The 81,326-nt window shown below is 67.2% G+C and carries 82 protein-coding genes and 1 tRNA gene; 32 read left to right on the top strand and 51 right to left on the bottom strand.

Going from position 1 to position 81,326, the window contains the following annotated elements; genetic code table 11:
• Positions 1–159: 159 nt before the first annotated feature.
• The 9 genes from lipB to ppa all read right to left on the bottom strand — a co-directional run bounded on the left by lipB (position 160) and on the right by ppa (position 9,015).
• On the bottom strand, positions 160–882 hold the full coding sequence (gene lipB / locus G372_RS0107370) for a lipoyl(octanoyl) transferase LipB (RefSeq protein ID WP_019624694.1): 723 nt from the start codon (positions 880–882) through the stop codon (positions 160–162).
• Positions 879–1,148, bottom strand: a complete 270-nt coding sequence (locus tag G372_RS0107365) for a YbeD family protein (RefSeq protein WP_018863564.1) — start codon at positions 1,146–1,148, stop codon at positions 879–881. Before G372_RS0107365 ends, lipB begins: the two co-directional genes overlap by 4 nt.
• The gene (locus G372_RS0107360; protein WP_019624695.1) at positions 1,145–2,029 is read right to left on the bottom strand and encodes a D-amino acid aminotransferase; all 885 of its coding nucleotides are present in this window, start codon (positions 2,027–2,029) and stop codon (positions 1,145–1,147) included. Before G372_RS0107360 ends, G372_RS0107365 begins: the two co-directional genes overlap by 4 nt.
• A gap of 12 nt (positions 2,030–2,041) precedes the next feature.
• Positions 2,042–3,289, bottom strand: a complete 1,248-nt coding sequence (locus tag G372_RS0107355; protein ID WP_019624696.1) for a serine hydrolase — start codon at positions 3,287–3,289, stop codon at positions 2,042–2,044.
• Positions 3,290–3,395: 106 nt separating this feature from the next.
• Positions 3,396–4,400 (bottom strand): septal ring lytic transglycosylase RlpA family protein, encoded by a 1,005-nt coding sequence (locus G372_RS0107350; RefSeq protein ID WP_026340438.1) that lies wholly within the window; start codon positions 4,398–4,400, stop codon positions 3,396–3,398.
• Entirely contained in the window at positions 4,357–5,382 is a 1,026-nt protein-coding gene (gene mltB, locus G372_RS0107345) for a lytic murein transglycosylase B (protein ID WP_018863560.1), read from the bottom strand. Before mltB ends, G372_RS0107350 begins: the two co-directional genes overlap by 44 nt.
• On the bottom strand, positions 5,379–6,497 hold the full coding sequence (rodA, locus tag G372_RS0107340) for a rod shape-determining protein RodA (protein WP_018863559.1): 1,119 nt from the start codon (positions 6,495–6,497) through the stop codon (positions 5,379–5,381). Before rodA ends, mltB begins: the two co-directional genes overlap by 4 nt.
• Positions 6,494–8,374 (bottom strand): penicillin-binding protein 2, encoded by a 1,881-nt coding sequence (gene mrdA / locus G372_RS0107335; protein ID WP_018863558.1) that lies wholly within the window; start codon positions 8,372–8,374, stop codon positions 6,494–6,496. Before mrdA ends, rodA begins: the two co-directional genes overlap by 4 nt.
• Positions 8,375–8,478: 104 nt before the next feature.
• On the bottom strand, positions 8,479–9,015 hold the full coding sequence (gene ppa, locus G372_RS0107330; RefSeq protein WP_018863557.1) for an inorganic diphosphatase: 537 nt from the start codon (positions 9,013–9,015) through the stop codon (positions 8,479–8,481).
• Between the two features lie 240 nt (positions 9,016–9,255).
• On the opposite strand from ppa, the gene G372_RS0107325 reads away from it, so the two are divergent.
• The 8 genes from G372_RS0107325 to G372_RS0107290 are packed head-to-tail and all read left to right on the top strand — an operon-like array spanning position 9,256 to position 17,715.
• A complete protein-coding gene (locus G372_RS0107325) occupies positions 9,256–9,903 on the top strand; it encodes an adenylate kinase (protein WP_018863556.1) in 648 nt (215 codons plus the stop codon).
• A 37-nt stretch (positions 9,904–9,940) separates the two neighbouring features.
• Positions 9,941–12,196 carry an LPS-assembly protein LptD gene (locus G372_RS0107320; RefSeq protein ID WP_019624698.1) on the top strand — a complete coding sequence of 752 codons (2,256 nt, stop codon included), beginning with the start codon at positions 9,941–9,943 and terminating at the stop codon, positions 12,194–12,196.
• Positions 12,180–13,607: a peptidylprolyl isomerase gene (locus tag G372_RS0107315; protein ID WP_019624699.1), complete on the top strand. Its 1,428-nt coding sequence runs from the start codon at positions 12,180–12,182 to the stop codon at positions 13,605–13,607. Before G372_RS0107320 ends, G372_RS0107315 begins: the two co-directional genes overlap by 17 nt.
• On the top strand, positions 13,573–14,637 hold the full coding sequence (gene pdxA / locus G372_RS0107310; protein WP_019624700.1) for a 4-hydroxythreonine-4-phosphate dehydrogenase PdxA: 1,065 nt from the start codon (positions 13,573–13,575) through the stop codon (positions 14,635–14,637). Before G372_RS0107315 ends, pdxA begins: the two co-directional genes overlap by 35 nt.
• A gap of 8 nt (positions 14,638–14,645) precedes the next feature.
• A complete protein-coding gene (gene rsmA / locus G372_RS0107305) occupies positions 14,646–15,437 on the top strand; it encodes a 16S rRNA (adenine(1518)-N(6)/adenine(1519)-N(6))-dimethyltransferase RsmA (RefSeq protein ID WP_026340439.1) in 792 nt (263 codons plus the stop codon).
• Between the two features lie 40 nt (positions 15,438–15,477).
• On the top strand, positions 15,478–16,455 hold the full coding sequence (locus G372_RS0107300) for a glucokinase (protein ID WP_019624702.1): 978 nt from the start codon (positions 15,478–15,480) through the stop codon (positions 16,453–16,455).
• A 35-nt stretch (positions 16,456–16,490) separates the two neighbouring features.
• Positions 16,491–16,883 carry a Co2+/Mg2+ efflux protein ApaG gene (apaG, locus tag G372_RS0107295; RefSeq protein ID WP_018863550.1) on the top strand — a complete coding sequence of 131 codons (393 nt, stop codon included), beginning with the start codon at positions 16,491–16,493 and terminating at the stop codon, positions 16,881–16,883.
• Between the two features lie 4 nt (positions 16,884–16,887).
• Positions 16,888–17,715 (top strand): symmetrical bis(5'-nucleosyl)-tetraphosphatase, encoded by an 828-nt coding sequence (locus G372_RS0107290; protein ID WP_018863549.1) that lies wholly within the window; start codon positions 16,888–16,890, stop codon positions 17,713–17,715.
• A gap of 4 nt (positions 17,716–17,719) precedes the next feature.
• On the opposite strand, the gene pmbA is transcribed toward G372_RS0107290, so the two are convergent.
• From pmbA to G372_RS0107240, 10 genes are all read right to left on the bottom strand, one after another.
• Positions 17,720–19,093, bottom strand: coding sequence for a metalloprotease PmbA (gene pmbA / locus G372_RS0107285; protein ID WP_018863548.1), 1,374 nt, complete (start codon positions 19,091–19,093; stop codon positions 17,720–17,722).
• Positions 19,094–19,179: 86 nt separating this feature from the next.
• A complete protein-coding gene (locus tag G372_RS0107280) occupies positions 19,180–19,443 on the bottom strand; it encodes a hypothetical protein (RefSeq protein ID WP_018861981.1) in 264 nt (87 codons plus the stop codon).
• A 46-nt stretch (positions 19,444–19,489) separates the two neighbouring features.
• On the bottom strand, positions 19,490–20,932 hold the full coding sequence (gene tldD / locus G372_RS0107275; protein WP_018863547.1) for a metalloprotease TldD: 1,443 nt from the start codon (positions 20,930–20,932) through the stop codon (positions 19,490–19,492).
• Positions 20,933–21,040: 108 nt separating this feature from the next.
• A complete protein-coding gene (locus G372_RS0107270; protein ID WP_026340440.1) occupies positions 21,041–21,871 on the bottom strand; it encodes a carbon-nitrogen hydrolase family protein in 831 nt (276 codons plus the stop codon).
• A gap of 13 nt (positions 21,872–21,884) precedes the next feature.
• On the bottom strand, positions 21,885–25,787 hold the full coding sequence (locus tag G372_RS0107265; protein ID WP_019624704.1) for a YhdP family protein: 3,903 nt from the start codon (positions 25,785–25,787) through the stop codon (positions 21,885–21,887).
• 137 nt (positions 25,788–25,924) lie between these two features.
• Positions 25,925–27,436, bottom strand: a complete 1,512-nt coding sequence (rng, locus tag G372_RS0107260) for a ribonuclease G (RefSeq protein WP_019624705.1) — start codon at positions 27,434–27,436, stop codon at positions 25,925–25,927.
• A gap of 81 nt (positions 27,437–27,517) precedes the next feature.
• Positions 27,518–28,636, bottom strand: a complete 1,119-nt coding sequence (locus tag G372_RS0107255) for an AI-2E family transporter (protein WP_018863543.1) — start codon at positions 28,634–28,636, stop codon at positions 27,518–27,520.
• The gene (locus G372_RS0107250) at positions 28,633–29,109 is read right to left on the bottom strand and encodes a hypothetical protein (RefSeq protein ID WP_026340441.1); all 477 of its coding nucleotides are present in this window, start codon (positions 29,107–29,109) and stop codon (positions 28,633–28,635) included. The genes G372_RS0107255 and G372_RS0107250 overlap by 4 nt, the downstream gene beginning before the upstream one ends.
• A gap of 14 nt (positions 29,110–29,123) precedes the next feature.
• Positions 29,124–29,867, bottom strand: coding sequence for a type 1 glutamine amidotransferase (locus G372_RS0107245; protein WP_018863541.1), 744 nt, complete (start codon positions 29,865–29,867; stop codon positions 29,124–29,126).
• Entirely contained in the window at positions 29,864–30,823 is a 960-nt protein-coding gene (locus G372_RS0107240) for a LysR family transcriptional regulator (RefSeq protein ID WP_019624707.1), read from the bottom strand. The genes G372_RS0107245 and G372_RS0107240 overlap by 4 nt, the downstream gene beginning before the upstream one ends.
• A gap of 212 nt (positions 30,824–31,035) precedes the next feature.
• On the opposite strand from G372_RS0107240, the gene G372_RS0107235 reads away from it, so the two are divergent.
• The 3 genes from G372_RS0107235 to rpmG all read left to right on the top strand — a co-directional run bounded on the left by G372_RS0107235 (position 31,036) and on the right by rpmG (position 33,264).
• Complete coding sequence (locus G372_RS0107235; RefSeq protein ID WP_019624708.1) at positions 31,036–32,772, top strand: putative bifunctional diguanylate cyclase/phosphodiesterase; 1,737 nt, start codon at positions 31,036–31,038, stop codon at positions 32,770–32,772.
• Positions 32,773–32,846: 74 nt separating this feature from the next.
• Complete coding sequence (gene rpmB, locus G372_RS0107230; protein ID WP_012983361.1) at positions 32,847–33,083, top strand: 50S ribosomal protein L28; 237 nt, start codon at positions 32,847–32,849, stop codon at positions 33,081–33,083.
• 10 nt (positions 33,084–33,093) lie between these two features.
• On the top strand, positions 33,094–33,264 hold the full coding sequence (gene rpmG / locus G372_RS0107225) for a 50S ribosomal protein L33 (RefSeq protein WP_012983362.1): 171 nt from the start codon (positions 33,094–33,096) through the stop codon (positions 33,262–33,264).
• A 93-nt stretch (positions 33,265–33,357) separates the two neighbouring features.
• Here the strand turns inward: rpmG and G372_RS0107220 are convergent, their stop codons facing one another.
• The gene (locus G372_RS0107220; protein WP_019624709.1) at positions 33,358–33,597 is read right to left on the bottom strand and encodes a DUF6967 family protein; all 240 of its coding nucleotides are present in this window, start codon (positions 33,595–33,597) and stop codon (positions 33,358–33,360) included.
• A 74-nt stretch (positions 33,598–33,671) separates the two neighbouring features.
• On the opposite strand from G372_RS0107220, the gene G372_RS0107215 reads away from it, so the two are divergent.
• From G372_RS0107215 to mutM, 3 genes are read left to right on the top strand one after another with little or no spacing between them, the layout of a single operon-like run.
• Positions 33,672–34,889 (top strand): EAL and HDOD domain-containing protein, encoded by a 1,218-nt coding sequence (locus G372_RS0107215; protein WP_018863537.1) that lies wholly within the window; start codon positions 33,672–33,674, stop codon positions 34,887–34,889.
• A gap of 3 nt (positions 34,890–34,892) precedes the next feature.
• On the top strand, positions 34,893–35,837 hold the full coding sequence (locus tag G372_RS0107210; protein WP_026278905.1) for a chorismate transformation FkbO/Hyg5 family protein: 945 nt from the start codon (positions 34,893–34,895) through the stop codon (positions 35,835–35,837).
• Entirely contained in the window at positions 35,830–36,645 is an 816-nt protein-coding gene (gene mutM / locus G372_RS0107205) for a bifunctional DNA-formamidopyrimidine glycosylase/DNA-(apurinic or apyrimidinic site) lyase (RefSeq protein ID WP_018863535.1), read from the top strand. The genes G372_RS0107210 and mutM overlap by 8 nt, the downstream gene beginning before the upstream one ends.
• A 39-nt stretch (positions 36,646–36,684) precedes the next feature.
• Here mutM and spoT read toward each other — a convergent pair whose 3' ends face one another.
• From spoT to ispB, 5 genes are all read right to left on the bottom strand, one after another.
• Entirely contained in the window at positions 36,685–38,856 is a 2,172-nt protein-coding gene (gene spoT, locus G372_RS0107200; protein WP_018863534.1) for a bifunctional GTP diphosphokinase/guanosine-3',5'-bis pyrophosphate 3'-pyrophosphohydrolase, read from the bottom strand.
• Positions 38,857–38,869: 13 nt separating this feature from the next.
• Complete coding sequence (rpoZ, locus tag G372_RS0107195; RefSeq protein ID WP_018861996.1) at positions 38,870–39,145, bottom strand: DNA-directed RNA polymerase subunit omega; 276 nt, start codon at positions 39,143–39,145, stop codon at positions 38,870–38,872.
• 34 nt (positions 39,146–39,179) lie between these two features.
• A complete protein-coding gene (gene gmk, locus G372_RS0107190; protein WP_018863533.1) occupies positions 39,180–39,830 on the bottom strand; it encodes a guanylate kinase in 651 nt (216 codons plus the stop codon).
• Between the two features lie 86 nt (positions 39,831–39,916).
• Positions 39,917–39,993: transfer RNA gene (locus G372_RS0107185), tRNA-Pro, on the bottom strand.
• Between the two features lie 115 nt (positions 39,994–40,108).
• The gene (gene ispB / locus G372_RS0107180) at positions 40,109–41,077 is read right to left on the bottom strand and encodes an octaprenyl diphosphate synthase (RefSeq protein ID WP_018863532.1); all 969 of its coding nucleotides are present in this window, start codon (positions 41,075–41,077) and stop codon (positions 40,109–40,111) included.
• A 203-nt stretch (positions 41,078–41,280) separates the two neighbouring features.
• Between ispB and rplU the strand changes: the two genes are divergently transcribed.
• The 8 genes from rplU to G372_RS0107140 all read left to right on the top strand — a co-directional run bounded on the left by rplU (position 41,281) and on the right by G372_RS0107140 (position 47,275).
• On the top strand, positions 41,281–41,592 hold the full coding sequence (rplU, locus tag G372_RS0107175) for a 50S ribosomal protein L21 (RefSeq protein ID WP_012983371.1): 312 nt from the start codon (positions 41,281–41,283) through the stop codon (positions 41,590–41,592).
• Positions 41,593–41,625: 33 nt separating this feature from the next.
• A complete protein-coding gene (gene rpmA / locus G372_RS0107170; RefSeq protein ID WP_019624710.1) occupies positions 41,626–41,886 on the top strand; it encodes a 50S ribosomal protein L27 in 261 nt (86 codons plus the stop codon).
• A gap of 102 nt (positions 41,887–41,988) precedes the next feature.
• Positions 41,989–43,056: an Obg family GTPase CgtA gene (gene cgtA, locus G372_RS0107165; protein ID WP_019624711.1), complete on the top strand. Its 1,068-nt coding sequence runs from the start codon at positions 41,989–41,991 to the stop codon at positions 43,054–43,056.
• Positions 43,053–44,183, top strand: coding sequence for a glutamate 5-kinase (gene proB / locus G372_RS0107160; RefSeq protein ID WP_018175411.1), 1,131 nt, complete (start codon positions 43,053–43,055; stop codon positions 44,181–44,183). The genes cgtA and proB overlap by 4 nt, the downstream gene beginning before the upstream one ends.
• A gap of 85 nt (positions 44,184–44,268) precedes the next feature.
• Positions 44,269–44,658 carry a RidA family protein gene (locus G372_RS0107155; protein WP_018138636.1) on the top strand — a complete coding sequence of 130 codons (390 nt, stop codon included), beginning with the start codon at positions 44,269–44,271 and terminating at the stop codon, positions 44,656–44,658.
• Positions 44,612–46,741, top strand: coding sequence for an ATP-dependent DNA helicase RecG (recG, locus tag G372_RS0107150; RefSeq protein WP_081621289.1), 2,130 nt, complete (start codon positions 44,612–44,614; stop codon positions 46,739–46,741). Before G372_RS0107155 ends, recG begins: the two co-directional genes overlap by 47 nt.
• A 63-nt stretch (positions 46,742–46,804) precedes the next feature.
• Positions 46,805–47,062 (top strand): GlsB/YeaQ/YmgE family stress response membrane protein, encoded by a 258-nt coding sequence (locus tag G372_RS0107145; protein ID WP_012983377.1) that lies wholly within the window; start codon positions 46,805–46,807, stop codon positions 47,060–47,062.
• A gap of 24 nt (positions 47,063–47,086) precedes the next feature.
• The gene (locus G372_RS0107140; RefSeq protein ID WP_026278904.1) at positions 47,087–47,275 is read left to right on the top strand and encodes a DUF3185 family protein; all 189 of its coding nucleotides are present in this window, start codon (positions 47,087–47,089) and stop codon (positions 47,273–47,275) included.
• Positions 47,276–47,321: 46 nt separating this feature from the next.
• Here G372_RS0107140 and G372_RS0107135 read toward each other — a convergent pair whose 3' ends face one another.
• Positions 47,322–48,281 carry a matrixin family metalloprotease gene (locus G372_RS0107135; protein WP_026278903.1) on the bottom strand — a complete coding sequence of 320 codons (960 nt, stop codon included), beginning with the start codon at positions 48,279–48,281 and terminating at the stop codon, positions 47,322–47,324.
• Positions 48,282–48,400: 119 nt separating this feature from the next.
• Between G372_RS0107135 and G372_RS0107130 the strand changes: the two genes are divergently transcribed.
• Positions 48,401–48,841 (top strand): DUF3617 domain-containing protein, encoded by a 441-nt coding sequence (locus tag G372_RS0107130; RefSeq protein ID WP_019624713.1) that lies wholly within the window; start codon positions 48,401–48,403, stop codon positions 48,839–48,841.
• Positions 48,842–48,890: 49 nt separating this feature from the next.
• Here G372_RS0107130 and ruvA read toward each other — a convergent pair whose 3' ends face one another.
• The 6 genes from ruvA to G372_RS0107100 form a co-directional block, all read right to left on the bottom strand.
• Positions 48,891–49,496: a Holliday junction branch migration protein RuvA gene (gene ruvA / locus G372_RS0107125; RefSeq protein ID WP_018863523.1), complete on the bottom strand. Its 606-nt coding sequence runs from the start codon at positions 49,494–49,496 to the stop codon at positions 48,891–48,893.
• On the bottom strand, positions 49,493–50,008 hold the full coding sequence (ruvC, locus tag G372_RS0107120) for a crossover junction endodeoxyribonuclease RuvC (RefSeq protein WP_018863522.1): 516 nt from the start codon (positions 50,006–50,008) through the stop codon (positions 49,493–49,495). The genes ruvA and ruvC overlap by 4 nt, the downstream gene beginning before the upstream one ends.
• Before the next feature lie 19 nt (positions 50,009–50,027).
• Positions 50,028–50,765 (bottom strand): YebC/PmpR family DNA-binding transcriptional regulator, encoded by a 738-nt coding sequence (locus tag G372_RS0107115; protein WP_018863521.1) that lies wholly within the window; start codon positions 50,763–50,765, stop codon positions 50,028–50,030.
• A gap of 147 nt (positions 50,766–50,912) precedes the next feature.
• The gene (locus G372_RS0107110; protein ID WP_018863520.1) at positions 50,913–51,467 is read right to left on the bottom strand and encodes a DJ-1 family glyoxalase III; all 555 of its coding nucleotides are present in this window, start codon (positions 51,465–51,467) and stop codon (positions 50,913–50,915) included.
• 22 nt (positions 51,468–51,489) lie between these two features.
• Positions 51,490–52,779, bottom strand: a complete 1,290-nt coding sequence (locus tag G372_RS0107105; RefSeq protein ID WP_018863519.1) for a S41 family peptidase — start codon at positions 52,777–52,779, stop codon at positions 51,490–51,492.
• Positions 52,780–52,920: 141 nt separating this feature from the next.
• Complete coding sequence (locus G372_RS0107100; protein ID WP_038070665.1) at positions 52,921–54,120, bottom strand: murein hydrolase activator EnvC family protein; 1,200 nt, start codon at positions 54,118–54,120, stop codon at positions 52,921–52,923.
• A gap of 77 nt (positions 54,121–54,197) precedes the next feature.
• Here G372_RS0107100 and G372_RS0107095 point away from each other — a divergent pair, with 77 nt between their 5' ends.
• The 6 genes from G372_RS0107095 to G372_RS0107070 all read left to right on the top strand — a co-directional run bounded on the left by G372_RS0107095 (position 54,198) and on the right by G372_RS0107070 (position 57,553).
• Positions 54,198–54,533: an ArsR/SmtB family transcription factor gene (locus tag G372_RS0107095; RefSeq protein ID WP_018863517.1), complete on the top strand. Its 336-nt coding sequence runs from the start codon at positions 54,198–54,200 to the stop codon at positions 54,531–54,533.
• A 27-nt stretch (positions 54,534–54,560) separates the two neighbouring features.
• Positions 54,561–54,989, top strand: coding sequence for a rhodanese-like domain-containing protein (locus G372_RS0107090; protein WP_018863516.1), 429 nt, complete (start codon positions 54,561–54,563; stop codon positions 54,987–54,989).
• A complete protein-coding gene (locus G372_RS0107085) occupies positions 54,989–55,267 on the top strand; it encodes a glutaredoxin domain-containing protein (protein ID WP_019624715.1) in 279 nt (92 codons plus the stop codon). The genes G372_RS0107090 and G372_RS0107085 overlap by 1 nt, the downstream gene beginning before the upstream one ends.
• Before the next feature lie 72 nt (positions 55,268–55,339).
• Positions 55,340–55,876, top strand: a complete 537-nt coding sequence (gene secB / locus G372_RS0107080; protein ID WP_018863514.1) for a protein-export chaperone SecB — start codon at positions 55,340–55,342, stop codon at positions 55,874–55,876.
• Positions 55,877–55,892: 16 nt separating this feature from the next.
• Positions 55,893–56,891 carry an NAD(P)H-dependent glycerol-3-phosphate dehydrogenase gene (locus G372_RS0107075; RefSeq protein WP_018863513.1) on the top strand — a complete coding sequence of 333 codons (999 nt, stop codon included), beginning with the start codon at positions 55,893–55,895 and terminating at the stop codon, positions 56,889–56,891.
• A gap of 83 nt (positions 56,892–56,974) precedes the next feature.
• Positions 56,975–57,553 carry a TM2 domain-containing protein gene (locus G372_RS0107070; RefSeq protein ID WP_019624716.1) on the top strand — a complete coding sequence of 193 codons (579 nt, stop codon included), beginning with the start codon at positions 56,975–56,977 and terminating at the stop codon, positions 57,551–57,553.
• Positions 57,554–57,582: 29 nt separating this feature from the next.
• On the opposite strand, the gene G372_RS0107065 is transcribed toward G372_RS0107070, so the two are convergent.
• The 4 genes from G372_RS0107065 to G372_RS0107050 all read right to left on the bottom strand — a co-directional run bounded on the left by G372_RS0107065 (position 57,583) and on the right by G372_RS0107050 (position 62,231).
• Positions 57,583–57,873: a hypothetical protein gene (locus G372_RS0107065; protein WP_018863511.1), complete on the bottom strand. Its 291-nt coding sequence runs from the start codon at positions 57,871–57,873 to the stop codon at positions 57,583–57,585.
• Between the two features lie 114 nt (positions 57,874–57,987).
• Positions 57,988–59,664 carry a BCCT family transporter gene (locus tag G372_RS0107060; RefSeq protein ID WP_019624717.1) on the bottom strand — a complete coding sequence of 559 codons (1,677 nt, stop codon included), beginning with the start codon at positions 59,662–59,664 and terminating at the stop codon, positions 57,988–57,990.
• A 26-nt stretch (positions 59,665–59,690) separates the two neighbouring features.
• Positions 59,691–60,854 carry a zinc-binding metallopeptidase family protein gene (locus tag G372_RS0107055; RefSeq protein WP_019624718.1) on the bottom strand — a complete coding sequence of 388 codons (1,164 nt, stop codon included), beginning with the start codon at positions 60,852–60,854 and terminating at the stop codon, positions 59,691–59,693.
• Between the two features lie 99 nt (positions 60,855–60,953).
• Positions 60,954–62,231, bottom strand: a complete 1,278-nt coding sequence (locus G372_RS0107050) for an esterase/lipase family protein (protein ID WP_051080819.1) — start codon at positions 62,229–62,231, stop codon at positions 60,954–60,956.
• Positions 62,232–62,341: 110 nt separating this feature from the next.
• Between G372_RS0107050 and gdhA the strand changes: the two genes are divergently transcribed.
• Positions 62,342–63,691, top strand: a complete 1,350-nt coding sequence (gdhA, locus tag G372_RS0107045) for an NADP-specific glutamate dehydrogenase (RefSeq protein WP_018863507.1) — start codon at positions 62,342–62,344, stop codon at positions 63,689–63,691.
• Positions 63,692–63,797: 106 nt separating this feature from the next.
• Here the strand turns inward: gdhA and clpB are convergent, their stop codons facing one another.
• The 3 genes from clpB to rluD form a co-directional block, all read right to left on the bottom strand.
• Positions 63,798–66,380: an ATP-dependent chaperone ClpB gene (gene clpB, locus G372_RS0107040; RefSeq protein ID WP_018863506.1), complete on the bottom strand. Its 2,583-nt coding sequence runs from the start codon at positions 66,378–66,380 to the stop codon at positions 63,798–63,800.
• A 113-nt stretch (positions 66,381–66,493) separates the two neighbouring features.
• Positions 66,494–67,279, bottom strand: coding sequence for a peptidoglycan editing factor PgeF (pgeF, locus tag G372_RS0107035; RefSeq protein WP_019624720.1), 786 nt, complete (start codon positions 67,277–67,279; stop codon positions 66,494–66,496).
• Positions 67,269–68,228: a 23S rRNA pseudouridine(1911/1915/1917) synthase RluD gene (rluD, locus tag G372_RS0107030; RefSeq protein ID WP_019624721.1), complete on the bottom strand. Its 960-nt coding sequence runs from the start codon at positions 68,226–68,228 to the stop codon at positions 67,269–67,271. The genes pgeF and rluD overlap by 11 nt, the downstream gene beginning before the upstream one ends.
• Positions 68,229–68,326: 98 nt before the next feature.
• On the opposite strand from rluD, the gene G372_RS0107025 reads away from it, so the two are divergent.
• Entirely contained in the window at positions 68,327–69,166 is an 840-nt protein-coding gene (locus G372_RS0107025) for an outer membrane protein assembly factor BamD (RefSeq protein ID WP_019624722.1), read from the top strand.
• Positions 69,167–69,343: 177 nt separating this feature from the next.
• Here G372_RS0107025 and G372_RS0107020 read toward each other — a convergent pair whose 3' ends face one another.
• The 12 genes from G372_RS0107020 to G372_RS0106965 all read right to left on the bottom strand — a co-directional run bounded on the left by G372_RS0107020 (position 69,344) and on the right by G372_RS0106965 (position 79,792).
• A complete protein-coding gene (locus G372_RS0107020) occupies positions 69,344–69,682 on the bottom strand; it encodes a P-II family nitrogen regulator (protein ID WP_012983402.1) in 339 nt (112 codons plus the stop codon).
• Positions 69,683–70,126: 444 nt separating this feature from the next.
• Positions 70,127–71,821, bottom strand: coding sequence for an NAD+ synthase (locus tag G372_RS0107015; protein ID WP_018863502.1), 1,695 nt, complete (start codon positions 71,819–71,821; stop codon positions 70,127–70,129).
• Between the two features lie 9 nt (positions 71,822–71,830).
• Positions 71,831–72,706, bottom strand: a complete 876-nt coding sequence (gene sucD, locus G372_RS0107010) for a succinate--CoA ligase subunit alpha (RefSeq protein WP_018873353.1) — start codon at positions 72,704–72,706, stop codon at positions 71,831–71,833.
• Positions 72,703–73,863 carry an ADP-forming succinate--CoA ligase subunit beta gene (gene sucC, locus G372_RS0107005; RefSeq protein WP_018863500.1) on the bottom strand — a complete coding sequence of 387 codons (1,161 nt, stop codon included), beginning with the start codon at positions 73,861–73,863 and terminating at the stop codon, positions 72,703–72,705. Before sucC ends, sucD begins: the two co-directional genes overlap by 4 nt.
• 163 nt (positions 73,864–74,026) lie before the next feature.
• Entirely contained in the window at positions 74,027–74,407 is a 381-nt protein-coding gene (gene panD, locus G372_RS0107000) for an aspartate 1-decarboxylase (protein ID WP_019624723.1), read from the bottom strand.
• A 92-nt stretch (positions 74,408–74,499) separates the two neighbouring features.
• Positions 74,500–75,381, bottom strand: coding sequence for a pantoate--beta-alanine ligase (panC, locus tag G372_RS0106995; RefSeq protein WP_019624724.1), 882 nt, complete (start codon positions 75,379–75,381; stop codon positions 74,500–74,502).
• A 51-nt stretch (positions 75,382–75,432) separates the two neighbouring features.
• Complete coding sequence (gene panB, locus G372_RS0106990) at positions 75,433–76,227, bottom strand: 3-methyl-2-oxobutanoate hydroxymethyltransferase (RefSeq protein ID WP_018863497.1); 795 nt, start codon at positions 76,225–76,227, stop codon at positions 75,433–75,435.
• A 36-nt stretch (positions 76,228–76,263) separates the two neighbouring features.
• Complete coding sequence (locus G372_RS0106985; RefSeq protein WP_017925772.1) at positions 76,264–76,914, bottom strand: deoxynucleoside kinase; 651 nt, start codon at positions 76,912–76,914, stop codon at positions 76,264–76,266.
• The gene (folK, locus tag G372_RS0106980) at positions 76,911–77,441 is read right to left on the bottom strand and encodes a 2-amino-4-hydroxy-6-hydroxymethyldihydropteridine diphosphokinase (RefSeq protein WP_018863496.1); all 531 of its coding nucleotides are present in this window, start codon (positions 77,439–77,441) and stop codon (positions 76,911–76,913) included. The genes G372_RS0106985 and folK overlap by 4 nt, the downstream gene beginning before the upstream one ends.
• Entirely contained in the window at positions 77,438–78,823 is a 1,386-nt protein-coding gene (pcnB, locus tag G372_RS0106975; RefSeq protein WP_019624725.1) for a polynucleotide adenylyltransferase PcnB, read from the bottom strand. Before pcnB ends, folK begins: the two co-directional genes overlap by 4 nt.
• 76 nt (positions 78,824–78,899) lie before the next feature.
• Positions 78,900–79,346, bottom strand: coding sequence for an NUDIX domain-containing protein (locus G372_RS0106970; RefSeq protein WP_019624726.1), 447 nt, complete (start codon positions 79,344–79,346; stop codon positions 78,900–78,902).
• 20 nt (positions 79,347–79,366) lie between these two features.
• Positions 79,367–79,792, bottom strand: coding sequence for an RNA-binding S4 domain-containing protein (locus G372_RS0106965; RefSeq protein ID WP_019624727.1), 426 nt, complete (start codon positions 79,790–79,792; stop codon positions 79,367–79,369).
• A 109-nt stretch (positions 79,793–79,901) separates the two neighbouring features.
• On the opposite strand from G372_RS0106965, the gene G372_RS0106960 reads away from it, so the two are divergent.
• Positions 79,902–80,591: a glutathione S-transferase family protein gene (locus G372_RS0106960; RefSeq protein ID WP_019624728.1), complete on the top strand. Its 690-nt coding sequence runs from the start codon at positions 79,902–79,904 to the stop codon at positions 80,589–80,591.
• Positions 80,592–81,326: the final 735 nt, after the last annotated feature.

Here is an 81,326-nt window from a genome sequence, read left to right as displayed (position 1 = left end):
CCGCCGGCCCGAGGGCCCTGGAGCAAGGTCCCCGGGCGGAATCCGGGTGCCCTTCTTTGGGTACTTTCTTGGGCAAGCAAGAAAGTACCTCGGGGTGCGCTGCCGAAACAGCGCTTGGCAGGCGGCCGGCCGAAGGCACCGTAAACTCCAGAAGCCGAACTAGTCCCAGCCTGAGGGCGCGGGACAACGCCCCAGCGCCAGCACACGGACGAGCTCAGGCGGCAAAGAGGGCTCATGCCGGATGCTCGCGGCCTCGGCGGGAAACAGCTGCTCGACGAGATGGGCGAGCAGCTGCTCGCGGACGCGGGTGGCATCCACCGGGCCGAGCAGATGCTGCATGGAGGTCGCGGCGAGCCCGGGATAGCCACAGGGGTTCATGCGCTGAAACGGTGACAGATTGGGGGCGATGTTGAGCGCCAGCCCATGGATGCTGCGTCCGTGCCGGATGCGCAGGCCCAGCGCCGCAATCTTGGCCCCGCCGACATACACCCCCGGCGCCTTCTCCCGACGCTGCGCATGGATACCCGATTGCGCGAGCGTATCGATCACCGCCTGCTCCAGGCCCTCGACCAGGCGCCGGACCCCGATGCCCAGCCGCGGCAGGTCCACCAGCGTGTAGACGACCAGTTGCCCGGGGCCATGCCAGGTCACCTGCCCCCCGCGATCGATCGCCACCACCGGTGTCGCGCCGGAATCCAGCAGGTGCTCGGCGCGGCCGTTACGGCCCTGGGTAAAGACGGGGGGATGTTCGACGCACCAGAACGCGTCCGGACGGGCCGCATCGCGTTCCCGGGCCTGGAGCTGCATCGCCTGCCAGACGGGGATATAGGGCTGCGTACCCAGCAGGCGGACCACGGGCCCGGGGACGAGCGGGCCGGTCACAGGATCATGCGGACCCGGTCGCAACGCCCCAGGGCCCGGTAGAGGTCATCGAGCTGGGCCTGGCTGGTCGCGGTGAAGGTGATGGTGATGCCGACGAAGCGCCCGCCACTGGAGGCGCGCTGCTGGATCACGGCATCCTCCGGGTCCGGCACATGCTCGGCCACACAGGCCTCCACGGCCTCCAGGAGTTCCGGGTGCGAGTCCCCCATGACCTTGATCGGAAAACGACAGGGAAACTCGATCAGGCTCTCGCGTTCGTCTGTCATGCACACCCCTTGGCTTCCAGCCGGGACTGCGTTGCCCTGGATTTCTCTTCCTGATACGCGGCATGAACCGCCTCCCAGGCCGGACCGGGCACCCCGGCTCCGACGGGATGGCCATCGAGGCGGCAAACCGGCAGGAGCTCCTTGGTGGAACTGGTCAGCCAGATCTCGCCGGCCGCACGCAACTCGGACTCGGACAGGTCGCGCTCCACGACATCGAGACCGCACTGGGCCGCCAGGCGCAGCACAAGGGCCCTGGTGACCCCCGGCAGCAGCGATGACGCCAGCGGAGGTGTCACCAGCGTACCGTCGACCAGGGCGAACACATTGCTCGCCGCACCCTCCGTCACCTGACCGTCCAGCAGCAGGATGGCCTCGACCGCATCGTGTTCACGCGCCTCCTGACGCGCAAGCACGTTCGCTAGCAGCGTAGTAGCCTTGATGTCACAGCGGGACCAGCGCGTATCGGGCCGCGTCACCGCCGCAACCCCGGCCTGGTGGATCGTGTCCGGCAGTGGCGCGATCGGACTGGCCATCGCAAAGACCGTGGGCACGCCGCCGGCAGGAAACGCGTGGTCGCGCGGGGCAACGCCTCGCGTGACTTGCAGATACAGGCCAAGATCGACGGGCCCGTCCCCCTCGTTGCGCCGGACGAGCTCCTCGAGCATGGCCCGCCACTGGTCGAACGACAGGGGCGATTCGAGGCGGATGGCGTCCAGCGAGCGCTGCAGCCGCTGCAGGTGTTCCTCCAGCAGAAACAGCTCGCCGGCATAACTGGGGATCACCTCGTAGACCGAATCCCCGAACAGGAACCCGCGATCCAGCGGCGAGATCCGCACGGATTCGAGCGGCATGAACTCGCCATTGAAGTACGCAACGCCCACACGCGCCTCGGTTCAGAACGGCCAGACCGAGCGCAGCGACAGGGCGGCGCCATCCCACAGGCGACGCACCAGCCCCCCCTCCTCGATCTCTTCGAGGGCCACAACTGGCTGTTGCCCGATGACCTCGCCATTCAGACGGGCCTGCACCTCGCCCACCGCGGCCCCCGCGGCCAGCGGAGCCTCCAGCGGCTGGTTCAGCTCCATCGAGGCCTCCAGCCCATCGCCACGACCCGGCGGCACGATCACCCAGAAGTCCTCGGCCACCCCGACCGACACCTCGCTGTCCGTTCCGCGATAGACACGCGGGCTGCCAAGTGGCGTGCCCGCCTCGAACAGCCGCTGCGGCTCGGTGAAGCGCATGCCCCAGCTCACCAGGGCCTGCGATTCGTTGGCGCGGCGGGTCCCGCCCTCCTGATGATTGGAGGCCTCGATTCCCAGGACCACGGCAACCAGACGGCGGTCGTTGCGCTCCGCCGACGAGACCAGGTTGTAGCCAGCCGCGGAGGTCCACCCCGTCTTCAGGCCGTCGAATCCGGCATCCCGCCACAGCAGCATGTTGCGGTTGCTCTGCGAGATGTCGTTGTATTCGAACGAGCGCTCGCTGTAGTAGCCGTACAGGTCGGGGAATTCGCGAATCAGCGCCCGCGCCAGCAATGCCATGTCCTGGGCAGAGGTGGACTGCGGCTCGTCGGACGGCAGCCCGTGCGAATTGGTGAAATACGAGTTCATCATCCCGAGTTCACGCGCCTGGCTGTTCATCATGTCGACAAACGCGCCCTCGGAACCGGCCACGGCCTCGGCCAATGCAGTGGAGGCATCATTTCCGGACTGGACGATCATCCCGCGCAGCAGGTCCTCGACCTTCACCTCGTCGCCGACCTCGATGAACATGCGCGACGCGCCCCGCATGCCCGTGCGCCAGGCCCGCTCGCTGATCGTCACCGTGTCCTCGAGCCCCAGCCGCCCGTCACGGATCTCGCCAAACACGACATAGGCCGTCATCAGCTTGGTCAGGCTCGCCGGTTCGCGGTCAACATCCGCCTCGCGCGAGGCCAGCATCAGTCCGGAGTCGAAGTCCATCAGCGCGTAGCTCTTGGCGGTCACATCCGACGGCGGGCTGGGCACCCCGCTCGGCATGGCCCCGCCACTACCCGGAACCGGCAGTGGCTCGTCCGCCATGACCGGCATGGCGGCAATGCACGCGGCCAGCGACAGGGTCATCAGGGCGCGGCGGGCGAAAGAACGAAGCGGCGGGGTCATGGCGGTTCAAGGCCTCCTGTAGAGATGGCTAACGATAGCAGACGGGGCCCGCGCAGATGAACGCAAACGGGCCCCACCTATATAAATTCAGCGATGCGCGGTGTCGTCAGTCGTCGACAATGCGGTAGTCGACATGGGCGGCCTCCTGCAGGCGTTCGGTGGCCTCCTGCAGAGCGACCTCCTCCAGCGGGCCGATGCGGACGCGGTGCAGATCCGACTGCGCGTCGCGTTCCAGCGTCGAGATCTCGACCGACTCGAACCCGAGGGCCTGGAGATCCCGCTGGATCTCCTCCGCCGCCCGGCGTTCGGCAAACGCACCGACCTGCACCCATCGACCGTTGTTCTCGGACGTCTCGGCGGCATTCGACTCGGCAGAAGTCGGGGTGTCATCGGACGATGTCGCGGCCACGCGGGTGTTGGCGCCCTCACCGGCCTCGGCCAGTTCGATCGGTTCCGGCTCCGGCGCGCGTGAGTCGGCCACGCGCGGCGTGTCCACGTCGTCCGGCCCCACCGCACGGATGCGCACCGGGGCCACACCGGCGTCGGTCATGTCCAGTCGGTGAGCAGCCGCGTAGGAAAGATCGATAATGCGGTCGTCCACGAAGGGACCGCGATCGTTGACCCGCACGATCACGCGGCGGTCGTTCTCCAGGTTCACGACCTCGACATAGGTCGGCAGCGGCAACGTCTTGTGGGCCGCCGTCATTGCATACATGTCGTAGGGCTCGCCACTGGACGTGCGCCGCCCGTGGAACTTGGTCCCGTACCAGGAGGCCAGGCCCTCTTCCTCGAATCCGGTGCTGGTGCGCAGGGTGCGGTAACGCTGCCCGAAGACCTCGTACTCGGGCGGGTTCCCGTAGCGACTCGGCGGCTCGTCCTTCGGCACCGCGTCCGGGATCAGCGCCAGGTCCTGCGGGATGTCATCGGGGTCCGGGTAGGCGTCATAGGCCGCATCTCCCAGCGGACGGTCCGGGTCGGCCTCGCGGTCGGGAGTAGACGAGCACCCCGCCAGCACCAGCGCGAGCAGGGCGGCCAGCGCGAAGAACGCCGCGCCAGCCCGGCACCGTTTACTCGGCAAAGGCCTCGGCCAGCTGGTGGACAGCCATCGCATACAGCGGGCTCCGGTTGTAGCGAGTAATCACATAGAAATTGGGATACCCGAGATAGTACTCGTAGCCGTCCTCGCCCTCGAGGCGGATGAACGAGTATTTCCCGTCCTCGGCCACGGACTCGTCGGGATAGATGCCGTGCTCGGCGAGTTCGTCGAGATCGAAGCGCGCCTGGAAATTGCGGCTGATCAGTTCCTCGTGGGCATCGCCCTCGACCCGGGCACGCGCGACCACGGGCTCGCCGGTCTGCCAGCCATGCTCGCGGAAATAGTTGGCGACACTGCCAATCGCATCCGGCCAGGAATTGAGCAGATCACGCCGACCATCGCCGTCGAAGTCCACTGCGTAGTGGCGATAGCTCGACGAGATGAACTGTCCGCGCCCCATGGCACCGGCGTAGGAACCCCGTGTCTCGCGGACATCCAGGTCCTCCTCCTGCACCAGGGTCAGGAACTCGCCCAGTTCTTTGCGGAAGAAGTCCGCCCGCGGCGGATAATCGAAGCCCAGCGTGACCAGGGCATCGAACACGCGGAAGCCCCCGGTATTGCGCCCGTAGTTGGTCTCCACGCCGATAATCGCGGTGATCATTTCCTGTTCGACGCCAAAGGCCTCCTCGGCGCGGGCGAGGGACTCGGCCTGCTCCTCCATGAAGCGTTCACCGCGCTCGACGCGCAGGTCGTTCACGAAGATCGGGCGATAGTCCTTCCACGGACGTGCCTCGGCGGGCGCCGCGATCAGGTCAAGGATGCGCTGCTGGGGATCGGCCTCGGCGAACATGCCCTCCAGCTCGTCGCGATCCATGCCCGCCTCGACCTGTTCGTCGATAAAGGCCTGGACCTCCTCGCGCTCCAGGTACGGCGGGTCGCCGGCGCGAAACTCGGACCCCGAGACGCTCGACAGGGAACAGGCCCCCAGTGACAGGATCAGCCCGGCCTGCAGGAGGCCGGAACGAAGGGTGCCCAGGGGGCGGAGGTTCAGGGTCATCGATTCACCAGGCGCTGTTGCGACGCAATGCTCATGAGAATACCGAAGGCGACCATAAGCGTCACCAATGATGTGCCGCCATAGCTCACCAGCGGAAGCGGCACGCCCACCACGGGCAGAAGCCCCGTCACCATGGCGATATTCACCACCATGTAGACGGCAAAGGTGAGCGCCAGGCTCCCGCCCAGCAGGCGGGCGAAGCGATCCTGGGCCAGGGCGGAGATCCACAGCCCGCGCGCCACGATCGCAAAATACAGCAACAGCATAAGGGCGACACCGATAAAGCCGAATTCCTCGGCGTACACCGCAAAAATGAAATCCGTCGAGCGCTCGGGCAGGAAGTCGAGGTGCGACTGTGTGCCATTCAGCCAGCCCTTGCCGTACAGCCCACCAGAGCCGATCGCGATCTTGGACTGAATAATATGATAACCCGCCCCAAGAGGGTCGGACTCCGGATTGAACAGCGTCAGCACCCGCTGGCGCTGATAATCATGCATCTGCAGCCACAACGCCGGGATTGCGGCGGCCGCGGCCAGTCCAAGCCCGACAAACCAGCGCCAGCTCAAACCCGCCAGGAAGATCACCAGAAAGCCCGCGGCGCCCACCAGCATCGCAGTCCCCAGGTCCGGCTGGCGCATGATCAGGAACACGGGCACCAGAATCATCGGCACCGTAATTAGCAGATCGCGAAACCGCGGCCGGTCGTTCCGGGTCGACAGGTACCAGGCCACCATCATCGGCACGGCCAGCTTCATGATTTCCGAGGGCTGGAAGCGCATGAAGCCGAGATCCAGCCAGCGCCGCGCCCCCTTGCCGATCTCGCCGGCGACCATGACCGCCAGCAGCAGCGCGATCCCGGCCAGAAACAGCCACGGCGCCAGGGACCGCAGGGTGCGCACCGGGATCTGCGCGACCAGCACCATCGCGGCCACGCCCAGGCCGATGCGCATGGTCTGTCGCTCCAAGGCGATCATGCTCTCGCCGGAGGCACTGAACAGCACCGCCAGCCCCACCAGCAGCAGGACCCCAATTAATACCAGCAACACGCCATCCAGGCGGAGCCGTCCCAGCACCCACTGGCCCAGCGGCATTTCGCGCCCCGTTACACTGATCATTGGTCTTCTCCGACGTCGAGCGTCATCCCGGCGTCATCCTTCAGGAAGGCGTCCATCACCTCGCGGGCAATGGGGGCCGCCACGCGGCCGCCCGACCCCCCGTGCTCGACCAGCACGGCGACCGCGATCTGCGGATCATCCGCAGGCGCATAGCCGACGAACAAGGCGTGATCCCAGAGGTGCCGGGGCAGCTCGTCCTCGTCGTATTCTTCGTCCTGCGCCAGCCCGAAGACCTGCGAAGTGCCGGTCTTGCCTGCGATGCGATAGTCCGTCGGCGGGCGACTGCCAATCGAGCCCCAGGCGGTGCCGTGCCGCTCATGCACGGCCTCGATCAGCGACTCGTGAATCGTGTCCCAGTGCTCCGGGGCCGTTTGCACCGGTTCGCGGGGCTGCGGCAGCAACCGTTCGAACTCGCCATTGTCGTTGTCCATCGACTGCAACAGACGTGGCTGGATGCGCTGCCCACGCCCGGCCAGCGTCGCCGTGAAGTCCGCCATCTGCAGCGGCGTCGACAGCATGTAGCCCTGGCCAATCGCGGTGATCAGGGTCTCGCCGGGGAACCAGACCTGGTCGTGTGTCGCCCGCTTCCAGTCGCGGCTCGGGAGGATGCCCGCGCGCTCGCCCGTCGAATCAATACCGACGCGCTGCCCGATCCCGAACGCCCCCAGCATCGGCACCATCCGGTCAATACCCATCGTATGGGCAAGGTCGTAAAAATACACGTCGGAGGAAACCGCGATGGCGCGCGACATATCCACCCAGCCATGGCCTTCCCTGCGCCAGTCGCGATAGCGCCGCTCGTGGCCGGGGATCTGGAAATAGCCCCGGGCGAACATCTTGCGATCGGCGGTGGTGATCTCCTCGTCCAGCGCCGCCAGGCCCACCAGCGGCTTGATCGTGGAGCCCGGCGGGTACTGCCCGGTCAGGGCGCGGTTGAACAGCGGCCGCGAGGGGTCGGACTGCAGATCGGAGAAGTCGGCCTGGGAGATCCCGCGCACGAACATCTCGGGATCGAATCCCGGGGCACTGACCAGCGCCAGGACCTCGCCGTTATTGGGGTCCAGCGCGACGATGGCTCCCTCGCGACCGGCCAGGGATCGATACGCGGCACGCTGCAGGTCCGCGTCGATGGTGAGGGTGATGTCGGTACCCGCCTCCGGTGGCGTCACCGAAAGTTCGCGGATGACCCGCCCCTGGGCATTGACCTCCACCTGGCGGTAGCCCGGACGGCCGTGCAGCAGGTCCTCGTAGTAGCGCTCCACGCCGATCTTGCCGATATGCGAGCTGCCGGCATAGGCGCGCGGATCGACCCGCGCCAGGTCCTGCTCGTTGATCCGGCCGACATAACCAACCACATGGGAGAGCTTGTCGCCGAGCGGATAGAAGCGCATCGGGCGCGCCTCGATCTCCACCCCCGGCAACTCGTGCCGCGAGACCGCAATCCTGGCCACCGTGGTGTCGTCGAGCCCTGACTTGAGCAGGACTGGCTGGAAGGGGCGGCGCTGACGCACACCACGCCGGAAGCGTTCGATATCCGCCTCCGACAACTCGACAAAGTCGTGCAGTCGCTCCAGGAGTTCGTCCAGATTGCCGGCCTGCTCGACCGTGACCTCCAGCTGGTAGGAGGCGCGGTTGCCCGCCAGCAACTGGCCATTCCGGTCCCGGATCACGCCACGACTGGGCGCAATCGGCTCCACCCGCAGCCGGTTGTTCTCCGACAGCGTGGTGAAATGGGTATGCGCGCCGACCTGAAGCCCCGACAGGCGCCAGCCAATCAGGAGCAGGACGGCGGCGAGCAGCACCAGCGCCAGCAGAATACGGACAACAAACCGCTGCTGGTCCTGTTGTTCCTGCCCGTAGTCATCGCGCCCGGCCATCTCAGGGAACCGCCACACCGACAAACGCCGCGCACGCGGCGGCAGTCGACCCCGGAGAAGCGGGGGCGATCCGCGCCATGCGCTGTGGCCGGGCCGCTACCGGCTCAGATCTTGCTCTTCTGGTAACGCTTGTAGCTGGCAACAATCTCCGCCTTGGCCTCTTCGGCGCCCGTCCAGCCCTCGACCTTGACCCACTTGCCCTTCTCCAGCTCCTTGTAGCGCTCGAAGAAGTGCTTGATCGAATCCAGGAGTTCCTTCGGCACGTCGTCCGGGCTCTGGAACCGCGCGGACTGCGTGCACAGCTTGTCCACCGGCACCGCGAGGATCTTCGCGTCCACCCCGGCCTCGTCGGTCATCTTCAGCATACCAATCGGGCGCGAACGCACGACCGAGCCCGGCAGCAGTGGCACCGGGGTGATCACCAGCACGTCCACCGGGTCGTTGTCTTCCGACTCCGTGTTCGGGATGAATCCGTAGTTGCACGGATAGAACATCGCGACCGCCATAAAGCGATCGACCACCAGAGCCCCGCTGTCCTTGTCCATCTCGTACTTGACGGGCTGGCCCTGGGTGGGGATCTCGATCACCACATTGATGTCGTTGGGGAGATCCTTGCCGGCTTCGATCTGGTTGAGGTCCATGCTTGAGTATATTCCGATTGTTTTGAAGAGCGGGGGATTATACAGGGGAGTGCACCCGCAATGGCACCCGTCAGCGAAGCCCCCGGTTGCGACGGCTTGCCATCAGGCGGTATAAGACCGCGCTCGGGGAACGGTTTGCGCCTCATTGCCGCAATGCGTCGCCCGAAGGCCATTCACCGTGCCGCTCCGTACCCGGCTTGTGCTGCGGTTCGGCGACGCACCGGGCAGCAGGAGGCAGTCATGCGTATCGTCCTGATGGGGGCACCGGGTTCCGGCAAGGGCACCCAGGCCAAGAAGATCGTCTCGACCTTCGGCATCCCCCATGTCTCGACCGGCGACCTGCTGCGCGCCGCAATGGCCGCCCGGACCGAGCTGGGCCGCGAGGTCGAAAGCGCGATGAACGCGGGGCAGCTGGTACCCGACGACATCGCCTTGGGCCTGATCCGCGACCGGCTGCAGGAGCCGGATGCGCAGGAGGGATACATCCTCGACGGCTTCCCGCGCAACGTCGCCCAGGCCGAGGCCCTGGACACCATGCTCGAGGAGCTTGGCGCACCACTCGACCAGGTCATCCAGATCGATGTGCCGTTCGAGGAGCTGAAACAGCGCCTGACCGGCCGTGTCTCCTGCGGCGACTGCGGGGCCGTGTTCAACACCCATACCTTCCCCCCCAAACAGGAAGGCGTGTGCGATCTGTGCGGCGGCGAACTGATGCACCGCGCCGATGACACCGAGCAGACCGTCGTCAATCGCCTGAAGGTCTACGAGGAACAGACCCGGCCACTGATCGAATACTACGCCGGCCGCGAGCTGCTCAAGCATGTAAACGGCACCCGCGACATCGTGCTGATCTTCGACGAAATCCGCCAGCTTTTGGGAAAACACTGATCAGGAATGATCAGTGTTTTCCCAGAATAAATCCCGCATGACGCCTCCGCCTGCCGGCCACGCAAGCCCACTGAACCGCCGGGCCACGGCGTGGATCGCAATCGCCCTCGCGCTCGGCATTACCGCCACGACGGCGCAGGCCCAGCCCGAGCGGCTGGAGCGCCCGCCCGGCTGCGAGTTCGCCCCCGACATGGAGTGGCCGGAGCTGCGCGAACTCGCAGTCGAGATCACCGATATCGATGCCGACCATGTACGCCGCGAGGGCGAGCTCATCAGCGCCCGCGGCAATGTCCAGCTCTTCGAGCACGGTCGGCGCCTGGATACCGATTTCCTCGAATATGACCGCGCGACGGGCGTGGCCCGCACCGAGGGTGACACCCGGCTGTTCGACGGCGACCTGCTGCTGCATACCGACGGCGGCGAATACCGCCTGGACGAGGAGACCGGGGAGTTCCGGCGCATCGACTACCTGGTGCAATCCGTGCCGGCACGCGGCAGCGCCGGGGTGGGCATCCAGCTCGCGCCCCACCTGCACGAGTTCGAGGATGCCGAATACACCACCTGCCCGATCGACAACGACAGCTGGCGGCTGCGCACGCGCGACCTGGAACTGGACCGCGAACGCGGGATCGGCGTCGCCCGTCACGCCCGCGTCCATTTCAAGGGCGTACCCATCGCCTACACGCCGTACATCCACTTCCCGCTGGACGACCGCCGCCAGAGCGGCTTCCTGCTGCCCAGCGCCGGGGTCAGCTCACGCCACGGAGCCGATATCAGCACACCCTGGTACTGGAACATCGCGCCAAACTACGACGCGACTTTCACCCCGCGAGTCATGGCGGATCGTGGGGTGAAGCTCGGCACCGAGTTCCGCTACCTGCAACCCCGCCACGAGGGCGTGGCCGACATCCGCTACCTGCCGAGTGACAGCGAATTCGGCGACGACCGGCACTACGTGCAGTGGTTTCACCAGAGCCGCCTGACCTCGGACCTGCGCTTTCGCCTGGACGCCGCCGACGCCTCCGACAGCGAGTATTTCCGCGACTTCGGTGGCGCCGACCGCTACTCCGGCAGCACGCCCTATCTGCGCCGCCGTGCGGACCTGACCTACAACCAGCCGGCCTACCGCCTGCGCACCCGGATCGAGGACTACCAGATCGTCGATCCCGAGCTGCGCGCCCAGCGCGAGCCCTACCAGCGCCTGCCGCAGATCACCCTGGAGGCGGGCGAGTATCTGGGGCGCGGGCTGGCCTGGGACCTGGACACCGAGCTGGTGCGCTTCGAGCGCAGCGAGGGCGACTCGCTGGAGCCCCTGGGCACGCGCTTCGACCTCAACCCCACGGCCTCCTGGCGCTTCGATACCGGCGGCTTCTTCTTCGAGCCCAGTGCCGGCGTGCGCTATACCCATTACGAACTGGACCGCCGGGGCGAACCGGGGCCCGAGTCGATCAGCCGCACCGTGCCGCGGGCATCGATCGACACCGGGCTGGTCTTCGAGCGCCCGATCCAGGACGGGCGTCGCCTGCAGACGCTGGAGCCGAGGATCTTCTACGGCTATGTCCCGTTCGTCGACCAGACCGATATCCCGGTCTTCGACACCGGCGAGGCGGACTTCAGCTTCGACAACCTGTTCAGCCTCGACCGCTTCGTCGGCGCCGACCGGGTCGGCGATACCCACCAGCTGACCACCGCGCTGACCACGCGGGTCTTCGACGAGCAGACCGGCCAGGAGCGGATGAGCCTGTCCGCCGGCCAGATCCGCTACTTCGAGGACCGCGAAGTCCGCCGCGACCCGGACGGCGATCCACTGACCGAATCCCGCTCCGATCTCGCCCTGGAGGGCCGCGTGCGCATTGGCGACGCCTGGAGCGGTCGCGGCTCCATCCTGTACAACCAGGACGAAGAGGAGACCACCCTCACAGCGCTGTCGGTCAGCTACAGCCCGAGTGCGCGCGCCCGCATCAACGTGGGGTATCGTCAGCGCGAGGCGGGCAACCGCTCCATCGACCAGACCGATGTCTCCGTGCTGTGGCCGGTGACCCCGCGCATCGATGCGATCGGGCGCTGGAATTACAGCCTGCAGGAGGAGCGTGATCTCGAACTTCTGGCCGGCCTTCAGTATCGTAGTTGCTGCTATGGCATCCGAGTGGTCGCCCGCCGCGCCTACGACTTCGACGAGACCTACGACAACTCGATTTATTTCCAACTCACGCTGGACGGGCTCGGACGCTTCGATTCCGGCGTGGATTCGCTTTTGAGCGAGGGTATAGCCGGATATGACGCACTCCCCTGACCAACATCGCCGGGCCTTCTGGCTCCCGCTACTGGGCGCCGTGCTCATGGGCCTTGGGCTTTCCGCACAGGCCCAGGTCCCCGGCGGCGAACAACCCGAGGATGCCGTAGAGGCCCCGGTCACCCCCGGAGCCGCCTCCGAGGCCGGCGCCCCTGCCGCGCCCATCACGCCCCCGGAGGGCGATCAGTTCACCGACCGCATCCTGGTCGTGGTCGGCGACGACGTGGTGACCCAGCGCGAACTGGTCGAGCGCATGAACCTGGTCGCCCAGCAGATGATGGAACGCGGCACCCGCCCGCCGGATCGCGACACTCTTGCGCGACAGGTCATGGAACGGCTGATCGTCGAACGCGTTCAGCTGCAGGAGGCCGAGCGGGTCGGCATCAACATCGACGAAATGACCCTGAACCGGGCGATGGAGAACATCGCGCGCGAGAACCGCATGACCCTGCCGCAGCTGCGTCAGGCTCTGCTGCAGGACGGCGTCGACTTCAACGCCTTCCGCGAACAGATCCGCAACGAGCTGACCGTCAACCAGCTGCAGCGCCGCCAGGTCGACAACCAGATTCGTGTCAGCGATCAGGAGATCGCGGACCTGATCGCCTCGGAGAGTGGGGCGATCGACCGCGGCGTGCGCTATCGCATCGCACATATCCAGGTCTCCCTGCCGCCCGGCGCGGACTCCAGCCAGATCGCCACCGCCCGCGAGAAGGCCCGCGAACTGCGTCAGCGGGTACGCGAGGGCGAGGACTTCGCCAGCGTGGCGATCGCCGAATCCGACGCCCCGGATGCCCTGGAGGGCGGCGACCTCGGCTGGCGCACCGCCGGCGAAATCCCCTCCGTGTTTGCCCGCGAGGCCGTGCTGATGCGCACCGGCGAGATCACCGACGTGCTGCGCTCGCCGAACGGCTTCCACATCATGAAGCTCGTCGACCGCGAGGGCGGCGACCAGACCCGGGTACAACAGACGCAGGTGCGCCACATCCTGATCAGTCCGGACCAGGTCCGCACCGAAGAAGAGGCCCGCCGCCAGGCCGAGTCCCTGTACAACCGCATCCGCGAGGGCAGTGACTTCGAGGCCCTGGCCCGCGCAAACTCCGACGACCCCGGCTCCGCCGCCCAGGGCGGAAAGCTCGGCTGGATCAGTCCCGGCGAGCTGGTGCCGGAGTTCGAAGAGGCGATGAACGCCCTGCAGCCGGGCGAGATCAGCGAGCCAGTGGAGAGCCAGTTCGGCTGGCACATCATCGAGGTCCTCGACCACCGCGAGGTCGACACCTCGCGCGAGCAGATCCGGGCCCGCGCCCGCGAGATCCTGCAAAATCGCAAGCGCGAGGAAGAGATCGAACTGTGGATGCGTCGTCTGCGCGACGAGGCCTATGTCGAATACCGCGTTGACGGCTTCGGCTCCTGACGCCCGGACGCCGGGCGCCATCCCGCGTCTGGCGCTGACCGCTGGCGAACCGGCCGGGATCGGGCCGGATCTGCTGATTGCCCTGGCCCACGAGCCTGGCGGCGGCGCCCAGCGCATCGCCATCGGTGACCCGGATGTGCTGGAACAACGGGCACACCGACTGGGCCGGTCCATCCACCTGATCCCCTTCGACCCCGAACGCCCGCGCGCCGCCACACCGCGCGGCACGCTGGAGGTCATCGCGGTCCCGGCCGGCGGCCCCGTGCAAACGGGCACCCTCGACCCCCGGCACGCCGAGGGCGTGCTGGCAATGCTCGCCGCCGCCGCCGATGGCTGTCTCGATGGCACCTTCGACGCGATGGTCACCGGCCCGGTGCACAAGGGCGTGATCAACCGTGCCGGCATCTCCTTCAGTGGTCATACCGAGTGGCTGGCCGAGCGCGCCGGCGCGCCCATGCCCGTGATGATGCTGGCCACCGAATCCCTGCGAGTCGCACTGGTGACCACCCACCTTTCCCTGCGCGACGTCCCCGATGCGATCACGCCGGAACGCATCGAAGCGGTCACCCGCGTACTCCACCACGACCTCGCCGAGGACTTCGGGATCAAACACCCGCGCATCGGCGTGTGCGGGCTGAACCCGCACGCCGGCGAGGACGGCGTGCTGGGGCGCGAGGAGATCGAGGTCATCACCCCGACGCTCGACCGGCTGCGCGCCGAGGGCCTGGACCTGCGCGGGCCGCTGCCCGCGGATACCGCATTCACGCCGCGCGCCCTCGCCGACGTCGACGCGGTACTGGCGATGTATCACGACCAGGGGCTCCCGGTACTCAAGCACGCGGGATTCGGACATGCGGTCAATGTGACCCTCGGGCTGCCCTTCGTGCGCACCTCGGTCGATCACGGCACGGCCCTCGACCTGGCCGGCAGCGGCCGCGCGGAGGTCGGCAGCTTCCTCGCGGCCGAGAGCCTGGCCCGGGAACTGGCCCGCCATCGCCTGCAGGCACAGGCCGCGCACGCCCATGGGTGATGCCGCACATGGGTAGCGCGCTGCCGCCGATCCGCAAGCGGTTCGGCCAGAACTTCCTGCATGATCAGGCCATGCTCGCGCGCATCGTCGGCGCGATCGCCCCACGCCCCGACGACCCGGTGCTGGAGATCGGACCCGGCCGGGGGGCCCTGACCGGCGCCTTGCTGGAGCGCCTGAACCGCCTGGTCGCAGTGGAGATCGACCGTGACCTGGCGGCTGGCCTGCGCGCCGCCTTTGCCCCGGAGCGCCTGGAACTCCACGAAGGCGACGCCCTGAATCTGGACCTGGCAAGCCTTGGTCCGACACCGGAGGGTGGCTGGCGGATCGTGGGCAACCTCCCCTACAACATCTCGACCCCCCTGCTGTTCCATCTGCTCGAGCAGGTGGACGCCATCCGCGACATGCACTTCCTCCTGCAGCGCGAGGTGGTCGAGCGCATGACCGCCGCCCCCGGCAGCAAGACCTATGGTCGCCTGACAGTCATGCTCGCGGCGCGCGCCCGGGCCCAGTCGCTGTTCGGGGTCCCCCCCGGCGCCTTCCACCCGCCGCCCAAGGTCCACTCCGCGGTCGTGCGCATCACACCACTGGAGGCGCCGCTGGTGGACAGCGCGCTGTACCCGGTGTTCGCAAAGGTTGTGAACCAGGCCTTCTCCAACCGCCGCAAGACGCTGCGGCGGGGGCTCTCCGGGCTGGTGGATGCCGCCCTGATCGAGGCGGCACACCTGGACCCGGGCGCCCGCCCGGAGACCGTGGACGTCCACGGCTTCGCGGCCCTGGCGCGACTGGCCGCCGCGCACTGACCCATCACGCCAGCGGGCAGCGATCCGCTATCATCGCCCTATGGACTTCATCGTGGCCGACATCGGAGGTACCCGCACCCGGGTCGCACGTGCCCGCCACAGCGGCGCACACTGGTCGCTGCACGACATCCACCGCTACCCCAGCCGCGACTTTCCGGACCTGGGCCACATCCTCGAGGCCTGGCGCACCGAGGTCGATCCAGCCGAGCCGCTGGCGGCCGCCGGTCTGGCCCTGGCCGGCCCCGTGCAAGGCGGCCGGGCCCGCGCGACCAACCTCGACTGGCCCGAACTGGACGCGCGCGCACTCGAACAGACCCTGGGCATCCCGGTCGCACTGATCAACGATTTCGCCGCTGTCGGCGCCTGCCTGGATGCCCTTGAACCCGGGGACCGGATCACCCTGCAGAACGCGGCAGCCGATGCAGACGGCCTGCGCCTGGTGGTCGGGGCCGGAACAGGTCTCGGGACCTGCCTGGTCGGCCCGCCCCACCAGCCCGCCATCCATCCCGGCGAAGGGGGCCACGCACGCTTTTCCCCCGCCGACGCGGACGAGGCGGCACTCGCGGCGTTTGTCAGCGCCGAGGAAGGGCTTTGCACCCGCGAGCACCTGCTTAGCGGTCGCGGCATTGCGCGCATCGCACGCTTTGAACTGGCACGCCGGGACGATGCCACGCTGGCGCGGGCCCTGACGGCTGCCGACCCGGCCGCCGCGGTCAGTGACCTGGCCGATGGTGGCCACGCGGCGGCCCTCGCGGTCGTCCAGCGTTTCGTGAGGATCTATGCAGGACAACTGGCCGACATGGCCCTGACCGCCCTGCCCACCGGCGGGCTGTATCTGGCCGGCGGGATTGCCCCGCGCTGGGCCGATTACTTCCAGGAGGCAACGTTTCTGCAGGCCCTGCATAATCGCCCACCGATGACCCACTTGCTTGAGCGTCTGCCTGTGTCCCTTATCATGCACCCTGAACCCGGCCTGCTGGGCGCTGCCGTCAGCGCCTGGCGGCAGGGGAACCACTGACCAGCAGTGTTTCCCCCAAAAGGAGCCGTAAACAAATGAATTCGCCCCAAGCAACCGAAGAACATGCGATCGAGATCGAGGTCGCCACGGCCTACGTCGAGGAACAGTCGGAGCCCGATGACGACCGCTATGTGTTCGCCTACCACATCACGATCCGCAACTCCGGCGCGCTGACCGTGCAGCTGCTGAACCGTCACTGGATCATCCGCGACGGCCGCGACCAGACGCAGGAGGTACGTGGCGAGGGTGTGGTGGGGGAACAGCCACGCATCGAGCCCGGCGACAGCTTCGAATACACCAGCGGCACGGTGATCGAGACACCGGTCGGCACCATGGAGGGCAGCTACGGCATGCAGGACGAACGCGGCAACACCTTCGAGGCGCCGATCCCGCCCTTCACCCTCTCCGTACCCCGCACGCTTCACTAGGGGCATGGCCCTTTACGCCGTTGGCGATCTCCAGGGCTGCCTGGACCCGCTGGAACGCCTGCTGGAGCAGGTTCGCTTTGACCCCGCCACGGATCACCTGTGGCTGGTGGGCGACCTGGTCAATCGGGGACCGGACTCGCTTGGCTGCCTGCGCCGCGTCCGCACCCTGGGCGATGCCGCAACCGCCGTGCTGGGCAATCACGACCTGCACCTGCTCGCCGCCGCCGAGGGCGTGCGCAACCCCGGAAACAAGGACACCCTGCGCCCCGTACTCGACGCCCCGGACGCCGCCGAACTGCTGGAGTGGCTGGCACAGCGCCCCCTGCTGCACACGGATTCCGACGCTGGCTGGACCCTGGTGCATGCCGGCATCCCGCCCGACTGGGGTCTCGAAACCGCGCAGGCCGAGGCCCGACGGGTGGAGGCCGAACTGCGCGATCCCGCGCGACGCCATGCCCTGTTCGAGGTGATGTACGGCGACGAACCCGCCCACTGGGACCCGGATCTGACCGGGTATGACCGCCTGCGCTACACGATCAACGCCTTCACCCGCATGCGCTACCTGCTACCCGATGGCGGACTGGAATTCTCAGGCAATGGCCCACCGGAAGACGCCCCGACCACGCTGACACCGTGGTTTGCCTGGCCGGGCCGCTTGAGCGAAGGCTTTCCCCTGGTGTTCGGTCACTGGGCCGCGCTCGGCCATCGCCGAGGAGCCAACTGGCTGTCACTGGACAGCGGCTGCGTCTGGGGCAGGGCAATGACCCTCGCACGCCTCGACGAGACCCGCGACCCCGGCCAAGTCCCTACCTGGCAGGCGGCTTGCAGTTAGGGAGTCAGTCGCCGGCGACGGTCATCGATTCGACCAGGATCGAGCCGGTGTGGATGTTGCCCCGGCGGTCGACGTCGGTCCCCACCGCGACGATGCGCTGGTAGATGTCCTTCAGGTTGCCGGCGATGGTGATCTCTTCCACTGGGTACTGGATCTCGCCATTCTCCACCCAGAAGCCGGCGGCCCCGCGCGAGTAGTCGCCGGTTACCGTGTTTACGCCCTGGCCGATCAGTTCGGTCACCAGAAAGCCCGTGCCCATCTCGGCCAGCAGGGCGGCAAAGTCCCGCTCGCCCGGTTTGACGGTCACGTTGCGCGCCCCACCCGCGTTGCCGGTGCTCTCCAGCCCCAGGCGGCGGGCGGCGTAGCTGTCCAGGGTGTAGCTCTGCAGTACGCCATCGGCCACCAGGGGACGGTTGCGCGTGCGCACGCCCTCGCCGTCGAACGGGGCGCTGCCGAGCGCGCGCGGGGTCAGCGGGCGTTCCTCGATCTGCATCCAGTCGGGGAATACGGGCTCCCCGACCGCATTCAGCAGGAACGAGCTGTGGCGGTACTGTGCGGGACCGGAGATCGCACGGGTAAAACTGCCGATCAGCGTGCGCGCCATCTCCGGGGCAAACAGCACCGGGCAGCTGCGCGTGGACAGCTTGCGCCCGCCCAGGCGCCGCACGGTGCGCTCGGCGGCCATGCGCCCGATGGCCTCGCAGGCATCGAGATCCGCCGCGTGGCGGGCCACGGAGTAGGCGTAGTCGCGCTGCATGCCGGCGTCGTCGCGCGCCACCAGGGCGCAGGACATCGCGTGCCGCGTACTGCGATACCCGCCCATGAAGCCCTGGGAGTCGCCGAGAAAGGCAATCGCCCGGCGTGTGTTGACGCTCGCACCTTCGGAGTTCTCGATCCGTGAATCGGCGGCAAAGCCCGCGGCCTCGATCGCACGCGCAAGTTCGGTCGCCTGCTCGGCATCGCAGTCCCAGGGGTGGTCGAGGTCCAGGTCATCCCAATCCCCGGCCTTGAGCGCGGGATCGGGCATCCCGGCATGGGGGTCCGGCTCGGTGTAGCGCGCAATGCGGCAGGCCGCCTCGACCGTATCCAGCAGGGCCTGCTCGCTGAAATCGGTCGTCGAGGCGGCCCCCTTCGACTGGCCGAAATAGGCAATCAACGACAGGCTCTGGTCGCGTTCGTACTCCAGCGTCTCGATCTCGCCCTTGCGCACAGAGAGCTCCAGCCCGACGCTGTGGCTGACCACCGCCTGCGCATCCGAAGCCCCCTGCGCGCGGGCCGCGTCCAGCGTGCGCTGGACGCGGCCCTGCAGGGACTCGGCGGAATGGGACAGGGCCTGGATCTCGAGATCCGGTGCCATGCGTTCGGGGGATGTGCTCATACGGACGTCCGTTGGTATTCAGATAAACGTGGACGGCGGGCCGAGGTCATCCCCGGCCCACCGCGGTGGTTAAGGCCCGCAGGGCTTCAGGAGGGGCGGCCCGTGTGCTTGTGCACCGCGCCGACGTTGCCCCAGCGTTCCAGGTCTTCGACATGCACGCCGACCCAGTAGAGCTTGCCGACGCTGTCACGGGTCCAGCCGCCGACCAGTTCCTGGCCCGCACCCAGCTCGACGTGATCGGCGAAGTGCTCGGCCCGTTCGCGGTCGCGGAAGACATGCCACTGTACGATCTTGTCGTGGCCATGCCCCTCCGGCAGGGAATGTTCCTGATCCAGAAAATCCAGCTTCATCTAAGCCTCCTTGTCGCTGCTCGCTCGCGGGCACTCCGGGCCGGCGTCAGGCCGCCTGGGTGCCCCCCACGGTCATGCCGTCGATACGCAGGGTGGGCTGCCCCACTCCCACCGGCACGCCTTGTCCTTCCTTGCCACAGGTCCCCACACCGGGGTCCAGGCGCATGTCGTTGCCCACCATCGAGACGCGGGTCAGAACGTCCGGGCCGTTGCCGATCAGGGTCGCACCCTTGACCGGGTAGGTCACCTTGCCCTTCTCGACGCGATAGGCCTCCGAGGCGGAGAAGACAAACTTGCCGGAGGTGATATCCACCTGCCCGCCGCCGAAGTTGACCGCATACAGACCGTCCTCCACCGAGGCGAGGATCTCCTCCGGGTCGGCCTCGCCGCCCAGCATGTAGGTATTGGTCATGCGCGGCATCGGCAGGTGGGCGTAGGACTCGCGCCGGCCGTTGCCAGTCGACTGGACACCCGTCAACCGGGCGTTCATCTCGTCCTGCATGTAGCCACGCAGGATGCCGTCCTCGATCAGCACGGTCTGCTGCGTCGCGGTGCCCTCGTCGTCCACGTTCAGCGACCCGCGACGCCCTTCCAGGGTGCCGTCGTCGACGATGGTGATGCCCTTTGCGGCCACCCGCTCGCCGATACGTCCGGAGAAGGCCGAGGTCCCCTTGCGGTTGAAATCGCCCTCCAGGCCGTGGCCAATCGCCTCGTGCAGCAGCACACCGGGCCAGCCGGGACCCAGCACGACCTTCATCGTGCCGGCCGGCGCGTCGCGCGCCTCCAGGTTCACCAGGGCCTGGCGCACTGCCTCGCGGGCATAGCCGGCCGCGCGGTCGTTCTCGAGGAAATAGCGGTAACCGAAGCGGCCGCCGCCCCCGGAGGTACCGGACTCGCGACGATCGCCCTGCTGGGCGATCACCTGAACACTCAGGCGGACCAGCGGGCGCACATCGGTGGTCAGCTCACCACGGGCATTCAGCACCAGGACCACCTCGTGCACCCCGGACAGGGAACACATCACCTGGGTCACACGCGGATCGGCGGCGCGCGCCGCGGCGTCCACTTCCTTGAGCAGATCGATCTTGGACTGCTCGTCCAGCGAGTCCATCGGGTTCTCCGGGGCGTACAGCGCCGGACGCGAGGGCGCGCGGCTCGCCACCGCGATCCGCGCGCTCTGGCCCGCATCGGCGATGCTGCGCGCGGTCCGTGCCGCATCCAGCAGTGCCGGCATCGCGATGTCGTCGGAGTAGGCAAAGCCGGTCTGCTCGCCGCGCACCACGCGGATGCCCACGCCGCGCTCGATATTGAAGCTGGCCGACTTGACGATGCCATCCTCCAGCGACCAGCCCTCCTGGCAGGCAAACTGGAAGTAGCAGTCACCCCCGTCCACGCCGCGGCCGAAGGTCGTGCCGAGCAGGGTGGTCAGCTCGTGGTCACCGAGACCAGCCGGGTCGAGCAGGGTTTGTTGGGCAAGACGGTCGATCATGGAATCCTCGTGGTTCGGAAAGGCGTGGTATCCAGTATGGCGTTTGGGGCCCGTACCGGGCTTTCAAGCCCGCGCGCCGCGCGGTTATGCCTGACGCGGACGTTCGGATCAGACCGTCCCCGGGCAGGCCAGACGTCGATGTTCGATGGTCGGGAACACCATGCGGATGCGTTCGACCTGGGCATGATCCAGATCGGCCAGCAGCACACCCGGGTTGCGCTGCAGCTGATCCACCACCCGACCCCAGGGGTCCACCAGAGCACTGTGTCCATAGGTCTCGCGCCCGTTCACGTGAAATCCACCCTGGGCCGCCGAGAGCATGTAGTACTGGTTCTCGATCGCGCGTGCGCGCAGCAGGACATCCCAGTGGGCCTGGCCGGTCTGCGCGGTAAACGCCGCTGGCAGCGCGACCCAGTCGGCCCCCTGATCGAGCAGGGCCCGAAACAGCTCCGGGAAGCGCAGGTCATAGCAGATCGCGAGTCCCATGCGCCCGACCGGGGTATCGACGACGACCACCTGCTCGCCCCGCTCGAACACCTTCGACTCGGTATAGGCCTCGCTGCTGTCCGGCAGCTGCACATCGAACAGGTGGATCTTGTCGTAGCGCGCCACCTGCTGGCCCTGGTCATCGAACACCAGACAGGCGGAACGCACGCGCTCCCCGTCTCCGGTCTGCAGGGGCACAGTGCCACCGACAATCCACAGCCCCAGGCGACGTGCCTGCTCGGCGAGAAAGGCCTGCAGGGGTCCTGCCCCGTCGGCGACCTCGGCGATGCCCAGGATGTCCATCTCCTGCATCCCCATGAACGCGAAGTTCTCCGGCAGCACCGCCAGGCGGGCCCCCTTGTCCGCGGCCTCCTGAAGCAGGCGCTTCGCCTCCAGCAGGTTCGCCTGGGGTTGAGGCCCGGAGGCCATCTGTATTGCCGCTACCTGAGTCATCAAATGCATCCGTCTAGTCGTCGTTGTCGTCAGCAGGCTGCACCAGAGTCCGTACTTCCGGTTCGTCCCACGGACCGGTGACCCGGTACTCTACACGCGCGGCCTCTTCGATTTGATCTCCGATGCCCAGCACACGTTCCGCAAACAGCACCACCACCCCGGTCACAGGCCCGCCCACCAGGGCCCCGACGATCGGCAATGCCGCGCGGAGGCTCGGCACCACCACGATGTGGTGGTCATAGTCCCGCGCGATCAAACCGGTACGACCACTCAGGCGTACTCGCGCGGACGGCCCTCGCATTTCCAGATCGGGGACGTGCAGATTGCCATCCTGCAGCGTCGCCGTCGCCTGCAGGCGGTCAAAGGACAGCCCTTCCTCGAACACGTCGCGGAAATCAAGCCGCAGACGCCGGGGCAGCACATCCAGACTCACCAACCCGAGCAGGCGACCTGCCCCCGGCTCGACATCCGCCAGGCGGCCATCTTCCAGGTCCAGCTCAAGCGTACCGTCCAGCAATGCCAGACGCGGTGCATAAAGCGGGCCCGGCCAGGAAATCTCCATGCGCCCCTCGCCCGCAGCCCCCAGCAGGGCGCGCGAAAGGCGGATCGACTCCAGGGCCCCGCCCCAGTCGTCGCCCGACAGGTGAAGATCCAGACGCGTATCAGGACGCCCGTCGGCGAGGACATGCCAATGGCCATCGGCTCCCAACTGCAGATCGCCGTCCGGCCCGCGCGCCCGCAGACTGTCCACACGCAACCCCTGATCTACCGGCTCGAGTATTAGATTCACGTCGGCCAGACGGTACTCGCCGACCTGCAGCCGGTCGACGTTCAGGTCCAGTCCCGGCCATTCCCGCGGGTCGTCCAGGCCGCCTTCATCGACGGCGCGTATGGCGGCATCCGTATCGGGCTCACCGTCAATGTCCACGTCTTCCAGCACCAAGTGACGCAGACGGGCCTCCCAGCGATCACGCCCATCGGCCGCCGCACGCCATGTGGCACTACCCGCCAGCCAGGGTGACTGGGCCTCCAGGTCCCAGCCATCCTCGCGACGCTGTCCCTGCAGACGCGTACCCGGGATCTCCAGCTCGCCCCAGCGGATCCAGTCATGCACATCCAGCTCGAACCGCTGCAGACTCAGCCCGCCGTTGCCATCCGCGGCTTCCACATCGCCCAGGTCCACATCTCGCGCCCAGGGCGCCTCGGCCAAGGCCTCCAGCCAGGGCTGGACCTCCAGCTCCGGCAAACGTGCCCGCACCGACAGACCCTCGCTGGGGAGCGGCAGCAGCGTTGCGGCCGGGGTGCCAAGCTCCAAGGCCATGGCCTGGACCTCCATCCCCGTGGCGGCGGCCCGCGGCTCCACCCCGCGGGCCGCCGGATCGTCCGATGCCTCGGTCGGGCTCAGGCGCAAATGGGCCCGCAGGGTCTCGCCCAGCTGCACATGCCCGATCCCCGCCCCGCTGTGAGCGAACGGGAGACTGACCTCCAACGGCCGCTCCTCCTCGGGGCCCTTGCCAATCGGGCTGGGCCAGTCGATCCCGACCCCGACGAGGTCCGAGCTCAAATCGAGGCGAACACCATCGACTGCATCCCCCAATCGCAGGCTTGCATCCCAGGTCGCGTGTCCGTCCAGGTAGGGCTGCAGGGTGGGCACCTCCTCCAGCCAGGGCTCCAGCGGCTGCGGACCATAGGCCCGGATCGTGGCCTCTTCACCATTCAACGGCCAGTCGACGTCAAGGTTGATCCACTCGCCATGGACCCGCGCCTGCACATCGTCGGCCCATACACGGTCGTGGGTATCAAAATGCACGGCCCCCTCAACCGACTCGAAACCGGTGGGCCAGCCCGCGACCTCGGCCCGGTTGTGCAGCAGATCCAGGCGCCCCTGAACACGCACATCCTGCAAACGATCCTCGGCCAGCGGAAGGGTGATCCCCAGGGCGAGTCGTGTTGCACCCTCGATGCTTGCCGCATCGCGAAAATCCGCGGCCTCCTCGAGCAGTCCCGCCTGCCGCAGGAACAGCAACAAGTCCTGAGCGGTGCCATCGGCCGTCCCCTCGATCCCCAGGACCGGGTCCCCCATCATGTCGTCGATCCATACCTCGGTCCCGTGAACGGCCGTATCCAGGATGCGCCCGGACACATCGGTCGCGCGAAAGCTCGCGTTATGAAAGAACAGACGTCCCCGCAACTCCTCGGCCACGGGCCAGCCGGGCTCATACTCGAGTCGGCCTCCCTCGATATCTGCCCAGAGATCGAACACCCCCTCCTGATCCGCGAACGGGAAATCACGACCACGGCCGCGATAGACCATGCCGCCGCCACTGGAAACCCCGGTCTGGATGCTCTCGGCCAGCCACTGATAGGTATTCGCCGGCAGCAGGTGAACCGGCAGGTATCGCTGGGTGTAATCGCCGTCGGCGCGCAGGATGTCCAGCGCCAGATCGACGCGCGGACCCGATTCGTGGCCGTCGAACAACAGCCGCATTCGGCCCCGCGCCGCTGCGTGCTCGTTCGCCACATCGAGTCCTTCTCCGGCAATGTGCCAATCACCGGACTCAGTGCGCTCCGCGCGCAGCCTGCCCTTCGCCGTCTCGATCCACAGGGGATCATCGAAGAGCGTGGGCATTTCGAAGCGGACATTGCGGCTGTCGAGATCGAGCTCCATACCCCCTTCGCGCCAGGAGAATTCGCCATCGACCCCCTGCACACCGGGCCCGTGATCGCCCGCATGCCATTGCAGATCACGCAGATCCGCATGGCCATCGACCGGCTCCAGACGCTCCCCGTCGTGACGCGCGCGAATCCATGCATCGCCGAGGCGACCCCGCGGACGTACCTCCCGCAAATGATCGGACAGCTCGGGCGCACGCTGTTCCACCAGAAACAGCAAGGGTGCATACGGCTCTACTTCCAGGTCCCTGGCCGCAAGTTCCAGCTCCTCGACGACCAGGGCCTCGGGCTCGCCGGCCAGGGTGTAGCGCAACCGCAGATCGCCGGAGCCCGGGCGCGTAGCCGTCCAGTTCGATTCGTGGGCACCGTCGCGGATTCGCCAGTCGAAGCGATGGCCAAAGGCCCCGCCGGGCTGGTCCCCGGCCCCGTCCAGCCGGGTGTCATGCTCGCCCCGCAGTGCCACCACACTGCCATCCTCGAGTTCGCCCCACAGCCGCAGGGAGCTGGTGCCGGGCGGCGGCTCCCAGCCCAGCCGCACCAGCCAGGGAGACCACGCCACCAGTGCCACTGGCTCGGTATCGAGAAAGAAGCGGGCGTCGCGCATGGTCGCATCCGGCACCTCCACCCCGAGGATGAAGTCCCCGTCGGCCGCCCCCGCCATGGCTCCCTCCAGAAACAGTCGAAGCCGACTCTGGGCGTCCGACCGCACGGCCAGACGCCGTACGTCCAGGATCGACTCGAGGCCCGCCCCGCGGTCCTCCCAGGTGACGCTTACGTCGCTGGCCTCGAGATCCGGCCAGCGTTCCGCCGGGATCTCCAGCAAGGCACCATCCCCCAGCCCCACCTCGTAGCCGTGGACATGAATCGCGCCATCGGCCTCGCGGACCAGGTGAATGTCGGCCCCGGCCACTTCGACCTGCATCGACGGATAGCGGCTGCGGAGTGTAGCGCCGGCACTTAATGACAGGCGCAGGCGTTCGAGGTGTAGCGGCTCGTCGCCGGACAGGTCGACACTCACCCCCCGGGCGACCAGCGCCGGCGACCAGCCGGACCAGCCCAGCTCGATCTCCTCCGTCTGTATCGGGTAGCCCAGCTGCTCGGTTGCCGTGGTCTCCACCCAGTCACCCAGCCCGGCCCAGTGGGCCACCGTGAGGCGCAGGGCCAGCAGGGTGAGCGCGGCCAGCGCGATGAGCAGGAGGAGGACACCGGCCGCAATACGGACGGAGTGTGACAGGACTCTCATTTCTCCCCCGAACGGCCGCAAGACGGCCGGCCCGGTGTGCCGGGACCCCTGCAATGACTGGGTCCGCGCATCGCTGTCACGCCGTTCGTATCCTCCTCCGCTCTTGGATGGACAATCCTCTCCCCGCGCTTCCCTGACTAGACGAACACCACGTCGAACTGCTCCTGGCTGTACAGCGTCTCAACCTGAAATCGAATCGGGATGCCGACGAAGCTTTGCAGCTCCGCCAGGCTGGCCGATTCCTCGTCGAGCAGCAGATCAATCACGTTCTGCGAGGCGAGCACGCGCAGTTCGCGCGCGTCGTACTGACGTACCTCGCGCAGGATCTCGCGAAACAGCTCGTAGCAAACGGTCTCGGCCGACTTCAGATAGCCCCGCCCCGCACAGGTTGGACACGGCTCGCAGAGCTGGTGTTCCAGACTCTCGCGCGTGCGCTTGCGCGTCATCTCCACCAGCCCCAGTGGCGAGACATCGCAGATCTGCGTCTTGACGTGGTCGCGCTCGAGCGCCTTCTCCAGCGCACGGATCACCTGGCGCTTGTGCTCGTCGTCCTGCATGTCGATGAAATCGATGATGATGATCCCGCCGAGATTGCGCAGGCGCAGCTGGCGCCCGATCGCCTGGGCCGCCTCGAGGTTGGTCTTGAAGATCGTCTCCTCCAGCTTGCGATGCCCGACGAAGCCGCCGGTGTTGATGTCCACCGTGGTCATCGCCTCGGTCTGATCGAAGATCAGATATCCACCGGACTTCAGCTCCACCTTGCGCTCCAGCGCCCGCTGGATCTCCTCCTCGACGTTGAACAGATCGAAGATCGGGCGCTCGCCGGGGTAGTGCTCGATCCGGCCGACCAGTTCCGGCAGGTACTGTGCGACGAACTCGCACACCTTCTGGTAGGTCTCGCGCGAATCGATGCGGATGCGCTCGATCTCCACCCCGACCATGTCGCGCAGGATGCGCAGCACCAGCGGCAGGTCGGCATAGACCTCCTCTCCGGGGCCGGCCTCGGAGGCGGCGATCTGGATGCTGTCCCAGACCTTTTTCAGGAAGGCGGTGTCATTCTCCAGCGCCTCGTCGTCCACCAGCTCCGCCGCGGTGCGCACGATGAAGCCGTGCTGCGGGGCAATCTCGCTACGCAGCGCCTCCACCTTCTCGCGCAGGCGGCTGCGTGACCCCTCGTCCTCGATGCGGGTGGAAACACCGACATTGGTCTGGTTCGGCATCAGCACCAGGTGGCGCGACGGCACGGTGATATAGGTCGTCAGCCGGGCGCCCTTGGTGCCCAGCGGGTCCTTGATCACCTGCACCAGCACATCCTGGCCCTCGCGCAGCAGCTCGCGGATGGTCTCGGCGCGACCGGAACCATTACCGCCACCATTGCCATTGCCCGCGCCATTGGCGCCGTTGAGTTCCTCACGCTCCAGCGGGGCCACGTCCGATGCGTGCAGAAAGGCCGTGCGCTCCAGACCAATGTCCACGAAAGCGGCATCCATGCCCGGCAGCACGCGCACGACACGGCCCTTGTAGATATTGCCGACGATCCCGCGCCGGCGGGTTCGCTCCAGATGCAGTTCGGTCAGAACGCCATTCTCGACCAGGGCCACGCGGCTTTCCTGGGGGGTCACGTTCATCAGGATTTCGGTACCGGTCATGCTGGGTTTTTCTTCTTGTTGTTGTGAATGTACGGTCCGCGCCGGCCTCCCGCGCGGACACGGAACGCCGGCCCGGCGGGGCTACTTGGGTGCGGCTTCGGCGGGCTCGGCCGCCGCGGACGGTGGCTCGGTCTCGCCCCTTGCCTCGAGCTGGTCGGTACGCGGCCAGGACTTGATCACCGCGTGCACCAGGGTCGCCAGCGGGATCGCGAAGAACACGCCCCAAAGCCCCCAGATGCCACCGAATACGAACACCGCCGCGATGATCGCGACCGGGTGCAGATTGACCACCTCGGAGAACAGCAGCGGCACGAGTACATTGCCGTCCAGGAACTGGATGACCCCGTAGGCGATCAGCACCCAGGCGAATTCGGAGCTCAGCCCGAACTGGAAATAGGCCACGGCCGCTACCGGGATCGTCACAACGGCCGCCCCGATATACGGGATGATCACCGAGATGCCGACCATGAACGACAGCAGCACGGCGTATTCCAGCCCGAACCAGTTGAATGTCAGGAAGCTGACTGCCCAGACAATCAGGATCTCGATGAACTTGCCACGCACATAGCTGGCGATCTTCACGTTGACCTCGCGCCACACCTGGCTGGCCAGGTGCGAATCGCGCGGCATGAAGCTGCGTACCCAGTCGAGGATCAAGTCGCGATCCTTCAACATGAAGAACACCATCAGCGGCACCACGATCAGGTAGATCACGACATCCACCAGGTGGCGGGCACCAGCCAGCGAGAAGGAAACCACCCGCTGCCCCAGCATGGTGGCCTCGGCCTGGATGGCCCCCATCAGATCGCGCACCTGCTCGTCGGTGATCAGTTGCGGATAGCGCTCGGGCAGCTGCAGGAGCAGGGCCTGCCCCTCGCGGATCATGCCCGGCAGTTCGCGCACCAGTTGCGTCACCTGGGCCGACATCAGCGGCACGACACTGAACAACGCGGCCACCGTCAGCGCCAGGAAGACGAGCAGCACGATCGTGACCGCCAGCAGGCGTGGAACATGCAGGCGTATCAGCTTCTGGACCGCCCCCTCCAGCAGATAGGCAATAATCAGTGAAGCCAGAAGCGGGGCGAGAATGCGCCCGGCGAAGACAATGATCAGGAACCCCGCCAGCAGCAGGAAGGCCAGGATCACTACCTGGGGATCAGTGAAATGCCGTCGGTACCACTCGCGCAGGACGTCGATCATCGCGACTCGTCCCCGTCCGGCGCGTCACCCTTCGTCCGGGTGTCCACGTCCTGACGCGTCGGGTCCTCGGCCACCACCTTTTCGTAGTGGGACCGGAACACGACCTCCAGCTCGTCGATCACCTCCACCGCCGAACGCCCCTGCATCACGTGCTGGGCCATCAGGGCCGAGGTCTCGTTGAGAAGCTTGGAGCGGTCCAGCATGTGGTAGGTCGCCGACAGGCGCCGCATGGCCTTGACCACCGACTCCTGCTCCGGGCGCGGGATCGGCTCCGGCTCGGGCACGGGTTCCGGCGCCGGGGCCGGCGACTCCTGTTCGAGGAAGCGCGCGAACTTCAGCAGGCTGGCCTGATCCTCGGGCGACAGACGCGCCGCGATCTCGGCCAGCTCGCGCGCCGGGTCGTCCTTTTTCTTCTTGCCACGGGCCAGGGCGGAGGCGACATCGCCCCCGCCCAGCCCGCCGGGACTGCCCATCGGCGGAAGCATCGCTATTCGTTCTCGATCTTCAGGCTGAACACGGGCATCTTGCGCCGCTCCTGCATCAGGCCAAGTTCCTTGACCAGGGCGACGATCACGTCCTCGGTGACCTTTTGCATGTCACCCCATTCCATGCGCGCCTCGCCCAGCAGCTCGCCCATGTTCGGCGGCGGGTTGTGCTTGGCCTCCATGATGATGTCTTCGAGCATGCCCGGCTTCATTTCGGGCCGGAACAGCAGGCCATAGGTCAGCTTGTCCGGCCGGACCGCCAGCCAGTCACCATCGTCGTCCACCAGGACCGGCTCCAGCCCCTCCGGCAGATCCACGCGGCCGTTGACCAGCTGCAGCACGCGGCGCCCGTCCAGGGTCTCGGCCAGGTCGTCGCCCTCGCCGGCCGCGGTCTTGTGCGCGGTCACGAAACGGGCCCGGTACATCGGGTCCTCATGCGCGGTGCCGCCGGCCTGCTCGGCCACCAGCAGCCCGCCCATGCCCAACCCGACAACTGGGCGCTGCGAACGGCGGAAGATATCGATCAGGGCCAGCTCGTCGGGGACCTGCGGGTTTTCTTCATGATCGGCGGTCGGCCAGGCACCACCGAGCAACCACAGGCCGTCGAACTGGGCCGCCGACCCCGGGAGATCCTGGCCAACAAAGGGCCGGTAATAGGAAAAGCCGATATCGCGCTTCTCGAGCTGCGATTCGATCAGGCCGAGAAACTCGGAATAGCTGTGCTGCACTACGCAGTAATTCTTCATGTCGCGTCTTCTATTCGATTGGATTCTGTATTCGCGGGGTCATCCTCGGCCGCGCCGGGGCCCAGGCCCGTGCAGTAGCCGCGCAGGAACTGCATCAGCACCTCCAGCGTCGGCACGCGGAACTGCTGGCGCGCATGCACCAGCGAGATCGGGCGTTCCAGCGGCGGGTCCAGCGGGATCGCCACCAGTTCGCCCAGCGCCAGTTCCTTCGCGACCACGGCCTCGGACAGTACCGACACGCCCATACCCGCCGCCACGGCGCCCTTGATGGCTTCGGGGCTGCCGAGCTCCATACACCCGCGCAGGGTGTTGCGGTCGTAACCGGACCGCCCAAGGTACTCCATGATGACCTCGCGGGTCCCGGAACCCTCCTCGCGGCATATGAATGGCTGCTCGACGAATTCCGCGACCCGCACGCTCGTGCGCCCGGCCAGTTCGTGTTCCGGGGGCACGATCAGGCGCAGCTGATCCACCGTGCAGGGCTGGACCAGCAGGGTACGGTGGTTCACCGGCGCCTCGACAATACCCAGGTCGACACTGCCCTCCTCGACCATCGCGACGACATTCTCGGTATTCCCGACACGCAGGCGGATGCCGATGTCCGGGTGTGCCCGACGGAAGGCCCCGAGCAGCGCCGGCAGCATGTACCCGGCCACCGTCATGCTGGCGCCGATCACGATCGCTCCGCCGTCGGCGCCCTTCAGCTCGCGCAGTGCGGCCTCGAGCTCGCCATAGGTATCGAAGATGCGCTCGGCATAGCGCTGTACCAGGCGCCCGGCGTCGGTCAGGGTGACCCGGTTGTGGTTGCGGTCGAACAGCCGCGTCTCCAGCTGCTCCTCCAGCTGGCGCACCTGGAAGGTGACCGCCGGCTGGGTCATGTGCAGGACCTCGGCCGCCCGAGTGAAGGACAGCAAACGCGCCACCGTGAGAAAGACCTGCAAACGTCGATCGGCCATGCACCACTCCGCAACCCCGTACCCTTCGGCATGCTACCAAGCCGGTCCCAAGCGTGACAGCCAGGGAAACGCCGGACCCAGTCGTTCCCGTGGCACGCGGCGGCCCCGATGTCCACCCCCGCGAGTGCCGGTGATAAGAACAAGTCCGACTACTAGAATGCGTCTATAAAGAGGGAAGCACTACAAAACTCATGCCACAAGAAGGGATGCACATGGAGCGGCTATCGGAGTTCGACCAACCATGGCGCCCCGAGTCCTGGCTGGGAGTGACCGGCGCCTGGCGCCTGGCCGGGGTGGGGCTGATCCTGATTCTGATGGCCGGCGTCACGCTGCTGGTCTACGAAACCGGCGGAACCAGCACCGCCTATCTCAATTTCATCCTGATTCCGGTACTGCTGGCGGCCGCCTTGATGGGTCTTTGGGGTGGGCTGGCGTTCGGGCTGCTCGCCGGGTTGCTGCTGGGGCCATTCATGCCCATGAATGTGGACGAGGGGATCGCCCAGCCCACGCTCAACTGGGTGACCCGGGCGGGGATCTATCTGGTCCTCGGCGGGCTCAGCGGCTGGCTGTTCTCCCAACTGCGCCAGCACGCGGCCCGGCTGCTCGACCAGGCCTACCACAACGCCGTCACCGGTCTGCCCAATCGCGAGTCGCTGGAACAGCATATCCGTCAGCTGATGGCGCAAGCCAAGGGCACCGACGCTCCCGCGACCCGGGTATTCGTGATCAGCCTGCAAATGGATAACTACCCGGATACGATCAATGCCCTGGGCTTTGCCGCGGAACGGCCGTTGCTGATGGGGATTGCCGAGCGACTGCAGGCGGTCGCCGGCAGCCCGGACACGCTCGTCTACCACATCCACGACGACCACTTCGCCCTGCTGCTGCCTCACCGCAGCCGACAGGAGTGCCTGGCCACCACGCAGGAGGCCGTGGAAGAGTTGCAGGCCCCATTCGAGGTGCTTGGGCTGCCGGTCTACGTTGGGGCCCACGCTGGTGTGTCCTCGTTCCCGTTCCACGAGCAGGACGACCCGCAAAGCCTCTTGACGAAGGCCTGGATGGCAATGCACGAGGCCAGCCAATCAGGCCGTCGCTACCGCGCATACGACCGGCGTAGCAACGATGCCGGCCGCCAGACCGTGGAGCTGCTGGGCGAGCTGCAAAACGCCCTGAAACAGGACCAGTTTCACCTGTATTACCAGCCCAAGATCAACCTGCTACGCGGGGAACTGTGCGGCTTCGAGGCTCTCGTCCGCTGGGAGCACCCGCAACGGGGGCAGATACCGCCCGGTCAGTTCATTGCACAAACCGAGCGCACGGGGCTCATCCACCCCTTGACGCTCACGGTGCTGGACCTGGCCATCGCCGACCTCCTCACCCTGCGCGAGCACGGAATCATGGTCCCCGTCAGCATCAACGTCTCGGCGCGCAATTTCCTCGATCCCGGGTTCGCGCAAACCATCATTGAACGGGTGGAGGCCGCGGGCCTCCCGGCCTGCGCCCTGGAAATCGAGTTCACCGAGACGGCCCTGATGGCCGACCCCGACGAGGTCATAAAGGCGCTGCGCCGCCTGACCGAGCGGGGCCTGGCGCTCTCCATCGACGACTTCGGCACGGGATACTCTTCCCTGGAATACCTCAGACGCCTGCCGGTCACGACCCTCAAGGTCGACCAGACGTTCGTGTCCCACATGGCGACGCAGAGGGTGGACGAGCAGATCACCCGTGCGGCCGTGGGGCTCGCGCACGACCTTGGCCTGAAGGTGGTGGCCGAGGGCGTGGAAGACGGGCAGTCCCTCGCCATGCTGCGAGAACTGGGCTGCGATGCCGCCCAGGGCTTCGGGATCGCCCGCCCCATGCCCTTCGACGAGACACTGGCCTGGGCACGCCGGCAGACGATCGAGCCCTCGCTGCGGCGTGCGTGCGCCCTCGAACACGGGGATCCCTGATGATCTTGCGCACGGGCGCCGACTGGGCTAAGATCCGCCGTCTTTTGCTAGACCCAATTTCCGGAGTCCCCGAGATGGCCCGAGTATGTCAGGTGACCGGCAAGCGCCCGGCGACTGGTAACAACGTATCCCACGCCCACCGCAAGACGCGGCGGCGTTTCCTGCCCAATCTGCACACCCACCGCTTCTGGGTGGAGAGCGAGAACCGCTTCGTGCGGCTGCGCGTGAGCAGCAAGGGCATGCGGATCATCGACAAGCTGGGCATCGATGCGGTGCTCGCGGACTGCCGCGCACGCGGCGAAAAGGTGTAAGGAGCTACCCATGGCAGCGAAGAGCGCACGCGACAAGATCCGCCTGGTGTCCTCCGCCGGCACCGGCCATTTCTACACCACGTCCAAGAACAAGCGGAACATGCCCGAAAAGATGGAGATCAAGAAGTTCGATCCCGTCATCCGCAAGCACGTGATGTACAAGGAAGCCAAGATCAAGTGATCATCGCCCGCGCGTGATCGCCTGATTGCAGGTAAAAAAAGCCCGGCCATGCCGGGCTTTTTTGTGCCTTGCGGCTGCGAGAGCGCCTGTTGATCAGGGCCCCCGGGTCAACCCGGGGCGGGCCAAGCCACCCTCCGAATCCCGATCTTCCACGGCGGTCTCCGCCCAGCGCACCATCATGCGCCCCCACCGATGGGCGGTTGACGGGTCCAGCTCGATCTTGGTATAGCGACCACCATCGCGGATAATAACCCTCAGGAGAGGGACCCCCGAGTCGTGCAGTATCTGCCGCAGCTCCACGACCTCGCCAAACGGCGCATCAATCGACTCCATGATGTGTTCGCTCTCTCCCGGGCCGGCCGCGCGCAGACCGGGGCCGCCTCATCACTTACTGGCAAAACGCAAGCATGCACCCAATTTTTGTCGGCCGGCAACCCATCTTCGACGCGCACGAGCGTCTGGTCGGTTTCGAACTCCTGTTTCGTGCCGGCCACCGTGCCGAAGCGGCGGTCACCAACGGTGACGACGCAACCTCCGACCTGCTGCGAAGCGCATTCCTGGATATCGGCCTGCCCCACCTGGTCGGCCCGCACCTGGCCTTCGTCAACCTGACGCGGTCCTTTCTCGATCACGAAATCATCGCGCACCTTCCGCCCGATCAGGTCGTCCTGGAGATCCTCGAGGACATCGAAATCGACTCCGGGGTCGTCAGTGCGGTCCAGGAACTGAAGAAGCGCGGTTTCCGCATCGCGCTGGATGACTATCAATTCCAGGTCCACCACTCGCCTCTGGTGGCACTGGCGGATATCGTCAAGCTGGACGTGCTGGCCCTTTCCGCCAAGGCACTGGCGCGCGAGGTCGAGATGCTACGCACGTTCGGCGTGGATCTGCTGGCGGAAAAGGTCGAAACTGCCGAGTGCTACCGCCACTGCCAGCAACTGGGTTTTCGCTATTACCAAGGCTACCACCTGTCGCACCCGCACGTGATCGAGGGCCAGCGCCTGGAGAGCCTGGAAGTCGCCCTGCTGAAGCTGCTCAAGACGCTTCAGGAACCCGATCCGGCGCCGGCGGAGCTGGAGCACCGGATCGGCACCGAACCCGACCTGGCCGACCAGATCCTGCGCATCGCGAACAGCCCCGCGTACCGGGACGAACGGCCCACCGAAGAGCTGGCCGCGGCAATCGGTCATCTGGGGCAGGGTCGCGTCCGCCGCATCGGCATGCTGCTGGTACTGTACAACGCGGCCGGACCCTCGGCCGCGGTCGAGCAGGTCATGATCCGCGCGCGCATGGGGATGCTGCTCGCCCGGACACGCAACCTGCCCCCCGCGGAAGCCGAACGCTACTTCTCGCTGGGGATGCTCTCGGGACTGGACCGCGTGCTGGGGATTCCGCTGCGACGCATCCTGAACGAACTGCGCCTGGCGCCAGAGATGGAACAGGCGCTGATCGAACACAAGGGTCCGCTGGCCCCCTGGCTGGAGACCATCGAGGCGTTCGAGGGGCCCGCAAGCCCGCCCCCTGCCTCGGGAGAATCCCCGGTGGCACCACAGGTTGCCAGCCGGCTCTACCTGGAAGCGGTACGCTGGAGCGAGGACATACTCGATTCGCTGTCCAGGACCTGACTGATGGCACCCCACCTGCATAACCGGCTCGGCTCGCCCGTAGCGACGCCCCAGGATGGCCTTTACGTGCGGCTGGATGCACCTGCGGGTATTCATTCCATGGGCGGCCAGCTCCAGATCACTCCGGGTCTCGAACCGCTGCTCCCGGACCTCTATGTGGAGAGCTGGCGGGGACACGGTGCAGCACGCCCGGTGAACGCCGCCCCCCTGCATCTGCTGGAGTTCGACGACGTGCTGTTCGCCGCCTGGGAGGGCCCGGACCGCCCCCTGCGCGAACAGACCGAGCAGGCCTACCGGCAGTTACTGCAGGCCTGTCGCGAGCGCGGCTTCGAGCACCCAGCACGCATCTGGAACTACTTCTCCGATATCCACGGCGAAGAGCAGGGCCAGGAACGCTACCAGGCCTTCTGTGTCGGGCGCGCCGAGGGCCTGGAAGCGCTCGAGGTACCGTTGGGCAGCATGCCTGCGGCCACCGCGATCGGCACCCGGCAGCCGGGCCTGTTCATCTACCTGGTCGCTACCCGCACACCGGCCCGCGCGATCGAGAATCCGCGCCAGGTCAGCGCCTACCACTACCCGGAGCACTACAGCCCGAAGAGTCCGGCCTTCGCCCGCGCCACGCTGCTGCTGACCGCGACCGGTCCCATGCTGATGGTCTCCGGCACCGCCAGCATCGTCGGCCACGAAAGCCGCCACCTGGACGATGTGGTCGCCCAGGCACGCGAGACTCTGAACAACCTGCAGGCCCTGCACGACGCGGCAGGGCGCGAACTCCCCGGCCCGGCGTGGCTGCGCGTCTATCTGCGACGCCCCGAAGACCGCGCGGCGGTCGCCGGCGTGATTGCCGCGCACTACAAGGGCATGAAGCCGGGCCCCGTCATCCAGTGGGCGCGGGGCGACATCTGTCGCCGGGAACTCCTGCTCGAGATCGAGGGCGTGCATGCCTGAGCTCCCCGAGGTCGAGACCACCCGACGCGGCCTGTCGCCTCTTCTGGAAGGCCAGACCATCGAGCGGCTGGAAGTCCGCGATGGACGCCTGCGCTGGCCGGTGCCGGAGGCGCTGCCCGAACGTCTGGTCGGGGCCCGCATCGCGACGCTCGAACGGCGGGCCAAATACCTGCTGCTGACCACCGACCGTGGCGGGGTACTGCTGCACCTCGGCATGTCCGGTTCGCTGCGCCACTGCACCGCGACGACCCCGCTGCGCACGCACGACCACCTGATCCTGCACCTGACGAACGGCTCGCAGGTGCGCTTTCATGACCCGCGCCGCTTCGGGTGCTGCCTGCCACTCCCGGAGACCGGCGCGCCACACCCCCTGCTGGCCGCCCTGGGGCCTGAACCGCTGGACACCGCATTTGACGGCGACTACCTGTTCCAACGCAGCCGCCGGCGCCGGGGGCCGGTCAAGACCTTCATCATGGATCAGGATATCGTGGTCGGCGTGGGCAACATCTATGCGACCGAGGCGCTTTTCCTGGCTGGAATCCGCCCGGGGCGGGCCGCCGGGCGCGTGACCCGGGCGGAATACGAACGGCTGGCCGAATGCGTCCGCACCGTACTGGGCGCGGCGATCGAACAGGGCGGCACGACCCTGCGCGACTTCCTGCGCGAGGACGGGACACACGGGTATTTTCGCCAGTCACTTCGAGTCTACGGCCGCGCCGGGGAACCGTGCCTGCAGTGCGCCACACCGCTGCGCAACCGGCGCATCGGGCAGCGCGCCTCGGCGTATTGTCCGACCTGCCAGCGGTAGGGAGCCGCGGACGTACGGGTATCACCCGTGAAACACTGACTACCCGCGCTGACGCGCGATACGCAGCACATCCGGCAGGCGCCGCAGCCCACGCATGATCTGGGCCAGGTGCTGGCGATCGCTAACCGTCAGCAGGAAGGTCATCGCGGTGGAGTGCCCGTCCTGCTCGTTGAACGAGATGTGCTCGATATTCGAGCCGTGGTCGGCGATCACGGCCGCCATGTCGGCCAGCGCACCACGCCGGTTGGCGGTACGGGTACGCACGGCCGCGGTGAACTGCAGTTCCGGCTCGTGCGACCACTCCAGCGCGATCGTCTTGTCGGCACGATCACGGCTTTCGTGCAGCACATTGCGACAGCTCTCCCGGTGCACGACCAGCCCGCGGCCGGCACTCAGCTGGCCAATGATCGGATCCCCCGGGATCGGGTGGCAGCAGCGCGCGTAGTTCAGCACCAGCCCCTCGGTGCCCTTGACCGCCAGGGTGGTCTGCGTCGTGTTGTCGGCGTCCGCGCTCTCCTTCCCGACCATCTGGCGGGCGACCAGCGAGGCCATGCGATTGCCCAGGCCGATATCCACCAGCAGGCTGTCCAGGTCCTGCAACTGCATCGCGTCGAGCAGCTGATCCAGACGGGCCGGCGAGATCTGCTTAAGCGAGGTCTCGAGCGCACCCAGGGCCTTCTCCAGCAGGCGTTCGCCCAGGGCCCGGGCCTCGTCCGACTGCAACGACTTCAGGCAGTGCCGAATGCCGGAGCGGGCCTTGCCGGTGACGACGAAGGACAGCCAGGCGGGGTTGGGGCGCGCGCCGGGCGCGGTGACGATCTCCACCGTCTGCCCGCTTTGCAGGCGCACCGAGAGCGGCGCCAGCTGGCGATCGATCTTCACGGCCACGCAGCGGTTGCCCACATCGGAGTGCACCGCGTAGGCAAAGTCGATCGGGGTCGCGTCGCGTGGCAGCACCAGGATGTCGCCCTCGGGGGTGAAGGTGTATACCTCGTCCGGGAACAGGTCGACCTTCACGTTCTCCAGGAACTCGATGGAATTGCCGACGCTGTTCTGGATCTCCAGCACATCCTTCAGCCATTCGCGGGCGCGGCTCTGAGCGGTACGCGCGGACTCGCCCCCGGCCTTGTACTGCCAGTGCGCGGCGATCCCGCTCTCGGCCACGCGATCCATCTCGGTGGAGCGGATCTGCACCTCGATCGGGATGGCCTGCGGCCCGAACAGGATGGTGTGCAGCGACTGGTAGCCATTCGACTTGGGGATCGCGATGTAGTCCTTGAAGCGCCCCGGCACCGGCTTGTAGAGGTTGTGCACCACGCCCAGCGAGCGATAGCAGGTGTCGACATCATCGACGATGATGCGGATCGCGAAGACGTCGAACACCTCCTCGAACGAGTGGTGCTTGTCGCGCATCTTGCGATAGATGCTGTACAGGCTCTTTTCGCGCCCGGAGATGCGCCCGACAATCCCGGCCGCCTCCATGCGCGAGCAGATGGCCTGCTCGATGTTCTTCATCGGCTCGCGACGATTGCCCCCGGCCCGCTGCACGGCGCGCTCCAGGACCGCGGCACGCCAGGGGTGCTTGGCGGAAAAGCCGAGCTGCTCCAGCTCGCGGCGGATCGCGTTCATCCCCAGGCGCTGGGCGATCGGCGCGTAGATTTCGAGGGTTTCCTTGGCGATGCGGCGGCGCTTGTCCGGGCGCATCACGCCCAGGGTGCGCATGTTGTGCAGGCGGTCGGCCAGCTTGATCAGGATCACCCGGATATCGCGGGTGATCGCCAGCATCATCTTGCGGAAGTTCTCCGCCTGCGCCTCGGCCTTGGACTGGAACTGCAGGTGGGTAAGCTTGGAGACGCCGTCCACCAGCTCGGCCACCTCCTCACCGAATTCGGCGTGGATGCGGTCCTTGCTGGTGGCGGTGTCCTCCATCACGTCGTGGAGGATCGCGGCGCAGATGGCCTTGTGGTCCATCCGCATCTCGGCCATGGTCCGGGCCACGGCCAGGGGGTGGTAGATGTACGGCTCGCCGGTCTTGCGGGTCTGGCCTTCGTGGGCCTCCGCGCCCAGGAGATAGGCGCGATAGACCTCCTCGACTTCGTCCGACTCGAGATAGGCCTCGAGCTCGGAACACAGATCGCTGATCAGGAATCGGGTCGAGTCACCGGGTACCGGCGATGCGGCCCCGGGCGCGGCTGGCTGCCCAGCGGCCATGAATTATCGACCCCTAGCGTTCGTCGGCTTCCAGCTGTTCCAGATGGCGGATGGTGCTGAAGTCCAGCATCTGGTTCTGGGGCCGTTCATCGTGCTCGTCGAACACCTCGGTGCCGACCAGCCCGTCGGCGATCTCGCGCAGGGCGATGACCGTGGGCTTGTCGTTGTCCTCGGATACACGGGGCTCCTTGCCGTGTGCGATATGACGGGCCCGGCGGGCCGCCATCAGCACCAGTTCGAAGCGATTGTCCACTTTTTCGAGGCAGTCCTCGACGGTGACGCGTGCCATGGGTACTCCGGTTATGAGTCGTTAATACTGCATGTTACGCCGTGCCCGGCGTACTCGCCAACAGATTCCGTATCGTCGATGCGGAACGAATCTCCTGCTCGACCGTGCGCAGACGGTTGGAGCGGAAGATGCTGGCCAGATCACTGACCGCCCGCTCGAAATCCGAGTTGACGACTGTGTAGTCATATTCGCGGAAATGCGTGCAATCGGACTCCGCGTCGCGCAGGCGCCGCTGGATGACCTCTTCGCTGTCCTGCCCGCGACCGCGCAGGCGGCGTTCCAGTTCGTCGCGCGACGGCGGCAGGATGAAGATCGAGTGCGCATCCGGCACCGCCGCGCGTACCTGGCGCGCGCCCTGCCAGTCGATCTCCAGGATCACGTCCATGCCGGCGTCCAGGCGCTCTTCGACGCTGGCGCGCGCGGTGCCGTAGAAATTGTCGAACACCTTCGCGTGTTCCAGCAGCTGGCCGTCCTCGATCATGCCGAGGAATTCCTCCGCCGAGACAAAGTGATAGTGCTCGCCGTTCACCTCGCCGGCGCGCGGCTTGCGCGTGGTGTGCGAGACCGAGACCTCGACCTGCTCCACGCGCTCCAGCAAAGCGGCGACCAGGCTGGTCTTGCCCGCGCCCGATGGCGCCGAAACGATATAGAGGGTGCCGCGAACGGCCTGGGAAATGGCGGTCATGAACGCGTCCGCAGGAGCAGAACCAGGAATGGAATCATCGGCTGGTCGCCGGTCCCGAGAGATCCGACACACCAGGGAAATAGAGTTGGTCGGAGTGAAAGGATTCGAACCTTCGACCCCTGCCTCCCGAAGGCAGTGCTCTACCAAGCTGAGCTACACTCCGAACCGAGCCCGCTATTATGCCGAGCGACTCCGGGCGTGTCCATGCCCTAGGTGTGATCCGGGCAACGTCACGCACCTGTGCGGACGCGAATGTACCGATTACCGGCCGGACCCGCTCAGTGATCGCGACCCACCGCGAAGCGTGCGAGGTCAATCAGGGCCTGGCGGTGTGGCGACTCGGGGAGCACGGAAACGGCCGCAATCGCCGCCTCGGTCTCCGCGGCCGCGCGGTCGCGGGCGTAGTCCAGGGCACCGGTGGCGTGGACGATCTCGAGCACTGCATCCACCTGCTCGCGCCCGCCGTCCTCGATCGCCTGGCGCACCACGGTCTGCTGCTCCGGCGTACCGACCCGGATCGCCTGGATTAGCGGCAGGGTCGGCTTGCCCTCGGCCAGGTCGTCGCCCATGCGCTTGCCGGTCACCGCATCATCCGAGGAATAGTCGAGCACATCGTCGATCAGCTGGAAGGCCGTACCCAGATGCATGCCATACCGCGCGAGGGACTCTTCTTCGGCCCGCGTCCGCTCGCCGAGGACGGCGCCCAGCTGACAGGCGGCCTCGAACAGCTTGGCCGTCTTCGACTGGATCACGTTCATGTAGCGGGCTTCGTCGACATCGGCGTCGTGGCAGTTCATCAACTGCATCACCTCGCCCTCGGCGATCACGTTGGTCGCGTGGGCCAGGATCTCCATCACCCGCATCGAGCCGACCTCGACCATCATCTCGAACGCGCGCGAGTAGAGAAAATCGCCGACCAGGACCGCGGCCTCGTTACCAAAGATGTGGTTCGCGGTCTCGTTGCCCCGGCGCATCTCGGAGGCGTCGACCACGTCGTCGTGCAGCAGGGTCGCGGTGTGGATAAACTCCACCACTGCCGCCAGCACGACCGGCTCCTCACCCTCGACCGCGCAGGCGCGCGCCGACAGGGTCGCCAGCAAGGGCCGCAGGCGCTTGCCGCCCGAGTGGATAATGTAGTGGCCCAGCTGGTTGATCAGCACCACCGGCGAACTGAGCCGGTCACGGATGCACTGGTCGACCGCCTGCATGTCGTCTGCAGCCAGCTCTCGGATTGCGTTGATGGACATGCGGGTAGGCGCGCCGGTATGAGGAAGTTGGTAGGCGCTGGCATGCTAGGAAGGCCCCGGTGGGGTGTCAAGCGCGCGCCGCACCGGCGGCATTGACCCGAAGCCGACTCACTGCTAGCATTTCCGCCCTTTCGCGAGACCGGTCTCCAGTTCCAGACCTTAAGGGCCGGTCCACACAGGTATCGCAACGGAGTCCCAGGGAAATGTACGCGATCATCGCAACAGGTGGTAAACAGTACCGCGTCGCCGAAGGCGACGTGATCCGCATCGAGAAGCTTGAGGCCGAAGCCGGCTCCGAGGTCGAGTTCGACCAGGTGCTGATGGTTGGTTCGGGCGACGATGTCCGCGTCGGGGCCCCGCTGGTCGACGGCGGCAAGGTGACCGCCAAGGTCGAGGACCATGGCCGCGCCAAGAAGGTCCACATCATGAAATTCCGGCGCCGCAAGCATTCGCAAAAGCAGATGGGGCACCGCCAGCACTACACCACCGTGCGCATCACCGGCATTGCCGGCTGACGCGCGGGCGCACTTTTTCAGGAGAACGAATCCATGGCACATAAAAAGGCAGGCGGGAGTACCCGCAACGGGCGCGATTCCGAGAGCAAACTCCTGGGCGTAAAGCGCTTTGGCGGCCAGGTCGTGCGCGCCGGCAACATCCTCGTCCGTCAGCGCGGGACGCAGTATCATCCCGGCGAGAACGTGGGTTGTGGCAAGGACCACACGCTGTTCGCGAAGGTCGACGGCGAAGTCGTGTTCAAGGTCGGTGGCCCGAACAACCGGCGCTTCGTGAGCGTGCAGCCGCAGCAGTAAGCGGACACGCCACCGGTAGCGCCAAAAGCCCCGTTCCGCGGGGCTTTTTTATTGCGCGCCCCAGAAAGAACCCAACGAAAACGGGAACCAGGAAGAAGCGGCATGAAGTTCATCGACGAGGCAACCATTACCGTGAAGGCCGGCGACGGCGGGAACGGCTGCGTGAGCTTTCGCCGCGAGAAGTTCATCCCGTTCGGCGGGCCGGACGGCGGTGACGGGGGCGATGGCGGCTCCGTCTGGCTGGTTGGCGACGAGGGGCTCAACACCCTGGCCGACTTCCGTTACCAGCGCCGCTTCGACGCCCAGCGCGGCGAGAACGGCATGGGACGCCAGCGTACCGGTGCCTCCGGCGAGGATCTGGAGATCCCGGTCCCGGTCGGCACCCAGGTCCGTGACGCCGACACCGACGAGGTCCTCGGTGATATCACCCGCGACGGCGAGCGCCTGCTGGTCGCCCAGGGCGGCTTCCACGGGCTCGGCAACACCCGCTACAAGTCCTCCACCAACCAGGCCCCGCGCCAGAGCAAGCCCGGTACGCCGGGCGAGCTGCGAAAGCTGGCGCTGGAGCTGATGGTGCTGGCCGATGTGGGGCTCCTGGGCCTGCCGAATGCCGGCAAATCCACCCTGCTCGCCCGCGCCTCGGCCGCGCGCCCGAAGATCGCGGACTACCCGTTCACCACCCTGATCCCGCAACTGGGCGTGGTGCGCATCGGGCCGACCCAGAGCTTCGTGATGGCCGACATCCCCGGACTGATCGAGGGCGCGGCCGAGGGCGCCGGGCTGGGCACCCGCTTTCTCAAGCACCTGGCGCGCACCCGTTTGCTCCTGCACGTGGTCGACGTGGCCCCGCCCGACCCCGAGGCCGATCCGGTCGCAGACATGCAAACCGCGCTGGGCGAGCTCGAACGCCACAGCGACGAACTGGCCGGTCGTCCGCGCTGGATCGTGCTGAACAAGAAGGAACTGCTGGACGCCGAGGCCCTCGAGGACCTGATCGCGAGGGTGCGCGAGGTGGCGGGCGACGAGCGCCCGGTATTCACCATCTCCGCCGCCACCGGCGACGGGGTGGACGCGCTGATGCAGGCCGTCATGCGCCACATCGAAGCGGCCAACCAGGGGCCCGCTACGGCCCCCACGGCGACCGGCGAGGCCGGGGAGGATCGCGCGTGAACACCCGCGCCCTGCGCGAACTCCCGGCCATCCGCCGCGTGGTGGTCAAGATCGGCTCCGCGCTGATCACCGCCGATGGCGCGGGCCTGGATCGCCCGGCGCTGGAATCCTGGGCTCACCAGATCGCCGCGCTGCGGCGCAAGGGGCTGGAGGTCATCCTGGTCTCCAGTGGCGCCGTGGCCGAGGGCATGCGCCGGCTCGGGATGAACGAGCGCCCGCACCAGCTGCATCGCCTGCAGGCCGCCGCGGCCGTGGGGCAGATGGGTCTGGTGCAGGCCTACGAGCGGGAGTTCGCAAGCCACGACCTGCACGCGGCACAGGTCCTGCTGACGCATGACGACCTCGCCGATCGCTCGCGCTACCTGAATGCCCGTTCGACCATGCAGGCCCTGCTGGAGATGGGGACCATCCCCGTGGTGAACGAGAACGACACGGTCGCCTACGAGGAGATTCGGCTGGGGGACAACGACACCCTGGCGGCCCTGGTCGCCAACCTCGTGGTCGCAGACCTGCTGCTGATCCTGACCGACCAGGACGGCCTGTTCGACCGTGATCCGCGCCAGCACGCCGACGCAGAGCTGATCCACGAGGGCCGCGCCACGGATACCGAACTGCACCGCTTCGTGGCTGCCGATTTCGGGCGCCTGGGGCGCGGCGGCATGGCCACCAAGCTCAAGGCCGCGGAGCGCGCCGCGCGCTCCGGCACGCATACCGTGATCGCCTCCGGGCGCGAGGCCCAGGTGATCGGCCGCGTGCTGAAGAACGAGCGCCTGGGCACCTGGCTAAAGCCCGACCGCGAGCCGCTGGCCGCGCGCAAGCGCTGGCTGGCCGACCAGCTGCATTCGCGCGGCGAACTCCTGCTGGATGCCGGCGCAGCACGCGTACTGCGCGAGTCGGGCCGCAGCCTGCTGCCGGTGGGCGTGGTGGGCCTGCGCGGCGACTTTCGCCGCGGCGAGGTCGTGACCTGCGTCGACCCGGACGGCCGCCCGGTCGCGCGCGGGCTGACCAACTACGCCTCCAGCGAGGTGGAACGCATCCGCGGCCTGCGCGCGGACCATGTCGAGGCGGAGCTTGGCTACCTCCTGGAACCCGAGCTCATTCACCGCGACAATCTCGTTCTCTTGTAGATGCATTGCCCCGGCGATCCCACCGCTCGACGAATGCGGTAAGGTGCCCGCATCCCGAATCACCGACCCGAGCCAAGGAGCCCGCATGTCGCGCGAAATCATCCAGACCGAAAATGCCCCGGCCGCGATCGGCCCCTACTCCCAGGCCGTGCGTGCCGGCGACACCCTGTACCTGTCCGGCCAGATCCCGCTGGACCCGGCCACGATGGAGCTGGTCGACGGCGGCATCGAAGACCAGATCCGCCGCGTGTTCGACAACCTGAAGGCCGTGCTGGAGGCCGCCGGTGCGGATTTCTCCGACATCGCCAAGCTGAACATCTTCCTGATCGACCTGACCCACTTCCCGCTGGTCAACAAGATCATGAGCGAGGTCTTCGCCGAGCCGTACCCGGCCCGCGCCGCAATCGGCGTAGCCGCCCTGCCCAAGGGTGCGCAGGTGGAGATGGACGCCATCGCCTGGTGCCCGCGAGGCTGATCCGCGCGCGGCGACCGCGGTGGACCTTCAGGCACCGCTGACGGGGTTCAAGGGCGTCGGCCCCGCAGTGGCCGAGCGTCTGGCCCGCCTGGGCCTGGAACAGGCCCGCGACCTCCTCCTGCACCTGCCGCTGCGCTTCGAGGACCGTACCCGGCTGACCCCAATCCGCGCCCTGCGCCCGGGACTCCCCGCCCTGTTCGAGGGCCGGGTTACCCATGCCGAGGTCGTCCATCGCCGCCGACGCATGCTGGTGGTCACGCTGGAAGAGGACGGCGCGTCCATCCTGCTGCGATTCTTCCATTTCGGCAGTGGTCAGCAACGCCGCCTGAGCCCGGGCACGCGCATTCGCGCCTTTGGCGAGCCCCGCGGTATGCCCGGCGCAATGGAGTGCGTGCACCCGGAACTCCAGGTGGTGGGCACGAAACCGCCCGTGCTGGAGCCCCACCTCACTCCGATCTATCCCACCACCGAGGGCATCTCGCAGAAGCTCCTGCGCCAGCTGGTAACCGAGGTCCTGCCGACGACCGGGCAGCTGCCCGACCTGCTCCCGGAGCTGAACCAGCGCCAGCTGCCCGGGCTGCACACGGCCCTGCAGCAGCTGCACCACCCCCCGGCGCGGGCCGAGGCCCTTGACGCACTGGACACCGCCGAGCAGCGCGGGCCCGCACGCACGCGCCTGGCACTGGAGGAGTTGACCGCCCACCAGCTCGCCCGCATGGAACAAAGTCACACCGCGCAGGATACGCGCCGCGCGCCGGTCATCCGCCCCGAGGGCGCACTGTGGCGACAGCTGCGCGACCAGCTCCCGTTCGAGCCCACCGGTGCACAGGACCGCGTGATCCGCGAGGTGCGCGAGGACCTGGCCCGCCCGATCCCGATGAACCGGCTGGTGCAGGGCGACGTCGGCTCCGGCAAGACCCTGGTCGCGGTCGCGGCCGCCCTCGCAGCAGTGGAGGCCGGCCATCAGGTGGCATTCATGGCCCCCACCGAGCTGCTTGCCCGTCAGCACGGGCGCAACCTCGCCCAGTGGCTGGAACCGCTGGGTGTGTCGGTGGCGTGGCTGGGGGGACGCCAGGGCGCCAGCGAGCGGGGCCAGTTGCTTTCGGAACTGGCCAGTGGCCAGCGCCAGGTCGCGATCGGCACCCACGCCCTGTTCCAGGAGGAGGTCCGCTTCCACCGCCTGGGGCTGGCGATCATCGACGAGCAGCACCGCTTTGGCGTGCACCAGCGCATGGCCCTGCGCGACAAGGGCAACGGGCAGATGCCGCATCAGCTGATCATGACCGCGACACCGATCCCGCGCACCCTGGCCATGGCCCTGTACGCCGACCTGGACAGCTCGGTCATCGACGAACGCCCGCCGGGGCGCACACCCGTGCGCACTGCACTGATCAGCCACGAGCGCCGCGACGAGGTGATCGAGCGCATCCGTGCCGCCTGCGGCTCCGGCACCCAGGCCTACTGGGTCTGCCCGCTGGTGGAGGAATCCGAACAACTGGAGGCGGAGTCTGCCGAGGCGACCGCCGAGCGCCTGCGCGAGGCGCTGCCGGAGCTGAGCATCGGGCTGGCCCACGGGCGCATGAAGGGGCCCGAACGCGATACGGTGATGGAACGCTTTCGTGCCGGCGCGCTCGATCTGCTGGTCGCCACCACGGTGATCGAGGTCGGCGTGGATGTCCCCAATGCGAGCCTGATGATCATCGAGAATGCCGAACGCATGGGGCTGTCGCAGCTGCACCAGTTGCGTGGCCGTGTCGGGCGCGGCAACACCGCCTCCGCCTGCGTGCTGCTCTACCGCCCGCCGCTGGGCGAAACCGCCCGAGAACGCCTGGAGGCGATGCGCCGCACCGACGATGGCTTCGAGATCGCGGAGGTCGACCTGCGGCTGCGCGGCCCCGGGGAGCTGCTGGGCACGCGGCAGACGGGCGACCGCAGCTTCCGCGTGGCCGACTGGTCACGCGATCAGGACCTGCTGGAGGAGGCCACGGAACTGGCCCTTCGCGTGCGCGAGGACCCGCCGCGCGCCGCGGCCCTGATCGAGCGCTGGCTGGGCAGCGCCACGCGCTATGCCACCGTCGGCTGAATCACGGCCGCACGGAACGCCCGGCCCCATCATCCATCAGATAAGAGAGCAAAGGAGCACTCAATGCCCGTTGAATCACTGTTATTGCTGCTGCTGATCGGCGGCATTGCCGGCTGGCTCGCGGGCTTGCTGGTCCACGGCGCAGGCCAGGGCATCCTGTTGAACATCGTGATCGGGGTCATCGGGGCGGTGCTGGGCGGCTGGCTGTTTACCCAGCTGGGGGTGCCGACGGCCGGCCTGATCGGGACCCTGGTGGCGGCCACGGTTGGAGCCATCCTGCTGCTGGCGCTGCTGCGTCTGATCGCACCACGCAAGTGGTAAACGAACCGCATGGAGGGAGACGCGATGATCCAGATCCTCGGCATTGTCCTGCTGGTCGGCGGCCTGATCGCGGCCATCGTCGGCCTGCAGGACAGCTTTGGCATGCGCGAACGAGCCGCCCGGCTGTTCCTTGGTCGCTTCACCCAGCGCACACTCGCCCTGCTGATCGGGGGTGTCACTGCAGCTGTACTGGGGCTGTTCCTGCTCTTCTGAACACCCACCAGTCCGAGAACCGGAAACCGCAATCGCCCCCGTTTTTTCACGGGGTCACGAGCTCGACCCCACAAGACTCTGCGAGCGCAGCGCGATCTGCCGCAGTCAGGTCCTCGCGGGTCGCGTTCGCCGGCCCCAGCTCCGCATGCATGACCGCGGCGGGGTCATCGACATGTCCGATCCCCAGCGCATGCCCCAGCTCGTGCGCCAGCGTCAGGCGCAGCTCGTCAAAGTCGCTCGCCTTGTAAACCGTAATGCTGCGCCGATCCCCCTGCTGCTGATAAACCGCCATGTCGAAACCGGTGCCGGCGGCGGCCGCCCGGTTGAACTCATCGACCTGTTGATTGAAGGCCGCGATTTCGCGCTCCAGTTCACGACCGGCTGCGTTCAGATCTGCCCGGCGATCCTCCAGGCCGCGGCGGCGCTCCTCGAGTCGCTCGTGTTCCTCGCGCAGCTCCCGCGCCTGCTCTTCCAGACGCTCGCGGACCGCCGCGCTGCGCTCCCCGCGACCCGCGTTCCAGTCGGCGACCCGGCCTTCATGCGCGCGGCGGCGCTCGTCGAACCCGCGCACGCTGCGTTCGTACAGCTCGACGTCGGCATTCAGCGCCGAGCGATGGCGATCCAGGCGTTCCCGGGCGTCGTCGATGTCGTCTTGTGCTTGATCCAGCTGCGCGCGCGAGCGCTCCCGCGCCATGGCGCCGGCCTGACGTTCGTCGAACACGAGCCGCACGGCCATCCCTTCACCGTCGCGCGCGGTGAACAGCCGTTCTTCGGTATGGGTCTCCCACATCGCCACGGCGGCATCGAGTGCGCGGCGCACTTCGTCGGGCTCCAGTTCGAAACGCGGGTCGATCTCGCCCAGATGCATCTCCACCGGAATCGCACAGCCAGGCGCGGCCGGATGCCCCCCGCCCGCCAGGAAATCGCGCGGATCGCCGTCCAGCAGCACGGCCCCGCCCAGCACCACGGCACCCGCACCGCCCAGCATCCATAACGGTATGGCCATGCATCCCCTCCGAGATCCCCAACCGCAACATGCCAACGATCAGCGGCATTCGCCAATTTGCTCCCCTGCAGGCGCCGAGGCACCATGAACTACACACATTTCGCAGGGAGAGCCCCATCATGATGCCTCGTTCCAGCCTTTACGGCCTACTGGCCGCCATCCCGTTCGCCTTTCTGCCGCTGGCGGCCCAGGCCGAGACCCCGAACATCGAGCCGGGCGAGTGGGAATACACCAACACCACCACCATGGACGGCGCGCACCAGATGCCGGAACAGACCGAGACCTACACCGAGTGCGTGACCGAGGAAGATCTCGCGCGCGGCGAGGAGATGATCGAGGCGCCCGAAGGCTGCAACGTGGACAGCATGGACATGCGCGCGGACGGCGTGGACTACACGATGACCTGCACCGACCCCGACGGCACCAGCATGGACATGGAGGGCTCGATGCAGTTCATGGGGGACCGCGCCGAGGGCGAAATGCGCAGCGAGATCGACTCGCCGATGGGCCCCATGTCCGTGCGCATCACCGTTGAAGGCCAGCGCATCGGCGACTGCTAGGGGCCACCTCCCGGGAACCCCCCGGCCCGGGTGATCCCGGGGCGCGTACTCAGCGCTTCACGGTGGCACGCAGTGCCAGGCGCACGAGCGTCTCCACCGAATCGGCCTGGTCGCGCACGGCAGCGACCATCTTCTCCGCGCTGGCGCGTGGATAGCCCAGCGACTCGAGCGCGGCCAGTGCCTCGCCGTCCATCGCGGCGGCCGGGGCATCGGCCCCTGCGCCCGCAACACCCGGCGTGGCCGCGAACCCCATCTCGGCCAGTCGTTCGCCCAGCTCCAGCACCACCCGTTCGGCCGTGCGCTTGCCGATCCCCGGGACCTTGGCCAGTCCGGTCACGTCACCGCCGCTGATCAGGCCGGCCAGCTCGTCCCCCGCATAGGTCGAGAGCATCGCCAGCGCGAGCCTGGCCCCGATCCCGTTGACCCGGATCAGTCGCCGGAACAGATCGCGGTCGCGCTGGTGCATGAACCCGAACAGCTGGTGGGCATCCTCGCGCACCACGAGGTGCGTGGTCAGCACGACAGTGGCGCCCGGTTCCGGCAGGGCCGCCAGCGTGGAGAGCGGGACCTCGACCTCGTAACCCACTCCCCCTGCGTCGATGACCACGCCATTCACCTCGCGGCTGATCAGCGTCCCCTCCAGCCGGGCAATCATGGGCGCCCTCCGATCACGGCCGATGCGGCCCCCGCCAGGCGCGCCTCGTGCTGGGCGGTATGGGCGTGGCACAGTGCGACAGCCAGCGCATCGGCGGCGTCGCTGCTGGCCGGCTCGGTCAGGCGTAACAGTTGCTGCATCATGTGCTGGACCTGCTCCTTGTCCGCTCCGCCCACGCCGACCACGGCCATCTTGATCGCGCGCGGGGCATATTCGTGTACCGGGAGTCCGGCCTGGGTTGCCGCGCAGATGGCGGCCCCCCGGGCGTGCCCGAGCTTGATCGCCGACTGCGCATTGCGCGCGACAAAGACCGACTCGATCGCCAGCACGTCGGGCTTCAATTCGTCGATAACTTCGACCACGCCGGCAAAGATCTCGCCCAGGCGCTCGGGAAACCCCCTGGCCCTGGGACGGATCACGCCATGGCCGCGGGAACAGCCCTGACCCCTGGCGTACTCGATCACGGCAAAGCCGGTGATCCGCGAGCCGGGGTCGATACCGAGGATACGCATCTGCTTGTCCGGGGGCGCGTTACTGCCCCACGCCTTCCGGGAAATCGGCGTTGGTGTAGACGTTCTGCACGTCATCCAGGTCGTCCAGCATCTCCAGAAGCTTCAGCACGGTCTCGGCAGTCTCTTCATCCAGTGGCGACAGGGTCTCGGGGCGCCAGGTGACCTCCGAACTCTCCGGTTCCAGCCCGCGGTCCAGCAGTGCCTGGCGCACGTCCTGGTAGGTATCGGGCTCGGTAATGACCTCGATCGCGCCGTCGTCCTCGACCTGCACGTCCTCGGCCCCGCCCTCCAGCGCGGCCTCCATGACCGTCTCGTCATCCAGCCCCGGGGCAAAACGGATCACGCCCTTGTTCTGGAACAGATAGGCCACCGAACCATCGGTGCCCAGGTTTCCGCCCATCTTGGAGAAGGCGTGACGCACCTCGGCCACCGTCCGGTTGCGATTGTCGGTCATGCAATCAACCAGGATCGCCGCTCCGCCCGGGCCATAGCCCTCGTAGCGGATCTCCTCCATGGCATCGCCATCGGTCTCACCGGCGCCGCGTTTGGCCGCGCGCTCGATGGTATCCCGGGTCATGTTGGCGCCCAGCGCCTTGTCGATCGCCAGGCGCAGACGCGGGTTGGTCTCGGGGTCGGATCCGCCCTGCCGGGCGGCGACGGTGATCTCGCGGATCAGCTTGGTAAAGAGTTTGCCGCGCTTGGCGTCCTGGGCATTCTTGCGGTGCTGGATATTCGCCCACTTGCTGTGGCCTGCCATTCGGTCACGACTCCTTGCGTTGGGTTCGTTGGGGGCGGCCAGGCGGCCGCGAGACCCGCACAGTCTAATCGACTGGGGATGTTGGGTTCATGCCAAGACGCAAGGTGACGCTTGATGGAGGTAGTGCGGGGGCCGGACGGACCGGTTTCAGGGGCGCAGCAACGGTCCCTCGACGGCCTCGCGGGCCTCGCGCCCGGCCAGCTGCTCGATCAGGGTCAGGGCAAAGTCCATCGCCGCACCGGGCCCCCGGCCAGTAATGATGCGCTCGTCGACTTCCACAAGCCCCCCGGTCGAGGGGATGCCCGATTCGTCCAGTGCGCCGGTAAACGAGGTCACGCGGCGACCTTCAAGCACACCCGCCTGCGCCAGCGCCTTGGGCCCGGCGCAGATCGCCCCGAGCCAGCCGTCGCGCTCCGCCTGTGCCCGCAGCATGGCCTGCACACGCGGATCGTCGCGCAGGTGATCGGCCCCCGGCAGGCCACCGGGCAGCACGATCAGATCGAAGGCATCCTCCTGAACCGAATCCAGCGTCGTATCCGGCTGGATCACCGTACCGCGCGAACAGCGCACGGGGCCCGATTCGAGCCCCGCGACCGTGACCTCGAAGCGCGCGCGGCGCAGCAGGTCGATGATGGTGACGGCCTCCAGCTCCTCGGCCCCGGCCGCCAGCGGTACCAGTACGCGGGGATATTCCTGCGTCATGGCCACCTCCGTCCAGCGCCGATCAGCGCTGGTTGTAGATGTTCAGGCCCTTGAGCAGATTCAGGGCCTCGCTCAGACCGTAGTCACGCTCGGCCAGGCTCTCGCCGTTGTCATCATCCTCGTCTTCCGGCACATCCTCGCCCTGCAGCTCGCGCTGCATGCGGGCCTGGGACTCGCGCTCATCATCTCCTTCGGCACGTGTGACCGTGAGGTTTTCCAGCCGGATATCGGGCGCCACGCCCTCTTCCTCGATGTTGCGCCCGTCCGGCGTGAAGTAACGCGCCGTGGTCAGCTTGATACCGGTGTTCTCGGTAAGCGGCAGGATCGTCTGCACCGAGCCCTTGCCAAAGGTGTTCTGACCCATGACCACCGCACGCTTGTGGTCCTGCAGCGCACCAGCCACGATCTCCGAGGCCGAGGCCGAACCCCGGTTTACCAGCACCACCATCGGGGCACCGTCAAGCACGTCCCCCGGCGAGGCCTGGTAGCGGAACTGCGAGTCCTCCAGCCGGCCCTCCGTGTAGACGATCAGTCCATCCTCGAGGAAGGCATCGGACACGCCGACCGCGCCATTGAGGATGCCGCCCGGGTTGTTGCGCAGATCCAGCACCAGGCCGCGCAGGTCACCCTCTTCCTTCAACTCTTCGACTGCCCGCACCACATCGCGCGCGGTGCGCTGCTGGAAGTTGCTGATACGCAGATAGCCATAGCCGTCTTCCAGGATCTCCGAGCGCACACTCTGGACCTGAATGCGGTCGCGCGTCAGCGTGATCTCCTTCGGCTGATCCTCGCCCTCGCGCACGATGGTCAGGGTGATGTCGCTCCCCTTCTCGCCGCGCATCTTGGAGACGGCATCCGACAGTGACATGCCCTGCACGGATTCGCCGTCCAGGCGGATGATCAAGTCACCGGCCTCGATCCCCGCCTCGCTGGCCGGTGTGTCGTCGATCGGGGCGATGACTTTGACAAAGCCATCCTCCATACCGACCTCGATACCCAGGCCACCGAACTCGCCGGAGGTCCCGACCTGCATGTCCTCGAAGTCCTGCTCGTCGAGGTAGGCCGAGTGCGGATCCAGCCCGGAGAGCATCCCCTGGATGGCGTTGTCCAGCAGCTCCTTGTCGTCCACCTCGGTGACGTAATTGCGCTTGATGCGCATATACACCTCGGTGAACCGCTGCAGATCCTCTACCGGCAGGGCATTCTTGGCGCCATTTTCGCGATCGGCGTATACCGCCACCGATACGCTCAGCATGACGCCGACCACCAACCCCACCACCAGGGCGTACCCGGTGCGACAAGCCTTCTTCATTACTGATCCTCTAGAAACGGAGGTATTCATCGTCGCGATGGTAGCATCGCGAATCTGACCCCTGCCTGAACGCCCGACTCTGTCTGCTGTTTTCGCCGGACAAATCGTTCCAACCTTGTCACGATTTTTTCGTGACACCCGTCATTGTGATAGCCACCAGTCCTCAGGGTTCAACGGATCGCCATTTCGCCGAATCTCGAAATAGAGCCCCGGCGCGATCGCCTCGCGCCCGGCCCCGGCCAGGGCCATGCGCGCACCCCCCTCGACCTCCTCACCCTCGGCAACCAGAATTTCCTCCAGATTGCTGTACAGCGTCAGGTAGCCGTCTCCGTGGTCGAGGATGACCAGAAAACCGTAACCCTGCATCCAGTCGGCGTAGACCACTCGGCCAAAATGGACCGCGTGCACGGCCTCGCCGTTGTCGACCTCCAGCACCGTCCCGCGCCAGCGTGACTGCAGACGGCTTCCGCGCGGCTCGTTGAAGCGCCGGGCCACCGACCCTTCCGCGGGCTTGGGGAGCTCGCCCTGGAGTTCCTCGAAGGCCACATCGGAGCGCACAGGGGCCCGCTCGGGGGGAGGATCATCCCGCGCGGCGCGCTCCTCGCGCTCGGCCGCAGCGCGCTCCACCTCGCGAATCACCTCCTCCAGCGTTTCCGCGTTGCGCTCCAGCCGTGCCAGCTCCAGTGCCTCGTCCTCGATCGCGCGCTCCAGCTCCTCCATCGCCGTGCGCTGCCGTTCCTCCTCGCGTTCGAGATCGGCTACCACCTCGCGCAGCTCCGCTTCCTGCTCGGCCAGCACCGCCTGCTCGCGCTCCAGGTCATCGCGCGCGGCGCGCAGCACCTCGAGCTGTTCGCCCAGCGCGGCCAGCGCCTCGGCCCGCGCCTCGCGCAACCGCGCGGCGATCTCCGGGTGCAGCCGGCCCAGCTCGCCCTCGCCCCCGGTGCCCGGCACGCGCCCCGGATGCCGGTCGCGCTGCCACTGGTCGCGCAGCAGGCGCCCCGCCTGCACGCGCTCCTCGCGCAGCCGGTCCTCCTCCTGTTCGACTCGCGCTTCGTGATCGGCGATCACCTCGGCCTGCTGTTCGCGTTCGGCCTCCAGTTCGCGCAGTTCGCGCCGCGACTCGCCACTGCCCCGCGCCGCGCGCTCGAGCTCATCCTCCAGACGCTCAAGCGCGGCCTGGCGTTCCTCCTGGCTGCGCTCCAGGTCGCGGATCGCCTCCAGCGTCTCTTCCAGTTCGGCCTCCGGCTCGAGCGCCGACAGCCCTCCTGCCGAGGCGAAAAAAAATACTGCCAGAACAAGCGGTAAGGGGTATCGGGAAGTCAAGATTGCGCAAATTCGCATATCGGGGTACGTTTAGGTACTTATATTCTCACCCGGTTACGGGCCTGCTGTTTCGCAAAACAATAAAGAGGCATGCCGTGAGCAACGAAACGCTCGAAGACGAAAAGGTGGTCGAAGACGAACTGATGTCCCAGGACGAGGACATCGAGCGGGCCTCGCGCTCGCTCAAGGCCATGTCCCACCCCCTGCGGCTCAAGATCCTCTGCATTCTCGGCGATCGCGAGATCAGCGTACAGGAAATTGTCGATCAGGTCGGGACCTCGCAGAGCAACATTTCGCAGCATCTGGGCATCCTGCGCGATAAGGGCATTCTGGCCACCCGCAAGGATGCGAACCGCGTCTACTACCGGGTGGGGGACTCCCGCACACTGCGCCTGATCGGTATGATGCAGGACGTTTTCTGCAGCTCCTGACATCTCCCTGACCAACGCGGCCCCTGAATGCTCGAAAGACTCCCTGAATTCCTGTCCAATCACCCGATCCTGACCGGTGCCCTGCTCGCGGTCGTCGGGATGATCCTGTTCACCGAGTTCCGCCGCCTGACCCGCAAGTACCGCACCCTGTCTCCGAGCGAGGCCGTGCGCGTGATCAACCAGGACGACAGCCTGGTACTGGACGTGCGCGAGGACAACGAGATTGCCTCCGGGCGCATCAGTGGCGCCAAGCACATCCCGGTGGGTAGTCTGCAAAAGCGCATGGACGACATCGCCAAGTACAAGGACAAGCCGGTAGTGGTCTACTGCCGCAGCGGCAATCGCTCCGCGATGGCGGCCTCGCAACTAACCGCAGCGGGCTTCCAGGATGTCGTGAACCTCCAGGGCGGCATCCAGGCCTGGCAATCCGCGGGCATGCCGATCAAGAAGAAATAATGCGCTTCGAGGTCTATGGCACGGTCCGGTGCCCATTCTGCCTGCTGGCCCGCCGGCTGCTGATCCACCACGGCTACCCCTTCGACGACCACCCGGTCGACCGCGAACCCGGTGCGCGCGCGGAAATGGAACAGCGTGCCGGGCGCAGCTCGGTACCGCAGATCTTCCTCGGCGACACCCACATTGGCGGCTACGACGAGCTGCAGGCGCTGGACCGCTCCGGCGAACTGCAACACATGGCCGAAGCGGCCGGGATCGAGCCGGCCAGCGCGAGCTGAGCCCCATTCCGGCGCCGCATTGCTATACGATGCCCCGATACGAATCCACTCTCCACGACTCGGAACGACATCATGGCTGAAGACACTTCCAACACCAGCGGCAACGGCGCAGGTGCGCAGGGCAACACCCAGGACAACCCCGGCTTCTCCATCCAGAAGGTGTTCATCAAGGACATCTCGTTCGAATCGCCGGACGCCCCCGAGATCTTTCTGAACGAGTGGAAGGGCGAGACGAACATCCAGCTGAACACCAACGCCCGCCCGATTCGCGAAGAGGAAGGCGTGTTCGAGGTCGAGCTGAAACTGACCGTGACCACCGAGTCCAACGGCAAGACCGCCTACCTGGTCGAGATCAACCAGGCCGGCGTCTTCATCGTCCGCGGCTTCCCCCGCGACCAGCTCAACCAGCTGCTCGGCTCCTACTGCCCGAACCTGCTGTTCCCGTTCGCCCGCGAAACGGTCGCCGACCTGGTGCTCAAGGGCGGCTTCCCGCAGCTGCTGCTGCAGCCGGTCAACTTCGAGGCGCTGTACCAGCAACACCTGGAAGACCAGAAGAAGGCGTCCGGCGACTCGCAGGCGGCCTCGCCGGAGTCGACCTCCCAGGCCTGAGCCGGGACTCGTACCCGTGCGCATTGCACTCCTGGGTGGCGGCTCCTGGGGTACCGCGCTGGCGATCCACGCCGCGCGGCTGCACCAGGACGTCGCGCTCTGGGTCCGCAAGGACGAGGCCGCCGAGCGGCTGAATCGCGAACGCGAAAACGCCCGCTATCTGCCTGGCATCCCCTTCCCGGAGAATCTCTCCATCAGCGCCGACCAGGGCGTGATCGACCACGCGGAGCTGGTGCTGCTCGCCGTCCCGTCCGGGGCCTTTCGCGAGACGCTGCGCTGGATGCAGCCCCGCCTGCGCGAAGACCAGACGGTCGCCTGGGCCACCAAGGGACTGGAGACGTCCAGCGGGGCCTGGCTGCACGAGATCGCCGAGGAAGAACTGGGCTCCGGCTTCCCGCCCGCGCTGATCTCCGGACCCTCCTTCGCCGCAGAGGTGGCCCGCGGCCAGCCCACCGCACTGACGGCGGCCTCGCAGAGCGAACACAGCCTGGACCGCCTGGCCGGCGCACTGCATGGCGACGCTCTGCGCATCTATCGCAATCACGACGTGATCGGTGTGGAGATGGGGGGGGCCCTGAAGAACGTCCTCGCGGTCGCGACCGGGATCGCCGACGGCGCGGGCTACGGCGGCAATGCCCGCGCCGCGCTGATGACCCGCGGTCTGGCCGAAATGCAGCGCCTGGGCGAGGCGGTCGGGGCCCAGCCGGGCACGCTGACCGGGCTGTCCGGTCTCGGCGATCTGATCCTCACCTGCACCGACGACCAGTCGCGCAACCGTCGCCTGGGGCGCCTGCTGGGTCAGGGCTATGACCTGGAGACGGCCCGTGCCCGTATCGGCCAGTCGGTCGAGGGGGTGGAGACCGCGCGCCAGATCAGCACGCGCGCCGAGGCCCTGTCGGTGGACATGCCCATCTGCGCGGAGGTCCACGCCGTGCTCTACCAGGGGCGACCGGTACGCGAGGCCGCACGCCGCCTGCTGGAACGCGATCCGACCCACGAGAACCCGACCGGGTAACCCCGAGCCGAACCCGCGCAATCGCACCCGTTCGTGCGGTTCGTTACCGTGCACGGACGATTGTCCACAGCTGGGAGGCATCCATGCGCAAGGCGTGGAAGGAACTGGATCTCGAGGGCGGCGGCCTGCAGGCGATCAACGCGAAACTTGCGGCCGAGATGCGCGCGCGCCCGCCTGCCTACATCGCCTGGATCCTGTTTCCGCTAGGGCTGCACCGCTTCTACCTGCGCGAGCCGCTCGGGGGCACGGGATTCATCGGCCTCACCGCGGCCACACTGATCGTGGCCTGGCTGCTAACCGGCTGGTGGTGGCTGATCCCGGCGGGTGCCGCAGCCGCGTGGGCAGCGTTTGATCTGATCTGGATCGACCGCCGCGTGACGGACTACAACAAGGAACTGCGCAAGCAGGTGTTCCTGCGCAAGGGTCACAAACCGCCGCAGGACTATCGCGGCCGCTACACCAGCGACGAGGACGCCCAGCGCGAACTGGCCGAGTACCAGTCGATCAAGGAAAGCGAGCGCGCCGGACACCCGGGCACCGCCGGGGCCAGTGATCGCGATCGCGACACGGGCGGTAAGCGGCGCATGCCGAGCTTCAACGAACAGGAGGCGATGCTGCGCCAGATGCGCTCACACAGGAAGGACGAGACCGGGGATCACTAGGCCCCGGCCCTGGGGGAGCCCGACGGTTTTCAGCTGTCGCCCGGGCGCCAGACGCCACTGGCCTCCTGCTGCGGCGGCGGAGCCGCCTGCTTGCGGCTTTCCATATCCACAAATACCGATTCGGTGAACTGCGACAGCTGCTTGAGATATTCCTTGCGCTCGTTCACCGACTCCGGCATCTGCGCGACCAGAAAGCCGGTAATCGCACTCAGATACTGTACCGCCACGATGGGCTGCTGGGCCCTGGGATCGGTCTCGACCAGCACGTCCTGGATCTTCTGGATCAGGTCGCCGGACAGCTGCAGGGTATCGTCACTCATGGTGCTCCTTCGGTTATCGAACGTTGTTGCATAGGCTAGGGCAACGCCTGCGCAACAGAAAGTGAACGCAAAGCCGGCGGGACTTTCCGCCCGACCAAACGAGGCGTCAAACGCTCACCACGGCCGTGGCGGTGGCTCCCGGTCTTCTTGATCGTCGTCGTCCGGGCCGGATTCGGGGGCATCGTCGTCGGTATCGTAATGCTCGTGCATGCGATCCGGTGGCACCTGCCAGGGCTCGCTGGGCAGGATCGTCCGCTCGCCCGGCCGTGGTGCCCAGGGCTCCTGCTCCAGCCCTCGAACCAGCCCGACAATCATCATCAGGATCACCAGCGAAAACGGCAGGGCGGCGAGGATCACCGCGCTCTGCAGGACCTCCAGCCCGCCCGCCAGCAAAAGAACCGCGGTAATCAGCCCGATCAGCGCACCCCAGATGGTCAGATGTCGCTTGCGGTGCTCTGTCGAACCGTGGGCCAGAAGGGTGTTGATCACGACGATCCCGGCATTGGCCGAGGTCAGCAGGTAGGTCGCGATCAGGATCGTGATCAGCCCGCCCCCGACCTTGGCGGCCAGCCAGGGCTCCAGCGTGTCCATGGTCGCGAAGGTGGCCAAGGTCAGGTCCTCGGCGACGATGTCGGCAATGCCCACGCCCCGTTCGATCTCGGCATGCAGGGCCGTGCCACCCAGCATCGCCAGCCAGAAGAAGGTGATCACCGTAGGGACCAGCAGGACGCCCAGGACGAACTCGCGCAGCGTACGGCCGCGCGAGATGCGCGCGATGAACAGCCCCACGAACGGAGCCCAGGCCAGCCACCAGCCCCAGTAGAACACCGTCCAGTCGGAGTGCCAGGGGTCCGTCTGATGGGCGTGGGTGTACAGGGACAACCCCAGCAGGTTCTGCAGGTAGCTGCCGGAGGACTGCACGAACAGCGCCAACAGGTACTGGGTTGGCCCCCAGATCAGCAGCAGGCCTATCAAGGCCACGCTCAGCCACATGTTGGCCTGGGAGATCCGCTGCACACCGACCTGTACACCGGTAATGACGGACACGATGGCGATCGCCGTGAGCAGCGCCGCCAAAAACAGTTGGCCGTGCTCGCCACCGCCAATACCCAGCGTATGCACCAGACCGGTATCCAGTTGCTGGATACCCAGTCCCAGTGTCGTCGCAATCCCGAAAACCGTGGCCAGGATCGCCAGCAGATCGACGATGTCGCCAGGCCAGCCATGGCTGTATTTCCCGATAAGAGGATGCAGGGCGGAACGCAGCGCCAGCGGTTGCCCCTTGCGAAAGCCGAAATAGGCCAGGATCAGTGCCAGCAGGGCAAACACCGCCCAGGCATTCAGACCCCAGTGAAAATAGGTCAGCACCATGGACATGTCGGCGGCCTCGGCCGTCTCGCCATTGTCCAGCAGGAACGGATTGCCCCCGTAGTGGCTGAGCGGCTCGGCCACCGCCCAGAACAGCAGCCCCACGCCCATACCAGCGGCAAACAGCATCGCCAGCCATGACAGCGTGGTGAACTCCGGGACCTCGTCATCCCGACCGAGGCGCACATCCTTGTAGCGTCCGACGCCCAGCCAGATCACGATGGCCAGAAAGAAGGCCATCGCGACGACGTAGTACCACTCGAGAAACGGCGTCAGAAAGGCGCGGGCACCGGAGACGGCCTCCTCGAGCTGATCCGTGCGATAGATCGCGAACAGCGCAATCAGCACCACCAGCAGCAACGCGACCGGGGCCACGCGCGGGTTCAGTCCCTTGAAGGGTCCTCGGGTCGCGACGTTGTACATCCGCTCCTCCGTGAAGTGCTGGGCCGTCAGACGCGATGGGCCTGCAACAGTTCCCGCTCGCCGGCGGAACGGTTCCCCGTGCGGAAGTCCTGAATGACCCGGTGCACAAAACGCAGCTTCGCGATCGCCTCCGGGGTCAGTACAAATGGATAGACATGGGCGTGCCCCATGCTGCGATTCAGACTGTTCAGGGCCGCCGCCAGCGGCAGCCAGTGTGCCACCAGTGCGTCCGGATCATCGGTGGCATAGGCATCGAAATGCGACTGTCCGCCCTGCGGCCCCAGCCTCGCGGCCGCCCCCACACTGGGCGCGACATCCATGCCATAGGCAGCGGCCGTGTCCAGGGCATCCACGATATGCAGGTAGTGCGCCCAGGTCTCGGCCCAGTCCTCCCAGGGATGCGAACTGGCATAGGCCGAAACGAAATGGTCCTGCCAGTCGCTCGGCGGACCCTGGTCATAGTGCTGGCGCAGGGCCGCATCATAATCGGCGCGTTCGTCCCCAAAGCGCTCGCGGAAGGGCTCGTGCCAGCGCGTCTCCCGGATCAGCCGGTCCCAGTAATAGTGTGCCGACTCATGGCGAAAATGGCCGAGGATCGTGCGATAGGGCTCGGCCATCGCCTCGCGCATGCTTTCACGCACGGCGGGGTCGGCCTCCGCGATATTGAGCGTGATGACGCCATTCGCATGCCCGGTCACCACACCAGCACCCTCGTGAAAGTCCGGATTCGGGTCGGCGAGGAAATCGAACGCGAGACCGGCGGAGTCCGTCTGCTTGGAGACGACCGGAAGGCCCAGGCGCAGCAGGCTGTACACCAGGCGCCGCTTTTCCGTCTCCAGCCGTTCCCACAGGCGCGCATTGCCGGGCACGGTCAGATCCGGGATGGTCCGGTTCAGCCGGCAGGCACGGCAGTAGGCCTCCGGGTCGTCGTGGCGCACCATCCAGTTGCAGACCGCATCCACCGCATAGTGGCGGCACTGGCGATAGATCGGCCCGTCCGGATCCCCCGCGACCCGCCACAGCCCGCCCGGGATCGGCTGCCCCGAGGCATCCAGCGCATCCCCGGCCATCTCCAGCGCGGACAGCTCCAGGCGGTCGGGCAGGAAGCCCAGCCGGCGACCACAGCCATTGCAGTAGGTGTTGTCGAAGTAAATGACACTACCGCAGCCTTCACACTCGAACAGCTGCATTACGACCTCCCGGAAAGCACAGCCCCGCGATTCGCGGCACTTGAGTCAGCCTACGCCAAACCGCTGCATGCGTCGCGGCGCTTGGCGCCCACGCGACACTCAGGGGGCCGGCTCGAGCAGCATCTGCACCCGCTCCAGCGCCAGGGGATGCGCGAGAATCCCCGCATGGGTGGCGTCCACCCCGTAGACGCTGCTCGCCATCCCCTGTATCGGCGGATGCAGCATGGTCGACAGGGTGAGCACGCCGTCGGTCCCTGCGCGTCCCCCGCCATCCGGGCGACGGAAGCCAAACAGCAGGTGCAGTTCGGTCTCCCCCGACAGTTCCGATTCGAACAGTCGGCGCTGATACTCGCTGCCGGGTGCCATGTCGCGCCACACCGGTATCACCACCGGCGAGCGGTCCACCCCCGACTGCGCAGCGACATGCCCGCGCCAGGGTGTGGACAGCGCAATCATGCGCGGGATTCGGGCTGGTGTCGCCCGGCGCTCGCGCTCGTGCAGAAAGCCCTTTGCCACCAGCCCACCCATACTGTGCGCCACGACCGGCAGGGACTCCACGTCATAGCGCAACTCGAGCTCTTCCAGGGTCTGCGCCAGGTGCGCCGCGACCGTCTGCAGGGGGAGCCCGGACGGGTAGTAGTACAGCCAGGGCTGGTAGCGCTCGCGATCGAGGTGGTCGATGAGTTCGGCGAAGCCCCGCGGCGAGCCATTCATGCCATGCACGAACAGCACCGGGGTGCGGTCGGGGTCGTAGGGCTCCAGAAAGTAGATCCCGGCATAACCGGCCAGCATGAAGTCCAGCGGCCGCCACTGGCTCCCGCGCGCGACATCGTCGTCGAAGCGCGGGTCATCCAGCGAAATCACCTCCCCAAACACCGTTACACCGCCAACGCTGAAGGGGCTGCCATCCGGGCCGCGCTCGCGTACTGGGGGCAACTCGATCGCGTGTGCCGCAGCCACGTCACCCCCAATCCGTATGTCCATGTCGGTCAGACGGGTGCCCGCGGGACACTCCAGCACGCCCCCCTCGTTCGCCAGGTACACCGGAGCACCTTCCTCGTGCTGCCCATCGCGCTCGGGGTCAGCGAAAGCCAGCACCTGGTAGCGCCCCGGCGCCAAACCGAAGAACCAGTCCCCACCTCCGGCGCTCACGACATGGTCCACCGGTTCCGGCACCGCCCCCTCCTCCTCCGGCGCGCGGAACGCCACAACCACATAGGGCCCGGGCACCTCGTCATCCGCAATCACGGTACCGGTGATCGTGCAGGCCTGGCCCATCATCAGCAACTGGCCGCGGGCATCCCACAATGCGCAGCCCGTCAGCAACCACGCCCAGGCCACGCCCCCCAATGTGCACCACAAGCCTCTCGTCCACATCCTGACTCCCCAATACCTCCTGGCAGGCACCCCCGGGACTTGCAGTCGTCGCCTGTAGGGTATAAACACACGCCCCACCAACCTCACGCTAAACGCAAGGATAGTTCACCATGAACGGAAGTCTGGACGAAAAACTCGAACCGATTTATCAGGAAGTCCTGCACCGCAACCCCGGGGAAACCGAGTTTCATCAATCCGTCCACGGTGTGCTGGAGACACTCGGCCCTGTGCTCGTGAAATACCCGGAATTCGCCGAACTCAAGATCATCCAGCGTCTCTGCGAGCCGGAGCGGCAGATTATCTTCCGCGTGCCATGGCAGGACGACCGCGGGGAGCTGCATATCAACCGTGCCTTCCGCGTGCAGTTCAACAGCGCCCTGGGACCCTACAAGGGGGGCATCCGCTTTCACCCCTCGGTGTACCTGGGTATCGTGAAATTCCTCGGCTTCTCTCAGGTGTTCAAGAACGCTCTCACGGGCCTGCCCATCGGGGGCGGCAAGGGTGGCAGCGACTTCAATCCCAAGGGGCGTTCCGACGCGGAAATCATGCGCTTCTGCCAGAGTCTGATGACCGAGATGTACCGTCACCTGGGCGAGTACACCGACGTCCCTGCCGGTGACATCGGCGTTGGCCAGCGTGAAGTCGGCTACATGTTCGGACAGTACAAGCGACTGACCAACCGCTTCGAATCCGGCGTATTCACCGGCAAGGGTCTGGACTGGGGCGGCAGCCGTGCCCGCACCGAGGCCACCGGCTATGGGGCCGTATTCTTCACCGAGGAAATGCTGAAGGCCCGGAACACCTCGCTCGACGGCAAGCGCGTCGTGGTCTCCGGCGCCGGCAACGTCGCCACCTTCGCCATCCAGAAGGCCCAGCAACTTGGCGCGAAGGTGATTGCCTGCTCCGACTCGGGTGGCGTGATCCTCGACGAACAGGGTCTGGATCTGGACCTGCTGCGCCGGATCAAGGAAGACGAACGCGGCTCCGTTGCCGACTACGCCGAGCGCAAATCAGGGTCCCGGTACACCGAAGACGGCTGCATTTGGGAGATCCCCTGCGATGTGGCCCTGCCCTGTGCAACCCAGAACGAACTGACCGGAAAGGACGCAAAGTCCCTGGTGGAGAATGGCTGCCTTGCCGTGGCCGAAGGCGCCAACATGCCGGTAACCCCGGAAGGCATCCAGATTTTCCGCGAGGCCGGCATCGCCTTCGGACCCGGCAAGGCTGCCAACGCCGGCGGCGTCGCCACCAGCGCACTGGAGATGCAGCAAAATGCCAGCCGCGATTCCTGGACTTTCGAGCACACCGAGGCACGCCTGCAGGAGATCATCGCCAACATCCACCGCACCTGCCACGAAACCGCTGAAGAATACGGCATGCCGGGCAACTACACGGTGGGCGCGAACATTGCCGGCTTCGTGAAGGTGGCGCGCGCCATGGAAGCCATGGGGCACATCTGATTGCCAGCCCGGCGGCGGGCCGTACAGGCCCGCCGCCGGGACATTCACCCAGCGGTGGCGATTGCCGACAGCAGGGACGTCGGCCCGCTACCGCGATCCTGCCGGATCAGGCAGCGGCGCGAGTCTTGCCGAAGTGCAGCTGACCACCCTCCAGATCCACCTCGATGGTATCGCCGGGGACGAACTCGCCGGAGAGTAGCGACTGTGCCAGCGGGTTCTCCAGCTGTGTCTGGATCGCCCGCTTCAGCGGCCGGGCCCCATACACCGGGTCGAAACCAGCCTCGCCCAGGTGATCCAGCGCGGCCTCGGAGACCTTCAACCCCAGATCGCGCTCGACCAGGCGTTCGCGGAGGTACTGGAGCTGGATATCCGTGATCGCACGGATCTGTTCGCGCTCCAACGGGTGGAACACCACCACGTCGTCCACGCGGTTGATGAACTCGGGGCGGAAATGCTGGCCCACGATCTCCATCACCGCGCCCTTCATCGCCGCGTAGTTCTCCTCGCCGGCCATCTCCTGGATCTGCTGCGAGCCCAGGTTGGAGGTCATCACGATCACCGTATTGCGAAAATCCACGGTGCGCCCGTGACCATCGGTCAGGCGGCCGTCATCCAGCACCTGCAGCAGCACGTTGAACACATCCGGATGCGCCTTCTCGACCTCGTCCAGCAAGATGACGGAGTACGGCTTGCGACGCACGGCCTCGGTCAGGTAGCCGCCCTCCTCGTAGCCGACGTAGCCCGGGGGCGCCCCGATCAGCCGCGCCACGGAGTGCTTCTCCATGAACTCGGACATGTCGATGCGCACCATCGCCTCCTCGGTGTCGAACAGGAAACCAGCCAGCGCCTTGGTCAGCTCGGTCTTGCCCACGCCGGTCGGGCCGAGGAACAGGAACGAGCCGTTCGGGCGGTTCGGGTCGGACAGGCCGGCCCGCGAGCGGCGGATGGCGTTGGCCACGGCATTGACCGCCTCGGACTGACCGACCACGCGCTCGCCGATGGCCTCTTCCATGCGCAGCAGCTTGTCCTTCTCGCCCTCCAGCATCTTGGCCACCGGGATGCCGGTCCAGCGCGAGACGACCTCGGCGACCTCTTCGTCAGTCACCTTGGTGCGCAACAGCTTGGTCTCCTGGCTCTCCATCTCGTGGGCCATGGCCAGGGACTTCTCCAGGTCCGGGATCCGCCCGTACTGCAGCTCGGACATGCGCGACAGGTCGCCGGCACGGCGCGCCGTCTCCAGCTCCAGGCGCGCGCGTTCCAGCTCTTCCTTCAGTTGCGCGGCACCGGAGACCGAGGCCTTCTCGGACTTCCACACCTCCTCCAGGTCGGAGTACTCGCGCTCCAGGCGCTCGATCTCCCCCTCCAGCGTATCGAGGCGCTTCTTCGAGGCCTCGTCGGATTCCTTCTTCAGCGCCTCGCGCTCGATCTTCAGCTGGATCAGGCGACGCTCCAGGCGGTCCATGGACTCCGGCTTGGAGTCGATCTCCATCTTGATGCGGCTGGCCGCCTCGTCGATCAGGTCGATCGCCTTGTCCGGCAGCTGGCGGTCGGTGATGTAGCGCTGCGACAGCTGCGCGGCGGCGACGATCGCGGGATCGGTGATCTCGATCCCGTGGTGCACCTCGTAGCGCTCCTTCAGTCCGCGCAGGATGGCGATGGTGTCCTCCTGGGTCGGCTCGTCCACCAGCACCTTCTGGAAGCGACGCTCCAGCGCGGCGTCCTTTTCGATGTTCTGACGGTATTCGTCCAGCGTGGTCGCGCCGATGCAGTGCAGCTCGCCACGCGCCAGCGCCGGCTTGAGCATGTTGCCGGCGTCCATCGCGCCCTCGGCCTTGCCCGCGCCGACCAGGGTGTGGATCTCGTCGATGAACAGGATCACGCGGCCCTCTTCCTGCGACAGCTCCTTGAGCACGGACTTCAGCCGCTCCTCGAAGTCGCCGCGGTACTTGGCCCCGGCCAGCAGTGCCCCGAGGTCCAGCGCCAGCACGCGCTTGTCCTTGAGCCCCTCCGGCACCTCGCCGTTGATGATGCGCTGCGCCAGGCCCTCGACGATCGCGGTCTTGCCCACGCCCGGCTCGCCGATCAGCACCGGGTTGTTCTTGGTGCGACGCTGCAGCACCTGGATCGAGCGGCGGATCTCCTCGTCACGCCCGATCACCGGGTCCAGCTTGCCCTGCTCGGCACGCTCGGTCAGGTCGGTGGTGTACTTCTCCAGCGCCTGACGACTCTCCTCGGCGTCCGGGTTGTCCACCTGGTTGCCGCCGCGGATGTCGTGGATAGCCTTGTCCAGCGCATCCTTGTTGGCACCGGCATGGCGCAGCATCTCGCCCACGCCGCTCTTCTCGTCGACGGCGGCGAGCAGAAACAGCTCGCTGGAGATGTACTGGTCCTTGTTCTGCTGGGCGAGCTTGTCGCAGACGTTCAGCAGACGGCCCAGGTCATTGGAGACATGAACCTCGCCGGCCGCGCCTTCGACCTTCGGCATGCGGTCCAGCGCCTCTCCAAGCGCCGAGCGCAGCTGGCGCACGTTGACGCCCGCGCGGTCGAGCACATGGCGCACGGTGCCACCATCCTGGTCCAGCAGTGCCAGCAGCAGGTGGGACGGTTCGATGAACTGATGATCGCGGCCGACCGCCAGCGACTGTGCGTCGGCGATTGCGGCCTGGAATTTGGTGGTCAGGCGATCCATTCGCATTGGGAAACCCCTCGGTCAAATCTTGGTGAACTGACACGAACCATGGGGGCAATGCCCGTCGCTTCAAGGTTAGACGCCGAAATCAGAGGCTGCCCAGTCGGGTATCTTCAATCCTCGTCCAGATGCCCGATCCAGGCCAGCGTGCCCATGCGCCCGGTCTCGCCGTCCCGGCGATAGGAGTAGAACCGCCCGGCCTCCGAATAGGTGCAGCGCCCGCCGCCCGTCACCTGCACGACATCGACCCGCTCCAGCCGGTGCCGGGCCAGCGCGTAGATGTCCGCGTGGAAATGCCCGTTCGGGCCGGCACGGAAGGCGGGCGCGGCCTCGACATCGTGATCGAGGAAGGTATCGCGCACCTCCGGCCCGACCTCGAAGGCCTCCGGCCCGATCGCCGCCCCCATCCAGGCGCGGATCTCCGCCTCGGGACGCATGATGCGCAAGGCCTCGACGGCCGCCTCGAGCACCCCGTCGGCCAGGCCACGCCAGCCGGCATGGGCCACGGCCACCGCCTCGCCATCGTCGGTCGCCAGCACGACGGGCAGGCAGTCCGCCGTCTGCACCGCGCAGACCACACCGGGCGCGTCGGTGAATACCGCATCGGCCTCGAGCACCTCGTCCTGCTCCCATGCCTCCAGCAGGTCCTCGGCCCGAATCACGCGCGTGCCGTGGACCTGACGCGGCCAGGCGACAGGCTCCGCGATCCCCAGGCTGTGCTCCAGGCGGTAGCGGTTCTCGGCCACGTGTTCGGGGTCATCGCCGGTATGCAGGGCCAGATTCAGCGAGTGCCAGGGGCCCGTGCTCACGCCCCCCTCGCGCGTGCTCTGTACCGCCCATGTACCCGACGGAAGGTCGCCAAAGTCCGGCGCGAGCGTGGGGATCAGTTCAGCGGTCATTCTCGGCCTCCCGGTCGGTACGCAGGGCGGCGAGCAGCGCCTCGAAATCCTCGGGCACGGGGGCCTCGAAGGCGAGCACTTCGCCACTGTCAGGATGCTCGAATTCCAGCCGCGCCGCATGCAGGGCCTGGCGGCGAAAGGCCGCGAGCGCCGCCTTCGCCGCCTCGCCCATGCCGCGCACCGGGCGCGGGCGCCCCCCATAGGCGGGATCGCCCACGATCGGGTGGCGGATATGCGCCATGTGCACGCGGATCTGGTGGGTACGCCCGGTCTCCAGACGCACGTTGAGCAGGGTGTGGGCCGGGAAACGCTCCGCCACCCGATAGTGGGTCACCGCCGGCTTGCCGCCGCCCGTGACCGCCTGGCGCTTGCGATCCACCGGATGGCGGCCGATCGGCTCTTCGATGGTGGCACCGCTGATCACGCGGCCCTGCACCAGCGCCCGGTATTCGCGGTGCACCGTACGCTCCTGCAACTGGCGCACCAGCGCGGTCTGCGCCTGCGGCGTACGCGCAACCACCATCAGCCCGGTGGTGTCCTTGTCCAGCCGGTGCACCACCCCGGCGCGCGGCAGCTGCGAGAGATTCGGGTCATGGTGCAGCAGGGCATTGACCAGGGTACCGGCACGATGCCCCGCCGCCGGGTGCACGACCAGCCCGGCCGGCTTGTTGATCACCAGTACGGCGGGGTCCTCATGGACGATATCCAGCGCAATGGGCTCGGGCTCGGCCTCCAGGACCGGGGTCTCCGGGGGCTCCAGTACGACATGCTCGCCGCCCTGCACCGGCGTGCGCGGTTTCGGCTGGCCACCGTTCACGGTCAAGGCTCCTTCCTTCAGCCACTGGGTCAGCTGGCTGCGCGAATACTCCGGAAACAGCCGCGCCAGCGCGGCATCCAGCCGCTGGCCAGCCTCTTCCTCGGGGAGTTCCGCAGATCGCGATTCGTTCATTGACGATACTCGTCTCGATTTTCCCGCACCCGCGAACGGCCAGGCACGGCATGATGTTGTAGAATCCGCGAACACCGCTTCATCTGCGAGGCCCGATCGTGATTTCTGCCCCAAACCTGCTGCGCCTGCTCGCCGTCCTGCTCCTGGCACTCGTGATTGCCGGTTGCGCCGGACGCGAGGACCCGACACTGGGCTGGTCCGCCAGTCAGCTCTACGGCGAGGCGAAGAATGCCCTGAACGAGGGCAACTACGATCAGGCCGTCGAATACTACGAAATCCTCGAGGCGCGTTACCCGTTCGGCCGCTACGCCCAGCAGGCGCAGATCGAGATCCCGTACGCCTACTACAAGGCGCGCGAGCCGGAGGCCGCCATCGCCGCGGTGGACCGCTTCATCCAGCTCAATCCGCGCCACCCGAACCTGGATTATGCGTACTACCTGCGCGGGCTGATCAACTTCAACCGCCAGCAGGGCGTCCTCGCCAACCTGTTCCCGCGGGATCCGGCGGAGATGGACCCGGAGCCCTTCGAGCAGGCCTTCCAGGATTTCGACCGCCTGATCCGCGAGTTCCCCGACAGCCGCTACGCGCAGGACTCCTACCTGCGGATGGTCTATATCCGCAACGCGCTGGCCGCCTACGAACTGCGCGTGGCCGAGTTCTACATGGAGCGCACCGCCTGGGTCGCGGGCGCCGAGCGCGCGCGCTACCTGCTGTCCACCTACCCCGGTGCCGAGGTCCAGCCTCAGGCCCTGGGCGTGCTGTGGCGCGCCTATACCGAACTGGGGCTCGAGGACTACGCCGACGCGACGATGATGGTCCTGGAGATGAACTACCCCGACGCGGCCGTCGCCGTGCGCGCCGGAGACCCGATCGAGACGGGCGAGGACCGCGGCGGCCTGTGGCGCGTGTTCGACCGCCTGCCGTTCTTCACAAACTGACCTCGGAGCATCCGTACTCCCCCGGCTTCGCAATCAAACCGTCATTGCGAGGAGCCGAAGGCGACGCGGCAATGGGTTTCCTGAACCCGCAGGCCTGAATCCGGGGATCGCCGGGTCCGGCCGATTGCTTCGTCGCTGCGCTCCTTGCAATGACGGGACAAAGCCCGAGGCCGAGGGTTAAAGCGCCTCGCTACCCTCTTCGCCGGTACGGATACGCACCACGCGGGCCATGTCGGAGACAAAGATCTTGCCGTCCCCGATCTTGCCGGTGCGCGAGGCCTTCACGATCGCATCGATACAGGCGTCCACGCGGTCGTCATCCACCACCAGCTCCAGCTTTACCTTGGGCAGGAAGTCGACCACGTATTCCGCACCCCGGTAGAGCTCGGTATGGCCCTTCTGCCGGCCAAAGCCCTGGACCTCGGTCGCGGTCATGCCGGCAATGCCCATCTCGGTCAGGGCCTCGCGGACATCCTCCAGCTTGAACGGCTTGATGATCGCCTCGATCTTCTTCATGCGAATCCCTTTGGTTGTGCCCGCCGCGCGGGCGCTGATCTCACCCCCGGAAGTGTATCAAACCCCCGACCCCGTGCTGGATCTGCCCCTGAGCGGTCCCAGTCCCCCGTCATTGCGAGGCCCCGCAGGGGCCGCGGCACAAAAGCGCGAAGCGCGTTGAACGGCCGCAGGCCGGCCCGCAGGGCGAGCGCAGCGAGTCACCTCCGTCCGGAACCACCGGATCCCGGCGCTCTGCGAGCTTCAGGAGATTGCCACGTCGGCTTCGCCTCCTCGCAATGACCGGATCCCGAAGGAACCGTCATCGCGAGGCGCGCAGCGCCGTGGCGATCTCCGTGGATGCCCCCGGCATAGGCCAAGGCGAATATCGGTGGCTCCGGACAGAGGTTGCCGCTCCGGCTTCGCCTCCTCGCAATGACGGTGCTCGGGTCCGGCGTCGAGTGTCGCTCAATCCGGACGATAACCCGAGGTGATCGGGTAGCGCCGGTCGCGGCCGAAGGCCCGCCGGCTGACGCGCACCCCGGGCGGGGCCTGGCGGCGCTTGTACTCGGCCAGGAAAACCAGCCGCGCGATGCGCTCCACGGTGGCCCGATCAAAGCCATCGGCCACGATCTCCTCCACCGATCGCTCCTGCTCGACGAAGGCCTCCAGCACCGCATCCAGCACCTCGTAGGGGGGCAGCGAATCGGCATCCTGCTGGTCAGGCGCCAGTTCCGCGCTGGGCGGGCGCTCGATCACCCGCTCGGGGATCGCCGCGCCGCGCGTATTGCGCCAGCGCGCCAGGCGGTACACCCACTGCTTGGAGACGTCCTTGAGCGGGGCGAAGCCGCCGTTCATGTCGCCGTACAGCGTGGAATAGCCGACGGCCATCTCGGACTTGTTGCCGGTCGCCAGCAGCAGCCTGCCGCTGCGGTTCGACAGTGCCATCAGCAGCACCCCGCGGGCGCGCGACTGCAGGTTTTCCTCGGTCACATCCCCCGCGTGGGCGGGCATGGCGGCGAATGCCGGTGACAGCCCGGCCAGAAAGTCCTGCACCATCGGCTCGATCGCGATCTCGTGGTACTCGATACCCAGCAGCCGGGCCTGGGCCTCGGCATCCTCGATACTCATCGACGCGGTGTAGCGATACGGCATCATCACCGCCGTCACCGCAGCCGGGCCCAGCGCATCCACCGCCAGCGCGGCCGTCAGCCCCGAGTCGATACCACCGGACAGGCCCAGCAGCACGCCGGGAAAGCCATTCTTGGCGACATAGTCGCGGATGCCGATCATCAGGGCCTGGTAGAGGTCGCGGGCATCCGCCTCGTCCGGCTCCGGGCCGGGGTCGGTCAGTGTAGGACGGATCCCGCAGGCGGACAGGTGCATGGTCTCGGGCCGCGGCTGCAGCTCGATCCCCGACGGCCCGCGCCGGGCCTGCACCAGCGCGTATCCGGTCGCCCAGGCCGGCAGCGCCGCACGCGCCCCGTGCGCGGCGTCGTGCACGAAGGAGCGGCCATCAAACACCAGCTCGTCCTGCCCGCCCACCTGGTTCACGTAGACCACCGGGCAGCCGGTCTCGGCGACGCGCGCGCCCACTACCTGCAGGCGCTCCTCGGCCTTGCCACGGTGATAGGGCGAGGCATTCAGGTTCAGGATCAGTTCGGCCCCGGCCGCCTGCGCGGCGGCGAGCGGTGCCGCCTGCCAGATGTCCTCGCAGACGGTCAGACCGATCCGCCAGCCCGCGAGCTCGACCACACAGGCCTGGTCGCCCGCGACAAAATAGCGCTGTTCGTCGAATACCGAGTAGTTGGGTAATACCTGCTTGGCATAACGCGCGATCTCGCGGCCGTCGCGCAGCCACAGCGCCGCATTCACCAGGCCCTGCTCAGTGGCAACCGGTGCGCCGAGTATCACGTCGATACCCGCTACCGAGCGCGTGATCGCCGCCAGGGACTGTTCCACCGCGCGCAGGAAGGCCGGGCGCAGCAGCAGGTCCTCCGGGGGGTAGCCGGTCAGGGCGAGCTCGGGGAAGACCACCGCGCACGCACCGGCGGCGCGGGCCTGTTCGATCGCGTCCTCGATCAGGTGGCGGTTCGTATCCAGCCCACCCACGATCGGGTTGATCTGGGCCAGGGCCAGCGGCAGGTCATCGGCGAACGCCATCGCGGCGGGTCAGGCGCGATCGAGCGCGGACTGCATGGCCTGGCCGAGTTCGGCCGGGCTCTCGGCCACGCTCGCACCCGCCGCGCGCAGGGCCGCCATCTTCTGTTCGGCCGTGCCCTGGCCGCCGGCGATGATCGCCCCGGCATGGCCCATGCGACGTCCGGGCGGCGCGGTGGCGCCCGCGATATAGGCCGCCACCGGCTTGTCGAATTCACTCTCGATATAGCGCGCGGCGCGCTCCTCGGCATCGCCACCGATCTCGCCGACCAGCAGCACGCCGTCGGTCTCCGGGTCGTCGCGAAACAGCCGCAGGCAGTCGACGAAGTCGAGCCCCTGGATCGGGTCGCCACCGATGCCGATGCAGGTGCTCTGGCCCAGCCCCCGATCCGAGGTCTGCTTGACGGCCTCGTAGGTCAGGGTACCGGAGCGCGAAACGATACCGATGCGCCCGCGCTGGTGGATATAGCCGGGCATGATGCCGACCTTGCAGGCATCCGGCGTGATGATGCCGGGACAGTTCGGGCCGATCAGGCGGGTCGGGCTGCCGGCCAGGACCTGCTTTACCCGGATCATGTCCTGTACCGGGATGCCCTCGGTGATGCACACGGCCAGCTCGATGCCGGCATCCGCCGCTTCGCAGATCGCATCGGCCGCGAACGGGGCCGGGACATAGATCATGCTGACGGTCGCACCGGTCTGCGCCACCGCATCGGCGACGGTATCGAACACCGGACGGTCCAGATGCGTCTGCCCGCCCTTGCCGGGCGTCACACCCCCGACCAGACGCGTGCCATAGGCAATCGCCTGCTCGGAGTGGAAACTGCCCTGCTTGCCGGTAAAGCCCTGGCAGATCACCTTCGTATCGCGGTCGACGAGGATGCTCATGCCACGGCCTCCACCACGGTGCGCGCCGCGCGGTCGAGGTCCGCGGCCGGGATCACGTCCAGGCCGGAGCTGGCCAGGGCCTCGCGGCCCTGCTCGGCATTCGTGCCTTCCAGCCGCACCACCACCGGCACCTGGACCTGCACCTCGCGAATCGCAGCGATGATGCCCTCGGCGATCAGGTCGCAGCGCACGATGCCGCCAAAGATGTTCACCAGCACCGCCTTCACCGAGGGGTCCGACAGGATCAGCTTGAACGCGGCCGTGACCCGCTCCACCGTCGTGCCGCCGCCGACATCCAGGAAGTTGGCCGGCTCGCCGCCGTGGTGCTTGATCAGGTCCATGGTGGCCATGGCCAGCCCCGCGCCGTTCACCATGCAGCCGATGGAACCGTCCAGGCGGATGTAGTTGAGGTCGTGCTCGTGCGCCTGTTCCTCGGCCGGGTCGCGCTGGCGCGCGTCGCGTTCGGCCATCAGCGCCTTCTGGCGGTAGGCGGCAGAGTCGTCCACGGTCAGCTTGGCGTCGATGGCCAGCAGCTGGTCGTCAGCGGTCAGCACCAGCGGGTTGATCTCCAGCAGCTGCGCATCCACCTGCTGGAACAGGGCATGGGCATTGGTCACCAGTTGGGCCATCGCCTTGGCCGGCTCGCCCGACAGCCCGAGGGCAAAGGCGACCCGCCGCCCGTGAAACGGCATCACGCCCGTGGCCGGGTGGATCGGCAGGGTGATCACCGCCTCGGGCCGCTCGGCGGCCAGGGTCTCGATGTCCATGCCCCCCTCGGCGGAGACCACCAGCGCCAGGCGCTCGCGGGCCCGGTCCACCAGCAGGGCAAAGTAGAATTCGCGGGCGATGTCGGCGGCCGGCTCCAGCAGGAGCTGATCCACCGGCAGGCCCTCGGGGCCGCTCTGCCCGGTGACCAGGCGCGAGCCCAGCAGCTTTTCCGCGGCCTCGCGCGCGGCCTCGGGGGAATCCGCCATCACCACGCCACCGGCCTTGCCGCGCCCGCCGGAATGCACCTGGGCCTTGACCAGCACGCGCTCGGCGCCCAGTGCCTGCCAGGCGGCGGGGAGCTCGTCGGGGTGGGTGATCACCTGTCCGTCGGGAACGGGGATGCCGGCGTCGCGAAAGCGCGCCTTGGCCTGAAATTCGTGGAGATTCATGGGTGTGGAGGATAGCGGTGCGCCCGTTGCCCGACAACTGCGAGGCCGGACAACTGCGGGGACGAAGGCGAGGGCGTGTGCTTATGGCAGCGCTGAATAAAGCCATCCCGGCTTCCTCAGCGCACGCTGCGCCGCAAGGAAACGCAGATAAATCAGCGTTTTCTCAAGCGGCCTGCACCGGGATGCCGTGGCCGGTACGCACGATCGCGTTGCGGTCGTCGAGATACACCAGGTTCGGGGTAAATTCGCGGGCCTCGGCCGCGTCCATCTGCGCGTAGGCACAGATAATCACGCGATGCCCCACCGCCGCCTTGTGCGCGGCCGCGCCATTGACCGAGATGATGCCGGAGCCCGGCTCGCCCTCGATCGCGTAGGTGGTAAAGCGCTCGCCGTTGTCCACGTTGTAGATCTGGATCTGCTCGAACGGCAGGATACCGGCGGCTTCCAGCAGCCGCGTATCGATGGCGCACGAGCCCTCGTACTCCAGCTCACAATGAGTGACCTGGGCCTTGTGCAGCTTGCCCTTGAGCATGGTGACGTGCATCGGCGAATTTTCCGGCGATAACCTCTGAGGGCGCAAAATTATCCGCGATTGTGCCGGGCGCGGCAAATGGCCCACCCCGGCGCGGGCACGAATCAGCTCGCCGGGCGGGTGCGCACGTTGTCGATCAGACGGACTTCCGCCAGCCAGGCGGCGGCCAGCACCACCAGGTCCTGGTCGGCCAGCGCCACGCCGTGCTCCGGCTCGGCCAGATCCTCCGCACGCCGGATGGACAGGTATTCGGGGTCGAAGCCGATCTCGCGCAGGCGGTCGCAGGCACGCCCCTCGACCTCGGGGATGCGCTCGGCATCGAAAACCGTCGCCCCTCGGCAGACCGTGGCCACCTCGTCCAGCACGCGCTTGAGCTCCGGTGCGATCACCCGCGCCTCCTCGGGCAGCTGGTCGTTGCGCGAACTGCAGGCCAGGCCGTCCTTCTCGCGCACCGTCGGGATCGCCTCGACCCGCACCGGGATGTCCAGCCCCTGCACCATGCGCTCGATCAGCTTGAACTGCTGAAAGTCCTTCTCGCCGAACAGTGCGATATCCGGCCGCACGAGGTTGAACAGCTTGGTCACCACCGTGGCCACGCCATCGTAGTGCCCGGGGCGGAAGGCCCCCTCCAGGATCTCCGAAAGCCCCGGTACCACCACCCGCACCGGGGGCCTGCCGTCGCTCGGGTACATGTCTTCCTCGGACGGACAGAACACCGCGTCCACGCCGGCCTCGGTCAGCAGACGCGAGTCCTCCTCCAGGGTGCGCGGATAGCGCTCGAGGTCTTCGAGACGGTCGAACTGCATCGGATTCACGAAGATCGACACCACTACGCGCTGCGCCCGTGCGCGGGCATGCCGGATCAGCGTCATGTGCCCCTCGTGCAGGTGTCCCATCGTGGGGACCAGGGCAATGGTTCCGCGGCCCTTGCGGGCCCATTCTCGATGCATGGCCACCAGCTGGGGCCGGTCACGCAGGATTCTCATGGGCCAGGGGTCTCTTGGGCCGGGGTCCTCATGGACGGAAGAATGAAAGAACTAACGGAAAGTGTGCACGCCGGATTCAGGGAACGTGCGTGCCCGCACCGCCTCGCAATAGGCGCGTACCGCGCCCTCCAGCGAGCCGCCCTCGCCCAGGAAATCGCGTGCGAAGCGAGGTGGCTCGGGCGTCAGGCCAATCACGTCCTGGATCACCAGGACCTGGCCATCACAGCGCGCGCTGGCGCCGATCCCGATCACCGGGATATCGGTCGCGCGAACGATCGCGTCCGCCAGTTCCTCCGGCACGCTTTCCAGGAGCAGCCCCTGGGCACCGGCGGCCTCCAGGCGCGCGGCCAGCGATTCCATCTCGGCGGCGGCGTGGGGGTCGCGACCCTGCACACGGAAGCCGCCCATGCGATGCACCGCCTGCGGCGTCAGGCCCAGATGCGCGCATACCGGGATTCCGGCGGCCACCAGCCGCTCGACAATCGGCAGCTCGGCCAGCCCGCACTCGATCTTGACCATGTGCGCGCCGGCGCGCATCAAGGCCCCGGACTGCTGCAACGCGGTCGGGACATCGGCGTCTCCGAGAAACGGCAGGTCCGCCATGATCATCGCGTTGTGGACCACCCGCGCGACACTGGCGACGTGATAGCACATGTCGTCGATCGTCACCGGCAGCGTGGTCGGGTGCCCCTGCACCACCATACCCAGGGAATCGCCGACCAGGATGACGTCCACGCCGCAGCGGTCCAGCAGCGCGGCAAAGGACGCGTCATAGGCCGTCAGACAGGTAATCGGTTCGCCGGCCTGCTTGCGCCTGGCCAGCGTATTGACGGTGATCGGCCGCATCAGTCTGCCTCCCGGGCGGGATCGATCTGCCGCACGTCAGAGCGTGATCGGCAGCGGATTGAAATAGTGTCGGCCACCCTGGATCGGCTCCAGGAACTGCACCAGCTGTTCGAAGTCGGCCGGGTTGTTCACCCAGTCGATCTCGGTGGCGTTCACGATCACCAGTGCCGCCCCTTCGAAATGATAGAAGAATTCCGCATAAGCCGCGTTCAGGCGCTCCAGATAATGCGCCTCGATGTGACGTTCGTACGGTCGCGCACGCTGGCGGATGCGATCCAGCAGGACCTCCACCGGCGCCTGCAGGTAGATCACCAGATCAGGCCGTGGCAGGCCCGCGCGCAGGTGCCGAAACATCTCGCGGTAGATCTCCAGCTCGTCGGGGTGCAGGTTGAGCTCGGCGAACAGCGGGTCCTTGTCCATCACGTAGTCGGCCACGTGGCGCTGCTCGAACAGGCCCTTCTGGCTGACCGGCGTCAGCTGCCGCACACGCTGCACCAGAAAATGCAGCTGCGTGGCCAGGGCGTGTTTGTCCGGCTCCTGGTAGAAGCGCTCGAGGAACGGGTTCTCGTCCGGCGCCTCGAAGATCCCCTCGGCCCGCAGGTGTTCCGACAGCAGCCGTGCGAGGCTGGACTTGCCCACCCCGATCGGACCCTCCACCGCAACAAAGTCGAAGTCGCTCAGACTCACCGCTGCCCCCCGGCACGGGCAACGTCCGGGTCCTCCAGCGCAACCAGCGAGGCGCCGTCGAAGCGGTGGGCAAGCCGCTCGATCAGGCCCTCGCCCGGAATCTTCAGACCCGGTGCCAGCTCGGCCAGCGGGAGGACGACGAAATCGCGCTCGGCCAGACCCGGATGGGGTACATGCAGCCCGGGCAGGTCCAGCACCTGATCCCCGAACAACAGGATGTCCAGATCAAGCAGGCGCGGGCCCCAGCGGGTGCCGTCACGCTCGCGGCCACAGTCGGCCTCGATCGCCTGTAGCGCGTGCAGCAACTCCAGGGGCTCGAGCCGGGTGTGCAACCGGGCCACTGCATTCACGTAGTCCGGCTGGTCCTGCGGGCCCATCGGCGGGTTACGGTATAGCCGCGACTGCCCCGTCAGCAGCGTCTGCGGCACATCACCGGCCAGGCGCCGAAAGGCCTCGCGCACCTGGGCCTCGGGGTCGCCAAGATTGGCGCCGATACCCACGAACACCTGCAAACCGGCGTCGGTCATGCCGCATCCCCCCCGTCATTCGAGCCGCCGGACTCGCCATCGCCCTTGCGCCGGCGCTTGCGACGACGCCCGCCACGGCGGGCACGACTCTTGCCCTTTCCACCGCCGCCGGCCATCTTCTTCTGTTCGCCCTCGTCCTTTTCCTGGAACTCGGTCCACCAGCGACACAGTTCCGGGTCGGCATCGCCCGCGCGGGCGCGCAGGCAGAGGAAATCGTATCCGGCACGGAAACGCGGGTGCGTCAGCAGGCGCAGCGCACGCCCGCCGCGCGCCCGCTCCAGCCGCGCCTGCAGCTCCCAGATCTCGCGCACGATCAGGCTGAAGCGCTTGGGGATCGAGACCGTCTTCACCTGGCGATCCAGCACCTCGGCCATCGCCTGCTGCCAGGCCGGGATCTCCTGCTCGTCTTCCTCGATGCGCCGGGCCGCCGCCACCTGCACCGGGGCCCACAGGATTGCGGCATAGAGGAACGCCGGGTTGACCCCAAGCTCCTCGTTGATGCGCTTGTCGGTATTGAGCAGCGACTCGACCAGGAACTGCCGCCGCTCGGCACCCAGATCCGGATCGGCAAAGCACTCGGCCGCCTCCGGGAACATCGGTGCGAACAGACCGAAGCGCTCCAGCTCGTCCAGGCAGGTGACCGCCGCACCGCTGTGGAACAGCTTGATCACCTCGTCGAACAGCCGCGCCGGGGCCACCGTCTGCATCAGGCCCGCGAGGTCGTGGATCCCGGCCTCGACCTCGGGCGCGATGCGCAGTCCCAGCTTCGCGGAGAAGCGCACCGCGCGCAGCATGCGCACCGGGTCCTCGCGCAGCCGTGTTTCAACATCGTCCCCGATCAGGCGCAACACACCCTCGCGCAGGTCCTCGACCCCGCCGGTGTAGTCGAGCACCGAGAAATCGTCGATGTCGTAGTACAGCGCATTCACGCTGAAGTCCCGGCGCACCGCGTCCTGCTCGATCGTGCCGTAGCGGTTGTCGCGCAGGATGCGGCCCTCTTCGCTCAGCGCCACCTGCCCGTCGCTGTCGTCGTCCTCGTCGTGTGGCGCCCGGAAGGTGGCGACCTCGATCACATCGCGGCCGAACAGGACATGGGCCAGACGGAAACGCCGCCCGATCAGGCGACAGTTACGGAACAGCCCGCGCACCTGATCCGGTGTGGCATCGGTGGCCACATCGAAATCCTTGGGCTCGCGCCCCAGCAGCAGGTCGCGCACGCCCCCGCCCACCAGACAGGCGCGATAGCCCGCATCGCGCAGGCGATAGAGCACCTTCAGGGCGTTGTCGTCGATCGCGGCGCGCGAGATGCCGTGTTCCTCGCGTGAATACACGCGCGGTTCCGGTATCGCGGCGGACGGGGTTGCAGGATCGGCCTGGGTCACTCGGTTCGGGTTCCGTGAACGAAAGCGCAGTATGGTAACAGCAAGCTGGTTCGGGAAAGGACCGAACCGCCCGACGTCATGCCCCAGCCCCTCGTATCGCACTGGAAGACTGCAGACGCAGCGGCGCGGTTTCTCCGGTCAGGCGATAGCGCAGATAGTCATCAAGGATGCGCCGATGGTCAAAGGCCAGCAGCTGGCCCTGATCTTCGGGATCCAGCCAGGCACAGTCCGCGGCGTCATCGGCCGCACGGGCCTCGCCCGCGCCGCGCGCCACGAATACGGCACTGACGGTGTGCCCGCGCGGATCCCGCGCGGGATCGGAATAGACGCCCAGCAAGGCCTCCAGCCTGACCTCCAGACCGGTTTCCTCCAGGGCCTCGCGTACGGCGGCCTGCTCGACCGACTCGCCGACATCCACGAACCCCCCGGGGAGGGCCCAGCCATGGGGCGGGTTGCGGCGCTCGATCACCAGCACGCAGCCAGGATGGGCGGGATGATGGATCACCACATCCGCGGCCAGCAAGGGAGTTTGCGGTGGGCCACTCATTCGCCCTGACCGTCCTGGCGGATGAAACGCCGGATCTGGCGGCGCTGGCGCTTGTCCGGACGCCCGCTGGGGGCACTGTCGGCCATCGCTCGCTCCGCGCGGCGACGTTCGGATTCGGCCTCACGCCGGGCCTCGCTCTCGGGTGTCTCGGTATACAGCTCGCGCGCCTCGGTCGCGGGCCGACGCTGGTCATTCAGCGCCCGCACGTCGATCTCCCAGGTCTGCTGGCCGCGATGGATCGTCAGGCGATCGCCCGGGTGCACCCGGCGCGCCGGCTTGCAGCGCTCGCCGTTCACATGGACCTTGCCGCCACTAACGGCCTCGGTGGCCAGCGCGCGGGTCTTGAAGAAGCGCGCGGCCCACAGCCACTTGTCGATGCGCAGCCCGCCGGCGGGCGCCGCGCGTGCCTCAGCCCCGGCCAAGGAACCCCCACACTGGAGACACTGGACTTTCCCGCCGGATCGCAGGCATGGACAATGCGCGGCTTTCCGCCATCAGAGGATGGGGCCCCGCGTGGGGCTTCGATACGTCATGAAACTCCCGCATCTGCACCTGATCAGCTTTGACCTTTGTCCTTTCGTTCAGCGTAGCGTGATCACGCTGAAATACAAGCAGGCACCGTTCGAAGTGACCTATATCGATCTCGCCGACCCACCCGACTGGTTTCGCGAACAGTCCCCGCTCGGCAAGGTGCCGATCCTGAAGGTCGATCACGACACCGTGCTGTTCGAGTCGGCGGTCATCAACGAATACGTCGACGCGATTACCCCGCCGCCGCTGATGCCGGACACGCCGCTGCAGCAGGCCCGCACCCGCGCCTGGATCGAATACCTGGGCGAGCAGACGATGACCCAGTATCGCTGGATGACGGCGACCGACGAGGCGGCCTTCGAGATGGAACGGCATGCGGCCTCGCGCGGGCTGGAGCGGCTGGAACGCGAGCTGGCGGGCGATCCGCTGCTCGCCGGGCATGCCTTCACCCTGATCGACGCCACTCTGGCGCCGATCCTGCTGCGCTACAGCCTGATCGACGACATCGACAATCCCTGGGAGCCGGAGGCGTATCCGCGCCTGGCCGAACGCTGGGAAACGTTGCGCGGCATGGACGCGGTCTCCACCTCGGTACCCGATGACTTTGCGGCGCGCCTGGCCGCCTACCTGCGCGCCCAGCAAGGCTTCGCCCCGGCGCACATCGCCTCGCGACTCGCCGACACGGCCTGAGGCCAGGTCCCCGGGCCCCGCCGGGTCAGACGTGGCAGCAGCACACGTCTTGTGGCTGGGCACGGTTCGGCATCCGGTGTTTACGGTGGCTTCGTCTTGCCGCCTGCCAAGCGCTGTTTCGGCAGCGCCCCCCGAGTTACTTCTTTGCTCGTGCAAAGAAGTAACCAAGAAACACGCCCGGGATTCGCCCGGGAACCTTGCTCCGGACGCGCCAGGCCGGCGGCGCTGAAACTCGCTTCGCTCAGACAGTCAGCGCCTTCTCCCCGGCCTGTCACGCCCTCCACAAGGGGCTCATATCGGGAGGGTAGGTCAAAACGGGCGGTATTCGAGCACCCGCTACAAGCTTGAGCTGTAGGGTGCGTTGAGCGCAGCGAAACGCACCCTGCCAACGTCGGGGCAACCCTGATGCGATTCGCTGCGCTCATCAGCATCCTACATGGGGGCTGGCGCCCGCTGGCGCCCGCTGGCGGGCGCGGCACGCCAGGGCCGAAGGCCGCGCGTGCCCAGGATGTCGGAACACCTTGCCTCCATCCACTGGCACGAACGTCAGGACAGCCGTTGTCTTGACCTTATCCCCCCGTATGAAGCCCCTTGCGGAAGGGTCCTCGGGACGGAAAAGAGGCGCTGACTGTCTGAGCGTAGCCGAAGGCGTAGCGAGTTTCAGCGCCGCCGGCCCGAGGGCCCTGGAGCAAGGTCCCCGGGCGGAATCCGGGTGCCCTTCTTTGGGTACTTTCT

The sequence above is a fragment of the Thioalkalivibrio thiocyanoxidans ARh2 genome (genome assembly GCF_000385215.1).
In the GTDB taxonomy this organism is placed as follows: domain Bacteria; phylum Pseudomonadota; class Gammaproteobacteria; order Ectothiorhodospirales; family Ectothiorhodospiraceae; genus Thioalkalivibrio; species Thioalkalivibrio thiocyanoxidans.
The sequence above is the reverse complement of the archived record's forward strand: the minus strand, read 5'-3'. Positions and strand labels throughout refer to the sequence as shown.

Excerpts from the sequence above, each read along its gene's own strand:
- G372_RS0107365 (WP_018863564.1), bottom strand. The coding sequence starts at position 1,148 with ATGACAGACGAACGCGAGAGCCTGATCGAGTTTCCCTGTCGTTTTCCG.
- G372_RS0107355 (WP_019624696.1), bottom strand. The coding sequence starts at position 3,289 with ATGACCCCGCCGCTTCGTTCTTTCGCCCGCCGCGCCCTGATGACCCTG.
- G372_RS0107350 (WP_026340438.1), bottom strand. The coding sequence starts at position 4,400 with ATGCGATGGCTGTCCACCAGCTGGCCGAGGCCTTTGCCGAGTAAACGG.
- mltB (WP_018863560.1), bottom strand. The coding sequence starts at position 5,382 with ATGACCCTGAACCTCCGCCCCCTGGGCACCCTTCGTTCCGGCCTCCTG.
- rodA (WP_018863559.1), bottom strand. The coding sequence starts at position 6,497 with ATGATCAGTGTAACGGGGCGCGAAATGCCGCTGGGCCAGTGGGTGCTG.
- mrdA (WP_018863558.1), bottom strand. The coding sequence starts at position 8,374 with ATGGCCGGGCGCGATGACTACGGGCAGGAACAACAGGACCAGCAGCGG.
- ppa (WP_018863557.1), bottom strand. The coding sequence starts at position 9,015 with ATGGACCTCAACCAGATCGAAGCCGGCAAGGATCTCCCCAACGACATC.
- G372_RS0107325 (WP_018863556.1), top strand. The coding sequence starts at position 9,256 with ATGCGTATCGTCCTGATGGGGGCACCGGGTTCCGGCAAGGGCACCCAG.
- G372_RS0107320 (WP_019624698.1), top strand. The coding sequence starts at position 9,941 with ATGACGCCTCCGCCTGCCGGCCACGCAAGCCCACTGAACCGCCGGGCC.
- G372_RS0107315 (WP_019624699.1), top strand. The coding sequence starts at position 12,180 with ATGACGCACTCCCCTGACCAACATCGCCGGGCCTTCTGGCTCCCGCTA.
- pdxA (WP_019624700.1), top strand. The coding sequence starts at position 13,573 with ATGTCGAATACCGCGTTGACGGCTTCGGCTCCTGACGCCCGGACGCCG.
- rsmA (WP_026340439.1), top strand. The coding sequence starts at position 14,646 with ATGGGTAGCGCGCTGCCGCCGATCCGCAAGCGGTTCGGCCAGAACTTC.
- G372_RS0107300 (WP_019624702.1), top strand. The coding sequence starts at position 15,478 with ATGGACTTCATCGTGGCCGACATCGGAGGTACCCGCACCCGGGTCGCA.
- apaG (WP_018863550.1), top strand. The coding sequence starts at position 16,491 with ATGAATTCGCCCCAAGCAACCGAAGAACATGCGATCGAGATCGAGGTC.
- G372_RS0107290 (WP_018863549.1), top strand. The coding sequence starts at position 16,888 with ATGGCCCTTTACGCCGTTGGCGATCTCCAGGGCTGCCTGGACCCGCTG.
- pmbA (WP_018863548.1), bottom strand. The coding sequence starts at position 19,093 with ATGAGCACATCCCCCGAACGCATGGCACCGGATCTCGAGATCCAGGCC.
- G372_RS0107280 (WP_018861981.1), bottom strand. The coding sequence starts at position 19,443 with ATGAAGCTGGATTTTCTGGATCAGGAACATTCCCTGCCGGAGGGGCAT.
- tldD (WP_018863547.1), bottom strand. The coding sequence starts at position 20,932 with ATGATCGACCGTCTTGCCCAACAAACCCTGCTCGACCCGGCTGGTCTC.
- G372_RS0107270 (WP_026340440.1), bottom strand. The coding sequence starts at position 21,871 with ATGACTCAGGTAGCGGCAATACAGATGGCCTCCGGGCCTCAACCCCAG.
- G372_RS0107265 (WP_019624704.1), bottom strand. The coding sequence starts at position 25,787 with ATGAGAGTCCTGTCACACTCCGTCCGTATTGCGGCCGGTGTCCTCCTC.
- rng (WP_019624705.1), bottom strand. The coding sequence starts at position 27,436 with ATGACCGGTACCGAAATCCTGATGAACGTGACCCCCCAGGAAAGCCGC.
- G372_RS0107255 (WP_018863543.1), bottom strand. The coding sequence starts at position 28,636 with ATGATCGACGTCCTGCGCGAGTGGTACCGACGGCATTTCACTGATCCC.
- G372_RS0107250 (WP_026340441.1), bottom strand. The coding sequence starts at position 29,109 with ATGGGCAGTCCCGGCGGGCTGGGCGGGGGCGATGTCGCCTCCGCCCTG.
- G372_RS0107245 (WP_018863541.1), bottom strand. The coding sequence starts at position 29,867 with ATGAAGAATTACTGCGTAGTGCAGCACAGCTATTCCGAGTTTCTCGGC.
- G372_RS0107240 (WP_019624707.1), bottom strand. The coding sequence starts at position 30,823 with ATGGCCGATCGACGTTTGCAGGTCTTTCTCACGGTGGCGCGTTTGCTG.
- G372_RS0107235 (WP_019624708.1), top strand. The coding sequence starts at position 31,036 with ATGGAGCGGCTATCGGAGTTCGACCAACCATGGCGCCCCGAGTCCTGG.
- rpmB (WP_012983361.1), top strand. The coding sequence starts at position 32,847 with ATGGCCCGAGTATGTCAGGTGACCGGCAAGCGCCCGGCGACTGGTAAC.
- rpmG (WP_012983362.1), top strand. The coding sequence starts at position 33,094 with ATGGCAGCGAAGAGCGCACGCGACAAGATCCGCCTGGTGTCCTCCGCC.
- G372_RS0107220 (WP_019624709.1), bottom strand. The coding sequence starts at position 33,597 with ATGGAGTCGATTGATGCGCCGTTTGGCGAGGTCGTGGAGCTGCGGCAG.
- G372_RS0107215 (WP_018863537.1), top strand. The coding sequence starts at position 33,672 with ATGCACCCAATTTTTGTCGGCCGGCAACCCATCTTCGACGCGCACGAG.
- G372_RS0107210 (WP_026278905.1), top strand. The coding sequence starts at position 34,893 with ATGGCACCCCACCTGCATAACCGGCTCGGCTCGCCCGTAGCGACGCCC.
- mutM (WP_018863535.1), top strand. The coding sequence starts at position 35,830 with ATGCCTGAGCTCCCCGAGGTCGAGACCACCCGACGCGGCCTGTCGCCT.
- spoT (WP_018863534.1), bottom strand. The coding sequence starts at position 38,856 with ATGGCCGCTGGGCAGCCAGCCGCGCCCGGGGCCGCATCGCCGGTACCC.
- rpoZ (WP_018861996.1), bottom strand. The coding sequence starts at position 39,145 with ATGGCACGCGTCACCGTCGAGGACTGCCTCGAAAAAGTGGACAATCGC.
- gmk (WP_018863533.1), bottom strand. The coding sequence starts at position 39,830 with ATGACCGCCATTTCCCAGGCCGTTCGCGGCACCCTCTATATCGTTTCG.
- ispB (WP_018863532.1), bottom strand. The coding sequence starts at position 41,077 with ATGTCCATCAACGCAATCCGAGAGCTGGCTGCAGACGACATGCAGGCG.
- rplU (WP_012983371.1), top strand. The coding sequence starts at position 41,281 with ATGTACGCGATCATCGCAACAGGTGGTAAACAGTACCGCGTCGCCGAA.
- rpmA (WP_019624710.1), top strand. The coding sequence starts at position 41,626 with ATGGCACATAAAAAGGCAGGCGGGAGTACCCGCAACGGGCGCGATTCC.
- cgtA (WP_019624711.1), top strand. The coding sequence starts at position 41,989 with ATGAAGTTCATCGACGAGGCAACCATTACCGTGAAGGCCGGCGACGGC.
- G372_RS0107155 (WP_018138636.1), top strand. The coding sequence starts at position 44,269 with ATGTCGCGCGAAATCATCCAGACCGAAAATGCCCCGGCCGCGATCGGC.
- G372_RS0107145 (WP_012983377.1), top strand. The coding sequence starts at position 46,805 with ATGCCCGTTGAATCACTGTTATTGCTGCTGCTGATCGGCGGCATTGCC.
- G372_RS0107140 (WP_026278904.1), top strand. The coding sequence starts at position 47,087 with ATGATCCAGATCCTCGGCATTGTCCTGCTGGTCGGCGGCCTGATCGCG.
- G372_RS0107135 (WP_026278903.1), bottom strand. The coding sequence starts at position 48,281 with ATGGCCATACCGTTATGGATGCTGGGCGGTGCGGGTGCCGTGGTGCTG.
- G372_RS0107130 (WP_019624713.1), top strand. The coding sequence starts at position 48,401 with ATGATGCCTCGTTCCAGCCTTTACGGCCTACTGGCCGCCATCCCGTTC.
- ruvA (WP_018863523.1), bottom strand. The coding sequence starts at position 49,496 with ATGATTGCCCGGCTGGAGGGGACGCTGATCAGCCGCGAGGTGAATGGC.
- ruvC (WP_018863522.1), bottom strand. The coding sequence starts at position 50,008 with ATGCGTATCCTCGGTATCGACCCCGGCTCGCGGATCACCGGCTTTGCC.
- G372_RS0107115 (WP_018863521.1), bottom strand. The coding sequence starts at position 50,765 with ATGGCAGGCCACAGCAAGTGGGCGAATATCCAGCACCGCAAGAATGCC.
- G372_RS0107110 (WP_018863520.1), bottom strand. The coding sequence starts at position 51,467 with ATGACGCAGGAATATCCCCGCGTACTGGTACCGCTGGCGGCCGGGGCC.
- G372_RS0107105 (WP_018863519.1), bottom strand. The coding sequence starts at position 52,779 with ATGAAGAAGGCTTGTCGCACCGGGTACGCCCTGGTGGTGGGGTTGGTG.
- G372_RS0107100 (WP_038070665.1), bottom strand. The coding sequence starts at position 54,120 with ATGCGAATTTGCGCAATCTTGACTTCCCGATACCCCTTACCGCTTGTT.
- G372_RS0107090 (WP_018863516.1), top strand. The coding sequence starts at position 54,561 with ATGCTCGAAAGACTCCCTGAATTCCTGTCCAATCACCCGATCCTGACC.
- G372_RS0107085 (WP_019624715.1), top strand. The coding sequence starts at position 54,989 with ATGCGCTTCGAGGTCTATGGCACGGTCCGGTGCCCATTCTGCCTGCTG.
- secB (WP_018863514.1), top strand. The coding sequence starts at position 55,340 with ATGGCTGAAGACACTTCCAACACCAGCGGCAACGGCGCAGGTGCGCAG.
- G372_RS0107070 (WP_019624716.1), top strand. The coding sequence starts at position 56,975 with ATGCGCAAGGCGTGGAAGGAACTGGATCTCGAGGGCGGCGGCCTGCAG.
- G372_RS0107065 (WP_018863511.1), bottom strand. The coding sequence starts at position 57,873 with ATGAGTGACGATACCCTGCAGCTGTCCGGCGACCTGATCCAGAAGATC.
- G372_RS0107060 (WP_019624717.1), bottom strand. The coding sequence starts at position 59,664 with ATGTACAACGTCGCGACCCGAGGACCCTTCAAGGGACTGAACCCGCGC.
- G372_RS0107055 (WP_019624718.1), bottom strand. The coding sequence starts at position 60,854 with ATGCAGCTGTTCGAGTGTGAAGGCTGCGGTAGTGTCATTTACTTCGAC.
- G372_RS0107050 (WP_051080819.1), bottom strand. The coding sequence starts at position 62,231 with ATGTGGACGAGAGGCTTGTGGTGCACATTGGGGGGCGTGGCCTGGGCG.
- gdhA (WP_018863507.1), top strand. The coding sequence starts at position 62,342 with ATGAACGGAAGTCTGGACGAAAAACTCGAACCGATTTATCAGGAAGTC.
- clpB (WP_018863506.1), bottom strand. The coding sequence starts at position 66,380 with ATGGATCGCCTGACCACCAAATTCCAGGCCGCAATCGCCGACGCACAG.
- pgeF (WP_019624720.1), bottom strand. The coding sequence starts at position 67,279 with ATGACCGCTGAACTGATCCCCACGCTCGCGCCGGACTTTGGCGACCTT.
- rluD (WP_019624721.1), bottom strand. The coding sequence starts at position 68,228 with ATGAACGAATCGCGATCTGCGGAACTCCCCGAGGAAGAGGCTGGCCAG.
- G372_RS0107020 (WP_012983402.1), bottom strand. The coding sequence starts at position 69,682 with ATGAAGAAGATCGAGGCGATCATCAAGCCGTTCAAGCTGGAGGATGTC.
- G372_RS0107015 (WP_018863502.1), bottom strand. The coding sequence starts at position 71,821 with ATGGCGTTCGCCGATGACCTGCCGCTGGCCCTGGCCCAGATCAACCCG.
- sucD (WP_018873353.1), bottom strand. The coding sequence starts at position 72,706 with ATGAGCATCCTCGTCGACCGCGATACGAAGGTGATCTGCCAGGGCTTT.
- sucC (WP_018863500.1), bottom strand. The coding sequence starts at position 73,863 with ATGAATCTCCACGAATTTCAGGCCAAGGCGCGCTTTCGCGACGCCGGC.
- panD (WP_019624723.1), bottom strand. The coding sequence starts at position 74,407 with ATGCACGTCACCATGCTCAAGGGCAAGCTGCACAAGGCCCAGGTCACT.
- panC (WP_019624724.1), bottom strand. The coding sequence starts at position 75,381 with ATGAGAATCCTGCGTGACCGGCCCCAGCTGGTGGCCATGCATCGAGAA.
- panB (WP_018863497.1), bottom strand. The coding sequence starts at position 76,227 with ATGCGGCCGATCACCGTCAATACGCTGGCCAGGCGCAAGCAGGCCGGC.
- folK (WP_018863496.1), bottom strand. The coding sequence starts at position 77,441 with ATGACCGACGCCGGTTTGCAGGTGTTCGTGGGTATCGGCGCCAATCTT.
- G372_RS0106960 (WP_019624728.1), top strand. The coding sequence starts at position 79,902 with ATGAAACTCCCGCATCTGCACCTGATCAGCTTTGACCTTTGTCCTTTC.